Origin of the sequence: Bacteroides sp. ZJ-18 (genome assembly GCF_011038705.2) — a bacterium.
GTDB classification, from domain to species: Bacteria; Bacteroidota; Bacteroidia; order Bacteroidales; family Bacteroidaceae; genus Bacteroides; species Bacteroides hominis.
Genome location: NZ_CP072198.1, coordinates 288,357 through 403,699 on the forward strand (window position 1 = coordinate 288,357; position 115,343 = coordinate 403,699).

General features: G+C 43.2%; 76 protein-coding genes, 5 tRNA genes, 6 rRNA genes and 4 pseudogenes (2 of these 91 cut by a window edge). 17 read left to right on the forward strand and 74 right to left on the reverse strand.

Annotated elements, in window-relative coordinates; translation table 11 throughout:
* Positions 1-1,108: the 5' portion of a tetratricopeptide repeat protein gene (locus G7Y45_RS01250; protein WP_165017004.1), read on the reverse strand. It extends 677 nt beyond the left edge of the window; only the first 1,108 of its 1,785 coding nucleotides appear in the window; it begins with the start codon at positions 1,106-1,108; the stop codon falls past the left edge of the window.
* A gap of 154 nt (positions 1,109-1,262) precedes the next feature.
* Here G7Y45_RS01250 and G7Y45_RS20090 point away from each other — a divergent pair.
* Positions 1,263-1,379, forward strand: a pseudogene (locus G7Y45_RS20090) (IS982 family transposase); the annotation flags it as partial.
* 35 nt (positions 1,380-1,414) lie between these two features.
* Here G7Y45_RS20090 and G7Y45_RS19875 read toward each other — a convergent pair.
* From G7Y45_RS19875 to tig, 18 genes and pseudogenes are all read right to left on the reverse strand, one after another.
* The gene (locus tag G7Y45_RS19875) at positions 1,415-2,671 is read right to left on the reverse strand and encodes a PDZ domain-containing protein (RefSeq protein ID WP_241159044.1); all 1,257 of its coding nucleotides are present in this window, start codon (positions 2,669-2,671) and stop codon (positions 1,415-1,417) included.
* 64 nt (positions 2,672-2,735) lie between these two features.
* The gene (locus tag G7Y45_RS01260; protein ID WP_165017001.1) at positions 2,736-3,956 is read right to left on the reverse strand and encodes a 6-bladed beta-propeller; all 1,221 of its coding nucleotides are present in this window, start codon (positions 3,954-3,956) and stop codon (positions 2,736-2,738) included.
* A gap of 699 nt (positions 3,957-4,655) precedes the next feature.
* A complete protein-coding gene (locus G7Y45_RS01265) occupies positions 4,656-5,897 on the reverse strand; it encodes a 6-bladed beta-propeller (protein WP_165016998.1) in 1,242 nt (413 codons plus the stop codon).
* Between the two features lie 179 nt (positions 5,898-6,076).
* Positions 6,077-7,320: pseudogene (locus tag G7Y45_RS01270) on the reverse strand (6-bladed beta-propeller).
* 21 nt (positions 7,321-7,341) lie between these two features.
* Complete coding sequence (locus tag G7Y45_RS01275; RefSeq protein ID WP_165016995.1) at positions 7,342-8,571, reverse strand: 6-bladed beta-propeller; 1,230 nt, start codon at positions 8,569-8,571, stop codon at positions 7,342-7,344.
* Between the two features lie 211 nt (positions 8,572-8,782).
* On the reverse strand, positions 8,783-10,174 hold the full coding sequence (locus G7Y45_RS19885) for a S41 family peptidase (RefSeq protein WP_234058723.1): 1,392 nt from the start codon (positions 10,172-10,174) through the stop codon (positions 8,783-8,785).
* Positions 10,175-10,564: 390 nt separating this feature from the next.
* Complete coding sequence (locus tag G7Y45_RS01285; RefSeq protein WP_165016993.1) at positions 10,565-11,866, reverse strand: 6-bladed beta-propeller; 1,302 nt, start codon at positions 11,864-11,866, stop codon at positions 10,565-10,567.
* A 354-nt stretch (positions 11,867-12,220) separates the two neighbouring features.
* Entirely contained in the window at positions 12,221-14,101 is a 1,881-nt protein-coding gene (gene mutL, locus G7Y45_RS01290) for a DNA mismatch repair endonuclease MutL (protein WP_165016990.1), read from the reverse strand.
* 35 nt (positions 14,102-14,136) lie between these two features.
* Entirely contained in the window at positions 14,137-14,433 is a 297-nt protein-coding gene (locus G7Y45_RS01295) for a hypothetical protein (protein ID WP_005782322.1), read from the reverse strand.
* Between the two features lie 2 nt (positions 14,434-14,435).
* Positions 14,436-16,139 carry an OstA-like protein gene (locus tag G7Y45_RS01300; protein WP_165016988.1) on the reverse strand — a complete coding sequence of 568 codons (1,704 nt, stop codon included), beginning with the start codon at positions 16,137-16,139 and terminating at the stop codon, positions 14,436-14,438.
* A 12-nt stretch (positions 16,140-16,151) separates the two neighbouring features.
* Positions 16,152-17,522, reverse strand: a complete 1,371-nt coding sequence (locus G7Y45_RS01305; RefSeq protein ID WP_005811273.1) for a peptidylprolyl isomerase — start codon at positions 17,520-17,522, stop codon at positions 16,152-16,154.
* A 9-nt stretch (positions 17,523-17,531) separates the two neighbouring features.
* Positions 17,532-18,374, reverse strand: coding sequence for a peptidylprolyl isomerase (locus tag G7Y45_RS01310; protein WP_005811274.1), 843 nt, complete (start codon positions 18,372-18,374; stop codon positions 17,532-17,534).
* 56 nt (positions 18,375-18,430) lie between these two features.
* Complete coding sequence (locus tag G7Y45_RS01315) at positions 18,431-19,984, reverse strand: peptidylprolyl isomerase (protein WP_165016986.1); 1,554 nt, start codon at positions 19,982-19,984, stop codon at positions 18,431-18,433.
* Positions 19,985-20,170: 186 nt separating this feature from the next.
* Positions 20,171-21,646 carry an IMP dehydrogenase gene (gene guaB / locus G7Y45_RS01320; RefSeq protein ID WP_005811276.1) on the reverse strand — a complete coding sequence of 492 codons (1,476 nt, stop codon included), beginning with the start codon at positions 21,644-21,646 and terminating at the stop codon, positions 20,171-20,173.
* Between the two features lie 87 nt (positions 21,647-21,733).
* Positions 21,734-23,914, reverse strand: coding sequence for a DNA helicase RecQ (recQ, locus tag G7Y45_RS01325; RefSeq protein WP_005811277.1), 2,181 nt, complete (start codon positions 23,912-23,914; stop codon positions 21,734-21,736).
* Between the two features lie 171 nt (positions 23,915-24,085).
* Positions 24,086-25,333 (reverse strand): ATP-dependent Clp protease ATP-binding subunit ClpX, encoded by a 1,248-nt coding sequence (gene clpX / locus G7Y45_RS01330; RefSeq protein ID WP_005782309.1) that lies wholly within the window; start codon positions 25,331-25,333, stop codon positions 24,086-24,088.
* A gap of 2 nt (positions 25,334-25,335) precedes the next feature.
* Entirely contained in the window at positions 25,336-25,998 is a 663-nt protein-coding gene (gene clpP, locus G7Y45_RS01335; RefSeq protein ID WP_005782306.1) for an ATP-dependent Clp endopeptidase proteolytic subunit ClpP, read from the reverse strand.
* Between the two features lie 139 nt (positions 25,999-26,137).
* Positions 26,138-27,493, reverse strand: coding sequence for a trigger factor (tig, locus tag G7Y45_RS01340; protein WP_165016984.1), 1,356 nt, complete (start codon positions 27,491-27,493; stop codon positions 26,138-26,140).
* A gap of 1,239 nt (positions 27,494-28,732) precedes the next feature.
* Between tig and G7Y45_RS01345 the strand changes: the two genes are divergently transcribed.
* Positions 28,733-28,978 (forward strand): RNA-binding protein, encoded by a 246-nt coding sequence (locus G7Y45_RS01345; RefSeq protein WP_005811280.1) that lies wholly within the window; start codon positions 28,733-28,735, stop codon positions 28,976-28,978.
* Positions 28,979-29,094: 116 nt separating this feature from the next.
* On the opposite strand, the gene lptB is transcribed toward G7Y45_RS01345, so the two are convergent.
* Positions 29,095-29,856: an LPS export ABC transporter ATP-binding protein gene (gene lptB / locus G7Y45_RS01350; RefSeq protein ID WP_005782293.1), complete on the reverse strand. Its 762-nt coding sequence runs from the start codon at positions 29,854-29,856 to the stop codon at positions 29,095-29,097.
* Positions 29,857-29,931: 75 nt separating this feature from the next.
* On the opposite strand from lptB, the gene G7Y45_RS01355 reads away from it, so the two are divergent.
* Positions 29,932-30,675, forward strand: coding sequence for an ABC transporter permease (locus G7Y45_RS01355; RefSeq protein ID WP_005782292.1), 744 nt, complete (start codon positions 29,932-29,934; stop codon positions 30,673-30,675).
* Positions 30,672-31,442, forward strand: a complete 771-nt coding sequence (locus G7Y45_RS01360) for an ABC transporter ATP-binding protein (protein ID WP_005782291.1) — start codon at positions 30,672-30,674, stop codon at positions 31,440-31,442. The genes G7Y45_RS01355 and G7Y45_RS01360 overlap by 4 nt, the downstream gene beginning before the upstream one ends.
* Positions 31,443-31,674: 232 nt before the next feature.
* On the opposite strand, the gene G7Y45_RS01365 is transcribed toward G7Y45_RS01360, so the two are convergent.
* From G7Y45_RS01365 to G7Y45_RS01415, 11 genes are all read right to left on the reverse strand, one after another.
* Positions 31,675-32,322 (reverse strand): response regulator transcription factor, encoded by a 648-nt coding sequence (locus G7Y45_RS01365; RefSeq protein ID WP_005782290.1) that lies wholly within the window; start codon positions 32,320-32,322, stop codon positions 31,675-31,677.
* A 176-nt stretch (positions 32,323-32,498) separates the two neighbouring features.
* Complete coding sequence (der, locus tag G7Y45_RS01370; RefSeq protein WP_005782289.1) at positions 32,499-33,812, reverse strand: ribosome biogenesis GTPase Der; 1,314 nt, start codon at positions 33,810-33,812, stop codon at positions 32,499-32,501.
* 52 nt (positions 33,813-33,864) lie between these two features.
* Entirely contained in the window at positions 33,865-34,746 is an 882-nt protein-coding gene (gene era, locus G7Y45_RS01375; RefSeq protein WP_005782288.1) for a GTPase Era, read from the reverse strand.
* Positions 34,747-34,833: 87 nt separating this feature from the next.
* Positions 34,834-35,838 (reverse strand): beta-ketoacyl-ACP synthase III, encoded by a 1,005-nt coding sequence (locus G7Y45_RS01380; RefSeq protein ID WP_005811282.1) that lies wholly within the window; start codon positions 35,836-35,838, stop codon positions 34,834-34,836.
* Positions 35,839-35,936: 98 nt separating this feature from the next.
* Complete coding sequence (gene rpmF / locus G7Y45_RS01385) at positions 35,937-36,122, reverse strand: 50S ribosomal protein L32 (protein ID WP_002562387.1); 186 nt, start codon at positions 36,120-36,122, stop codon at positions 35,937-35,939.
* A 13-nt stretch (positions 36,123-36,135) separates the two neighbouring features.
* A complete protein-coding gene (locus tag G7Y45_RS01390; RefSeq protein WP_005822044.1) occupies positions 36,136-36,711 on the reverse strand; it encodes a DUF177 domain-containing protein in 576 nt (191 codons plus the stop codon).
* A gap of 287 nt (positions 36,712-36,998) precedes the next feature.
* Positions 36,999-37,109: ribosomal RNA gene (gene rrf, locus G7Y45_RS01395) — 5S ribosomal RNA — on the reverse strand.
* Positions 37,110-37,198: 89 nt separating this feature from the next.
* Positions 37,199-40,086: ribosomal RNA gene (locus tag G7Y45_RS01400) — 23S ribosomal RNA — on the reverse strand.
* A gap of 150 nt (positions 40,087-40,236) precedes the next feature.
* Positions 40,237-40,313, reverse strand: a tRNA-Ala gene (locus G7Y45_RS01405).
* A gap of 26 nt (positions 40,314-40,339) precedes the next feature.
* Positions 40,340-40,416 (reverse strand) — tRNA-Ile (locus tag G7Y45_RS01410).
* A gap of 155 nt (positions 40,417-40,571) precedes the next feature.
* Positions 40,572-42,100 (reverse strand): 16S ribosomal RNA (locus tag G7Y45_RS01415).
* The 16S, 23S and 5S rRNA genes sit together here with 2 tRNA genes alongside, the layout of an rRNA operon.
* 2,011 nt (positions 42,101-44,111) lie before the next feature.
* On the opposite strand from G7Y45_RS01415, the gene metF reads away from it, so the two are divergent.
* From metF to gldH, 4 genes are read left to right on the forward strand one after another with little or no spacing between them, the layout of a single operon-like run.
* Complete coding sequence (gene metF, locus G7Y45_RS01420; protein ID WP_022011749.1) at positions 44,112-45,065, forward strand: methylenetetrahydrofolate reductase [NAD(P)H]; 954 nt, start codon at positions 44,112-44,114, stop codon at positions 45,063-45,065.
* Positions 45,066-45,068: 3 nt separating this feature from the next.
* Complete coding sequence (locus G7Y45_RS01425; RefSeq protein ID WP_005783087.1) at positions 45,069-46,178, forward strand: DNA polymerase III subunit delta'; 1,110 nt, start codon at positions 45,069-45,071, stop codon at positions 46,176-46,178.
* Between the two features lie 16 nt (positions 46,179-46,194).
* A complete protein-coding gene (gene ricT / locus G7Y45_RS01430; RefSeq protein WP_005783086.1) occupies positions 46,195-47,652 on the forward strand; it encodes a regulatory iron-sulfur-containing complex subunit RicT in 1,458 nt (485 codons plus the stop codon).
* Positions 47,630-48,100, forward strand: coding sequence for a gliding motility lipoprotein GldH (gene gldH / locus G7Y45_RS01435; protein ID WP_005783084.1), 471 nt, complete (start codon positions 47,630-47,632; stop codon positions 48,098-48,100). The genes ricT and gldH overlap by 23 nt, the downstream gene beginning before the upstream one ends.
* Here the strand turns inward: gldH and rodA are convergent.
* The 16 genes from rodA to G7Y45_RS01515 form a co-directional block, all read right to left on the reverse strand.
* Positions 48,095-49,552: a rod shape-determining protein RodA gene (rodA, locus tag G7Y45_RS01440; protein WP_005783081.1), complete on the reverse strand. Its 1,458-nt coding sequence runs from the start codon at positions 49,550-49,552 to the stop codon at positions 48,095-48,097. The genes gldH and rodA overlap by 6 nt on opposite strands.
* Positions 49,533-51,389 (reverse strand): penicillin-binding protein 2, encoded by a 1,857-nt coding sequence (gene mrdA / locus G7Y45_RS01445; protein ID WP_005810930.1) that lies wholly within the window; start codon positions 51,387-51,389, stop codon positions 49,533-49,535. Before mrdA ends, rodA begins: the two co-directional genes overlap by 20 nt.
* A 2-nt stretch (positions 51,390-51,391) precedes the next feature.
* On the reverse strand, positions 51,392-51,889 hold the full coding sequence (gene mreD, locus G7Y45_RS01450; protein ID WP_005783076.1) for a rod shape-determining protein MreD: 498 nt from the start codon (positions 51,887-51,889) through the stop codon (positions 51,392-51,394).
* A complete protein-coding gene (gene mreC / locus G7Y45_RS01455) occupies positions 51,886-52,731 on the reverse strand; it encodes a rod shape-determining protein MreC (protein ID WP_005783073.1) in 846 nt (281 codons plus the stop codon). The genes mreD and mreC overlap by 4 nt, the downstream gene beginning before the upstream one ends.
* A gap of 102 nt (positions 52,732-52,833) precedes the next feature.
* Entirely contained in the window at positions 52,834-53,856 is a 1,023-nt protein-coding gene (locus G7Y45_RS01460; protein WP_005792050.1) for a rod shape-determining protein, read from the reverse strand.
* A gap of 73 nt (positions 53,857-53,929) precedes the next feature.
* The gene (gene purH, locus G7Y45_RS01465; protein ID WP_005810937.1) at positions 53,930-55,453 is read right to left on the reverse strand and encodes a bifunctional phosphoribosylaminoimidazolecarboxamide formyltransferase/IMP cyclohydrolase; all 1,524 of its coding nucleotides are present in this window, start codon (positions 55,451-55,453) and stop codon (positions 53,930-53,932) included.
* Between the two features lie 151 nt (positions 55,454-55,604).
* Positions 55,605-57,638 carry a M13 family metallopeptidase gene (locus tag G7Y45_RS01470; protein WP_022011755.1) on the reverse strand — a complete coding sequence of 678 codons (2,034 nt, stop codon included), beginning with the start codon at positions 57,636-57,638 and terminating at the stop codon, positions 55,605-55,607.
* Between the two features lie 15 nt (positions 57,639-57,653).
* Complete coding sequence (locus G7Y45_RS01475) at positions 57,654-59,609, reverse strand: ABC-F family ATP-binding cassette domain-containing protein (protein WP_101603927.1); 1,956 nt, start codon at positions 59,607-59,609, stop codon at positions 57,654-57,656.
* Between the two features lie 166 nt (positions 59,610-59,775).
* Positions 59,776-62,169, reverse strand: a complete 2,394-nt coding sequence (locus tag G7Y45_RS01480) for a TonB-dependent receptor plug domain-containing protein (RefSeq protein WP_165017962.1) — start codon at positions 62,167-62,169, stop codon at positions 59,776-59,778.
* 389 nt (positions 62,170-62,558) lie between these two features.
* On the reverse strand, positions 62,559-63,461 hold the full coding sequence (locus G7Y45_RS01485) for a hypothetical protein (RefSeq protein WP_005783042.1): 903 nt from the start codon (positions 63,459-63,461) through the stop codon (positions 62,559-62,561).
* A gap of 126 nt (positions 63,462-63,587) precedes the next feature.
* Entirely contained in the window at positions 63,588-65,939 is a 2,352-nt protein-coding gene (locus G7Y45_RS01490; RefSeq protein WP_165017959.1) for an outer membrane protein assembly factor, read from the reverse strand.
* A gap of 27 nt (positions 65,940-65,966) precedes the next feature.
* Positions 65,967-70,511: a translocation/assembly module TamB domain-containing protein gene (locus tag G7Y45_RS01495; RefSeq protein WP_032543739.1), complete on the reverse strand. Its 4,545-nt coding sequence runs from the start codon at positions 70,509-70,511 to the stop codon at positions 65,967-65,969.
* 101 nt (positions 70,512-70,612) lie between these two features.
* A complete protein-coding gene (locus tag G7Y45_RS01500; RefSeq protein WP_032543740.1) occupies positions 70,613-72,922 on the reverse strand; it encodes an ATP-binding protein in 2,310 nt (769 codons plus the stop codon).
* Between the two features lie 3 nt (positions 72,923-72,925).
* Positions 72,926-74,251, reverse strand: coding sequence for an MATE family efflux transporter (locus G7Y45_RS01505; protein WP_005783035.1), 1,326 nt, complete (start codon positions 74,249-74,251; stop codon positions 72,926-72,928).
* A complete protein-coding gene (locus G7Y45_RS01510) occupies positions 74,248-75,495 on the reverse strand; it encodes a M16 family metallopeptidase (RefSeq protein ID WP_371296239.1) in 1,248 nt (415 codons plus the stop codon). Before G7Y45_RS01510 ends, G7Y45_RS01505 begins: the two co-directional genes overlap by 4 nt.
* A gap of 5 nt (positions 75,496-75,500) precedes the next feature.
* Complete coding sequence (locus G7Y45_RS01515) at positions 75,501-76,340, reverse strand: peptidylprolyl isomerase (RefSeq protein WP_005783032.1); 840 nt, start codon at positions 76,338-76,340, stop codon at positions 75,501-75,503.
* A gap of 90 nt (positions 76,341-76,430) precedes the next feature.
* On the opposite strand from G7Y45_RS01515, the pseudogene G7Y45_RS20095 reads away from it, so the two are divergent.
* The 3 genes and pseudogenes from G7Y45_RS20095 to G7Y45_RS01525 form a co-directional block, all read left to right on the forward strand.
* Positions 76,431-76,802 (forward strand): annotated as a pseudogene (locus G7Y45_RS20095) (response regulator); the annotation flags it as partial.
* A gap of 54 nt (positions 76,803-76,856) precedes the next feature.
* Positions 76,857-77,777 (forward strand): annotated as a pseudogene (locus G7Y45_RS01520) (sigma-54 interaction domain-containing protein); the annotation flags it as partial.
* Positions 77,778-78,077: 300 nt separating this feature from the next.
* Entirely contained in the window at positions 78,078-78,275 is a 198-nt protein-coding gene (locus G7Y45_RS01525) for a hypothetical protein (RefSeq protein ID WP_032543743.1), read from the forward strand.
* Between the two features lie 63 nt (positions 78,276-78,338).
* On the opposite strand, the gene G7Y45_RS01530 is transcribed toward G7Y45_RS01525, so the two are convergent.
* Genes G7Y45_RS01530 through G7Y45_RS01540 form a run of 3 tightly spaced genes read right to left on the reverse strand, consistent with a single transcriptional unit; the run spans position 78,339 to position 80,377 of the window.
* Positions 78,339-79,013, reverse strand: a complete 675-nt coding sequence (locus G7Y45_RS01530) for an RluA family pseudouridine synthase (RefSeq protein ID WP_005783026.1) — start codon at positions 79,011-79,013, stop codon at positions 78,339-78,341.
* An 8-nt stretch (positions 79,014-79,021) separates the two neighbouring features.
* Entirely contained in the window at positions 79,022-79,768 is a 747-nt protein-coding gene (gene fabG / locus G7Y45_RS01535) for a 3-oxoacyl-[acyl-carrier-protein] reductase (protein WP_005783025.1), read from the reverse strand.
* A gap of 12 nt (positions 79,769-79,780) precedes the next feature.
* Positions 79,781-80,377, reverse strand: coding sequence for a TetR/AcrR family transcriptional regulator (locus G7Y45_RS01540; protein ID WP_005783024.1), 597 nt, complete (start codon positions 80,375-80,377; stop codon positions 79,781-79,783).
* Positions 80,378-80,616: 239 nt separating this feature from the next.
* On the opposite strand from G7Y45_RS01540, the gene G7Y45_RS01545 reads away from it, so the two are divergent.
* Together G7Y45_RS01545 and G7Y45_RS01550 are read left to right on the forward strand one after the other, a co-directional pair.
* Positions 80,617-80,689: transfer RNA gene (locus tag G7Y45_RS01545), tRNA-Met, on the forward strand.
* 132 nt (positions 80,690-80,821) lie between these two features.
* Positions 80,822-82,483 carry an IS1182 family transposase gene (locus tag G7Y45_RS01550; protein WP_165018062.1) on the forward strand — a complete coding sequence of 554 codons (1,662 nt, stop codon included), beginning with the start codon at positions 80,822-80,824 and terminating at the stop codon, positions 82,481-82,483.
* Positions 82,484-82,654: 171 nt separating this feature from the next.
* Here the strand turns inward: G7Y45_RS01550 and G7Y45_RS01555 are convergent, their stop codons facing one another.
* The 17 genes from G7Y45_RS01555 to G7Y45_RS01635 form a co-directional block, all read right to left on the reverse strand.
* On the reverse strand, positions 82,655-84,178 hold the full coding sequence (locus G7Y45_RS01555; protein WP_044299986.1) for a hypothetical protein: 1,524 nt from the start codon (positions 84,176-84,178) through the stop codon (positions 82,655-82,657).
* A gap of 338 nt (positions 84,179-84,516) precedes the next feature.
* Positions 84,517-85,317, reverse strand: a complete 801-nt coding sequence (locus G7Y45_RS01560) for a hypothetical protein (RefSeq protein WP_165018015.1) — start codon at positions 85,315-85,317, stop codon at positions 84,517-84,519.
* A gap of 14 nt (positions 85,318-85,331) precedes the next feature.
* Positions 85,332-85,700 (reverse strand): GntR family transcriptional regulator, encoded by a 369-nt coding sequence (locus tag G7Y45_RS01565; RefSeq protein ID WP_005811098.1) that lies wholly within the window; start codon positions 85,698-85,700, stop codon positions 85,332-85,334.
* A 15-nt stretch (positions 85,701-85,715) separates the two neighbouring features.
* Entirely contained in the window at positions 85,716-86,528 is an 813-nt protein-coding gene (locus G7Y45_RS01570; protein WP_005811100.1) for a hypothetical protein, read from the reverse strand.
* On the reverse strand, positions 86,525-87,379 hold the full coding sequence (locus G7Y45_RS01575) for an ATP-binding cassette domain-containing protein (RefSeq protein WP_032530226.1): 855 nt from the start codon (positions 87,377-87,379) through the stop codon (positions 86,525-86,527). Before G7Y45_RS01575 ends, G7Y45_RS01570 begins: the two co-directional genes overlap by 4 nt.
* A 329-nt stretch (positions 87,380-87,708) precedes the next feature.
* Positions 87,709-89,142, reverse strand: a complete 1,434-nt coding sequence (locus G7Y45_RS01580) for a lipopolysaccharide assembly protein LapB (protein ID WP_165018019.1) — start codon at positions 89,140-89,142, stop codon at positions 87,709-87,711.
* A 19-nt stretch (positions 89,143-89,161) separates the two neighbouring features.
* Positions 89,162-90,109, reverse strand: a complete 948-nt coding sequence (locus G7Y45_RS01585; RefSeq protein ID WP_022011258.1) for a PstS family phosphate ABC transporter substrate-binding protein — start codon at positions 90,107-90,109, stop codon at positions 89,162-89,164.
* Positions 90,110-90,111: 2 nt separating this feature from the next.
* Positions 90,112-90,927, reverse strand: a complete 816-nt coding sequence (locus tag G7Y45_RS01590; RefSeq protein WP_005783011.1) for an energy transducer TonB — start codon at positions 90,925-90,927, stop codon at positions 90,112-90,114.
* Positions 90,928-90,956: 29 nt separating this feature from the next.
* The gene (locus G7Y45_RS01595; protein WP_005783009.1) at positions 90,957-91,607 is read right to left on the reverse strand and encodes a biopolymer transporter ExbD; all 651 of its coding nucleotides are present in this window, start codon (positions 91,605-91,607) and stop codon (positions 90,957-90,959) included.
* 12 nt (positions 91,608-91,619) lie between these two features.
* Complete coding sequence (locus G7Y45_RS01600) at positions 91,620-92,225, reverse strand: biopolymer transporter ExbD (protein WP_005783007.1); 606 nt, start codon at positions 92,223-92,225, stop codon at positions 91,620-91,622.
* Positions 92,226-92,252: 27 nt separating this feature from the next.
* The gene (locus G7Y45_RS01605; RefSeq protein ID WP_005783005.1) at positions 92,253-93,065 is read right to left on the reverse strand and encodes a MotA/TolQ/ExbB proton channel family protein; all 813 of its coding nucleotides are present in this window, start codon (positions 93,063-93,065) and stop codon (positions 92,253-92,255) included.
* 138 nt (positions 93,066-93,203) lie between these two features.
* Positions 93,204-93,650 (reverse strand): hypothetical protein, encoded by a 447-nt coding sequence (locus G7Y45_RS01610; RefSeq protein WP_032538256.1) that lies wholly within the window; start codon positions 93,648-93,650, stop codon positions 93,204-93,206.
* A 307-nt stretch (positions 93,651-93,957) separates the two neighbouring features.
* Positions 93,958-94,068: ribosomal RNA gene (gene rrf, locus G7Y45_RS01615) — 5S ribosomal RNA — on the reverse strand.
* Between the two features lie 89 nt (positions 94,069-94,157).
* Positions 94,158-97,044 (reverse strand): 23S ribosomal RNA (locus G7Y45_RS01620).
* A gap of 150 nt (positions 97,045-97,194) precedes the next feature.
* Positions 97,195-97,271: transfer RNA gene (locus G7Y45_RS01625), tRNA-Ala, on the reverse strand.
* A gap of 26 nt (positions 97,272-97,297) precedes the next feature.
* Positions 97,298-97,374 (reverse strand) — tRNA-Ile (locus G7Y45_RS01630).
* A gap of 155 nt (positions 97,375-97,529) precedes the next feature.
* Positions 97,530-99,058, reverse strand: a 16S ribosomal RNA gene (locus G7Y45_RS01635).
* A gap of 1,496 nt (positions 99,059-100,554) precedes the next feature.
* On the opposite strand from G7Y45_RS01635, the gene G7Y45_RS01640 reads away from it, so the two are divergent.
* From G7Y45_RS01640 to G7Y45_RS01655, 4 genes are all read left to right on the forward strand, one after another.
* Entirely contained in the window at positions 100,555-101,496 is a 942-nt protein-coding gene (locus G7Y45_RS01640) for a site-specific integrase (protein WP_165017254.1), read from the forward strand.
* Between the two features lie 439 nt (positions 101,497-101,935).
* Positions 101,936-104,434, forward strand: a complete 2,499-nt coding sequence (locus G7Y45_RS01645) for a hypothetical protein (RefSeq protein ID WP_165017258.1) — start codon at positions 101,936-101,938, stop codon at positions 104,432-104,434.
* Positions 104,435-104,457: 23 nt separating this feature from the next.
* Complete coding sequence (locus G7Y45_RS01650) at positions 104,458-105,420, forward strand: BT1926 family outer membrane beta-barrel protein (protein WP_005811308.1); 963 nt, start codon at positions 104,458-104,460, stop codon at positions 105,418-105,420.
* A 92-nt stretch (positions 105,421-105,512) separates the two neighbouring features.
* Positions 105,513-106,088 carry a DUF4369 domain-containing protein gene (locus G7Y45_RS01655; protein ID WP_022011080.1) on the forward strand — a complete coding sequence of 192 codons (576 nt, stop codon included), beginning with the start codon at positions 105,513-105,515 and terminating at the stop codon, positions 106,086-106,088.
* Positions 106,089-106,228: 140 nt separating this feature from the next.
* Here the strand turns inward: G7Y45_RS01655 and G7Y45_RS01660 are convergent, their stop codons facing one another.
* The 7 genes from G7Y45_RS01660 to G7Y45_RS01690 form a co-directional block, all read right to left on the reverse strand.
* A complete protein-coding gene (locus G7Y45_RS01660; protein ID WP_165017261.1) occupies positions 106,229-107,716 on the reverse strand; it encodes an MBOAT family protein in 1,488 nt (495 codons plus the stop codon).
* On the reverse strand, positions 107,703-108,599 hold the full coding sequence (locus G7Y45_RS01665; protein WP_206265674.1) for an SGNH/GDSL hydrolase family protein: 897 nt from the start codon (positions 108,597-108,599) through the stop codon (positions 107,703-107,705). The genes G7Y45_RS01660 and G7Y45_RS01665 overlap by 14 nt, the downstream gene beginning before the upstream one ends.
* Positions 108,586-109,959: an SGNH/GDSL hydrolase family protein gene (locus G7Y45_RS01670; RefSeq protein ID WP_022011078.1), complete on the reverse strand. Its 1,374-nt coding sequence runs from the start codon at positions 109,957-109,959 to the stop codon at positions 108,586-108,588. Before G7Y45_RS01670 ends, G7Y45_RS01665 begins: the two co-directional genes overlap by 14 nt.
* Positions 109,960-110,071: 112 nt before the next feature.
* Positions 110,072-110,365, reverse strand: a complete 294-nt coding sequence (locus G7Y45_RS01675) for a PG0541 family transporter-associated protein (protein ID WP_005782259.1) — start codon at positions 110,363-110,365, stop codon at positions 110,072-110,074.
* A gap of 18 nt (positions 110,366-110,383) precedes the next feature.
* A complete protein-coding gene (locus G7Y45_RS01680) occupies positions 110,384-113,542 on the reverse strand; it encodes an efflux RND transporter permease subunit (RefSeq protein WP_005782257.1) in 3,159 nt (1,052 codons plus the stop codon).
* 97 nt (positions 113,543-113,639) lie between these two features.
* Entirely contained in the window at positions 113,640-114,656 is a 1,017-nt protein-coding gene (locus G7Y45_RS01685; RefSeq protein ID WP_165017264.1) for an efflux RND transporter periplasmic adaptor subunit, read from the reverse strand.
* Positions 114,657-114,684: 28 nt separating this feature from the next.
* On the reverse strand, positions 114,685-115,343 hold the 3' portion of the coding sequence (locus G7Y45_RS01690) for a TolC family protein (protein ID WP_122143392.1). The gene runs 694 nt beyond the window's last position; only the last 659 of its 1,353 coding nucleotides appear in the window; its start codon lies off the right edge, out of view; its stop codon occupies positions 114,685-114,687.

A 115,343-nucleotide genomic window follows, 5' to 3' on the forward strand; every position in this document is an offset into this window, starting at 1 on the left:
GTAAGCAGAGAATAAAGCAATATAATAACAATCGGCTAATTTTATTTTTCTTAATTAATATCTCCTGATCGTATTTAGCCTGAACCTCTACGATGCGCTTTGCTTGTGAAAGTTGATAAACAGAATCCGCAGACTGGATATAAAGAGGCACATAGTGTTCTATATCTTGAAGATTCTGTTTACTGACAGCTTCGTTCAGCAAGGAGGCATATACTGCCTTTCGGGTATAAATATTCTCTGAATTCAGGGCTTTATGCCATAAAGAATCAACTAAATCTCCACGATTTTGTTTTGTATAGATCGTAGCCAATACGGCATATGAACGGAGTTTGTCCTGCGGAGTACTTGGTAATTTCAAAGAAGCGTTCACTACTTGTTCCGCTTTACCAAATTGATTGGTGAGCATATAAAAGACACCCACATTATGATAAATATTAGCTTGCCAGGCAGCATCAATATCCGGCACATAAGACAAAACCTCACTAAAAAGAGAGTCTGCCCGATGCGTCTCTCCTAAATAGACAGATATCTTAGCCATATCCTGTAATCCGGAAGCCGTCAAAGTTGGATTTTGTATGGTTCGATAGCAAGGCAAAGCCTTTTCATAATAAAATAATGCCTTCTTATAATGCTCTTCATCCCTATTCAAATGTCCCAGATAGCTGTAAATCAATCCTACTAAATAATAATCAGTCAAATCCGGAATCATAGATTCCGCTTTTTTATACAGGAGTGTAGCACCCTCTAAGTTCCCTTGTTGCTGAAACACCCTACCCTTATAAAATAAAGCTTTAGCTTTACACTCCGCATCACCTTTATTTGAATAATAGCCAACAGCTATTTGTATCAACGAATCCGAACTCAACGGTAAATCATTCTTATCCATTGCCTGGGTCAACAGTAAGCAATAATCAGCTTGGTTTTCTCCTGTCAACTTTTCCGGATCCGGTATTTGATGAAGATATACTAAAGCACTATCGGGATATTCCTTCATACACGTTTCGGCCTGACGCAACAAACGGGCTACTTGCCCCTCAGAACGCCCATCGGTGCAACTTACCAAAAACAAAACAAATAACAATACGCAGTAGATATAAGATGATTTCATCTGTCTTCAAATATAATCCAAAATAAAGAATAAAATAAGTTCTATGAACCCATCCTCAAAAGTACAATTATATTTTTAAAAATCAACAATAAGTAAAATGAAGAATAGGACAGTCCTATTCTTTTTCCGGAAAAGTATATATCTATCCGGTGGATCATTTAATAATTTTATTGCAAATGCCTTGTCGGTTATTACAGCATATTGTTTCTTTAATAAGAAACCCGCCATTGATGTAGACTTTGTCAATGACGGGCAGTTAAGATTATTCTAAGATTGTATCGAATCACGTTAATATTATTATTTCATTCAATCACCTTGAACCTCATTTCTATCAATAACCACCGGTATTTTATAAGATTTACCTTGACGGACAATATCGTATATCAATGTGTCTTGCCGGCTTAGCTCCGCATCCTCTTCCAAAGAGATCATTTTAATAGGAATTTCATTTATAGCAATAATTTCATCACCTTCTAACAAACCAGATTCTTTAACATAATTCCCCTCATAATCGGCAATTTTAGTAATAATAATTTTTCCATGGCTATTCATACGGGATGACATGTGGAATCGTTTCTTCCGAGGGTTGACCACTCGTTCGTAATTCTTTATTGGCTGCAAACCTAATCTTTGTGATTTCATGTTGAAAAAGACATTAAATCTTTTAAGAAAATTCAGACCAATAAGATAATCACAAGGTACTTGATTAGGTTGATCAAATATATAAATCCGCAAGGAATCGAGTTGTATGCCACCAAACAAAGTAGCATTTACATTATGATGACTATAATATCCAGATGGTGCCTGCGTCCAAACGGCATTCTTTTTCTTAGAAAAAAAAGGCAATTCAGAAGCTTGGGCCATCAGAGCTATGTCTTGTGGCATACCTGTATCTACAAGATAAGTATGAGTAAGCATCAGTGTGTCTCCATCAGCACATCTAATATTTAAAGGCAGATTAACATAAAAAAGTGAGCTTTTATCATTCCCTCTCACAAAAGGAATCAGAATACAATTCTCAGGCATAATAAAATCTTGAAATGAATGGATAGCCATATAATGATGTTCAAAGTTAAACTCCCATATATTAACAGTATCATTTTGTGGAATATTAAACACACCATCCAATTGAGTACCTCCCATATAATCTCTCAAATTATAAACTAACATTTTATCATATATCAAATTGGCATTCCCTACTTTTATAGTCGGAACAATTGTATACATAGATGCGGGCATACGTAATACAGACCATGCACACCCATATGGAGCAATAGTGTCAGGAGACAAATTCGATAAGATAGAAGGGTGAGCTGAACAAAAAGTAGAGTCAACAATAAAAGCTCCCAAAGAAGCCCCACTATCAAATACCAAATTTGCAACAATGCTATCATTAAATAACACGGGAAGCACTATCTTTCTATCTAAAGGATCAATTGTGAAATGAGCTCTCGCACACTCTTCATTCTTTTTGGATATTTCCGTACAACTGCCTAAGGCAGTAGCTTGCAAAAGAAGAAAAGCAATACACTTTATCAATCCATTGCCTATAATTGATTTCATATTCTTTAATTTAGAAAAAGCATTAGTTTTTCAGTGGTTCTGCCAAAGGGCTATACTATAAATATTATTCCTTAAACTTAGCGATAAGCAACACCGGATTATCTTCGTCATTCAATTTTGAAGCAATCTCTTTCAACTCTCCTTTCAACTTTCCTTGCCCGTTAAGTTCGATAAGCTTCTCGGCCGGATAACATTGTATAGCATAGTTTTCAGGCACTACATGATAATTGGCGGATAATCGCATCTGGAATGTCGGAACATTGGTAGCGGACACACCATCCCTGTTTATCAGATCGACCTGGCAATATTCATTAGTGAACCTGTCATACAAATAAGCTACCGGATCAGAAACATGGTTATTCTTCACATCTATATCCTTTACTATCGTGTACCAAAGCAAATAACGGCCGGTCATCACATCAACCGTCGCTAAAATCGGAATATTGTTTTCGCTTGTATGGTTCCGGCGGACAGTCAATGGAATCAAATGGTCATCACGATATGCATACGCCGTATCCAATGAATAATCGGCAATCAGAATATCCGAACCCAAACGGGCGACGGGAGACATTAATAAACTTACATAACCAGACGCACCGTCTCCTACTGTATAAGACAGTCCATCCCTTATTCTCTCCTTGACCGTGATGGGAATCGACGTTAATTTCCCGTCTTTCTTGGAAATCTTGTAATAAGGCGTTTTATTAACAGGATACTTCCCAATCTGAGAGTCGACAAGGCGATAATCTTCGCCAAACAGGAAATTTTCATCATACTCAAATATCGAAGAAGCAAACATGCGGTTTTGCGGCAGTTTAAGCGTGCGCCTGTATGCGCCGCCATAACCATACACCTGAATTCTGCTTTGTAACCCGTCATAGATGAATATCTCCCGGGCTTTTTCATCTATACAATAACCGCTGACAACATCCCCATATTCTTCTCCGCTCATGCCTGTATGGTTAAAAGAATGAAGATATTTTCCTGACTTATCAAAAAAAATAACATCACTTTTCTTGTTTACGGTAACAATCAAGCTGTCCGTCATAAGGATGGTACGGATACCGACCAATGAACTATCGCCGGTTTCCAACACGACATATCTTACATCGGCGATATCCTGAAGAATGATTTCTTTCTCGGGGTATTGCCCCTGCAAATCAAAAACAGGCAATCCGGTGAACGGCTCGACAGGAGTATTTACACATGCCGGCTTCTCTTTTTGAGAACTACCGGTACAGGCCACCAACGCACTAAGCACTAAAATCAAATATAGGTTTTTCATTATAAATCTATTAAAAAATGTATAAAGTATTTCTCAGATAGAATCTGCATGAACAGCTTTTTCCTCCTTCTCCACCTTCACTCCGACCTGCGGCAGATTTGTGCATAAAGCCCAAATATCCCAACAAATAGATGACTTACTTTCATTTATACTAATTTATGAGAATTAAATATTGTCACATGTCAGACCTCCGTAAATTAAAAGCAGGCAATCTAACAAATGGTTTAACTGTATCAGCACCATGAACCCATCCTCAAAAATACAATTATATTTTTAAAAATCAACAATAAGTCGAATAATTCCGGTTGGTGAAATTCAAAAAAGGTATCAAATTCTTTTATTCAAATTAACACTGTTAACAGTCATTCCAAAATATCTTTTTAGAGGATGCAAAGAACAAGTCTTTTGCATTTAAAAGAGCTGTTCCTTATCATCAAAAGACTTGTTTTAACAGTGTGTTAAAACAAGTCTTCTAATCGCCCAAAACAAATAGAACAAACTAACTGATTTTTAATATAATAGAATTTAAAGAAACTCTATATTCTAATAAATTCGCAAACAGGACATAAAAGAGATACTCGCCAATTTAACAACTAAGAAAGGTGCTTAATCTGATGTATCTATTCGCAATACATGCCTATTTACTGCTATCTCATAATTAAGTAGTCTTTTGCCAGCCCATCCCATCATAGTTCCCCTTCAATTTTTTAACTTGTAAATGGCAATAATCGGATTGTCATCCTCGCCCATTTCATCAAGAAGCTTCAGCAGTTCGGCCTGCTTTGCAGGGAACTTGACCTTAGCTTCAGTGACGTTGCGCCTCACCTGATCCAAATTGTCCGGTGTGATTGCAAAATAAAAACTATTTTCACCTGCATACCTGATTCCATCGAACGATTGAGAACCGTCAATATCATTCGTTATACCCGGACTTTCGATCGCCATCCAACCGATACCCTTTAAAGGAGTCTGTTCCCAGGAATCTATCTTTTCTGTCTTTTTATCGTACCGGCTGAACCACATCTTTTTATTATAGGAAAATTTAAAGAGCAGACACTCTTTATTTTCACAAACACTCTGCATCATTATAAAATCTTTCAGACCGAGATCTTTAACGTCATATCTTCCCAAAGGCAAACCATATTTACCAAGAGATAAATGATAACGAGGATAAATGGAGTCACAGGTAATGCCGTAGATCGTATCGTTGATTTGAGAATAGACATTACTCCTCCCTTGATAGATCCACGAAGCATCAGAGGAAAGATTCATCTCCGACTTATCACCTCCAGCATGCAAGTAAGGAATTTGCTCCATCAATGTCTCCCCTTTTCCATTCACAACACAAGCGGTTATAAAGATTCGTTCATTCCCATTAGGAACAGTGCCGGGATAATAAACCAAGCAATCCCCCATCACATCGATCATATTACTATGAAAAGCAGGCCGTTTCAGGGAAATTCTCCTGACGAAACGATTATCACGCATATCATAACCAATTAGGCTGCCATTGTGCCCGAATGGATAAATAAACACTAAACTATCACTGACTGTGAAACAGTGAATATTAGCTATTTCTCCAGGACCCTGACCTACACGACCGATTTTACGGATAAACTTTCCCGAAGTATCAAACATCATGACATGGTTCTGATGCCATGAATAAATAAAGACAAACTTCTCCGTCCGCTTTAGCTGATTTATACTACCGACTAATATATTATCCTGCGTCTCCAGCTTCACATACTCCACATCTTTTACGATGTCACTCAGCAATAAAGGCTTGCCGCAATCTTTCAAGTTGTTAGCAAGATCAATATCTTTAAAGGTTTCCTCAGCCGATAGAGTATCATCTTCTACAGAAATAGAAGAAGAGGGCCTACTTGTGCACGCACCTAAAAAAAACAGTGCACAAAATAATAAAACGATATTTTTGTTCATACGCATTATTCTATATAAAAGTTTATGAAGAAGATGTTGCCAAAGTTGCTTTCAATATGGATCATATAAAATACACAGAAATAGATTCTAATGAATTAATATTTTTAGTTCAACAGTTGATTGGGCGAGTCACTTACTCAACTGATATTTGTTTTAAATTATAGATTCCATAAAGAAAATCAGTCTTTCAATTTATAGAAAGCAATAATCGGATTATCATCCTCTCCCATTTCATCAAGAAGCTTCAGCAGTTCGGTCTGCTTCTCAGGGAACTTGACCTTAGCTTCAGCGATGTTGCGCCTTACCTGATCCAAATTATCCGGAGTGATTGCGAAGTGAAAACAGTTTTCACCTACATTATAGAAGGCTTTGAACGATTGAGAACCGTCAATATCATTCGTTATACCCGGTGCATCGAGTATCATCCAATAATGAGCTTTAAAAGGAGTTTGCTCCCAAGAGTCGATCTTCTCCGTTTTTTATCATATCGGCTGAACCACAACCTTTTATCAAACCAAAATTTTAAAAAAAGAAACTCTTTAGCTTCATAAACACTTTGCATCAGAATAAAATCTCCCCAACCATAATCATGAGTAGGATCATATCTTTCGGAAGGCAATTTATATTTTCCAAGAGAAAGATAGTAACGAGGAAAAATAGAATCACAAGTAATGCCGTAGATCGTATCATTAATAAACGAATAAACGTTACTTCTTCCACGATAGAGCCAAGAGGGATCAGAAGATAACTGTAAGTTTTCCTTATCACCAGAGGATAAGTAAGGGATTTGCTCCATCAATGTCTCCCCTTTTCCATTCGCAACACAAGCGCTTATGAATGTCTTTCCATTATCAGGCGAATAAACAGTACCGGGATAATAAACCAAACAATCTCCCATCACATCGATAGCCCAACTAAAAAAAACAGGCCATTTTAAAGGAATCTCCTTGACGAAGCTATTATCCCGCATATCATAGACTGTCAGACTGCCATTACGGCTGAACGGATAAATAAATACCAAACTATCACTGACTGTGAAAAAGTTAATATTAGCTATCTCTCCGGGGCCCTGACCTACATGACCGATTTTACGGATAAACTTCCCGGTAGTATCAAACATCATGACATGGTTCTGATTTCTTGAATAAATAAAGACAAATCTCTCCGTCCGCATTAGCTGCTTTATATTACCGACTAATATATTATCCTGCGTTTCCAGCTTCACATACTCCACATCTTTTACGATGTCACTCAGCAATAAAGGCTTACCGCAATCTTTCAGGTTGTTAGCAAGATCAATATCTTTAAAGGTTTCCTCAGCCGGTAAAGCGTTATCATCCACCATATCCGGAGAAGAAGGCTTGCTGCCACAAGCAGCAAGAAAAAACAATACCAAAAACAATGCGATATAATCTAACTTCATAGGACGATAATTTATAGGTTACTAATAGTTGGATTTAAGTTTCCCAATCATAAGAATGTCATTATCATTTTCGTGTAAACTATTTCTTAGATTAGTGACTCGTTTACGTATTTCAGGCTTTAAATCAGTTTGGGCAAGAACTTTATCTAAAGCATCCATCAGTCCAAGAGGTTCGTAAGAGATACAGACATAACCGTTCTGCATTACCAAATAAGGATAAGATAAACCTAAAAGAGGATCAGTAAAGCGATCAATGCGCCGTACATTGCCATCTTTTTTCGAAACGCAAACATTAAATGTAGTCAGACGGACGGGAGAAGCACTTGAAGAAGTATTATTAGGATATAATGTAACACGTCCCCAATAGCTTTGGGGTGTTTCATATAAAATAGTCGCAACTCTTCGATTTGCAGCAACAACATAATCTAATGTAAAACAAGGTATTATTATATTCCTTTTAGTATCATAATGATACAAGGTATCAGGACGAGTACGTAACCCCGGATCTTCAAATATTGAAAAAGAAATCGCATCCACATTCCGACATGCCACTAAGCCATTACTGTAATCTCCAATTAAACCGTAATGATTTACAGGAATCCGATGCACGATATCACCCTCCCTATTTTGCACCCAGCACACATTGTTACTAATTGCAAAATTGGAGTTCTCATTCTCAGAAAATGGCAAACCCACTACAGTTACATGCTTTTTATCATGGTCCATCCAAATACAAGGCTTATGTACTATTTCCTTGAAATGGATAGCTTCATCTGACAGATAATTCCCCTTCAGGTCATAGGTAAGTATTTTATTTGCTCTTCCTGAACCTAAGTAAATACGTTTTTGCTTTTCATCTATCATACAGGAATGTATCGTTTTGTACTCTCCAGGACCCTGTCCTATACCACCAATATCCGCCACGTATTGACCTTTACGCGTAAACAACTTAATAGGAGATATAGCGTCTGGATTCAGCAAGATATAATTATCTGTCACAAAGATCCCAAACGGATAAGTTTTAACAAGAGCCTCATCCCTATTCTCTAATTTAATGACTTCATATGACTCCACTAAATCACTCAAAGACATCACTGTCCCTTCTGCTTTCTCCACCATGTGCAAATCGACAGAACGGAAAGTAGAATCTTTTATTATATCCCCCTCTTTGGGTACAGATGAAGAGCAGGATGCAGACATTGCAACCGAAAAAAGAAAGAGAAGCGGGTATAAAAGGTATCTTGTCTTCATATAAAAATAGATTTTGGCTGAAAGTAAAAAAACTACTTTTCATAAAGCATACCGCAATATACGAATTATTCGTAGAATGTCATTCTTTCAAGGACATGTTTATTAGCACTATTAACAAGATTACCAAAAAGCAAATGGTTCTTCAGAAGTATTAGTAATCAATTATAACGCTTACATTCAGAAATCTTTCCAATCATCAATACAACGAAATCTACTTTTCTTGTTTCGCAATGGTAATTGCCTCCTCATATGCGGTATCTATTTTTTTCTTTATATCATTAATTTTAGGTTCCACGGTATAATCTACACGCACCCCTACTCGTTGGGTAGGAGTAAAATCAGGATAATAGATTCCTATTCCAGAATAGATTGTCCTGACTTCTCCGGGAAATGTAAAAAGTGAAATATTCCCATCTGCTCCTGAAGTGGAATTACCCACAGTTATCGTTCGTGGATTCATCTGTAGGGCCATAGTTGCATATTCAGAAAAACTTCGCGTCCATTCATTGACTAAAACTATGATTCTACCTTTAAAATAATCTTCACGCCCTATCCTGCCTGAAGAAGAGCGACAGTACCTCAACATGCCAGGGAAACGAGTATCAGGATATGTAGTATATGCAAAAAAAGAATTAGGAGGTACAAACAGGTCAGTTAATGGCCAAATTATATCAGTATCAGGATAAGACCTCATATCTAAAATAATTACAGATGCTGTTTTAATTGCATTATAATTATCATAAATATTATTAGCCGAAGAAAAGCGTAAATTCAAATATGCAATTGTATCATTTACCCAATGATACAATGTCTGCTTCTTATGCTCCCTGTCATAAGTCCGTTCATTTTGAAATAAATCATACGCCTTATAATTTATAGATTTAATTGATAATGTATCCCTCTCTCGTAAAAGAGTAAACTCTGTTACAGAATCAGATTTCGACAAGATGGCATTACAAACAAACATTTGGTCTGACCAATAGTTCCCTCCACATACAAAGTCCCTCAAACTATCAGCCAGTTGATGAGTCTTATGACCATCTATCTGCAGAACTACATCACCTAACTTAAAAAGCCCTTGATCATACTCCGCAACCCGAATCTGACTAATCACAAAGGTATCATTAATAAGACTCATTCGAAAATTAGGGCGGTATGCCCCAAACATATACTCATCGATTGTCGCCGGATAAGAAGCATGCGTATCTTTTAAACGATTTGTTAAGCGACGTATTTCCATATGGTATTTTTTAGGTGAATCGGCAAGCATAAAACGTTGTATAGACTCGTGGAGAACTCGATCCCAACTATCATCTATATAATTTTTATATACATAAAAGTAATTTATGATATTCCAATAATCAAAAAGTCCCAATAGACGCCTATCTGTTTCAGGAAAAGTAGAATGTCCTGCTTTGTCAATAAAACTAATGTTTCCTGTAGATTTATTAAAAACATAACGATTTTTCCGTCCGGAATGGGCATAAAATATATCTTCAAGGGTTTTCTTAATACTCATATTTAAACAGATAGTATCACTCATCCAGCCATTATTGATCAGAGCATAATCATTGATATCCGGATAAGGATTCTTTTTTTTCAAATTGTGGTAAAATCGGAAACGATATTACCCTCTCCAAAATAGAATGATATTCAATTTTTGAATCAGATCGTATTACTTCAGAGATATTGGTAAGTAATAAACTATCTATTTAACTGGTAGACAATCTCATATCCTCACGATAATACTTTATGACCCCCCAAATCTTACACAAATAAAATAAACGGGCATTGACATCAAAAGTAGAAGGAATAAAAGTCTCATTTTTAGACTTTTCCTTTAGTATAGGATCAGTATATGGATTTATCTTTGAACTGAACTTAAAATACAATCTCAATGACTGGATATATTCATAAGTTGGAATAGCAAACAATACCACCAGTATTACGACAATTACATATCTTTTCTTTATAATTTTTTTCATCACCAATGTTATTTTCTCAATTTAAGTAATACTAATATGGGATTATCTTCTTCATCAGCATTTGCTACAATTGCTCTCAGCTCATCTTGCTTTTTTTTGTTCAGAATATCAGGGTGGGCAGCAAAATATTCTTCTGTCAGAATCTCTTTCATATCGGAAGGATTCACGTATGCAAGCCAATAAGTTCCGCTACTACTCACAGATTGAGGATAGAAAGGAAGTCCCCCATCAATATCATTCTCAAAACCTTGGGCTAACGGAGTCCCTCTTTCATTCAAACAAATAGTCATTGGTATTGAAAACCCCTTACCTATATACTTGTCATAGCAAATAATGTAACACTTCCCCTGGAAACGAATTTCAATAAAAAAGAAACGTTCTGTCTCAAAAGCCTGGTTCATAGAAATATATGAATGATTAAAACTACTTCCACCACCTTGCGACCAAATTTTACTTATATCAGGACGATGAGAGCCATAATTCAAGAAATAACGTGGAACGAATTGCTTATTCCGGATAGTATAAACTGTATCCGAGGGGGCACCTCCACTGTGAGTTAATAAAACTACATCCTTATAGATACTTATACCGGGTTGTGAAATACCGGATTCAAGTCCTTCCAAATCTCCATACGGTTCTATCGGGTTAGCTGTTTGCAAGGAAGTACGCCGACAAAGGCTGTCTAAAAGTACATATCCATAGAATAAACGCTTTTCCTTTCTCACTCGCAATGCACGGGATGTATATGGTATCCCTATCCCCCAAAGAGCATGATCATAATAAAAAATAGTCTCGGTAAACAAATCGATACCCATAGGAGAAGATTCACGAATCACATGTCCATTGTAATCATACGTAATTACATTGTGTTTATAAACTGTCTTAATATAAATCAGCTTATCCTCGCTGTTTACACTAATATTGGCAATCTGTTTGTACTCTCCGGGACCCTGCCCTATTCGTCCGATCTGATTCACAAAATGGCCTAACGTATCTACTGTAAACGCATAAAAGGGATCATTCAGAATAAATAAGCAACTTTGTTCATCGTACTCCAAGCCACTTAAATAGCGTATATAGATATCTTCGCTTTGATTTTTTATAGGAATATAGAAAACATCTTCCACAAAGGAACTCAATTTTATGCTTAATGACTGGTTACGCATACAGGCCTCCAGATCAATAGTAAGCGGATAGTCTACTTCTTCAGAGGAAGTTATTTCTTCATTAAAAACAATTTCTTGTCTTTTAGGAGAAGAACAGGAAAGTAGAAGAAAAAAATAGAAAATAAAACTATATCTTATCTTCATATAAAATAGATTTTAGTTTAAAGCAAAATGCATACTGTTCAAGAAGCATATCGCAATATACGAATTATTCGTAGAATGTCATTCTTTTAGGGATATGTTTATCAGCACTATTAACAAGATTTTCAGGTGATGAATGGGGTACGAGGTTATTAATTTCTTATATGTACGTGTAGTTAATATCCTTCCTGCACGAGTTAACTTTATTTGCTCGTACAGGGAGGATACTAATAGAGTATTCTACTGGTTATTAACCTATTAGAAAGGAGATGCAATAAACAGATAAAATCTGTCGATCGTGTGAGATAGAATGGAACTGACGTAATACTTACTCTGATAAGTACAGAAGAATGATGATCACCGGAAAAGTTTATCGATCTCTTCTTCTTTTATGGTAGTCAATACCACACGACCATCCGGCGTATAGTTAGGCGAAGGACAGGCAAACAGATTATCGACCAAACTGACCATCTCTTCATTACTCAGCACCTGCCCATAGACAATGGCAGCCGCGCGGGCAAGGGTCAACGCAAGGATATCCTGAATTTCTTCTTTGACATCGTTGCCTTTCTCCATAGCGGTATGCAACATGCTGCGCACCAAATCGACCGGATTCAGTCCGTCGATGCCTGAAGGTACTCCGTTAATGGCATAACTGCCTCCACCAAGATCGCTGAGATCGAAACCTACCGCAGATAAATCGTCCATAATGTCTTGCAATACGGCTGCCTCAGAAGCCGGAAATTGCAGGATTTCGGGGAAGAGAACGCCTTGTGAGAAACCTTGTTTCTGCTGAATCTGGGCACGATACCGGTCAAAGAGCACCCGAACATGGGCCCGGTGCTGATCGATCAGCATCAATCCGGACTTTACAGAAGTAAGAATGAAACGTCCCTTGAACTGCAAGTGCTGGGTCCCCTTCTCCATTATGGCCGACTCACCGGCATAAAGAGTTGCAGGAGCGGCTGTAACAATACTTTCCTCTTCAATTACCGCAAATTCTTCCGGTTCGGGATCGGGTTCGGCGAAAGGCTGATTCATCTTACTGGCTTTCTCAAGACCACCGTACAAATCTTCCCAGTCCACTTTCGGACGGGAGTAATTGCCACCGCCGGAAGAGGGCACCGAAGGTTTGAATGGATTGAAATCGGAGTTGAAATGCACCTTAGGAGGCTCAGGAGGCAAGTTCTGTTCAAATGCAGGGATATCGGGCATGTCTTCCGTATCGAAATCGATAGAAGGGACGGCATTGAACTTGCCCAATGACTCTTTTACCGAGGCAGAAAGAATCTGCCAGATAGCCTGTTCGTTCTCAAATTTGATCTCTGTTTTGGTAGGATGGATATTGACATCGATGTTGGCAGGATCGACTTCAAAATAGATGAAATAAGAAATCTGTTCGCCTGCGGGAATCAACTGTTCGTAAGCATCCATCACCGCTTTATGGAAGTAAGGATGACGCATGTAACGGCCATTCACAAAGAAATACTGATGGGCACCTTTCTTACGGGCTGTTTCGGGCTTGGCCACATAACCTGAAACCTTCACCATCGTAGTGTTCACTTCCACACTGAGCAATTGCTGATTGAGCTTCTTACCAAAAATAGAAAGAATACGTTGCCGCAAATGGCAGGCGGGAAGATTGAACAGTTCGGAGTCATTGCTATACAGTGAGAAAGCAACCTCAGGATGCACCAGGGCAATACGTTCAAATTCGGCCAGAATATTACTCAACTCGGTAGAGTTGGCCTTCAGGAACTTACGCCGGGCAGGAATATTGAAAAAAAGGTTCTTAATGGAAAAGTTGCTTCCTTTGGGACAAGACACTGCTTCCTGACTCTCCACTTTGGAGCCCGCAATGATAATCCTGGTCCCTAACTCTTCGGATTCGGGACGAGTCTTCAGCTCTACCTGAGCAACGGCGGCAATGGAAGCCAGCGCTTCACCACGAAAGCCCATCGTGCGAAGAGCAAACAGATCGGATGCCTCGCGGATCTTTGAGGTGGCATGCCGCTCGAAAGAGAGGCGTGCATCGGTTTCGGACATTCCCTTACCGTCATCAATCACCTGTATACAGGTCTTGCCTGCATCGGTAACCAATACATGAATATTTTGTGCCTCAGCATCGATGGCGTTCTCGACTAACTCTTTGATGACAGATGCCGGACGTTGTATCACCTCTCCGGCAGCTATCTGGTTGGCAACCGAATCGGGTAATAAATGAATGATATCGCTCATAATAGATTTAGCTTTGACTGATTAATTTATAGGACTTAAAAAGACCAGCTACCGGTCTGCAAATAATGCCATAGAAAAATAAGCAAGGCAATGATAGCCAGAATGACACCCAAATGAGCAGGCTTACGCCCACTCTCCTTACGACGCTTCAGATGTGTGGTGCCTTCGATGAACTTTCCGCGAATATCTTCCGGAGAAAATTCTTTTTCGGGTAACATTCCCAAATCACGCTTGGCATCTTCTTCCATTTTCGTCAATTTTTCTTTCCGCTCGTCCACATAGATATATTGATGATTGAATCCACGCGGCTTTCGTACATTGAACATTCCCATAGCTATTTCATATTAATTATTTCACGTTTAGGACCACTGATGACCTTGCGCTCTGTTTTACGTAAAGCCTCACCTGCCTTTTTCCCTCTCCAGTTGAAAATGTCTTCCTTATTCAAGGGACGGACATAATCAAACCAACTGAAAGTGGGCAATTTCATTTTGTCGGGCGGAATCTGATCCATTGGATAAAGCACGCAATTAGACTGAGGACTCATAACCATTTTTTTCATTTTTCTATCTCTAAGAAACAAATTAAGCAAACTTGTTTCAGAGGTATTCATACCAATCATCGTACTGTCCTTTTCCTCGGGATAATAAATTAATAGTACATTCCCTATCACATCTATTTTGCGTGCCTCACCCTCGGCAAAGTAGGCTTTGATCTCTTTTCCTGAGATCTGATTAAAATGAATGGAGTCTTTCTGTTCCACCGTGAGCGCCTGATTGATGATATGAGCCCAATCAATCGTACTGTCGTTCATATATACCTTAACCTCTTCTCCCAGCAGTTGTTGCCCTTCGTTCCAAATAATAGGATCGCGATACATGGTAAGGCAAGAGTCTTTCGTATTAAAGACCAAAGAATCGCAAACGCCTTGCAGATCAGCGCTGTACATACGTACCTTATGAAAAGCGCGCATCTCACGGAAAAGGGAGTCGGTGTCGAGATTATAGCTATTCATCAGTAACGTATCGGCATGCATAAAGAGGCTGTCACCCCGTGAATAATCCACGGCAACAGCTCGCTTGGTGGCAAGAGCATTCTGCTTCAACTCGTCATAATAACAATAATCACCGGTAAGCATGTTCTTATTGACAGTGTCGTTCATCTGGACATTATCGAACGCCTCACCATAACCCGCTTTACGGTCATAGAAAAGGCTGTCACCGGTCAACTTCTTACCTTCATTGGTCAAAACCGAACGGTCGAGCAGTTCGGCTTGTCCGGAAACGGTATTGTAAATGCCCCGCTCGGAATAGATATGGTTCTGATCGCTGACAATATTGGAGGGTCCCAGAATGGTGGCAATCTTAGTATTCGTACTATACTTCAGGGTGTCGGAAGTAAGCACGAAACGGGGATTCACGAGCTTGACATCATGGTTGAAAACAGAAAGTTTAGTGGCAGGACTGTACTCACCCCAGTCGGAAGTCAACACATTTTCTTCATCCATCAACGTACCCCCATCAAAATAGTAACCCAAATTGTACAAACGGTCATAATTCAGGCTGTCTGTCAACAAGGTAGTATTCCGGTTGATCATTTTCACATTCTCACGCAGTTGCGCTATCTGAGTCATGCCGTCATAAAACAAATAGTCACCATAGATGAAAAGAGTATCTCCCTGCTCCATACGCACATTGCTGAATGCTTCGAATGAATTCGTTTTTTCGTAAATCAAGGCACTGTCACAATACATGTACATGCTGTCGTGACGCAACTTGACCGAGCCAATCAACACCTGTACATCAGGGCGGGCCAGTTTATCAGCTTGTCCCTGATCGGCATGGAGCAAATCGACACGGGTCTTTTTATTTCCCGTTGGCTTTTCCGGTTCAGCCTTCTTCTCCTGTTGTGGCTTCCTGTCGTGCTGCGGTTTCTTGTCCTGGGCCACCAGAAAACATACGGCAAGCAGGCATAGAATACCCGCTAAGAGAAATCTATGCCTGCCGTGGAATTTATGTTCTTTGTTTAATCTAAACATATCAAATCAGGATCAGTCTTTTTTAATCCAGCCCGGATATTTAAAGTCACAACGCTGCCATGCCGGATTAATACGCACATACGTATGTTTTTGTTTTTCAACAATCCATTTTTGCAACGCCTCTTCACGACGTTTGTCGAGCACAATTTCTTTCAGGTTCTGGTAGTCATCGGTGATAGTGGCCTTGTGTCCATTGATGCGTGCCTTCAGCTTAACAATAGCACAAACTTCCTTACCATCTTTGGGGTTGACCATAGTGAAGGCTTTGGAGATCTCACCGATATTCATCTTATCTACCACTTTAGCTATCTCCTGCGGCAAATCCTGCATCTCGAATTTAGCAGTCTGATTCATCGGATTCTGCATCAGACCGTGATTGTTGCGTGTGTCTTTATCCTGAGACAAAGCAGCGGCTGCCTGATCGAATGTAAACTTATCGCTACGAATATCGTTGGCAATGGAGTCAAGACGTGCATTGGCTTCATTCAACTCCTTATCCGATACTTTGGGCTTCAACAGGATATGACGGGTATTGATACGGTCGCCACGTTTCTCGATCAACTGGATGATATGGAAACCATACTCGGACTCTACGATCTTAGATATCTTCTTGGTGTCCTGCAAGTTGAAAGCGACATTAGCGTATTCGGGCACCATCTGGCCTTTACCCATAAAACCGGTTTCACCACCTTTGATGGCAGAACCGCGGTCCTCGGAATACAACAGGGCAAGCGTAGAAAAATCACTTTCGCCCTTATTGATACGGTCGGTATATTCACGCAAGCGTCTTTTCACATCCTCTATTTCAGAGATGGGCACTTTAGGTTGCTGTGTGATGATCTGCACCTCTACCTGAGTAGGGACATAAGGGATACTGTCCTGAGGAAGATCCTTAAAGTAGCGGCGCACTTCGGCCGGAGTCACTTTGATATCACCTACCAGCTTCTGCTGCATTCTCTGTACAATCAATCCGTCACGGGCATTCTCGCGCATGGCTTCGCGGATCTGCGTAGAAGTCTTGTTAAACTCAGCTTCCATCCTTTCTCTGCTACCCAAAGCCTGAATATAGTTATTGATCTGATAATCGACACGCTGTATCACTTCTGATTCAGGAACTTCGATACTATCGAGCACAGCCTGGTGCATATAAAGTTTCTGTACCGCCAACTCTTCGGGAATCACACAATAAGGATCACCATCAAACTTACGCCCCTCATACAAAGCGGCCAGTCGTGCTTCTTCCACATCGGACTTCAGGATGGCTTCGTCACCAACGACCCAAACCACTTCGTCAATCACATTGTCCTGCGCATAGGATGCCACGTTAGCAACCAGTGCCAGGGCAAACATAACAACAAATTTAAAGTTCACAAACTTCTTCATTCTGTGTATTTAATAATTTATAATCTTCTTTCTTTTTACTGCACGTTCGTACAAGTCGTCCTTTACTTGTTTCATAAAATCAACCCGCTTGATATTGACAAGCATATCTTTAACTTTCGGTTGGGCAAACTCGTAAGGTTCCTGTTCGCCTGCCACACGAAAATCGCTGATATTCAGAAAATAGTAGAATGCCGTATCTTTCAGTTCGATATGACGGTTCTTATCCATATAGGCTTCCGGGGATTCCGCTTTCAACGGGATCATATCAAGTACATCGGCTACCCGCACCCATTTATCATAAAAATACTCATACTTCACAGCATTCTGCAAACTATACTTCTCCAAATGCTCAACGGCATCCTGAGTCTCCGTCTTATACCACTTACGGACATTTCCCAGTTGGGGAGCGGTAAGGGGAACCTTGATAAACAGACCTTTCATCAACGGACGGTCCAGTTTAAACAGTTCTTTGTTCTTTTCGTAATAGTCTGCTATTTCCTGTTCGGGGATCTCGCCCGACAATTTCTGGCTGATTAGTTCTTGTTGATAAGTATGCATGATCAATGCTTTCCGGTAATTTGCGACCAACTTATCGATTTCGCCGTTGTCGGGAATATTGCTTTGCGCCTGGTTAAACAACAAAACATCTTCAACCCAGCTACGAATGTAGTGCTCGGCGAAAAGAAGACTGTCATCTTTCGACAAACCGGCGGGGAACACGGCCTGAAGGTCCTCTTTGTACAAAAAGTTTCCATCGACCTCTACCAAAGGAGTCTGTCCTTTGTGATCATGCTTGTCAGTACACGACACACAGAAAAGGAGAGAGATTAGCAGAAGGCCCGTTTTTCGCATTGTCAACTGAATTATACTTAATTTAAGGTACGAAGATAATACAATAATTCGTTGCTTCAGTGATTATTAACCGTTTTTAAAACCTCTTGGTTAATTTCAACCTTAGCGGAAGCCCTGAGACGCTCTGCCCAAAGTGCATCCAGATGATTCTGATAATCTTCGATCAAACGGGAAACAATCTCTTTGTAGGACTCCGGACCTTTCTTTTTCTCACCCAAAACAACGGTAAAAGGATAGGACTTTAATGGTTCGAAGTCTCCTTTTTTAAACACTAACTTATCGACAAAAACATTGTCACCTTCGGCAAAGGTCCCTTGTTCTATTCGGATGACAGCCGGTGAAACAGAGGTATTAAATGTCAGGCGAATGGCATCTTTCCACTCTTCTTCCGGAAGTTTTTTCAGAAATTTACGGGCGCTCTTCAGCGTTTTCTTATGGGTTCCGTGCAACACCGCACCTCTGTAGCGGGGTGAATCCCAGTTGTAATCGGTCCGGTGCTCCTTGAAGAAGTTCTTCAGTGCAACAGAATCTGCCAGGCTGACCTGATGGGTTTCCCGGCGGGTAATAGCGGCCAACAGCAAATGATCACGATGTTCTTGCAGTGTCCTGCGGAACTCAGGATGTTTCTGCTCAAGGCGACTGTTCTCATAATCGAGAATTGATTTTACCACAAAAGCATCCAACTGCCTCTTTGTCCCCATAGGATGGGCAGCGGCAAACCGCTCAAAGTCCTTCCCTGTAAAGTTTTTACCGTCCAGCGTAAAAAGAGTACGGGAGGTCTTGCCTTGAGAAAGCAACTCTTCCATCGCCGCTTTGTCCGGAGTATACCGATAGCTCTCCTTCAGTTTGTTTACCCGGATTTCGGTCCCTTTATCCGCACCCGGACGATGGGACAGTTTACGGATTAGCCTGTCCCGTATCTGTTCAAATGGAGGGAGTTCGCGTCTGCCCGTCACTTTAACGATATGAAGTCCTTTAGGAGTAAAAAACGGCTGGGAATATTCGCCATCCTTCAAAGAGAAAGCGACCTCCTCAAATTCCTGTGGTGTCTGCAACCAACTGATCCAGGATTCTGCCTTATCATCAGAATATTGGTCTACCAGAGTCTTGAAATCGGTATCGGGATTTGTCTTCAATACATTGTAAAGAGAGTCCATTAAAGCCTGTGCCTCCCGCAAATGATGGGGCAGGACCGTCTGAGGAAGATAACGGAAAATATGCATAACCCGGACCTCGCCGGCTATGGAGCGGCTCTTCATCTGATCGTAAAGCTTTCTGGCACAGGCTTCCTCTGCAGACGAATCTGTAAGATAGGATTTAGATAATGAACGATGGTAGTTGTCCATCTCCGCACGAAAGGCAGAGAGAGTATCCAACCCGGCTCTCTGTGCCGCGTGCAGTTTCAACTTCTTATCGACAAAGAGATCAACACAAACCTTCAAGGCTTCTTTCCCGGATACTCCCGAAGGCTTATTCCGATGATAGAAAGACTCAAACTCCGAGCGGGAAATGTCTTGTCCATTGATCCGCATCAACACAGGATCTTGCCGGGCATAGCCGGCAATAAACCCAAACAAACAGGTCAGTGCACCAACCAGAATCTTCTTCATACCATTCTACGTTGAGATATTCATATCGGAATAAAATAAATCGAGTTCACTACAAAGGACACGGATTAACACAGATTGATAATTTATCTCATTGATATTGAAGATTAAAAGTTCTGTGTTAATCCGTGTAATCTGTGGTAGAACAGCAACCAGACGGCAACGGCCAAACGCCCGATAAACAGGCTGTTATTCCGGACGACTGTAATTAGGCGATTCGCTTGTAATCGTCACATCGTGCGGATGGCTTTCCATTACTCCGGCATTGGTGATGCGAGTAAACTTGGCATCATGCAGTTTCTCGATATCAGGAGCACCGCAATATCCCATACCGGCACGCAAACCACCGGTCAGCTGATAAATCACTTCATATAAAGTTCCTTTATAAGGCACACGGGCAGCAATGCCTTCCGGAACCAACTTCTTCACATCCATCTCGCCACTTTGGAAATAGCGGTCTTTCGAACCATTTTCCATCGCTTCAAGAGAACCCATACCACGGTATGACTTAAACTTACGTCCATTGAAGATAATCGTCTCGCCCGGACTTTCTTCTGTACCGGCAACCAATGAACCGATCATCACACAGTATCCTCCGGCAGCCAGAGCTTTCACCACATCACCCGAATAGCGGAGTCCGCCATCGGCAATCAAAGGGATACCTGTACCTTTCAAGGCTTTGGCTACATCATAAACAGCCGAAAGTTGCGGTACGCCTACACCGGCAACCACACGTGTCGTACAAATGGAACCCGGACCGATACCTACTTTTACACCGTCAGCCCCGGCTTCCACCAAGGCCTTGGCTGCATCGCCCGTAGCAATGTTACCAACCACAATATCAATATTGGGATAACGTTTTTTCGCTTCGCGCAAGGTGTCGATCACCCCCTTTGAGTGTCCGTGAGCCGTATCGATCACAATGGCATCCGCACCGGCATCCACCAACGCCTGCATACGGTCGAAAGTGTCGGCAGTCACACCTACACCGGCAGCTACACGCAGACGGCCTTTCGAATCTTTGCAAGCCATAGGTTTATCTTTGGCTTTTGTAATATCTTTGTAAGTAACCAGCCCGATCAGTTTTCCTTCTTTATCGACTACCGGCAGCTTCTCAATCTTATGGTGTTGCAGAATTTGCGCAGCTGCTTCCAGATCGGTAGACTGATTGGTGGTAACCAGATTTTCTTTTGTCATCACCTCGTCGATACGTTTATCCATGTTACGTTCGAAACGAAGGTCACGATTCGTTACAATACCAACCAAATATCTATTGTCATCCACTACCGGAATGCCGCCGATTTTGTATTCGGACATCAGGGCGAGAGCATCACGTACGGTAGACCCTTGCTTAATAGTCACAGGATCGTAAATCATACCGTTTTCAGCACGCTTCACAGTAGCCACCTGCTTAGCCTGTTCCTTAATGGACATATTCTTATGGATCACGCCAATTCCCCCCTCGCGCGCAATGGCAATGGCCATCTTGGCTTCGGTAACCGTGTCCATGGCGGCAGTTACAAACGGAATCTTTAACTCAATGTTTTTTGAAAACTTTGTCGAGAGATCGACAGTGCGTGGTAAAACTTCAGAATAAGCGGGGATCAACAATACGTCGTCATAAGTTAATCCATCCATTACAATCTTATCGGCAATAAATGACATAGGGCTATGCGTTTAAAAATTATTGCGTGCAAATATACAGTTTTTATTCAAGACTGCATAAGTGCACGCAAGTTTTTTTTCGCTTTTTTAATTAGCCATTTCGGAGATAAACTTGATACGAACCAGACGGACTTCTTCTTCGGTAAATTCGTCCCCGAGTTCATCAAGAGCGTCGTCAATCTTATCTGTTGTCGACTCTTTGAAGTAATCGTAGATGTCGAGCATGTGATCTTCGTCCATGATCTCATCCAGGAAGTAGTCGATATTCAACTTAGTACCCGAATAAACGATCGCTTCCACTTCATCCAGCAATTCGCTGAACTCAATGCCCTTGGAAAGCGCGATATCATCCAGAGCCACTTTACGGTCGATGGCTTGAATAATGGCCACTTTCATCTTCGACTTGTTGGCGACAGTGCGTACCCGTAAGTCCTCCGGACGTTCAATCTCATTCTCTTCGCAATGTCTCTTAATCAGCTTGCAGAATTCTTCGCCGTAACGTTTGGCTTTTCCGGCACCTACGCCCGGGATATTCTGAAGTTCTTCGAGCGTCACAGGATAGATAGTAGCCATCGCTTCAAGAGAGGGATCCTGGAAAATCACGTAAGGAGGCACTTCCAGTTTCTTCGATAACTTTTTCCGGAGATCTTTCAGCATAGAATAAAGAACCGGATCGACTGCGCACGAACCTCCACCTCTTGCCGGTGTTTCTTCTTCCACTTCTTCAAAGTCATTGTCCTCGGTAATCTTGAATGACTTGGGATGTTTAAGGAATTTCTTTCCTGCATCGGTCACTTTCAGCAAACCGTAGTTTTCTACATCCTTACTCAGATAACCGGCTATCAACGCCTGACGAATCACGGCATTCCAGGTTTTGTCTTCTTCTCCCATTCCTGATCCGAACACTTCCAGATCTTCATGTAAGTGTGCCTGAACTTCAGACGTTTCGCGTCCCTGCAGGACATCAATAATATAATCTGCCTTAAAATTTTCTTTTACCGCTATGATTGTTTCGATCACAGCACACAATAATTCTTGAGCCTCCACTTGTTTTTTAGGGTTTAAACAGTTGTCACAATTTCCACAATTTTCTTCCGTGTACTCTTCGCCGAAATAATGTAGTAATGTCTTACGGCGGCAAACGGAAGATTCAGCATACGCAGCAGTTTCCAACAGAAGCTGCTTGCCAATTTCTTGTTCTGCCACAGGTTTGCCTTGCATGAACTTCTCGAGTTTCTGCAAGTCTTTGTTTGTATAAAAGGTAATGCACTGGCCTTCTCCGCCGTCTCTTCCGGCGCGGCCTGTTTCCTGGTAATACCCCTCCAGGCTCTTTGGTATATCATAGTGGATGACGTATCGCACATCGGGCTTATCAATTCCCATTCCAAATGCGATAGTAGCTACAATTACGTCGATCTTTTCCATCAGGAAATTGTCCTGATTCTGCGTTCGCGTTGCCGAATCCATACCTGCATGATATGCACGGGCATTGATCCCGTTGGCTTGAAGTATCTCAGCAAGCTCTTCTACCTTCTTCCGGCTCAGGCAATAAATGATGCCCGATTTTTCCGGATTGTTCTTGATGAACTTTATGATGTCCTTATCTACATTCTGAGTTTTAGGACGTACCTCGTAATACAGATTCGGACGGTTGAACGAAGACTTGAAGACGTGTGCATCCACCATTCCCAAGTTCTTCTGAATATCGTGCTGCACCTTCGGCGTGGCCGTTGCGGTCAGCGCAATAAGAGGTGCTTTTCCTATTTCATTAATAATCGGACGTATCCTGCGATATTCCGGGCGGAAGTCGTGTCCCCATTCGGAAATACAATGTGCTTCGTCGACAGCATAGAATGAAATCTTTACTGAACGCAGAAACTCCACATTCTCTTCTTTCGTCAACGACTCGGGAGCAACGTATAACAGTTTTGTTTTTCCGGCAAGAATGTCAGACCTCACCTGATCAATCGCACCCTTGTTCAAAGAAGAATTAATGAAATGAGCCACACCGTCTTCTTCACTGAAGTTGCGCATCGCATCTACCTGATTCTTCATCAGCGCGATCAGCGGAGAAATCACAATGGCCGTACCTTCCATTAATAAAGAAGGCAACTGATAGCACAGAGATTTTCCACCGCCGGTAGGCATCAGCACAAAGGTATCATTACCATCAAGCAAATTCTGGATGATCGGCTCCTGGTTCCCCTTGAAATTATCAAATCCGAAATACTTTTTCAGTTGGTCTGTCAAATTAATCTTCCCTGCCATCTTAATATAGGTTGTTTTATTCAGTTCATGGTTTAACTTAAAAACACTCGCTTTGCTTGGAAAGCGCTCTAACAAAGTTATAAACAACTTCTTAAATATCAAGCATAATCAGACTAATATTTTTCAAGAAAAAACGGAACTCACCTCCATTATTGCCCTTACCTTTTGATTTTAAGCAGTTTGCAATCTCGCAAGATTTGCTTTTTCGAGCTGATGCTTCGCATAATCCAGTGTCACTTCATATTCTTTCTGGTTTTCAGAAGGAATCTCGAACATGACATCCATCATAATTGTCTCCACGATAGAGCGCAATCCGCGGGCACCCAGTTTATACTCCACTGCCTTGTCGACGATATATTCGAAGACTTCGGGCTGGAAGGTCAACTGCACACCATCCATTTCGAACAACTTGATGTATTGTTTGATAATGGAATTCTTGGGTTCGGTCAGAATGGCACGAAGTGCATTCCGGTCGAGCGGGTTCAGATAGGTCAGCACCGGCAAACGGCCGATAATCTCCGGAATCAGTCCGAATGACTTCAAATCCTGCGGTGCGATGTATTGCATCATGTTGTTTTTGTCGATAGTAGCCGTCTTACGGGAAGCATTGTATCCTACGACATGGGTGTTGAGACGCTGGGCAATCTTTTTCTCGATGCCATCAAACGCTCCTCCACAGATGAAAAGGATGTTTTTCGTGTTTACGGGAATCATCTTCTGGTCGGGATGCTTACGTCCTCCCTGAGGCGGGACGTTGACCACAGAGCCTTCGAGCAGTTTAAGCAATCCCTGCTGTACGCCTTCACCGCTGACATCACGCGTGATGGAGGGGTTGTCTCCCTTACGGGCAATCTTGTCTATCTCGTCGATGAAGACAATGCCTTGTTCTGCCTCGGGCACATTGTAATCGGCTACCTGAAGCAGACGGGTGAGGATACTCTCGATATCTTCGCCTACATAACCGGCTTCGGTCAGCACGGTCGCATCCACTATCGTAAAGGGTACATGCAACAGTTTGGCTATGGTACGCGCCAAAAGGGTTTTACCGGTTCCGGTGCTGCCCACCATAATGATGTTCGACTTTTCAATCTCCACATCATCACCGCTGTCTTTCTGCAACAGACGTTTGTAGTGGTTATATACCGATACGGCAAGAAAACGTTTGGCATCGTCCTGGCCAATCACGTACTGGTCGAGGAAATTCTTTATTTCTACCGGTTTGGGTAGTTCCTTTAAATTGAGTCGGGTAGCTCCCGCGCTCTGTTTGCCGGCTCCCATGGCTTCCTGAGTAATCTCATAAGCCTGGGTCGCACAGCTGTCGCAAATGTAGCCGTTCATCCCTGTAATCAGGAATCCGACTTCATTCTCCGAACGGCCGCAAAAGCTACACCTTTTTTTATTATTCTTTGATTCAGCCATGTTTATTTCTTAATCAACACTTCGTCAATCATACCATATTCTTTTGCTTCCTGGGCGGTCATCCAGTAATCACGGTCCGAATCGGCCCATACCTTGTCAAAAGAAGTACCCGAATGATCGGCAATAATGGTATAAAGTTCTTTCTTTAATTTTTGTATTTCGCGGGCAGTGATTTCAATATCCGAGGCTTGTCCCTGCGCGCCACCCATCGGCTGATGAATCATCACACGTGAGTGAGGCAGCGCCGAACGTTTGCCTTTGGCACCGGCCACCAACAGTACAGAAGCCATAGAAGCTGCCATACCGGTACAGATTGTAGCCACATCACTCGAGATGAACTGCATCGTATCATAAATACCCAGCCCGGCATAAACCGATCCGCCCGGAGAGTTGATATAGATTGAGATATCTTTACCCGGATCTACCGAATCAAGATACAGCAACTGTGCTTGCAGCGTATTGGCCGTATAGTCATCAATCTGTGTACCGAGGAAGATAATGCGGTCCATCATCAGACGTGAGAACACGTCGAGCTGAGTGACGTTAAGTTGTCTTTCTTCCAGAATATAGGGATTCAAATACCCGGCTTGCGATTTAATCACATCGTCCAGCACCATTGCATTCATACCTAAATGCTTGGTTGCGTATTTTCTAAAATCATCCATTGTTTTACGTTCCTTTCTATTATTAATAATGTAACTGCAAAGAAACAAAAAAGAACACAGAGACACAAAAAAACACAGAGTTATAATTCTATAAAAACTCTGTGTTTCTGTGACTTTATGTCCTGTTCAAAAGAAGAGCTTATTCAAACATCTTATTGAATTCTTCCATTGAAACGGTTTTGTTCTCCAATGTAACCTTGCCTTTCAGTGCAGCGGCCAATTTGGTTTCTACTACGCGGTTCACCAAACCGTCGATGCTTTCTTTCTTTTTCAGCATCTCTTTTGCGTAGTTTTCGAGGATATCATCGGGTATAGTCAGCATACCGTATTGAGCAAACTGAGCTTTTGTAGCTTCTTTCGCCATGTTGATCACGTCGTCCTGCTCTACCTTGATATCATTTTCTTTCACCAACTGTTCCTTAATCAGGTGCCATGTCAGTTCTTCGATGCTCTTATCGTAGTTTTCGTTTACGAATTCTTCGCCTTTGTCTTTGTTGTTCATCAACATAATGCGTTTCAGCAGTGCATCCGGGAATTCCAGCTTACCTACTTTGTCTGCCAATACCTTGCGGACATCGATCAGGAATTTATAATCGCTATCGGCAACGAACTGGGCTGCGATGCTTTCTTTTACTTTAGCACGGAATTCTTCTTCTGTCTTCACTGCGTCTTTGCCGAATACCTGATCGAAGAGCTCCTGATTCAGTTCACCGTTTACGAAACGGGTCACTTCTTCTACCTGGAAGCTGAAGTTGGATTTTACTTCGGCAGCAGCTTCTTTGTCGATCTTCAGCAGTGATGCGATTTCAACAGCATTGCCTTCGTAAGCAGCATCCGGATTGAATACCAGTACGTCGTTTACTTTAGCGTTTGCGAAGATAGCCTTCTGCTCGTCGTTCTTCATGTACGAAGGCATCATTACAGCACCTTCTACCTGAATACCGCCTTCTTTCGTGTTGCCTTCTTCATCAAGTTCGGCCAACAGACCTTTCAGCATATCGTTTTCTTCGTATGCCTCTACCTGTTCGTATTTTCCGTTACGTTGAGTATAAGCTTTAATCTGGTTTTCTACCATTTCGTCAGTTACCTCGATTGTATAGTAGTCTACCTTGTCCTGGCTGCTAACCTCAGCTTTGAACTCCGGAGCCAAAGCGATATCGAATACAAATTCGAATTCTTCCATTGTATCGAAATCGATATCCGGCTGCTTTTCTTCGTTAGGCATCGGTTCGCCAAGGATGTTTACGTTATTCTCCTTAATGTATTCGTATACTTTCTCAGAAAGCAATTTGTTCACCTCGTCGGCAATGACTGACTTACCATACATCTTCTTCACCAAGCTCATAGGAACCATGCCCGGACGGAATCCCGGAACCTGAGCTTTCTGACGGATGTTCTTCAACGATTTGTCTACCTGAGGCTGGTAGTCAGCTTTTTCAAGCTTCACGGTAAGCAATGCGCTTACTTTGTCAATGTTTTGTAATGAAACGTTCATTCTGACAATTATTTATTTGATTTATACTTTATTCTATACTCAAACGAGGGTGCAAAATTAGTGCTAATCTTTCAAATTTCAAAAAACATTGCAGAATTATTTCATTTGCAGAGAATCGCCATTTCGGACGAAAGCAGCCGGACATACGGCAGAAAAGACATTAATCCGTTTTCAAAAGAACCCGTTTTACTTTTTATTAACCAAAAAAGAAGAAAACAAAAAGACAGACCCGGACGGAAAAGTCCGGAACAGAGGCCGGCAAAGCAGTAAAGTTCAACACAACCGGATGTGGATAAGGAGGTCGGAAACCGGTTCATTGCTTACGGAGTGCTACCACAAATATCAATTATAGCAACAATCGGAGATTATACTGTCAAAAGGATCAAAAATCCTTCTTTCCGCTGACTCGGCTTTTCGTTTCTCCGCTCCATCCGGAGGAGATAGAGCTCCGGAAGGTGGCTTTTTGCCTCCCAAAGCCTGCCTCTTCCGGAAACAAAACCTGTGTTTTACTGAAAAGCAAGCTTCTTTTTGCGGAAAAGACGGGTACATTTGCCCCGAAAGACGTTAGCATTTCCGGAAAACGCTTACTTCTTTTCCGGATTTCTTTAAATGTTTTCCCCAATTGCATATATTGTTCCGGAAAAAGAAGCTTCCGAACTCTTTTTTCACTCTGGTTGCTCTCCGCGAAACGACGCGGCCGGACTATCGGAAGAACAAGTATTTGACATAAAAAAGTACATGATGCATCAAAAGGATATGTTTCTCTTTCAGTCTGTCTCGAAACCGGCCATCGGGTAAACAAAAAGATAATGGCTAAACCGGCTGGAAGACGTTTTTTCTGACCTAGACGAATGGTCCTCCGAAATAAACAAATATGAGAGGATACGATTGTCATTTTGACAAAATGCTATCAAACTTCCGCCACCTTCACCGTAACACCGGGAAGTCAGTATCTTCTTTACAACTTATGTTTTCCAACTTCATCCTAATATCTCTCCAATCCGTTAAATTTCATAGGTTTCGCACACAAAAAAAGAGAAAAAGTTATTGCAATTCCGGATTTTATGTGTTTCTTTGTTGCGGAAAGATGATCGATTAGTTTCTCGATTTCGATTACAAGGTTTTTACTCCCGTCGACAAGACGCTTTTGTAAACTCTCTGTTTCTTTAATCTTTTTATTATTAAATCATCTTCCGGAGAGTTTTTTATTTCATTTATTTTATTTTTATCATTTTCATTATGAACATTTATGTTGGAAACCTTAACTACCGTGTTAAGGAAGCAGATCTGCAACAAGTTATGGAAGACTACGGAAAAGTAACTTCTTGTAAAGTAATCATCGATCGCGAAACAGGCAGATCAAAAGGTTTTGGTTTCGTAGAAATGGATGACGATGCAGCTGCAACAAAAGCTATCGCAGAATTAAACGGAGCGGAATACGAAGGCCGTACTATGGTACTCAAAGAAGCCAGACCGAGAGATTAACGATAGGAGAAAGAATTAAAAAGAAACCTTTTACCAGAAGAACCGGTAAAAGGTTTTTTTTATGTATTCTATGTTCAAGCGGCTCCCCCGATACACAGGAGAACGGAAACAGCAGACTAATCTTTCAACTGGAAGTCTTTGCGCCGCAAAACGAAACTGTTACTCAGATATTTCTCACGCACAATCTTATTCTCAGCCAACTCCTCAGGGGTACCCTGAAACAGAATTTTTCCTTCGAACAGCAGATAGGCACGATCGGTAATACTCAATGTTTCCTGTACGTTATGGTCGGTAATCAGGATACCGATGTTTTTATCTTTCAACTTCCATACAATCTGCTGGATATCTTCTACGGCAATCGGGTCTACCCCGGCAAAGGGTTCATCGAGCATGATGAATTTGGGGTCGATAGCCAGACAACGCGCGATCTCCGTACGGCGGCGCTCACCACCCGACAACTGGGTACCTTTATTCTTCCGCACTTTCTGCAAACGAAACTCGGCAATCAAACTTTCGAGCTTATCTTTCTGATAATCGAGAGGTTTATTAGTCATCTCAAGCACGGAAGCAATGTTGTCCTCCACCGTCATCTGGCGGAAGACCGAAGCCTCCTGGGCCAGATATCCGATACCGGTCTGGGCACGTTTATAAACAGGATATTTCGTTATTTCAAGATCGTCCAGGAAAATACGGCCTTCATTCGGGGTAATCAATCCTACGGTCATGTAGAACGAAGTGGTCTTACCGGCACCATTCGGTCCCAGCAAACCTACAATCTCACCCTGCTTCACATTGATGGAAACATGGCTCACTACCGTACGCTTACCGTACTTTTTCACCAAGTCTTCGGTACGAAGCACCATCTTGCTTTCTTCCATATCCTTTGTTATTTTGCGGCAAATGTAGCAAAAATAAGCCGAAAAAACGTACATTTGCAAACAAATATACGAGTTATGATTAAAGCATTAAGAACCGTCGGCAGATACATGATGCTTATGGGACGGACTTTTTCACGTCCCGAGCGCATGCGTATGTTCTTCCGGCAATATATCAAAGAGATAGAGCAACTGGGGGTAAACTCTATCGGCATCGTGCTGTTGATTTCATTCTTCATCGGCGCGGTGATTACCATCCAGATTAAACTAAACATCGAAAGCCCATGGATGCCCCGCTGGACGGTGGGATACGTCACTCGTGAGATTCTTTTGCTTGAGTTCTCCTCCTCCATCATGTGTCTGATCCTGGCCGGTAAAGTGGGATCGAACATCGCTTCCGAACTGGGTACAATGCGTGTGACACAGCAGATTGATGCACTCGAAATCATGGGAGTGAATTCCGCCAACTATCTGATATTACCCAAAATCACGGCAATGGTTACCATGATTCCTATTCTGGTGACCTTCAGCATCTTTGCAGGTATCATCGGAGCATTCGCCACCTGCTGGTTCGGCGGTATTATGACGGCCACCGACCTTGAATACGGACTCCAGTATATGTTTGTAGAATGGTTTGTGTGGTGCGGCATCATCAAGTCACTGTTTTTTGCCTTTATCATTGCCAGTGTATCCTCTTTTTTCGGCTATACCGTAGAGGGCGGCTCGATAGAAGTGGGAAAGGCATCTACCGATTCGGTGGTTTCCAGCAGCGTACTGATTTTGTTTGCCGACCTGGTATTAACTAAACTTTTAATGGGATGATCGAAGTAAAAGGACTCTATAAATCATTCGAAGGTAAAACGGTATTGCATAATATAGATGCCTCTTTCGAAAACGGAAAAACCAGCCTGATTATCGGTCAGAGCGGTTCGGGTAAGACGGTATTGATGAAGTGCATCGTCGGATTGCTGACACCGGAAAAGGGTGAAGTACTCTATGACGGACGCAACTTTTTGGCAATGGGTAAAAAAGAAAAGAAACATTTGCGACGCGAAATGGGAATGATTTTCCAAAGCGCGGCTTTGTTCGACTCCATGTCCGTTTTAGATAACGTAATGTTCCCTCTCAACATGTTCGGTACCGATACATTGCGCGAACAAACCAAACGGGCCATGTTCTGCCTCGATCGGGTCAACCTGACAGAAGCTAAAGATAAATTTCCCGGCGAAATCAGTGGCGGTATGCAGAAACGTGTAGCTATCGCACGGGCCATTGCGCTGAACCCGCAGTATCTCTTCTGCGATGAACCGAACTCAGGACTCGACCCGAAAACCTCTTTGGTAATAGACGACCTGATTCACGATATTACCCGGGAGTACAACATGACCACCATCATCAATACTCACGACATGAACTCGGTAATGGGTATTGGCGAAAAGATTATCTATATTTATCAGGGAACCAAAGAGTGGGAAGGTACGAAAGACGACATCTTCACTTCGACCAACGAACAGCTGAACAATTTCATTTTCGCTTCCGACCTGCTGCGTAAAGTAAAGGATGTAGAAATACAAAACCTCGAAGGCTGATCTTCTCAACAGATTGAAATAGAAGGGCTCATGAATCATCGCAATTCATGAGCCCACTTTTTGTTATAAAAAAACCAGTTAATAGAATCGACATATATCATCACGACATATTGACTGTCCCAAAGTTCTCAATAAAACTTAAAAAGAGAATAATTCCAATTACACATCAAAGATAACAAAAAAAATGCAGCAAAACATCACCGAAAACCGTGACAAATTGAAATAAATAGAATCATCCAATCTCTATCCATCCTTTTGCCATAGCTTTCACTACCATATCGATAGCGTTCTTTGCACAAAACTTTTGTATTAGCCTTTTGCGAAATGTTTCGACAGTATTTTCTGAAATCTTCAATTCAGCCGCAACTTCATGCGTATTACATCCCCTTGCGACAGCTTTCAGTACATCAAGCTCGCGCTTTGTGGGTATATCTTTAGGATGAATTTGTACAGGACTGAGGCTTAACCTCTGACGAATGGACTTAAACCGCGGACATGCATAAGAATCACCTGCAAGCACGCTCTTCACGGCATTTCCTATTTCCATAGCTTCGGATGATTTAAGGATCACAGCATTCACTTTCTGACGAATCAAACGGTTGATAATCCAGATTTCTTCATGCATAGTACTAATAATAATACGTGCACTCTCATTAATCTCACGAATCATATCAACCAAATCGAATCCTGATATATCGGGGAGGCTTACATCCAAAACATAGATGTCGTAGTCTCTCTCCCCAATCAATTCGGCAGCTCTCGTTCCCGAAGTCACCGCATCGGCAACTTTAACCCCCGGCACTAACTCAAGCATGCGTTGCATCCCTTCAAGAATCAGTGCATGATCGTCAACCAATAGTATTTCTGCCTTCGTTTCCATGTAGCCTCTGTCTGTATTTATGGTTTGTTTCTTTTTGCTCTGTACAAATATAAATAAAAAGAGTTATATAAGAAACAAAAAGAATCAATTATTTCAAAAATGATGGGCAAAAAGAAAGCCGGAATTATGATAATCCGGCTTTTACATTTATATATCAATACTATTCGACACAAAAATCACTTCTGTCTGATATAAATATTGATAGGCGTTCCACTCAGATCCCACTTTTCACGCATCTTGTTCTCCAGGAATCTTCTATAAGGCTCTTTCACGTACTGTGGAAGATTAGCAAAGAAGACAAACGAGGGTACCTGCGTATTAGGCAGCTGAGTAACGTACTTAATCTTGATATATTTTCCCTTAGTCGCAGGAGGCGGATAAGCTTCGATCAACGGAAGCATCTCTTCGTTCAGGCGAGCTGTCGGAATTTTAATCATACGGTTCTCGTAAACTTTACGTGCCTCTTCAAGCACCTTGAGAATTCTCTGTTTTGTCAATGCCGATGCAAACACAATAGGGAAATCAACAAAAGGAGCAAAACGTGAACGAATGGCTTCTTCAAAAGTCTTCATTACTTTATCAGTCTTGTTTTCTACAAGATCCCACTTATTCACGACTACCACTAACCCTTTTGAGTTTTTCTGAATCAACGAGAATATATTCAAATCCTGGCTTTCTATACCACGGGTCGCATCCACCATCAGAATACATACATCGGCCCCCTCTATGGCACGAATAGAACGGACAACCGAATAATATTCGAGATCCTCGTTTACCTTATTCTTTTTACGAATGCCGGCTGTATCTACCAGATAGAAATCGAAGCCAAACTTATTGTAACGAGTGTAAATAGAATCGCGGGTTGTTCCGGCTATTTCCGTAACAATATTGCGTTCTTCCCCGATAAAAGCATTCACAATAGACGATTTACCGGCATTAGGACGTCCCACCACAGCGAAACGAGGGATGTCTTCATCCAGAATCTCATCGGATTCTTTCTTGAATTTACTAACAATCAAGTCCATCAGATCTCCTGTACCACTACCACTAATCGCAGAGATACAATAAGGATCGCCCAATCCCAACCGATAAAACTCAGGAGCATTGTATCGCAGCTCATGATTATCCGTCTTGTTGGCCACCATGATGACCGGACTTTTGGCACGGCGTAATATGGCAGCTACCTGCATATCCAAATCTGTCACTCCATTTGTCACATCCACCACAAACAGAATCACATCCGCTTCATCCACTGCCATCAATACCTGCTTGCGGATTTCCTCTTCGAATATATCGTCAGAGTTTACTACCCACCCACCGGTATCAACAACAGAAAACTCTCGCCCTAACCATTCGGATTTACCATACTGCCTATCACGGGTAGTACCCGCTTCATCGTTCACAATTGCCTGACGGGTTTTCGTCAAACGATTAAATAAGGTAGACTTGCCCACATTGGGTCGTCCTACGATTGCAACTAAATTTCCCATAGTTTACACACTTTATTTTTGCGACTATCACAGTCGTATGAATTTTCTTTTTTTAATCTAACTGATAACCAAAATTCCGCAATTCCTTGTCAGAGCTGCGCCAATCTTTGTCTACTTTCACATAGGTTTCCAGAAAAACAGTTTTTCCGAAAAAACGTTCCAGATCCCGCCGTGCCTCAGTGGCAACTTTCTTCAGGGCTTTACCCTGTTTTCCTATAATAATGCCTTTCTGAGAATCACGCTCTACATAAATCACGGCATGAATATGTATCTTCTTCGCATCTTCTTTGAATTGCTCCACCACCACCTCTACCGAGTATGGAATCTCTTTATCATAGTACAACAGGATCTTCTCACGGATAATCTCGTTGACAAAGAAACGGGCCGGCTTATCAGTCCACTGGTCCTTATCAAAATAAGGAGGTGAGTCAGGCAAAAGTTCTTTGATCCGCTTCATCACATAGTCCACATTGAACTTTGTAGCTGCCGAAATCGGAATAATCTCAGCTTGTGGAAGCAACTCTTTCCAGTCTTCCACCAGCTTCACCAACTTTTCCTGGTCAGTCAAGTCAATCTTGTTAATCAACAACAAAACCGGAGCAGTCTGCTGACGCACTTTCTGAATAAATTCATTATTCTTATCAGGAGTTTCAATCACGTCTGTCACATAAAGCAAGACATCTGCATCCGCTAATGCTGAAGTCGAAAAGTTCAGCATAGATTCCTGCAACTTATAATTAGGTTTCAGCACCCCCGGAGTATCCGAAAAAACAATCTGCATATCATCCGTATTATAGATACCCATAATCCGGTGACGAGTAGTCTGCGCCTTAAACGTAGCAATTGAAATACGTTCGCCTACCAACACATTCATCAGTGTCGACTTACCCACATTGGGATTTCCTACTATATTCACAAAACCAGCTTTATGCATCGCCTTCCATTTATTGATTTAGACAAAAAAACGCATCGAATCGAAATAAGATGCGTTTTATGTGATTTATATTAGCAACTTTCGTTACTATTCTTTTTTCCCGTCGTAACCCCATTTCACATACACGGCACCCCAAGTAAATCCGGCACCAAACGCAGTGAAAATAATGTTATCGCCTTTCTTAAGTTTCTCTTCAAAATCCCAGATACACAATGGCAGCGTACCCGCACTCGTATTACCGTAATGCTGAATATCCACCAGAACTTTCTCCATCGGAACTTCCATGCGATGAGCTACCGCTTCGATGATGCGCATATTGGCTTGATGGGGAACAATCCAGTCAATGTTATCTTTTGTCAGCCCGTTCTTTTCTGCTATAGCTGCACTGACATCAGACATATTAGAGACAGCGTACTTGAACACAGTTCTACCTTCCTGATGAATATAATGCATTTTATTGTCAACCGTGAAATAAGAAGGAGGACAAACCGAACCACCCGCTTTCATGTGGAGGAAAGGCAATCCCTTACCATCAGTTCTCAATATAGCATCCATAATTCCCAAGTCTTCCGTGGTCGGTTCAAGCATAAAAGCTGCCGCTCCATCACCGAAGATAGGGCATGTTGCACGTTCTGTGTAATCTACCATTGATGACATTTTATCGGCACCAACAATGATTACTTTTTTATATCGTCCCGAACGAATAAAATTGGCAGCTGTTTCCATCAGATACAAGAATCCGCTACAAGCAGCCTGTAGATCGAAAGCAAAAGCATTTTTTAGTCCGAGTTTATCACAAAGAATAGAAGCTGTTGAGGGGAAATGATAGTCAGGAGTAGTAGTTGCAACGATAACTAAATCAATGTCATCAGGATTTGAACCCGTTTTTTTCATCAACTGTTTAGCTGCCTTACGGGCCATATACGAAGTACCTAATCCCTCTTCGTTCAGTATTCGTCTTTCTTTTACTCCGATACGAGTCATAATCCACTCGTCATTGGTATCCACCATCTTAGATATCTCGTCGTTTGTCAAGACATAATCAGGTACATATCCTCCGACTCCTGTGATTACTGCATTTATTTTTTCCATCAATTCTGTTTTAATTTAGCAATACATCTAATACTTAAAGCAGCCGGAGAGCAATGCTCTCTGGCTGTTTGATAAGTATAAGCTTATTCAGACTGCAATTATACAGCAGCTTCTTTTTCAATTGCCAGCTTACCTCTGTAGTATCCGCAAGCGCCGCATACTGTGTGGTAAACATGCCATTCACCGCAGTTCGGGCAAATAGCCAATGTAGGAGCTACTGCTTTATCATGAGTTCTTCTCTTTGCAGTTCTTGTTTTTGATTGTCTTCTCTTAGGATGTGCCATTTTCTTTTAAACTTTAATTATTATCTAATATTTTTTTTAATTCATTCCAGCGCGGATCAATCTGTTCCTCCGCTTCATCTTCCACAACGATATCCTCACCAGCGCCAAAAGATTCTTCTGCATCGTCATCACTACTTGTTCTAAGATGCTTGTTCAGCTTACTGGTCACAGCTTTATTGCATTTACCGGGAGCATGCACATGCTTCATCGGGATAGCCAAAGCTATAAACTCGTACATAAACCAAGCTACATTGATCTCCCCTTCTTCCTCAGGGATCACAATCAGATTATCTCCCTCTTCAGCATATTCACGGCCAAATTTCACCATCAACTTATCTGAGGAAGTAACCGGCTGCTCCATCTCATCCAAACAACGGTCACATGGTACCCATACGATACCTTCTGTCTGGAAGCTCAATTCAAAAGCACGAGAGGTCTTTTTAACCGTCAACTCTACGTTGACTTTACCTTTCTGAACTTCAGGGCCATCAATATGAGCGAAAAAAAGATTGTCAAGTAGAAACTCATACTTACATGAGTCTGCTTGCATTCCTTTCAAATCAATTTTGTATTTATCAAACTTTCCCAAAGCTTCTTTTTTTTAATCGTTGCAAAGGTACAAAAAAAGCCCAAACGTTATGTACTACTTAACTAATTTTCATCTGAATCTTAAGTAGGTAGACATAATTCGGGCGACAAAGATACGAATAATAATCCTCATAACATACAAATTATCAGTAAATATTCGTATTTTAAGTAGTATTTTATTTATAAACGAGTGCATCAGTTCGGTTGTTATCCTCCCTCCTTCTTTTCCTACGTCTATAAACAAGTCATCCCCTCGTGTCTTCTGACCCGAGGGGATGAACTCTCTGAAAACGGCGACTACCTACTCTCCCACTGTTACGCAGTACCATCGGCGTGATCAGGCTTAACTTCTCTGTTCGGAATGGGAAGAGGTGGAACCCTGATGCTATAGTCACCTGAATAAGGCAGACATAATGTACAAAAGTAAACTTAGCCGTCTATCAAACCGATAGTAAAGCTAAACGGATATATAAACCATAAAGGACAATAAAAGAAAGTCATCGGGCAATTAGTAACGCTCGGCTGTGATGTTACCACCTGTACACCTGCGTCCTATCAACGTTGTAGTCTACAACGACCCTAAAAGAAATCTAATCTTGTGGCTGGCTTCGTACTTAGATGCTTTCAGCACTTATCCAATCCCGACTTAGATACCCGGCAATGCACCTGGCGGCACAACCGGTAAACCAGAGGTCAGTCCAACACGGTCCTCTCGTACTAGTGTCAGAGCCACGCAAATTTCATGCGCCCACGATAGATAGAGACCGAACTGTCTCACGACGTTCTGAACCCAGCTCGCGTGCCACTTTAATGGGCGAACAGCCCAACCCTTGGGACCTTCTCCAGCCCCAGGATGTGACGAGCCGACATCGAGGTGCCAAACCCCTCCGTCGATATGAGCTCTTGGGAGGGATCAGCCTGTTATCCCCGGAGTACCTTTTATCCTTTGAGCGATGTCCCTTCCATACGGAAACACCGGATCACTATGCTCTAGTTTCCTACCTGATCGACTTGTAAGTCTCCCAGTCAAGCGCCCTTATGCCATTACACTCTGCCGCCGGTTACCAATCGGCGTGAGGGCACCTTTAGAAGCCTCCGTTACACTTTTGGAGGCGACCACCCCAGTCAAACTACCCACCAAACAGTGTCCTCGCGACTGCGAGTTAGAACTCAAATAATCAAAGGGCCGTATTTCAACAGCGACTCCACAAATACTGGCGTACCTGCTTCAAAGTCTCCGGCCTATCCTACACATCAATTACCCAAATTCAATGTTAAGCTATAGTAAAGGTTCACGGGGTCTTTTCGTCCCATCGCGGGTAATCGGCATCTTCACCGATACTACAATTTCACTGAGCTCACGGTTGAGACAGTGTCCAGATCATTACACCATTCGTGCAGGTCGGAACTTACCCGACAAGGAATTTCGCTACCTTAGGACCGTTATAGTTACGGCCGCCGTTTACTGGGGCTTCAATTCAATGCTTCTCTTGCGATGACATCTCCTCTTAACCTTCCAGCACCGGGCAGGTGTCAGGCTGTATACGTGATCTTTCAATTTTGCACAGCCCTGTGTTTTTGTTAAACAGTTGCCTGGACCTATTCTCTGCGCCCTCCCGTCACCGGGTAGGGACCCTTTATCCCGAAGTTACAGGGTCAATTTGCCTAGTTCCTTAACCGTGATTCACTCAAGCGCCTGAGTATATTCAACCCGACTACGTGTGTCCGTTTGCGGTACGGGTACCATTAAGATTAAGTTTAGCGGATTTTCTTGGGAGTATGTTTACACGCACTATTACCGTTTTCCGAGGAAATTGGTATACTATCAGGTTCGACTCTTATCCCGGATTTGCCTGGGACAATCAACATCTACACCCTTTAACGGACTATTCCGTCAGTCCGCGGCGTTGTCACTCCTCCGTCTCCACGTCACTCTTAATGCTAGTACAGGAATATTAACCTGTTCTGCCATCGGCATCACCGTTCGGCTGAGCCTTAGGACCCGACTAACCCTGATCCGATTAGCGTTGATCAGGAAACCTTAGTCTTGCGGCGAGGGGGTTTCTCACCCCCTTTATCGTTACTTATACCTACATTTGCTTTTCCACACGCTCCAGTAAAGCTCACGCTTCGCCTTCAACGCAGAGTGGAATGCTCCCCTACCGATACTTACGTATCCCATAGCTTCGGTAAAACACTTAATGCCCGATTATTATCCACGCCAAACTCCTCGACTAGTGAGCTGTTACGCACTCTTTAAATGAATGGCTGCTTCCAAGCCAACATCCTAGCTGTCTTAGCAATCTGACTTCGTTAGTTCAACTTAGTGTTTATTTGGGGACCTTAGCTGATGGTCTGGATTCTTCTCCTTTAGGACATGGACCTTAGCACCCATGCCCTCACTCCTGAGATCGAACTAATGCGCATTCGGAGTTTATCAAGACTTGATAGGCGGTGAAGCCCTCGCATCTTATCAGTCGCTCTACCTCACATTAGTAATTCTCAAGGCTGCACCTAAATGCATTTCGGGGAGTACGAGCTATCTCCAAGTTTGATTAGCCTTTCACCCCCACCCTCAGGTCATCCGGAAGCTTTTCAACGCTTATCGGTTCGGTCCTCCAGTTAGTGTTACCTAACCTTCAACCTGCCCAAGGGTAGATCACTTGGTTTCGCGTCTACTCCTTCCGACTATCCGCCCTGTTCAGACTCGCTTTCGCTTCGGATCCACATCTCAAGATGCTTAACCTTGCCGGAAAAAGTAACTCGTAGGTTCATTATGCAAAAGGCACGCCGTCACAGCATAAGCTGCTCCGACCGCTTGTAGGCGCATGGTTTCAGGGACTATTTCACTCTTCTATTCGAAGTGCTTTTCACCTTTCCTTCACAGTACTGGTTCGCTATCGGTCTCTCGGGAGTATTTAGCCTTACCGGATGGTCCCGGCTGGTTCACGCAGAATTCCTCGTGCTCCGCGCTACTCAGGATACCACTACGCTTCAGTTACCTTAGAATACCGGGCTATCACCGTCTATGGCGCGACTTTCCAGTCGCTTCTTCTCAATAACTTTCTTGCGAGAGCGTGGTCCTACAACCCCACACATGCCGTAACATGGGTGGTTTGGGCTATTCCCCGTTCGCTCGCCACTACTAGGGGAATCATTATTTATTTTCTTTTCCTGCAGGTACTAAGATGTTTCAGTTCCCTGCGTTAGCCTCCAACTTGGTTGGATGACATTCCTTCAGAATGCCGGGTTGTCCCATTCGGAAATCTTCGGATCAAAGGTTATTTGCACCTACCCGAAGCTTATCGCAGCTTATCACGTCCTTCATCGCCTCCGAGAGCCAAGGCATCCGCCATGCGCCCTTATTTACTTTCTTTTATCGCCAGGGTCATCTCCTTTTCTTAAAAAGGATCTGAACCAAATGGTTCGATATATACTTTTAGCTCTTACTAAATTTACTTTTTTTTGTACATCATGTCAAAGATCGTATGATAACATTCGGCAACTTGTGTTGCCAGAGTATCAATGGTGGAGAATAACGGATTCGAACCGTTGACCCTCTGCGTGCAAGGCAGATGCTCTAGCCAGCTGAGCTAATCCCCCAATCATACAAGATATCAATCTCGTCTTGGTAGTCCCAGGCAGAGTTGAACTGCCGACCTCTACATTATCAGTGTAGCGCTCTAACCAACTGAGCTATAGGACTAGTTCAACCGTGTCCTGTCTTTAGACTCGGCTTCTGTTTTCTCTTGTTTATCTCTATCTATATTGCTATAGACGGTCGATCTATATTCTATAAATAAACAAGTACCAGTAGTACAATTTTAGAACCGATGAACGTCGTTTTCAACATCGCTCCAGAAAGGAGGTGTTCCAGCCGCACCTTCCGGTACGGCTACCTTGTTACGACTTAGCCCCAGTCACCAGTTTTACCCTAGGACGCTCCTTGCGGTTACGTACTTCAGGTACCCCCGGCTCCCATGGCTTGACGGGCGGTGTGTACAAGGCCCGGGAACGTATTCACCGCGCCGTGGCTGATGCGCGATTACTAGCGAATCCAGCTTCACGAAGTCGGGTTGCAGACTTCGATCCGAACTGAGAGAGGCTTTTGGGATTAGCATCCTGTCACCAGGTAGCTGCCTTCTGTACCCCCCATTGTAACACGTGTGTAGCCCCGGACGTAAGGGCCGTGCTGATTTGACGTCATCCCCACCTTCCTCACATCTTACGACGGCAGTCTCTCCAGAGTCCTCAGCATGACCTGTTAGTAACTGAAGATAAGGGTTGCGCTCGTTATGGCACTTAAGCCGACACCTCACGGCACGAGCTGACGACAACCATGCAGCACCTTCACAGCGGTGATTGCTCACTGACATGTTTCCACATCATTCCACTGCAATTTAAGCCCGGGTAAGGTTCCTCGCGTATCATCGAATTAAACCACATGTTCCTCCGCTTGTGCGGGCCCCCGTCAATTCCTTTGAGTTTCACCGTTGCCGGCGTACTCCCCAGGTGGAATACTTAATGCTTTCGCTTGGCCGCTTACTGTATATCGCAAACAGCGAGTATTCATCGTTTACTGTGTGGACTACCAGGGTATCTAATCCTGTTTGATACCCACACTTTCGAGCATCAGTGTCAGTTGCAGTCCAGTGAGCTGCCTTCGCAATCGGAGTTCTTCGTGATATCTAAGCATTTCACCGCTACACCACGAATTCCGCCCACCTCTACTGTACTCAAGACTGACAGTATCAACTGCAATTTTACGGTTGAGCCGCAAACTTTCACAACTGACTTACCAGTCCACCTACGCTCCCTTTAAACCCAATAAATCCGGATAACGCTCGGATCCTCCGTATTACCGCGGCTGCTGGCACGGAGTTAGCCGATCCTTATTCATATTATACATACAAAACAGTATACATACTGCACTTTATTCTAATATAAAAGAAGTTTACAACCCATAGGGCAGTCATCCTTCACGCTACTTGGCTGGTTCAGGCTCGCGCCCATTGACCAATATTCCTCACTGCTGCCTCCCGTAGGAGTTTGGACCGTGTCTCAGTTCCAATGTGGGGGACCTTCCTCTCAGAACCCCTATCCATCGAAGGCTTGGTGAGCCGTTACCTCACCAACAACCTAATGGAACGCATCCCCATCCTTTACCGGAATCCTTTAATAATCAAACCATGCGGAATAATTATCCCATCGGGTATTAATCTTTCTTTCGAAAGGCTATCCCCGAGTAAAGGGCAGGTTGGATACGTGTTACTCACCCGTGCGCCGGTCGCCAGCAAAGAAAGCAAGCTTTCTTCCTGATGCCCCTCGACTTGCATGTGTTAAGCCTGTAGCTAGCGTTCATCCTGAGCCAGGATCAAACTCTTCATTGTAAAAGTATTGTTATATATCCCGTAAGGGATAATATTAGCTCTGTTCAGGATGTCGAAAATTTATTGACGGTCATTTTTTCATATACCTATATAATAAGTATTGACGGTTCTAAATTTTACTTGTACTACTTGTATTGTTTATCAATTTTTCAAAGAACTCTTCTTTTCGATTGCGCTTCGTTTCAAAAGCGGGTGCAAAGGTAAAAGGTTTATTTTAAAACACCAAATGTTTCTGGAAGTTTTTTTTAAAATGTTCTCCCGGTCTGTTCTCTGGCTCTCTTAGCGAAAGGGAAAGGCACCGGAATAAACGCCTTTTATCGCGAATCGGACTGCAAAGATAACGAATTTTAATATTAAACTCCAAAGAAAAAGGAGATTATTTTTGTTGTTCGTTAAGGCAATCAATACGCACTTGCAACATGTCAATTTCAATCGGCTCTCCCTCTCTTGGAAAGCGGGTGCAAAAGTACGCGATTTACCAATACAAGGCAAATATATAAGGAAGTTTTTTTCATAAAAATATAAATTTAGATGTAAAGGGCTGAAGGAGAGACCAGTTTTAAAGCATACTTTTAAAAGAGGGGGGAAGGGGAAGGTGAAGGGAACACATTATTATAATATATAGAAGGGGAATACTTGGAAAACAAGGAGGGGGGGATTCATTGGGGAGGGAGGGGAATCTCTGTGTTGGGAACGAACCGCCAGGCGGTTTCAAATTTCTCCGGGGGGGGGATATGGGAAAGGGATTCTCAGGGGGCACCCGGATAAATGTGTAGCTGGGTCAGCAGTTAAATATCATTGATAATCAGAAGAGTATATTTACCTGAATTTTATTCTTGATGTAAAGCCATTTACCCGGGCATGTAAAAGCATTTACCTCAGCATGTAAAGCCATTTACCTCGGCATGTAAAAGCGTTTACCCCGGTTGGTAAATGGAACCCGCATTCAAGGTTACGGGGGTACGCGCGTAAAGGCAGCGTCAAGGCAACGTATGCTTCGGACAGATCATGCTTGAGGGAAAGCGCCGGCGGAAGGAAAAGCGGGAGGACAAGGTAAAGGACAGACACCGTCTATTCAGGAAGGCGGGAGAAAGGGAATAGCGGACAGGGAATGGGTCGGACGGGGGCAAAGAATATCCCAAGCGGCAAATAACAAAGGACTTCCGGAAAAAAGCAAAGCATTTTCAAACAAACAAGCGGGGATATGAAAATGCTTTTTAAAGGGAAAGCAGACAAGAAACGAAGAATATACTTCTGAATACGAGGGAATTAGGAAAGATTTTCAAGCGATGGCAAAGGGTGGAAGATGGAAGATGAAGGTGGAAGATAAACGGGCTGAAAACGCGATCTTCCACCGTATCAACTAAATGATAATCAGATAAAAAGATTGAAAAAGGTGGAAGATGGAAGATAGAAATACATTTCGCGGAGGAGAGGAGAAAAGCGGATGGGAGATGAAAGATACAAAAAGAAAAAAGGAAAGAGACCGGGAAAGAGTGAAACGGGACGAAAAGAAAAGATAAAAGACTAATGTTAAAAGCACATTTTGCCATAATTTCTCTCCCCCCAAAAACAGGGTATGTTCTACCAAAGCATATGAAAGCAGTTATAGTAACAGACAAAAACTTTCTTTCATCGTTTTCCAGGGCAAAATCAGCTAATTATGACTCTTTCGCAATTCAAGCGCAAAGGTCTTTCAAAATAAACAAGATGTACCGTCATAAGGTAGTTCTAAGACTTCTGTCATAAGGAATAAAAGAACAAATACACCAGCAAAATCAACAGAAGGGACAACAAAACCGAACTTTAAAAATATCCCCAAAGGAGCATCTGTCCATGTAAATCTTGCCTTTCATTCATTAAAAGTATCGGTTAACAGCCAAAAAAGATTCATAACCGGAAGAGATAGCAATCTTTTAGGGTTCCACAACGATTTCATTTCATCTTTTTTTCGTATTTTTGTCCCAATATGCACCTTATTATAAGGAGAGCAACGACGAATAAAGAAACAATGAGAGTAATTGACTTAATACATAGCAACGAAAAAACAGCCTTCTCTTTTGAAATACTTCCTCCTCTGAAAGGTACAGGTATTGAGAAGCTGTATCAAACCATAGATACATTACGAGAATTTGACCCCAAGTATATCAATATCACTACGCACCGCAGTGAATATGTATACAGAGATCTGGGGAATGGGCTTTATCAGCGCAATCGGCTACGAAGACGTCCGGGAACCGTAGCTGTAGCAGCTGCTATCCAGAACAAGTATAATATGACGGTAGTACCTCACATTCTGTGCAGTGGTTTTACTCAGGAAGAAACTGAATACGTACTGCTCGACCTACAATTCCTGGGAATTACCGATCTGTTGGTTCTCCGTGGAGATAAAGCAAAGCACGAATCGGTTTTTACCCCCGAAGGAGACGGACATCATCATGCTTTAGAGTTACAGGAACAGATCAATAATTTCAATAAAGGTATCTTTGTAGACGGTTCGGAGATGAAAGTAACAAATACTCCTTTCTCTTATGGAGTGGCCTGTTATCCGGAAAAACATGAAGAAGCACCTAACATCGACATGGATATCCATTGGCTGAAAAAGAAAGTGGAGGCCGGAGCCGAATATGCTGTGACACAATTGTTCTATGACAACAAGAAATACTTTGATTTCGTAGAAAGAGTACACCAGGCAGGAATACACATCCCGATTATTCCGGGCATCAAACCTTTCAAGAAGTTATCCCAACTAAGCATGGTTCCGAAAACATTTAAGGTAGACCTTCCGGAAGAACTAACCCAGGAAGCACTGAAGTGCAAAACAGACGAGGAAGCCCGCAAAGTGGGTATCGAATGGTGTATCAACCAATGTAAAGAGCTGATGGCCGCCGGTGTACCCAGTATCCACTTTTACTCCATCGGAGCAGTGGACAGTATAAAAGAAGTAGCCAAAGCGATTTATTAAACTATGTTTTTCAGAGACGTCATCGGACAAGAGGCAGCCAAGCAGCGACTGATACAAGAAGTCAGCGAAGGACGCATACCACACGCCCAACTTTTCTGCGGGCCTGAAGGTGTGGGCAAGTTTCCATTGGCATTAGCCTATGCACGCTACCTGAGTTGCACGAACCGCAGTGAGACAGACGCTTGTGGAGTCTGTCCGTCGTGTGTGAAGTTCAATAAGCTGGTTCACCCCGATGTTCACTTCGTTTTTCCGGTAGTAAAAAACGGAAGAAGTGATGATTACATTGTGGAATGGAGAAAACTGGTACTGAATAATCCCTATTTTACGATTAACCACTGGCTAAATGAAATTAACGCAGAAAATGCACAGGCGGTGATTTACACCAAAGAAAGTGATGAGATCATGAAAAAGCTCAGCCTTAAATCCAGCGAAGGAGGATTTAAGATTACCATTCTTTGGCTTCCCGAAAAGATGCAGCAAGCTTGTGCCAACAAGTTATTAAAGCTGCTGGAAGAACCACCCCAGAAAACGATTTTCTTACTGGTATCAGAGAATCCGGAATTAATTCTCCAAACGATACTGAGCCGTACACAACGTTTCAATCTACGCAAAATAGACGAACAATGCATTGCCGACGCTTTACAAAACAAATATGGAGTGCAGCAGGCGACCAGTATTTCGATTGCCCACCTGGCTAACGGAAACTTTATCAAAGCGCTTGAAACCATTCATCTGAATGAAGAGAATCAACTGTTTTTTGAGTTATTTGTCAGCCTGATGCGCCTTTCTTACCAAAGAAAAATCCGGGAAATGAAATTGTGGAGCGAACAAGTGTCAGGCATGGGACGTGAACGTCAGAAGAACTTCCTGGAGTACTGCCAACGGATGATCCGGGAGAATTTCATCTACAACCTGCATCGGAAAGAATTGACTTATATGACATTAGATGAACAGAACTTCGCTACACGGTTTGCCCCTTTTGTAAACGAACGAAACGTGATGGGCATCATGGACGAACTGAGTGAAGCTCAAAAACATATTGAACAGAATGTAAACGCTAAAATGGTATTTTTCGACTTCTCACTGAAGATGATCGTACTGTTGAAGCAATAACTTTAAAATAAAGTATATGGAATTTAAACTGCATAATGGGAGTGGAGGCCTTTGCTGTAAGAGCTGTTCCCGACAAGATAAAAAACTAAATACCTACGATTGGCTGGCCGACATACCGGGCAATGCGGAGGAGAGTGACATGGTAGAGGTTCAGTTCAAGAACACCCGCAAGGGATACTACCGAAACAGCAACAAGATCAAATTAGAGAAGGGAGACATCGTAGCCGTAGAAGCTACACCGGGACATGACATCGGCACCGTTACCCTGACGGGACGATTAGTGCCGCTCCAGATGAAAAAGGCAAACTTTAAACAAGATGCTGAAATCAAACGTATCTACCGCAAAGCCAAAGCTGTGGATATGGAGAAATATGAAGAAGCCAAAGCCAAAGAACACGCCACAATGATTCGTGCGCGTCAGATAGCGGCCAGCCTGAATTTGGACATGAAAATTGGCGACGTAGAATATCAGGGAGACGGCAACAAAGCTATCTTCTACTACATCGCTGACGAACGCGTCGACTTTCGGCAGTTAATTAAAGTGTTGGCTGAAGCTTTCAGAGTACGTATCGAAATGAAACAGATCGGTGCGCGCCAGGAGGCAGGGCGCATCGGAGGTATCGGTCCTTGCGGACGTGAATTGTGTTGCGCCACCTGGATGACAAGTTTTGTGTCTGTATCGACCAGCGCAGCAAGGTATCAGGACATTTCACTCAATCCTCAAAAACTGGCAGGACAGTGTGCTAAGTTAAAATGTTGCCTGAACTACGAAGTAGATTGCTATGTAGAAGCGCAGAAGCGCCTGCCTTCAAGAGAGATCGAACTGGAAACTAAAGACGGAACCTATTATTTCTTCAAAGCAGATATTCTCAGCAACCAGATTTCGTATTCAACAGACAAGAATTTCGCCGCAAACTTAGTCACTATCAGCGGGAAGCGGGCATTCGAAGTGATAGGACTGAACAAAAGGGGCATCAAACCGGATAGTCTATTGGAAGCTGAACGCAAACCGGAACCTAAAAAGCCGATTGACCTGTTGGAACAAGAAAGTCTGACACGTTTTGACCGTGACCGTCGCCGTAACGGAAAAGATGGAAATGGAAAAGAAGAAGGTGGAAACGGAAACCGCAAAAAGAAGAAAAAGAACAATAACAACCGTCCGCAACAAGCCGCCAATGCTGAAACACAAAACCCATCGCCGACGGCTATAGAAAACAAAGAGAACAGTGGAGCTCAACCGGTACAAGGGCAACAACGCACACGAGGAGAACGCCCCAAAAACAATAACCGCAGCAACAATCAGCCGCGCAAAAATAATGAGGCTCGTGAACCGCGCAATAATGAAAATCGGGAAACACGTAAGAATGAATCCCGTGAGCAGCGCCCTCCACGCGAACCCCGCGGACCACGTAACAACGAACAACCTAAACGCACCGAGAAACCCCAGGGAAATGAAAAACCTGCTCAAGAATAGCATCTGCATGCTTCTCATGACATGGATACTGACTGCATGTGACGATAACACTGTGTATCACTCATATCAATCCACCCCTCAAGGTGGATGGAAAAAGAGTGATACACTCTTTTTCAATGTCCCTTTGAATGACTCCCTGATCAATCTGCGATTGTCTGCCGGTGTACGCAACAGCAGTAATTATCCTTATCAGAATCTGGACATCCTCATCAGTTACAATCTGGAAGATTCAACTGTATGGAAAACAGACACTCTGAAGTTTACTCTGACTGACCAGGAAGGTAAATGGAAAGGAACCGGCTGGGGAAGTCTTTACCAATCGGCTCTCCCCTTAAAAGACTGCTCCATCAAGCATCCCGGTAACTATACTTTTAAAGTTGTACACGGAATGAAAGATGAACAAATAACCGGAATCATTGATGTGGGACTGAAAATCGAGCACTTATAACCTCCTGCTACGTCCTGCATCAATACGCAGAAAAATAAAAAGCAGAATAGTAAATCCCCATAAAGACGACCCCCCATAACTAAAGAAAGGTAACGGAATACCAATCACAGGAGTCAGACCAAGCACCATTCCGACATTAATAAATAAATGGAAAAGGAAGATACTCACAACCGAATAGCCATAAACCCGTCCAAAAGTTGAGGTCTGCCGCTCCGATACCGCTATAAGACGCAGTATCAATGCCAGGAAAAGTAAGAGGACAGCAGCTGAACCAACAAATCCCTGTTCTTCGCCTACAGTACAGAAAATAAAGTCTGTATCTTGTTCAGGCACATATTTCAACTTCGTTTGCGTACCGTTCAGAAAGCCCTTGCCGGTCAATCCTCCAGAACCAATCGCTATCTTAGACTGGTTAACATTATAACCGGCACCAGCCAAATCCTCTTCCATCCCCAACACTACCTTTATACGAATCTGCTGATGAGGTTCAAGGATATTGTCGAAAACATAATCGCTTGAGTAGAGAAAACCAATAGATCCCAAAGCAAACAATCCTATCAGGAGATAAGCACGTTGCCGCTCGCTCAGAGACAAGTAAAGCAGATAGCAGATAACCACCACACAAAGTCCCCACTCTACCCAAACCAGATTAAAAGGAACAAGATACTCAGAAACAAGGTAGGCAATCGACAATGCAAGCAAACTACCACCTATAATATTCCGCACAGGCTCCCATTTCTTTCTATACACCCAAACCATGGAACCTGCAAACAAAAGTATCATCATCAAAACAGCAAACTCTCCGATCGGTGTAGGTGTGTCGGCAATAAACACCTGATCAAAACGAATACCTACCACAAAATATACTACTGCACATACCCCTGAGAACAAAACAACTCCGGGCATACCTTCGCGATACAGCATCAAGAAAAAAGCAAGATAGACCAATGCCGAACCGGTTTCTTTCTGTAACACGATCAGCAACATCGGCAACAGAATAAAAGCAACCAAAGGCAAAAAGCATTTCCACTTCTTTATATTAAAAGAATAGGCATTCATAAACTTCGCCAATGCCAAAGCCGTTGCAAACTTTGCAAATTCCGCCGGCTGGAGACTGACCGGACCTAATATTAACCAGGAACGGGAGCCTTTTGTATCAGGTGCGATAAAGATGGTCACTATCAACAGAAGAATCAGACCTATATATACAAGGTATGCAAACATATCGTACATCCGTTCTTCAAGCATCAAAAGAATGAAGCCAAGCCCAAATGAACAGATAATCCACATAAATTGCTTACCGGCGCGGGTAGAAAAATCCAGAAAATCACGATCACCATAATCATAACTGGCTCCACACACACTGAACCATCCGCCGATAATAAGGAGCAGGTAAATACCGATCGTTACCCAATCCAATGTTTTCCATAAACTAACGCTCCTCGTTTCCATACATAATCACTCTATTACTATATTCTTCTGCACGTATCTCGTTCTCGGGGGACAGCTTTCCTTTTAAATATTGTTCCATCATCAGTGCCCCGATAGGTACTCCGTAAACCGCACCAAAGCCACCGTTCTCAACATATACAGCAATGGCTATCTTGGGATTATTCATCGGAGCAAATCCCATAAAGACAGAATGGTCATGACCACGATTCTGCGCCGTACCGGTCTTACCACACACTTCAACATCCGGCAAAATGGCCCCAGCCACCCGGCAAGTTCCTCCCGTAACCGCAGCCCGCATACCGGTCACCACATCTTCATAATGTTTTCGGTCGATAGAGGTCTTTCTGGGCACCCGATAGATACTGTCAAGCTGTTCGTCTTGTATTTCTTTCACAATATGCGGAGTGATAAAATGTCCCCGATTAGCAATAGTAGCACCCAGATTGGCTATCTGCAACGGAGTTGCCAAAATCTCTCCCTGACCGATGGCAATACTGATTACCGTCAATCCATTCCAGCGTCCACGATAAGCTTTATCATAAAACTGAGCATTAGGGATCAATCCGCGCTTCTCCCCCGGCAAGTCTACTCCAAGTTTATAACCAAAACCTTGAGAAACCATGTGATCTTTCCAAACAGTAATGGCATTTTGCGAGGAGCCATACTTCCGGTCACCAAACATCCGGAACAATCCCCAACAAAAATAAGAGTTACATGAAGTAGCAATGGCCGGTATCAATGGCAGCGGTGAACCATGAGCATGGCAACCTACATGCAGGCTTCCGTAATTGAATCCATGAGCACAAGGAAAGGCCGGCGTATTGGTCTGAATAATTCCTTCCTGTAAGAAAGTCAGTGCTTGTGCTGTCTTAAACGTTGATCCCGGAGGATATACCCCCATAATCGAACGGTTTAGCAAAGGTTTCATCGGATCTCTCTGAAGCATGAGGTGATTCTTTCCACGCTGACGCCCAATCATCAGTCTCGGATCAAAATCAGGCGAGGAAACCATACAAAGTATTTCCCCCGTTTCCGGCTCAATAGCTACAATACTACCGATTTTGTTTTTCAATAAACGCTCTCCCAACATCTGGAGATCAATGTCAATTCCAAGTTTCAGATTCTTTCCGGGTATCGGACGTTTATCATACTTCCCATCCATATAATGCCCCTGTATGCGCCCATGAGCATCACGCAACAATACTTCCACTCCCTTTTCACCACGCAAAAAAGATTCATACGATTTTTCAATGCCTTGCTTACCGATATAGTCGCCACGGATGTAGTAATCATCATTTTCTATGTCTTTCATTGATACTTCACCGATATCACCAAGCACATGGGCAGCAGAGTTATAACTATATTGTCGAATGGTGCGACGCTGTATATAGAATCCCCGGAATTTAAATAGTTTCTCCTGAAACACCCCACACTCTTCTGCCGAAAGCTGAGACATAAATACCTGATTAGTATAACGTGAATATCCCGGATTTCTACGGCGGTCTTTCATATCACTCATAATTCTCAGGAACTGCGCACGGGTGATATTCAGCGTCTGACACAAATCAAGTGTATCAAGGTTCTCAACTTCCTTTGGAACCATTGTAATATCATAAGCAGGCTGATTAAACACCAACAATTTATCATTCCGATCGTACATCGCCCCACGTGACGGATACTGAATTTTATTTAAGAAAGCATTACTGTCGGCATTCTTCTTATAGTCATCCGTAGCTATCTGGAGTGAAAATAAACGCACTAAGTAGATCAGGACAATAGCCAGCGCTACTCCACCGATCACATATTTTCGTTTCTCCAGCACATAATCTTTTGCCATATCTATCTCCTCACTCCTTCAACAGCCATAATACAAGTTATAGTCAAAATGGTGCTCGACACCACCCTTAACAGCAATAACGGTATGCTGGTAAATGAGAAGAACTCAAGAGTAAGCAACATAAGATGATGTACAAAGACACTCACCACCAGATATTTGAGAAAAGAAGCAATCCCCATACTTTTCAACGAAGGTACAATGCTGTCCAAAGTATCGCGGGGAGTAAACAAACGGAGAAACAACGGACGTAGAAAAGCCAGTAACACTGTCGCCGCCGCATTCATACCCGGTGTGTTAGAAAAGATATCAATGGCAAGACCTATGCAAAAGCCCCATAACATCAATTCGTTTCGGGAAGTACCGGAATTAAACTTTAAAATAAAGTAGACATATAAAAAAGGAGTAGCCACACCGGCAATATGCACATTATTCAGGATCAGTACCTGAAGCAAGATCAGACCGACAAACCATCCTATTCTATGTATATAGTTGATAATCATTGCGCCAAACTCTTTTGTTCCAATTCTTTTTGTTCATGCTGGCCGGTCCTTGCAATCACACGCACTTCACTCACTTTACCAAAATCCGTTGCCAGCTTTACTTTCAACAAATAAGAGAGCCCGTCATTCGAATCGGCCATATCATCTACAGTACCAATCATGATCCCTTCAGGAAAAACGGTAGAATAACCACTGGTTACCACTGTATCCCCTAAGTTGAACTCTGCATGACGGGGTAAATCTTTCAAATAAGCATATCGGGAATCTCCATACTCCCATTTCAGATAACCAAAATATTCACTACCCACAATTTTACAACTAATACTGGACTTGCTGTTCAGCACCGAAATGACCCGAGAATAATGAGAAGAAGTATCGTATACGATACCAACGACTCCGTTTCCGTCGACAACTCCCATTTCCGGACGGATCCCATCTTTCGATCCACGATTTAAAGTGATGTAATTATCTACCAGATTGAGACTGTTATTGATGACCCGCGCCTTAAAAACCTGATAATCCGTATTAGGTAAATTGCGGATACTATTTAATTCGGTAGAGTCTGATAAATGCCTTCCCAGAGCATCCTCCAGATTGTGATTCTGTTGTTCCAGTTCCATAATGCGATCCAGCAAATCTTCATTGACCGATTTTAAATGGAAATAAGAAGTAATCCCTCCGGATACTTCATACACTTTGCCGGCAACCGCATTAGCCGAACTGAAATAAACACTGTGTTGATAGTGATTAAAGCGAAATAACAAAACAAAACTGATCACCTCCAATAAAATGAAGAGGAACCAGTGATTATATTTCAAGAGAAAGTTCAGTAAATTCCGCATAAAGACATATAAGTTACAAGCTACGAACTACGAGCTACAAGTATATGCAGCTACATTTATGCACTGCCAGTAACTTATAGCTCGTAATTCGTAGTTAATTATTTATCTCATCAAGAATGAGAAACGGTCTACATTCTTCAATGCAACACCTGTACCTTTAGCCACTGCATGCAACGGATCTTCCGCAATGTGGAAAGGAATATTAATCTTATCAGTCAGACGTTTGTCCAAGCCACGAAGCAGCGCTCCACCACCGGCCAGATAGATTCCATTGTGTACAATATCAGCATACAGTTCAGGAGGCGTATTCTCCAACGCGCTCAAAATAGCCGTTTCAATTTTTGAAATTGATTTCTCAAGGCAGTGTGCTACTTCCTGATAACATACCGGCACTTCCATCGGAAGCGCAGTAATACGGTTCGGTCCGTGAACAATATAATCTTCCGGAGCATCCTCACCCAGTTCGGTCAAAGCAGCACCTACATTGATTTTAATACGCTCGGCCATACGTTCACTGACTTTAACGTTATGTTGGCGGCTCATATATTCCTGAATATCTGCTGTCAGATCGTCACCTGCAATGCGGATGGAGTTATTCGAAACAATACCTCCCAATGAAATTACGGCAATCTCGGTAGAACCACCACCTATATCGACAATCATATTTCCTTCCGGTGCCTCTACATCGATACCAATGCCAATAGCTGCGGCCATAGGTTCAAATACCAGATAAACATCACGTCCACCGGCATGTTCGGCAGAGTCACGAACAGCACGAAGTTCAACTTCCGTACTACCCGAAGGCACTCCGATCACCATACGAAGCGACGGAGAAAAAAGACGGTTGCGAGTATTTACCTGTTTGATTAATCCGCGCATCATCTGCTCGCAAGCATAGAAGTCGGCAATCACTCCGTCACGTAGCGGACGGATGGTACGAATATTCTCGTGGGTCTTTTCGTGCATCAGTTTTGCCTTTTCCCCCACAGCAATCATCTTGTCTGTCCGACGGTCAAGGGCCACCACCGAAGGCTCATCTACTACAATCTTACCACCGGTAATTATGATAGTATTGGCCGTACCGAGGTCCATTGCTATTTCTTGTGTAAAAGAGAATAATCCCATAATGAATAAATTTCTAATGCGTCGATATGCCAGTGTGCCCTAACGGGTTGTCCGGCATACAACAAGTTTTTAATTAGTGCTTAAAGTGGCGGATACCCGTTGTCACCATTGCCATGCCATGTTCGTTGCAATAGTCAAATGTCAACTGGTCTTTCACCGAACCTCCCGGCTGAATAACAGCTGTCACACCTTCTTTATCCGCAATTTCCACACAGTCGGGGAAAGGGAAGAAAGCATCCGACGCCATCACTGCACCCTGCAGGTCAAATCCAAATGACTTAGCCTTCTCGATAGCCTGCTTCAATGCATCCACACGCGAAGTCTGTCCTACACCGCTTGCCAGTAATTGTTTACCTTTTGCCAGTACGATGGCATTCGATTTACTGTTTTTCACTATCTTATTAGCAAACAACAGATCTTCGACCTCTTCGGGAGTAGGAATTTTATCAGTTACCGTTTTAAGGTCTGCTGTTGTTTCAATATTCAAGTCTCTATCCTGAACCAGTACACCATTGAGCAAAGAGCGGAATTGCTTTCTCGGCAATTTGGCTTCTTTACGAACCAAAATAATACGGTTCTTTTTCTGCCCAAGAATTTCAAGTGCATCTACATCATAATCAGGAGCAATCACTACTTCAAAGAAGATTTTATTAATCTCTTCCGCAGTCTCTTTATCAATAACGGCATTCGTGATCAATACGCCGCCAAACGCAGAAACCGGATCACCGGCCAAAGCATCTTTCCATGCCTCAAGCACAGTCGGGCGGGAAGCCAGTCCGCAGGCATTGTTATGCTTCAGAATAGCAAATGTAACGTCATCAAATTCATCAATCAAGTCTACAGCAGCATTAATGTCGAGCAGATTGTTGTAAGAAATTTCTTTTCCATGAATCTGGTCGAACATCTCGTCCAGGTTTCCATAAAAATATCCTTTCTGATGCGGATTTTCACCATAACGCAACGCCTTCTGGCTGTTTGCAGAACAACGGAAAGCAGATCCCTCCTCGGCATCAAAGTAATTGAAAATAGCCGAATCATAATGTGATGAAACTGCAAATGCCTCTTTTGCCATCCAGCGGCGTTCTTCAAGGGAAGAAGTAGCTCCATGCTCCATCAACATATCGAGCAATGGTTTATACTGGGCCTGAGAAGCAACAATAATCACATCGTTGTAATTTTTAGCAGCGGCACGAATCAAAGAGATTCCGCCTATATCAATTTTCTCGATAATAGCAGCTTCATCGGCACCTGAAGCAACCGTAGCCTCAAATGGATAAAGATCTACAATGACAAGATCTATTTCAGGAATTTCATATTTTTCAATCTGCTGGATGTCTTGTTCCAGTCCGCGACGGCAAAGAATACCTCCGAAAATCTTCGGATGCAGCGTCTTCACTCTGCCACCCAAAATCGAAGGGTACGAAGTCAAATCTTCGACAGCCTTACAGGGATAGCCCAGTGATTCGATAAACTGACGAGTTCCTCCCGTTGATAAGAACTCCACTCCTTCTTCGTGCAGTTTGGTAATGATTTCATCCAAACCTTCTTTGTGATAAACCGATACCAGTGCGGTTTTTATTCTTTTAGACTCAGACATTGATTTGCTTATTAAGTATTTGGTGCGCAAAGTTACAAAATATTGTTTATCACACGTTATAAATAAGGTGTGAATTAATAATAAAAAAGCGCTGACTCACAATTAAATGAGTCAGCGCCTTTCTTATTATCAGTTTATTTGCAACAATCTATTACCAAATAGATACCCGTTTATCCACTGGCAAGTACATCGGATCTTTTTCAGTAATATTGAAAGCCTCGTACCATGCACCAATCTGAGGTAGTGCGCCATCTACACGCCATTTGCCTAATGAGTGCGGATCAATCTTCGTAAGTTTCAGGATTTCTTCTGGACGGATATTACCAGCCCACACATTTGCGTAAGACAGGAAGAAACGTTGTTCGGGTGTAAATCCATTTTCATTTTTCAAAGGTGCAGCCGCCGTTGCTTTTTTGAATGCCTGGTAAGACACTTGAAGTCCACCGTGATCGGCAATATTTTCACCCAAAGTAAACTCTCCGTTGGCATGAACCCCGGGAGCTACTTCAATGCTGTCGAAGAAGTTAACCATCACTGCTGCACGTGCTTCAAAGTTCTTGGCATCCTCTGCCGTCCACCAGTCTTTCAAGTTACCATCCTTATCATACTGACGGCCCTGATCATCAAATCCATGAGTCATCTCATGTCCGATAACTACACCAATCGCTCCATAATTGAAAGCATCGTCCGCATTCATATCAAAGAAAGGATATTGAAGTATTCCGGCCGGGAAACATATTTCATTCGTCGTCGGATTGTAATATGCATTTACTGTCTGCGGAGTCATGTGCCACTCCTCTTTATCTACCGGCTTACCATATTTGGCAATCATTTCATTGTAGCCCCACTGACTGGCGCGCTCAATATTAGCCCAATACGAATCATCCTTTATCTCAAGTGAAGAGTAGTCTTTCCATTTATCCGGATATCCGATCTTTACATGGAAAGTTGCCAGTTTTTCCATGGCCTTTTCTTTAGTCTCTTCTCCCATCCAGCTCAGTTCCCTGATACGTTCGCCCAGAGATTCTTGCAGATTCTTGACCAGAGCCACCATTCTTTCTTTGGCCGCAGCAGGGAAGTACTTCTCCACATACATCTGTCCGACAGCTTCGCCCAATGAACTGTCAACTGTGCTGACAGCACGCTTCCAACGAGGTTGCATTTCTTTCTTACCCGACATGGTACGACCATAGAAGTCAAAATTCTGAGCCACGAAGTCATCACTCAGGTAATTGGCGGCCGAATTGATCAGATTCCACTGCAAGTACAGAATCTGGTCCTCAAGCGGTACTGTATCGATAATGGCATTCACTTCTTTCATTGCATCAGGCTGCCCGATATTAATCTCTTTCAAGTTATTCAGTCCGGCAGTCGAGAAAAATACATCCCATGCGAAAGAGGGATATTCTTTTTGCAATGTTTCCAAAGTCTTCTTGTTATAGTTGGCATGCGGATCGCGTAATTCTACTTGTGAACGTGCCGACCGGGCCAGGCGGGTTTCAATGTTCATTACAGCTTTCACTGCTTTTCCGGCAGTAGCCTCATCATATCCTGCCAATCGGAACATCTTACCTACATGCTGCTGATATTTATCACGGATCTCTTTTGTCTGTGCATCATTCTCCAGATAATAATCCCGTTCGCCCATACCCAGGCCTCCCTGCATGGTGTGTACCATGTTTTCATTGCTATTCATGTCATCAGCGCTGACATAAAAAATAAAATAGGGATACATGCCATTCTTTTGCATTTCCACGATCAACGGATAAATCTCAGTTTTACTTTTGATAGCACCTATTTTATCCAGTTCGGGTTTAATGGGAGCAACGCCTTCCTTATTCAGCTTTACGCTGTCCATAGCAATATTATAAAGTTCACCTACTTTCTGTGCAATGCTGCCCGCTTCGTGTTTGCCCGCTGCCAAACCTTCAATCAGCCCGCGCAATTGCCGGCGATTGTTCTCGGCAAGCATATCAAACGAACCGAAACGCGAATATTCGTCTGTCAGAGGATGGTTTTTCATCCATCCGCCACAAGCGTACTGATAGAAACTGGTGCCCGGCAGGGCAGTTGTGTCAAGGTTGGCAAGGTCAATGCCGGACGTAAGTACGGCCTCTTTCTTACTGTTGCATCCTGTTGCCATACAACAGATTGCAAGGATTGGTAAATACTTAATTACTTTCATACACTTAAAAAACTATTATTTTTCATTCATCTCCTCCAGCTCCATTGAAACACGTTCCCACTCTTCCACCGTGTGGTCAAGTTGTTGTTTCAACTTCTGGTGTTGTTCGTAAAGTGACATATCCGAAGCACCATCGGGGGTAGCCATCTTCTCTTCAAGGATAGCTATAGCCGATTCTGTTTGTTCGATGGCAGCTTCACAGTCTGCCACCTGGCGCTCCAGTTTCTTTATCTTCTTATTAAATTCTTTCTGTGCTTCGTAGGACAGTTTATTTTCGGATACCCCCTCTTCAGCTCCTTCCTCTTTCTTACCGCCTGTAGGTGAGACAGACAAAGGATTGTTTTTCTGAAGTTCGTTCAGGTTCTCTATTTTTTTCTTTTGAAGGAAATCATAGATACCTCCCAAGTGCTCTTTCACTACACCACCACCGAACTCATATACTTTAGTCGCAAGTCCGTCCAGGAAATCACGGTCATGACTGACAATAATTACTGTACCGTCAAATTCGCGTATGGCCTCTTTCAATACATCCTTCGAACGCATATCCAAATGATTGGTAGGCTCATCGAGTATCAGGAAGTTCACAGGTTCCAACAATAATTTTATCATTGCCAGCCGGGTGCGCTCACCTCCCGAAAGCACTTTTACCTTCTTATCCGAGGCTTCACCACCAAACATGAAGGCTCCCAGTATATCGCGTATTTTGAGACGGATATCTCCCACTGCCACCCGGTCGATCGTATCGAAAACAGTCAGGTTCTCGTCAAGCATCTGTGCCTGATTCTGTGCAAAATAACCTATCTGTACATTATGTCCCAAGGTAAGCTTGCCTTCATAATCAATCTCGCTCATGATACATTTCACAAGGGTAGACTTACCTTCGCCGTTCTTTCCCACAAAAGCAACCTTCTCACCACGATTGATGGTCAGATTGACATCATGGAAGACAACATGCGATCCGTAAGTTTTCTTCACATCTTCGCAGATCACAGGATAGTTGCCACTACGGCTGGAGCAGACAAACTTAAGCCTCAACGCTGAGTTATCCACTTCGTCCACTTCGATCCGCTCTATCTTTTCCAGCTGCTTCATACGACTCTGAACCTGTACGGCCTTAGTTGCTTTATATCGGAAACGCTCAATGAAAGCCTCTGTATCTTCAATCTGCTTCTGCTGATTCTCGTAAGCGCGCAGCTGCTGTTCACGACGCTCCTGACGCAGAACAATAAACTCATCGTACTTCACCTTGTAATCATATATCTGTCCACAGGTTATTTCGATGGTACGGGTAGTTACATTATTCAGGAAAGCCCGGTCGTGGCTGACCAGTACTACCGCATTGGCACGGGTAGATAAAAAATTCTCCAGCCATTGGATACTCTCAATATCCAAATGATTGGTAGGTTCATCGAGCAACAGTACATCCGGTTTGCGGAGCAAAAGTTTTGCCAACTCGATCCGCATACGCCATCCACCGGAAAATTCACTGGTAGGACGATTAAAGTCATCCCGACTGAAGCCCAATCCTAAGAGGGTACGTTCTATCTCTGCATGAAAGTTAGTCCCTCCCATCATTAGAAAACGGTCGTTCTCGTGCGTAAAACGGTCAATAAGTTTATGATACTCTTCCGAATCATAGTCAGTGCGGTCGGCTAACTCCTGATTCATCCTCTCCAAATCGGCTTGAAGCTCGAAAATATGTTCAAATGCCAGTTCTGCCTCTTCCATCACAGTGTGGTTATCGGCGAGAATCATCACCTGCGGCAGATAGCCGATCGTTACATCACGCGGAATAGCTATAACACCCCGTGTCGGACTTTGCAGTCCGGCCAGGATCTTTAACATCGTTGATTTTCCTGCACCGTTTTTACCCACCAGGGCTATGCGGTCTTTCTTATTGATGACATAACTAACGTCCTCAAACAATGGTGTGGCGTTAAATTCTACTGTTAATCCTTCTACTGAAATCACTTCTTTCTATAAATAAGGGAATTGAGGCAACAAAGATACTCAATTATGCAGACTGCGAAAAAGAATCTATATAAATATGCATCTTCGGAAACAGCAATAAATATCCGGAATGACAGTTCAATCGATTCTTCCGGACATTACCCAAAGAAATAATGCTACCGCACCACTATTCTTTTTTTAAAGAACGTATCAAACTGACCAACTGACCATTTGAAGCGATACCCTGAACAACAAAAGTTAACCGGCTTTGTCCCGGATCACTGAATTCCAACTGGGAGCCGGTTTTATTTAACGGAAGAGCAGGAAGCCAATATATCGTTTTGCAATTATTTTCACTGTTATTTGCCGACTTCTGCACGATAGGGTAGAAAGGCGAATAAAATTCACGTTTCAGCTGATACCCCATGGGACGAATCATCCTAAAATTAGATGCTTTCTTACCAATAGTGCCTAAACCCGATTTTGTACTAATCAGAATAGCGCCATTCGATGCCTTAGATCCAATATATGCCATTTGGGCAGCATCTTTTACCAACTCGACGGATTCGACAATGGATACAGGAATAGCAACAAGTTCGGAATAAGAAGTTTCCAGTCCATCTACCATCAATAGAGCCGGAGGAGGAGTAGAATTCATCCCCATGCATAACCGTGTTATATAAAAGAAATCTCCTGCCTGTGAATCGACTGCCCGCCCCACTCCGGGAGTATTAATCAATAAATCTTTGATAGATGAATAAGGTGAAAGGGTCATTTCGTCCACATGATAAGTTTTATTCCAATCGGAGTGAGCCATTAAAGACTCGATTGCATACCGTTTCTTTTTCTCAATCTTCTGGGTGGAAACAACAACTTCGTCTAAATATTGCTCCATAGAAAAAGGATCGGTAGAAGACCGCTGAAACATATCCACGCTTGCCGGAGAAGGATCATCACCGGATTGCTCGGCAACAATCGGCTCGTCCATCTCCGCACGAAACCAATCCGCATAAATGGGAAGAGAAGAATGCACAGGCGGAATGGAATCCCGGTCGACTAACAGCGCCACACCCGTACCCCCTTTTTCCTTACGCGCCTGAAGAATGAAATGCGTACCTTGAGGAAAAGAAAGACTGTCGAAACGGAAACAGCCCGAAGCGTCACTCCTCGTCTGAAGCATAACCGTTTTATCGAAAGAGAATAAAGTGACAACCGCATCAGGGATGCACTTCTTCTCGGAATATTCGGAAACCACCTTGCCACTAATGCACTGACTACTCTCTACCAAAAAGGTACTGCGGGACGGAACAAGGCTGTATTTCACCCAACCCTGAGTCAGCATCAACAAGTCCAACAGATACGAGGTACGGGAGTCATCACTGGAAAAATAGAAAGAGGGATCCTCAACATATCCCTGAAGATCGGAACTCAGAAGAAAAGAGGAAAGAATATTGACCGTGGTATCTTGAAGAGCATAACGGTCGTCGGTAACTGAAACAGAGAGTGTACCGCTCAACGGCTCACCGGAAGTATCACGAAGCCCCATAGTAATATCCCAAAATGAACGTCCTTTATCCTCTTTCAGGCAAGCGGAGAAATCAACATCAGCACGCACGGAAGGGTTCCAATTGAAAGCGGTACGGCCGCTTAAGGGGACGCCCGAACTATCCAACAAAACAAAACGGAGTACACCCGGAGGCAGCGGAGAGCGAGGTACACGCAAAGGGGTGGAACCGGAAAAAGCCGCATGTAAAAGAACACTATCCCGATATTCGACACGAAGGGAATAACCCGAAGACACGACAGTACCTGAATTCAGACGCACCCAAAAGTCATCCTTACGAATATCGACACGGAGGGCTACCGCAGAAGCCGGTTCAACCTTCGGAAGGGCGAAACGTAACTCTTTACCCTCACGATTACGACATACCGCTGTATAACTATCATCGGGAATCGGTTCAAGATTGAAAAAGCCCATACCCCGATGAACCGAACTCAGTGTGGTGACGGTATCTCCACGCTGATTGAGCACAAAGCCTTGAACATCTGTCCCCAAACCGTCAGAACTCAAAGCCTTGAAAGCGACACGACTGACACAACCTGAGGGAAGATGTCCGCCTTCGGGAAAGAAAGAGACGTGATAGGAAGCCGCCATACGAGTCACACTCTCCTTGCGGTAATCCTGAAAGGGACGACCGCCGACAATAATCTGACGATAGAAATAACGGGGATCGGGCAAAGAGGAAAGATGACGGGTATAGAAACGAAGCGTATAATTGCCAGAACGAAGCGTATCACCCAAAGAGATGTAACCGGAAAAGACACCGTGATCATCCTTCACCATCTCACGGGAGATGACCTGACTGTCAGCCAACAGTTCTGCATAAACGTAACGGCTGTAAGCCGTTGCCTCGAGGCGGGTATCCATCAGGTAAGCACGGAACCGCACCGTGTCGCCGCGCTCATAATTAGCACGGTCCGTATGGACATAAAGTTTCTCATGAGGCCAGATAGAATCGGACTGGGCAGACAGCCGAATAAAAGAGAAAAAAAGGGCAATCAGAATAAGGAGTTCTTTCATACATAATCAGGATTAAGTATCAAGGAATATTTCAAATATAAACACATATTTTGAAATAAGCAACGAAAAGAGTGCAAATATGTGGCACATCCTGAATATTCATCCTTTTTCATTCGTTCCGGAGCTTCATACACTTTATTTCCTTATAAAGAATTGACACCCATTTGCAAACATAGACATCAAAAAGACACAGAATTGCAGGTTTCACTTACAAGTCCTTTTCATTTCCGGATCAAAGCAGAAGAAACAGAGCCCAGTAAAAAGCTTTTTCTACAGGAAATCCGGGCTTTTGGCACAGAAGAGGTGTGACCCGGCTTGATATTAAAAAGGGACATCTTCACAAAGACGTCCCTTTCAAAATCTATATTATAGAAATGAGCAAATTAACTTTAGAACAGTTTGTTAGGATATTCACCTGCATCTACCAATGCCTGGATCTTATCTACTACGCCTTGACGATCGGCTGCATAAGTCACGCCGAACCATTTGCTTGTAGTATCCAGAACTTTCACACGAGCAGTGCCTTCGTTCACCAACTTGTTTACCATCAACGGAATGAAATATTCTGATTTCAGGTTTCCTTCGTTTTCTTTCAGGAATTCTTTGAAGTACTCTTCCGAATAAGCAAAATAGTCGGGAGTGAATCCCCACATATTCATTGAAACCGGAGTGTTATCACCGATTGTCTGCATTTCACCGTTTTCGTCCTTAAATGATACTTTACCGTCGATACGTTCGATGGCAGTACGCTCTACCACAGTAGTCAGATAACCTTCCGGATTTGTCTCGCAAACGCCACGGGCTACAGATCCGCTTTCTGAAAGCGTATTTCCTACACGGTAACCTACCATGCAGTAGTCGTTCTTTTTACCGTCCATCTTAGACAGTTCGGCACCCAATACAGCAAAGCTGTCACGTCCGTAGAAGTCATCGGCATTGATAACGGCAAATGGTTCCTTGATAACATCTTTACCCATCAGGACAGCATGGTTAGTACCCCAGGGTTTTACACGGTCGGCAGGACAAGTGAAGCCTTCGGGCAGGTTATCCAATGCCTGGAACACAAGTTCCACCGGAATATGATTTTCGTATTTGCTCAGAATCTTATCACGGAAATCCTGCTCAAAATCTTTACGGATAACGAATACAACTTTACCAAATCCACCACGAATAGCATCGTAGATAGAGTAATCCATGATAGTTTCGCCGTTAGGACCCAGTCCGTCCAATTGTTTCAATCCTCCGTAACGACTGCCCATGCCGGCAGCAAGCACAAATAATGTTGGTTTCATAACTGTGAATATTAAAAGGTTAGTGATGTGTCTCATCAGATATCGTTGCAAAAGTACAAAATAGAATGAAGAATGAAGAACGAAGTATGAAGAATTTTCTTACTCCGTTCATCGCCATCGACTATTTTAGAACGGATAACCTACAGCAAAGTGTACCCCCAGCCCTTTCCAGAAAGAACCGGTCACATTGTAATATCCCTTCTTTCCCGTATCGTATGGGTCATGCAAAGGTACGCCACAATCCAGACGCAAAATAAGGAAATCGAGATCATAGCGCAAACCGGTACCCGTTCCCAAAGCAATCTGTTTACCGAAAGTCTTCCAGCGCAATTGCTTCTCCGGCGCCTCATCATCTTTACGCAACATCCAGACGTTACCTGCATCCAAAAAGACAGCACCATGCAAGTCACCATAAATGCGGAAACGATATTCTACATTAGCCTCCATACGGATGTCCCCGGTCTGGTCCAGATAAAGCCCCTTGGATGTTTTCGTGGGACGAAATCCACCCGGACCAATGCTCCGTGCAGTAAAAGCACGTACACTATTGGCACCTCCGATATAGAACTGCTCGCTGTAAGGGGCCGTATTAGTATTGCCATAAGCCCAGATAATTCCTCCTGCAACACGACTGGCTATGGACTGATTCTTGTCGATCTTCCAAGTATAACGGAAATCACTGTTCACCTTTAAAAATTGAGCAAAAGGAACACCAAACAACTTTTTGTCTTTCTGGCTAAACTTCCGTCCGAAAATACGGTAAATGCCGGAAGTGATATTTCCGGCAGAAGTAAACGTAGTCTGCCACCAAATAGGATTACGCACCCCGCGCAAAGCTGCGTTATCAAACGTATAAGTATATTCCATGGCCGGAATAAACTGATTCTGTAAACTGCGGTACAATGCCTTATTTTGTTCGGCTATCTCTTCAAAAGCTTTTGTTGTATGTTGCAGCACATTGAAAGTCACCCGGAGGGGTGTCAGGCTGTGACGGCTGGTACGAGTCGGCTGAAAATCATAAGTGGCATTCCCCCCGAACGCCAATAGTTTATAATATTTGGCACGGTTCAGCTGGTCGATATACAAATGGAAAGTAGTTGTTGCCGGGAAGTCATATTCACGTCCTCCGAAAGAAGGAAATACCACCCGGGGGAAAGTCAAAGCCGTAGACACTCCCATCTCCCAGCTATTCATCAATGAACTTCCTTTATTCTGCCCGGTCTGCCATTCATAAGAACCTTTCAATTTTACATTCCACGTTTCTCCCCCACCGAATACATTGTAACGAGTCAGCCCGAAAGATGCCCCCGGGCCGGTCTGGTTGTTACTCTTGGTCGTCAGGTTAAATTCCAGTTCGGCATCATACGGTTTATCAAATGTAGCCTGTAAACGTACGTTCAGTGTGTCACATGTTGCCGTAGAGTCCTGAGGTATATATTGCAGATCAAGATAACGGAAAATACTCAATTGTGAAAGACGTTCCTGAATACGTGTCTGCCGGTATTGGCTATACAAGCGGCTATGGGCGGAGTTACGTAAAGAATCATTGCGGACATATGCCTGATAATTCAGCCAACGGTAAAGCATATTCGGACGCACCTGCATTTTCTTATAATAATGAATGTCAAGTCCACGGTATTCAAGTGTGCTGTTAGGCACTTCTCCACCCTTTCCATACAGATAAACTGATGTCTTCCCTACATAGTATGGGCGTTGGGCTGCTTCCGGAAGCCCGGGTACAGGTATCAGCCGGAGACTGACATGTCCGGGATTCAACAGAGTATCCGCCTGATATTTCATGTAATCCGGACGAAAATAGAAATATCCCCGGTTACGCAGCAAAGCGCTGATACGGCTACGTTCTTCATCAAGATCACTGACATTGAACTGTTCGCCCGGTGTCAACAGCGAACCTCGTCGCCCTCTCTCCATGATTCTCAACGTACGCGGATTGAAACGAGTGTAATAAACCGTATCAATATAATAAGGGTCTTTCATGTCAACCGTATAACGTATGCTTGCTTTCAGGCTGTCTTTCTTGTCCGGCAGAGTCTGATAACGGACCGTACCATTAAAGTATCCATAATCGTGCAGCAAATTAGTACCCACCTTGGCACGTATCTCCGGATTAACAGTAGAAATGAATACGGGAGGATTGGCGGCAAATCGATTAAAGAGCCAGCGCCCGAATCCTTTTTTATAATGAACCAGACTGTTGTAAGCCCACATTTTAAAAGGGATAGGAATGAATCCCAACACCTTTGTACTGGGAGCCTTTTCGAGCGCAGCATCCAGTTCTGTCAGGGCATCGTCCGTCAAAGGTGCCTGCGGACGGTTTTCAATAATAGTTTTCGATCCGGTATAAAGCACTTCTCCTTCGGGCAAATGTTTGGTCGTAGAACAAGCTCCCAAAAGCAGCATTACCAAACCGGCTTGTATGGTGCCAAGAAATATATGAAATATCTTTTTACGTATCATCCTATTTTAATCTCTTTTATTAATCAATTACTGATGTGCTTCACCGGTTGATGAAGCCTTCTGTGTATCAGGAGACGTCTTCTTCTTTTTACGGAAAATAAACAACTCACTTAATCTGTCGATACGCTTACGCAGTACCAGACCGATACCGGTCTCCGTAATTTCTCCTTCAAGCACACTTTCATAATTCTTATTATGGAAAAGACGGATGTAACGGGTTCCGGATGTATCGAGACGATATTCCAAAGAAATATTATCGATAAACGATTCAACATCATTTGTAGCTTGTGCACCGGTAGATACCTTGCCGCCAAGCACTATCTGGAAACGATCGTTGAAGAAACGCTGTGAATAACGGAAACTATAGTCGGTACGCTTTCCGCCTGCATCGGCAGCATCATGGTCTTCTACCCCCATCGAGAAACTGGCATTCTTCAAATTACCCGCCAATGCGTTGATCTGACTGGAAAGTATACTGTTTAGTGCCGATCCCATATTCAGTCCGCCACCTCCGGAACTTCCGGAATTTGCAAGATAGAGTCCGGTAGCCAGCATGGCAATGGCTTGCTTCCCACGTTCGTCAGCACTCATAGAAGCCAACTGATTCTGCACTTCTGCATCATCGGGTGCATCAATTTCAAAAGCCAGCGAAAGGTTATCCAAACGATTCTTCACGACAATCGACACGTCAAAGTTAACCATACGCGACTGTCCGCTTTCGCTGCCTACCGAAGCACGAAGGCGCTCGGTGGCTTTCAGGTTTAGCATCGGGTCCATCGGGTTTCCCGTCCATTCTACATAGCTGCCATTGTTTATATTGAATTCTTTCAACGGAATCACAGGAAGGGCATATTTCATCATTCCCCCCGTAAGGGTATATCGTCCTGAAAGAGATAAGTCTCCTTGTGGAGTATATTGCATGCTCAGATTACCTCCTCCCTGCAATTCGACCCGGCTGCTGCGGTCAGCACTCAAATCCGCTTTCAACCGGACTCCGGGATCAATCTGCACAGTCATAATCATATCGAGTCCGCCAAGTGACACGACAGGAGCTTCTTCTTTCTGTACGGTGGTCGTATCACTGAAAGAAGTAAAAGTAACCAGGTCCCCCAACCGGTCTTGCACAGTGAGCGGCGAATCCATCAAGACATAGGTGACATCCGTATTGCCCAGCAGGTTCATATTGCCACGCATCACCAACGCATCCACCGGACCACGCAAAGTTGCATTAAAGTCCACAAACACTTTTCCATATACCAGACTCTCTTTAGTACGGGGAGCGTTGAGCAGCATGTAGTTTTCCGCCAACATCGACAGATTCACTTTAGGACTGCTCAAATCGCGAAAATCGACTGTACCATCAATCGTGAAAGGATTCTTACTGGTGGTAAAAATAGCAAATTTGTCGAACATCAAACGACTGTTCTTAATCTGTACGGGACGGTTGTCGAACGTAAACCTTGCTCCCGCCTGACGGGCGAAGACCGACACGCTGTCCAGAATCAGGTCACCATTGACCAATGGCTGATCCGTATCTCCGGTTATGTGCAGTCCACCATCCATATCACCCGAAAGGTTAACAACCTGATCCGGTACAAAAGCATTGGCTATCTTTAGCGGGAAATGCTCCATTGTGGCATTTACCTCGATACTGTCCTTACCGGTTACCGAGGGATGAAGCGAACCGTCGGCCATCAGAATTTCCTCACCCTCATGGGTCAGATAAGTACTGATGTAATGTTTCCCTCTTTCACCCGGAAGCCACGTTACCCCAAGTGCAACGTCTCCGATACGTTGGCGCTCATAAGTCAGTTCATCGATACTGGCCTCGGCAGATACCTGCAAAGAAGTAGCTGTCTGCACATAATTGGCCTCAGCCGAGAAGAGACCGGACAAATCAGGAAGGTAAGGAAGTACCTTACTGATCTCAGCCAACCGGATGCGTTGCAACTCCACGTCAATATTCTGCAATGACACGGTGTCACTCTGGTTTGATTTCATTCGGAATCCCATATCTTCATCATCTACCATATCGACATTGGCATACAGACGCATGTTTTTATGAAGATATATCCAGTTGTGCCGGTCTACGAAGTGGAACTTCCGAAAAGCGATAATGGGGTTCTCCGGTATCAGCGTGAAAGCAAGTCCCTCCCCTTTTCCACTTCCCTCAACCAATGGACGGACATTCACACCGAAAAGTACACCGGTTTCTCCTTTATCATTTTCATAGCGCAACGTGAGTTCGGCATCATCGTTGCGTATTTCTCCGGCAATACTCGATTTAAATACAATCTGCGGATTCTTGGGCCCGTTGATGACTCCTCCATGCAAACTCATGCGAGTCGTATCTTGCTTGACAGTAAAGTAAATCGTATCCAATTGCAGGGTATCCATCTTCAATGCGTGAATAGCAGCTTTTCCGTTGATACCCCAATCGGGAGCGGTGCCAAACTTCACACCCATATCATGAAAAGCAATATCTTTTGTTGCCAGATAATATGCCAGAGGATTTTCTTTACCGGCAGACATCGAAAAAATGGCAGTAGGCAACGCCTTACGCAATTCTCCATGATCAAGCTCTTTTTTATCAATCTGCTCAATCAGCACATCGGCAAAGTGAGTAGATTGTTCAATCAACTTGTCCAGACTGGAACGTGCCGAAAGGTTAAGTTTCATATCACCAGCCGTAAGATGGGTGAAAATACGGTCACGACGGGCCTCTGCTGTAAAATTAAAAGCTAAAGGATGCTTCAAGGGTTTGGGAGCAATACCCAGTTCGTACAAGTCGAGTTGGGTAACATCCAAATCAGCCTTTCCGTCCATGTAGGGTTTGGTAAGATGATATTCGGCATTGGCGTTCATCTTCAACAACCGGTTGTCACTAACCACATGGGCTGTGGCAAGTGCATTCTTAACATCACCGGTCACTTCAATTCCCGAAATACGGTAACGTCCGTAATGGAGTGACTCCAACGAAGCTTTCAGTGAAGCAACCGTACGATAAGAAGTAAAGTCCATTCCCCTGCCTACTGCTGCTACCGATGTAGTCAGTTCATAAATCGAATCTTTAGGCAGGAAATGATGGAGTTGCAAGGCTTCCACCTTCAGATCGGCCCGATAAGCCTCGGTACTTCCATTGTAAGCCGCATCTACATTCAGTGATCCCTCACCCTCTTTCAGCAAGAGTTGCGCCATATATTGCGGACCTTTCATCCGGGCTTTTGCGACAAGCGACATCTGATTAGGGATGACAAGAGAACTGTCCGCCCTTGTTCCACCCAGAGTTGTCAGGAAATTAAGATTCTGGGTCTGCATTCTCAGGTCGATAACAGCCGACCGCTCCACGCTATCAGTCAGGTTCAGCAACTCCCCACCTCCCGAAAGTGAGAAAGCTCCGGGTAGCTCAGCGCTGAAACGAGTGATCTGCATCTCTTTCAGATTGCCCTCCGTACCGGCACGTATCACCAAAGGGCGGAAAGGATAGGCCTCCTCGAAGCTATCAGGCAACCCACCGGCAAGAAGCAGAACATCCTGCTTCCCGATCATCGCATTAAAGCGTGCGGTCAGCCGTCCGGTCGTAGGAATATTCACCAACTCCCAATAGGTCTGTGCCGTAAAATTTATTTCAGAATGGGGTGTCAACAGTTTCAAGTCCGGCACCCGGATGACAGTATCATTGGCAAACACACGCCCGGTAAGTGAAGTGACACTTAACCCGGACCGGTCGTTCATCGAAAACTCACGGATGACAGCATTCATATTACGCCCGCGATAATACATCGAATCGAGCCCGATACGTATATCACGCAAAGCAATATGTGACGGATCAAAGCCTTCGGCTGGTTCCATCGAACCCACATCATAATTCACAGAAGTACCCGACAACAAAAAGCTGCGAAGCCCGTAACGCAGATTCTTCAAATCGGCTTCGGCCTCATTGATTTGTGCGTCTCCCACATGGGCTGCCAAACGCATACTGTCTGCCGGTAACTGCATGCTGAAGGAAACATTCTTTAATTTCAAATGGCGTAAATCAACTTTCCAACGAACCTCACTCTGAGCAGTATCTTTCGGTGTAGCAGTAGTATCATTCAGAAGTAACTGAACATGGGTATCGGATAATTCGGCCCGATTAATAACAGCTACTTCATTGGGTAAATCCACCCCATGGCTTTCGAGTTTAAAGCTGCCTAAGACACCTTTCAGACGCATACCATCTATCAGGTCAGCAGAGTTAACAGTCACCTGACGAAGAGTGATATCATCCACTTCTACTTTTCCACGAAAAAGCGGAAGTGCCTGCACATGCACATTGAAACTTTCAAGTGATAATAATGTATCGGGAGTCTGAATGACCTCAACCCCTCTTACCAGCAAATTTAAAGGAAACCGCAAATCGATACGCCGGACATTAATCTGCATACCGGTCGCTTTGGAAGCATAAGCAGCAGCCTCCTTTCTCAGAAAATTCTGTACGGGAGGAATATAGAGTAATACCATCAGTATCACAAAGAGTATGACAGGAGTAAGCAAAATCCAGCTTACCCATTTGATCCATTTTCGTTTCATGAAGCTTGTGTCTCAATGTAAAAAGTGATACAAAGAAAACAAAATTATCCGGAAAAAGATTAAAGTGACGATGATTTTATATATGAGTAGACTCACAACAATCACCGGGACTGATCCTCTGACGCATACCGGCGCGCTTCTGTCAGCACGATATCTACTTGCTGAAGGGCTTCTTTTGCTTTTCGTACAATTTCGTCCGAAATAGCTTCTCCACGGCGCTGCTCCAACCACGAAAGTAAGGGAAGTACTCCTGAAGCCCCAAGTAAAGTAAACAGAGGCAACAGCTTATGTGCCATCCCTGCTATCCCATCCACATCCATGGTCCGGACAGACTCTTCCATCCGACTCCGGTTTTTCTCCGTTTCTTCAATAAAAGTTTGAATAATAGCTGAAGCTGCTTCCGAGTCATCCTCGGAAAAAGCCGTCAACGCCCGAAAATCAAGAGAGGTCTCCGTCGGTCTGATTGGCGAATTTTCAAGGGCTTCACCCGTTATCATCGCTAACAGTTCCTTCACCGTAAAAGGTTTGTGCAGACATCCCGCAAACCCGTATTCCCGGAAATCCTGTTCGCCCATCTCACTACGTGCAGTAACAGCAATAACCGGGATAGCACGTGCCTGAGGAATATTGGATGCACGCAATAACTTCAGCAAATCGAACCCGTTAATGGCAGGCATCTGAACGTCAGTCAGCAATACGTCAAATGAAGAAGTACGAAGTTGTTCTATCAACTCGTCCGGCTGCTGACAGCAAGTAGCTCGAATATTCTGTTGCTCAAGCATAGCCGCGGTCAGTGCCAATTGAATCCGGTCATCATCAATCAATAAAACATGATTTAGCTTTTGGGAGGATATTTCTTCTCTATCACCAGCCTGGTCTGAAACTGAGGTTGAAACAACTGCCTCCTCCTGCTTCTCCCCGACAACAGGCCCTACCGGATACAGTGGCAAAATGACAATAAAACGGCTTCCTTCCCCCAGCGTACTTTGCACGCTAATCGAGCCTTCAAGTAACGTCACAAGTTTGTGAACGATAGAAAGTCCCAACCCAAATCCTTCCTCCCCCTGTGCTCCGGGTAATCGGGTAAACTCCTGAAAAATCTTCTCACGATCACCGGGCGCCATTCCTTTACCCGTATCCGCAACCTCAATGCGGACACTGGATGAATGGTAGGTGACATTCAATGCGATATTGCCCTTTACTGTAAATTTCACAGCATTCGAAAGCAAATTATTCACAATTTGCCGGATGCGTAAAGGATCGCTGATAAAACGTCCATCCAACTCAGAATCTATACTGTAGTCCAAAGCTAAGTGTTTGGCATCGGTCAGTGGTTTGAAACTTACACGAATCTCTTCGAACAGTTGTGCCGGATTGAATGTAACCCGGTTGACTTCTGCTTTATTCAGATCCAACCGATGGAAATCAAGCAAATCACTTACCAGTTTAAGCAAATGTTGCGAAGAACTTTTCATATTGTCCAGATAGAATCGTTGCCTTTCGTCCGTTGTCAACCCTGAAAGCAAATCCGTATATCCGATAATAGAACCCAGAGGAGCTTTAAAGTCATGAGTAATGGCAAGCATTAACTTTTCGCGGGCCTCAAGTAACGCTTCTGCACGTTTATTGGCCTCTTCCAATTCTCTACGGTAACGATTGCTACGGGTAATATCCCGCCAGATCATAATCAAGAAACAAGCAGACAACAATACAGCAGCAACGGCAATTCCTCCGATAGTTCGAGTGGATCTATTGCGAAGCTCTTGCTGTTCGGACGCATTATCCACAGCACGCCGGGTGACTACCTGTTCATAAGTTGTAATCATACTGTCTATGCGAGTGGTCAGTTCCCTGTTCATCCGACGGAGGCGGGCATTATAATTAGGGCGTACTGCCGGCTTTGCCTTCCGCTTGGTTACCGTACGTATACGCTGATGTAACGAGTCAATCGGGTTATAAGATTCAAGAATAGTGTCCGTGGCAAACTCTACTGCTGTATTGACCAATACAGCAGTATCTTCCTTTGAAGGCACAAAAACCTCACCAAGCCTCCTAAAAAAACCCTTCTTTTTTCGCTTGGTAATAACAGAATCGCGTTTGGTAATGATACGGTGCTGCACACGCTGCTGGGTGATCACCGTATCCTGCTCGGCAATAATGGAATCCAACTCAACCGGAGTAATCATGCTTTCATTCGCTTCATTGATGATCTGAAGCATCCGGATGGTATTTTCATCCTTTTCTTTCAACAGAAGAAGTAAACTGTCCGTCTGTAAACTTTGTACATCATCCGTATCAGACAATTTCTCCATCTCCCTATGTACGAACAACAGAGAGAACAATAACACGACCAGCAACAAAGTATACCCCGCCGCGATCTTTACTTTTGTGAAACGGGAAGGAATAGCCATAACTTATCTTGTTTTATACCTGAAACGTAACCATAACATGATTGCCGCACTACTTAGTCCGAAAGGGAAAGCCATCCAGACTCCGAACAATCCCCACCCCATGACAAAACCAAAGAAATACCCGGCCGGGAGAGAAATAATAAAATAGGCAATGAAAGCAATCAGCATCATAGGCTTTACATCCGAAATGCCACGCAGTGCATTGGCAAAGTTGATTTGCATTCCGTCTCCAAACTGATAAGCCAGAAAAGGCACCATCAGAACGACTACCATCGCTGACACTTCCGTATTGTCAGTAAACCATCCTCCCACCTGATATCGGAAAAAGAAAACAATGGATAACAATACGATTCCCATAGCCAATATGATATGTGCGCCGGCATAAGCCGTACGTCGCACATTAACGATATCGTTTTGACCTTTGAAATTGCTGACCCGTACAGCCACTGCCGCTCCCATCCCATAGAACATCATAAAAGTAAACTGTGAGATAGTGAGCATCACCTGATGGGAAGCCAGAGCAATAGTGCCCAACCATCCTACCATCACCGTACTCAAACTAAATGAAGCAGTCTCCATCCCCATCTGAAAAGCGACAGGCCATCCCAAAGCATTTAACTGCCGAAACAACGCGCGCGACCATCCTAAACGGATAAATCCCAGTTTATAACGCAAAAAACGACGGCTACCAAAAAAGACCAATACAAAAACCAACACCATGACAATGCGCGAAAACAATGTGCTGATCCCGGCTCCCAATAGTCCCAACTCAGGAAATCCCAGTTTACCATTAATCAGTATATAATTTCCTACAATATTCAGCACATTACCACCCAGAAGTATCCACATAGCTGTCTTGGTATCGGTTATTCCGTCAGTAAACTGTTTGAATCCGTTAAATAACAGCACAAAAATTAATGAAGCAAGCAATATCAGATAGTAGGGTTTGATCAGAGAGAGCAATTCTTCCGGCTGCCCTAACCTTTCCACATTCAGATAAAGAATCGCCATAATTCCGGTTAGCAAAATGCCCACCAAAAGATTGGCAAGCAAACTACAACGCAAAGCTTGTCCTGCAGCAGCAAATTTACGCACGCCATAAAAACCGCCAACAATGGGTGTAAGCCCATACGAGAATCCGGTGCTGAAGATGATAGCCAACGTAAACATATTATTGACGAAGGAAGCCGCCCCCAGTTCATTGGTACTGTGATGCCCAATCATCAAGGTATCGGCAAAACCAAGTACAATCACTCCCACCTGCCCGATGACAATAGGAAGGCCAAGAAAAAATAGTGCTTTATAATGATTCTTATATATAAGTCTCATTCCTGCTCTCCCTTGCTACTCTTATAGTAAAGTACCACTCCATTTTCTTCACGGAATGCGGTTTGTGCCACTGCTTTCAGACGGTCGGCAGTTACAGCACGATAACGTTCTACTTCCTTCTCCATATCTTCTGCTTGTCCGTTCAACTCAAACCATGCAAGATTCGTCGCTACATTCAGATAATTGATATTTCCAAATATCTGGGTAGACTCAAATTTATTCTTCACTTTCTCAAGTTCATGTTCCTGTACCAAAGCAGTTTGCAACTCGTTCAACTCTTCACGTACGGCAGCCTCGGCCTCTTCCAATGATACACCGGCAGCCGGTTTACCACTGATATGAAACAAACCGGCATCAATCGTTCCTGATATATAGGCATCAATACTCGAAAACAATTGTTTTTCTTGTACAAGATGCTGATTCAGGCGACTGGAACGTCCGTTACTTAAAATATCCGATAAAATATCAAATGCATAATAATCGGCATTCAAACGGTCACACATGTGATAAGCCATAAAAAGCGAATCAAGCGGTACATTTCGCTCGACTACCTGGCGGCGCTCTCCTGTCTGGACAGGCTCCTTGGGCAACTGTCGTAAAGGAACCTCCCGACGGGGAATGGAGCCGAACCACTTTTCCGTAAGACTTACGGCCTCTTCAAATGATATATTTCCGGTGACAGCAAGCACAGCATTATTGGGCGCATAAAAACGAAAAAAGAAATCTTTGACCTCTTCCAATGTTGCATTGGCTATGTGGGACAATTCTTTACCAATGGTAGGCCACTGATAGGGATGAACCCGATATGCCAAAGGGCGCAACAAATGCCCGACATCACCATATGGCTGATTGAGACAGCGTTGCTTGAACTCTTCCATTACCACTCCACGTTGCACTTCCAGGCTGCGCTCACTAAAATCAAGACTCAGCATCCTATCAGATTCAAGCCAAAATCCAGTTTCTACATTCTGCCGGGGTACAGTGAGATAATAGTTGGTAATATCATTATTGGTCCAGGCATTATTTTCTCCTCCCGCTAATTGAAGCGGTGCATCATAATCGGGTATATTCACCGAGCCCCCAAACATCAGATGCTCAAAAAGGTGAGCAAACCCGGTATGTTCCGGGTTTTCATCCCTGGCTCCCACATTATAAAGAACGTTGAGTGCAACCATCTGCGTGCTGGCATCCTGTGAGTGAACCAGCCTCAAGCCATTGCTCAGAATATGCCTGTTGATCTGCAGCATATTTATTCGATAACAGAAACGTTGATAATCTTCACATCTTCTTCCGGACGGTCACTGCGGTCCGTTTTTACCTGCTGAATTTTATCAACAACATCCATACCTTCTATAACTTCTCCAAAAACTGTATATTCACCATCCAAATGCGGAGTACCTCCGACGGTAGTATAAGCTTTTATCTGCTCAGGAGTAAAATGAAAATCCGGTTGTTTGGCAGCTTCAGCCTCAGCCTGTATAAACAAAGTATCTTGTAAAGCGAAAAGTCCATCCTGATCGTTAGCCTTACGCATTTTATAGATTTCCTTCATATGTTTCTGTGCCAAAGCATTAAAAGCCTCAGTCACTTTATTCTGATTCTTCTGCTGTTCCATATTCAGAAGAGTCGAATCACTGAACACTTTTCCGGTAACAATATAGAACTGACAGCCGGATGACTCCTTATTAGGATTTACCTCATCGCCCTGACGAGCAGCAGACAAGGCACCTTTCTTATGGAAATATTTAGGATATACAAACTCTGCCGGAACTGTATAGCCGACATCACCCGAACCTAACATCTTACCCTTCGGAGCATTTTTCGATTCCGGATCACCGGCTTGCACCATAAAGTCTTTTATTACGCGATGAAACAGCGTCCCATTATATGTTCCGTCTTCAGCCAATTTAATAAAATTATCTCTGTGTTTTGGAGTCTCATTATACAATTTCACTTTGATATCTCCTAAAGAGGTCTCAATTTTCAATACAGTTTCTTTTTCCATGTTTCCATTTTTCTTTTGTCCCGGTTTACAAGCTACTGCACCGCAAACCAGTATAATTAATAATATCCAAAAATTCTTTCTCATAACGCTTTTATTTAATTTAAGTCTGCAAATATACGACTTTACCTCAAAACCTCTTACCTTTGTAGCTCACAAAAAGAGGCAAAAGCTAACATCATGAGATCCATACTGATAGTTGAAGATGATATTACGTTCGGAATGATGCTAAAAACCTGGTTAGGCAAAAAAGGGTTTAATGTATCATCGGTAAGTAACATTGCACGTGCGCAAAAGCACATCGATGCACAACCGACAGATCTGATTCTTTCCGACTTACGACTTCCCGACCACGATGGCATCCATCTATTGAAATGGATGGGTGAGAAAGAACTTCATATCCCATTGATTATCATGACAGGATATGCAGACATCCAATCAGCAGTACAAGCCATGAAATTGGGCGCGCAAGATTATATTGCCAAACCGGTTAATCCTGAAGAGCTACTCAAAAAAATAACTGAAGCCCTTCAAGTTAAAGAATCCCCTCTTCCACAGGTAGCCCCACATGGTAAAAGTCCCAAAACCAAACAGGAATCCCATTCCTATCTGGAGGGAGAAAGCGATGCAGCCAAACAACTTTATAATTATGTCAGCCTGGTAGCTCCCACTAACATGTCAGTCCTGATCAACGGTGCCAGCGGAACCGGTAAGGAATATGTAGCTCACCGTATTCATCAGTTAAGCAAACGTTGCGACAAACCGTTTATCGCTATCGATTGTGGCTCCATCCCCAAGGAATTGGCTGCTTCTGAGTTTTTCGGACACATCAAAGGCTCTTTTACCGGAGCACTCTCTGACAAAACCGGTGCATTTGTAGCAGCAAACGGAGGTACCATTTTTCTTGATGAAATAGGTAACCTCAGCTACGAAATACAAATTCAACTTCTTCGTGCATTACAGGAACGTAAAATACGTCCTGTTGGTTCAAATACAGAAATAACAGTCGATATCCGTCTGGTATCTGCAACCAATGAGAATTTGGAACAAGCTATCGAAAAAGGAACATTCCGTGAAGATCTATATCATCGGATTAATGAATTCACTTTGCGAATGCCTACGCTGAAAGAACGTGGAGAAGATATCCTTCTTTTTGCCAACTTCTTCCTCGACCAAGCTAATAAAGAACTTGACAAGCAACTTATCGGCTTCGATGCCAACGCTTCAAAAGCACTTCTTGAATATCACTGGCCCGGCAACCTGAGACAGATGAAGAATATAATCAAACGTGCCACACTGCTCGCACAAGGTAGTTTTATTGGTCTCACAGAACTGGGAAATGAGATACAGGAGACGCAACCCTCAACTCCCAAAATGGCATTGCGGGATGAAGATACCGAAAAAGAGCATATAATGGAGGCGTTGCGACAGACAGGCAACAATAAAAGTCGCGCCGCGCAATTACTTGACATTGACCGCAAAACATTATATAATAAATTGAAACTATACGGAATCGATCTTTAACGAACAGCAAGGTGTGGAATATTTCCACACCCCATTCCACACTTTCCACAGTGTTCTACACTATCCTTCATCTTTATCTTTCTTTTAGCATACTGCAAATCAACCGGTTACATCAGGCCTTCCTTTCTGGCACAGCATTTGGGAAATACTCTGTACAAGTGTTTAACCAAATGAAAATAAAACTAAGGAGTTAGTTTTATAGTAGTAGCAATGTTTATGTTTGTTTGTGATGGTTTTTAACCTAGACCTTAACATGAAATTAAAAAAACAGACAATCAAAACTTTTAAAAAGCAATAATTATGAAAAAGTTAGTTTTAGTAGTAGCTATGTTTATGTTTGCTTGTGGATCATTCTTTGCCATGGCACAGGATCCGGTGAAAAAAGATCAAAAGAAAGAGGTCAAAGACACTGTGAAAACCGAACCTAAAAAAGAAGTAGCTGATACAACTGCTACAACGGTCGCAGCACCAGGAGCATTTGCACAGTTTGCCGAATAATAGTAAGCACACTACAACAAAAAAGCCATTCCTACTTCGTCTATTCAGGGAATGGCTTTTTTGCTATATATCTATTTCAAACCCATGCCACAAATTACTATCCGGCACAGGAGCATCGAGTTCTATCAATTCTTTGGATACCGGATGAACAAAACGCACATACCTGGCATGCAGACAGATACTACCATCCGGATTGGAACGTGGAGAGCCATACTTCAAATCACCTTTAATAGGGCATCCCATCTTTGCCAGTTGGCAACGGATCTGATGATGACGTCCGGTCTTAAGGTCAACCTCAAGCAGGAAGTAATTATCCGAACGGCCGATAAGCTTATAGCTCAGAATTGCTTTCTTACTATTGGGAACCTCCTTATCATAAGCATAGCTCTTATTCTGTTTTTCGTTACGTACCAGATAATGTATCAGTTCACCTTCAGGTTGCTTCGGGCAATTTTTCACAACAGCCCAATAGGTCTTTCTGACCTCACTGTTCTTGAACATCTCATTCAGCCGGGATAAGGCCTTACTGGTTTTCGCAAAAATAACAAGACCGCTCACGGGGCGGTCCAGCCGATGGGTTACACCGATAAAGACATTTCCGGGCTTCTGATATTTATCTTTCAGATATTGCTTAACTGTTTCTGAAAGAGGAGTATCACCCGTTTTGTCTCCCTGAACGATTTCGGAAGCGGTCTTGTTAACTACTATAATATGATTGTCTTCGTATACGACGGTCATACCGAATATTACATATTCATACCACCATCAACCTGGATCACTTGTCCTGATACATAAGAAGACATATCAGAAGCAAGGAAAGTAGCCACATTGGCCACATCTTCAGGAGTACCGCCACGGCGCAATGGAATTTTCTTAGCCCATTCAGTTTTCACTTCTTCCGAAAGGCCGGCTGTCATATCAGTGATTATAAATCCGGGAGCAATGGCATTGGCACGAATACCACGAGAGCCAAGCTCCTGTGCGATAGATTTAGCCAAACCAATCATACCGGCTTTTGAAGCTGAATAGTTAGACTGTCCCGCATTACCATGAACTCCTACCACTGACGCCATGTTAATAATGCTTCCTGCTTTCTGACGCATCATAATCGGTGTACAAGCATGAACAAAGTTGAAAGCAGATTTCAGGTTTACGTTGATAACCATATCCCACTGCTGTTCACTCATACGCATCATCAATCCGTCACGAGTAATGCCTGCATTGTTAACCAGAATATCAATACGTCCAAAATCTTTATGAATCTCTTCTACCACCTTTGCAGTATCTTCAAAATTGGCAGCATTCGAAGCATATCCTTTAGCTTTTACACCCATTGCCTCGATTTCTCTCGCTGTGTTCTGTGCATTTTCGTCGATAACAAGATCTGTAAATGCGATATTTGCTCCTTCAGAAGCGAACTTCAAAGCAATAGCTTTACCAATACCACGAGCCGCACCGGTCACAATGGCTGTTTTTCCATCTAATAATCCCATACTAAATTTAAATTATTGATTAATTTTTGTTCTATGTAGTGCACCAAACACGATGTTGGCAACATATCTTTTTCGGGTTTCCATATCCAGGTTCGCCCCGATATGTCCTCGAATATATGGCACCTCGATGCCTTTTACGCAGTAATGTACCAACGCAGCGGTCATTTCCACATCGTCTATATGGAACACCCCTTTGTCTTGTCCTTCCTTCAGCACACTTTTGAAAAGTTGCATTTCTTTTGCATCAAACCTTTTGCGGACTTTCTCCACCCGCCAAATATCTCTGAAGAAGTTGGCACGGAGTGTTCCGTTACGATAAACCACCTCTTTTACTGCATCCAGTCGCGTGTAGATCATCTCTATAATTTTTTTATCAGGAGAGATATCTTTATCTGCCACACGCTTCATCATATCCGACAGAATATCCAGTTCAGACTCTACAACAGCCAAATAAATTTCATCCTTACTTTTAAAATAGGTATAGAGCGTACGCCTACCCTTTTTAGAAGCAAGAGCGATATCATTCATTGTAGTATTCTCCACGCCCATCTTGGCGAAAAGCTGACGGGCAACGTCTACTAACTTGGCTTTTGTTTTTGATACGGTCATAGGTTAATTGCACATTGCTGAATTATTTGTGCAAAAGTAATTCTTTTCTTTCGTCCACACAAGAAAATAAATAAATTATTAACAATTGTACCTGAAAGCACTATGAAAAAAAGTAAAACAGGTCATCGCTGATTTCCAGCAACATAGCATAAAAACAACATTTTTATCGAAAAATAAATATCGAAATATTTGGTAGTTCAAATAAAAGCCGTACCTTTGCACTCACAAAACAGAAACATCGCGGAGTGGAGCAGTTGGTAGCTCGTTGGGCTCATAACCCAAAGGTCGTCTGTTCGAGTCAGGCCTCCGCAACTAAATAGAAGAGAAGAAGTTGTGTCAAAACGCTGACACAGCCTCTTTTTATGCGCAAAGCCCAGACTTTCTCAAGCCCGGGCTTTGTTATTACCCAAAGTTTTCGTATCTTTAGGTATAAAGTTTTTCGTTATGGCAAAGTTACATTTTCGTCCTTACATTCCCAACCAAACCGTTCTTTTTCCACAAAGAATTGATGAAAACATAGCTGCGAACGCCCCGGTCCGCATCGTGAATGCTGTTATTGACAATCTCAATCTTGAGAGTTTCAAGAAGCTTTATAAGGAAACAGGCCGTTGTCCTTATCATCCTAAAATGATGCTTAAGGTGATAATCTACGCCTACATGAACAATATCTATTCTTGTCGTAAAATAGAGAAGCACCTCCTTCGTGACATTCATTATATTTGGCTTGCCGGTAATGAGCGTCCGGATTTTATCACGATCAACCGTTTTCGTAACCGTGTAAAGGAGGAAATAAATAATGTATTTACCCAGTTGGTTCTTGTCCTTGCCGATAAAGGTCTCATCAGCCTTGATGTGGAGTATATCGACGGCACCAAGATTGAATCCAAAGCCAACAAATATACTTTTGTCTGGCGCAAGACAGTCGAACGGAACCGTACGAGACTAATGGATAAAATCCGTATTCTCTTGGAGCAGGTGGATGAAGCCATTGCACAGGAGAACTCTATAAAAGACACATCCGTGGAGTTTACTCCCTGCAGGCTCTCTGACATAGTGGATGGACTTAAAGAAGCCCTGGAACGCCAGCCTGCAACAAAGGATAAGGAAGAAAAGAAAGCCCTGCGCAAAAAGAAGAAGCAGGTCAGGGAACTTGAAGGGTATCGTGACAAGCTGATAGAATACGACAATCACCTTGATACCCTTGGAGAACGTAACTCCTATTCCAGGACCGATCCTGGTGCCACATTCATGCGCATGAAAGAAGATGCCATGAAGAACGGGCAGACCAAACCCGGATATAATCTGCAAATAGGTACTGAAAACCAATTCATCACAGACTTCCGTCTGTTTCCCAACCCTACCGATACACTGACCCTCATACCTTTTTTCCACTCTTTCCAGTACCGCTATAACCGTTTACCGAATATCTGTGTGGCAGACTCCGGTTACGGTTCGGAAGAAAATTACCGGTTCATGCAGGAGAATGGGATAGAAGCCTTCATCAAGTACAATTACTTCCATAAAGAACAGCGTCCCCGTTATACTCCCAACCCGTTCCATGCCGAAAGTCTCCATTACAATGCCCAAGAGGATTATTACGTTTGTCCTATGGGACAGCACATGAACCGTATAGGAACCAAACGTGACAAGACAGCGAGCGGATACATCACCGAAAGTGCCCGGTATAAAGCAGAAAGATGCGAAGGTTGCCCTTTGCGTGGCAGTTGTTTTAAAGCCCGGGGGAACCGTATTATAGAAGTCAACCACCGATTAAATCAATACAAACGGCAGGCACGGGAAAGGCTGCTCTCAGAAGAAGGTATCAAGCATAGAGGCAGGAGGTGTATAGAACCAGAGGCTGTGTTTGGACAAATAAAATACAACATGGCATACAGAAGATTCCGGCATGTGGGAGAAGACAAGGTTACAATGGACTTTGCTTTCTTTGCCATAGCCTTTAATATCAAAAAAATGTGTGCTAAACTGATAAAAGAAGGAAAGGGGCTCATTATAGTTGCCAAATATATGTTTATGGGACTATTTATAACCCGATATAATTGGAATATAGCAACTTGTTGCCAAATGCATGAGGAAAAAGCAGCATAGCCAAAAGAAAATATAGCAGAACTGTAAAATATAAAAGGAGGTTGTGCCAACGTTTTGACACAACCTCTTCTTCATTTTATATCAGAACCAAAAGGATCATGGATTCATACCTAAATTCTTAGGGATTGCCGTTTTATCATTAAGTACCAACTTTAAGACAGTCACCAATAGCTACATTATTCTTAGTACCATCCCCGGATCAGAACAATCTCCCTCAGAAGCATTCATGAGTCCTATTTGTCGGATTACATCCCCCGGTATTGTCAAACGATTCCCCTTGATTACAATTTTGGAAGTAATATCCACCGGAGTTTCTCCTGCCAAATCCTGTGCATATACCGTACGATTCTCCTTTTCTATTGAGAAAGGAAATACCATCGTCACCTCTTTGAAATACCCCAGTAAACCGACAGGCACATCCCAACGATCAATAGATACGGTCACTGCAACTTCTTCTGTTACATATTCACGCCCCAAATTACGCCCTATTGTAACAACAGCTACAGCACCATTGGGATAACGGGACGCCAGCACAAATGGACGAACTTCCAGAGGAGCCCCGGAAACTTCCGGCAATCCCATTCCCCGGGCGACCCGTGCCGGTGCTTCAGCTATCACGTCCGTACCAACCTTACGTCCTTTATTCCAGGTTTCGTTCTCCCATAGCGTCCAATGATCAGTAAGCTTCACGCTATCAATAGCATAAGTTGTATTTCCTACAGAGAAAGGTTCTGCTATCCGATGCCATCTGACTCCACGTACTACTTCATCCAAACGTCGCTTTATATCACGCCCGGTCGGTGGAAATACAAAATCCTGTGTCCCATCCGGCAAAGTTCCTGCAAACGAATGACGCATCACACCAATAGCACAACCCAGCCCCACTGCAATATAAGGTTCATCTTCACAGTTGATAATTCCTTTTGCCCCATTAACGGTCTTATAAGGTAATAGATCACAAATACGCTGAATAGTAATCGGCTGCGCCATAATGTTTTCTACATCATACGTCCGAAAGACATCGCTGAATTCAATAAACTCATTTCGCAAAGCATGTTCTATATATAAATGAGGAGCATACCGTTTGCCCATAGAAGTTAATCTTCTCCTCCATTCTCCATTCCTATCCTCTTTCCCCCAATCCACTTTCCAATAATCAAAACCTGCTTCATTAGCTACCTTTATCCTCCGTTTCCAATATTCTTCCTCAGGAATATCGGCATACTTTTCTGCCTTCTGGGCACAAATCCATCCACCAACACCTTTCCAGCCTTTGCCTTTGATTTTTAAGGATAGCTGCCTTAAACGTTCCACGTCATCTCCACCAAAAGACGGGAAGCGATCCGGACTAAGTTCTACAGTTCCTAAATAAGGATTTGGTGAATCATTAACGCCTTTCGGTATATCCCATGAATCGTCCATTACAAAATAAAGATCTTTCCGGATAGCAGGATAACAATCTACCCAATTCTGATAGGGTCCATCTCCAAATAAATAGTCTTCAGTCATGGCGGCTCTGGTTAGTTCAGTACTTTTATAGCTGACCACATAGCCTTGCAAATTCCACGTACAAAAGTAATCCGGAGCTTTAGATGGAGTATCGGGCACAAGGCTTTTTACTGCACATGGCTGACCTGCAACAGAAATACACATGCTACAAAAAAACAATATCAATAAGTTTTTATGTCGTGTCATATAGGATATTTTTTAGATTAACAAAAACAAATATTGCAAATATAATCATTCTTCTCATCTATCGGACAAGATCATTTCATTCGTTTCATTAAATCTCTCCAAAACGGCAAAATACTCCAATGCCTTACCACTCCAAAAACACGCCATTACTATCGCATTTAGCACCATAATAGTCTACTGCATAAATGGTAAGTATGTAACAGAAAGTATAGCTTTCCACTTCTGATAACAAAAAAAGATGCAACAATAAACTAAACAGTTCTTTTGCTACATCCTTTTCTTCCTGATATACAATCTATCCACTCAAACTTCTCAAAGCCCGAGAAGCAATGCCTTTTTTATTCGTCTTGAAGTACTAAACACCCTTTTTCCTTCATCGTCACATGCAGCACGGCATCCTCCTTCTTAGGAGCCCAAATCATCTTCTTGCATTCCCCTTTCTGGAGCTCATTACGATGATAAGTCTCACTACCTGTCAAGTGTTCAGTACCAATTGTACATTGATGGACACCCCAGTTTCTGACGCCATCCAGATCCAAATAAAGATAGGGAATTATCGATTGAAGAGCATTAAATGTCACGCCATCACCATCAACATAGAGAGCGCGAATCTCACAAGAATCTAAACGTACTTCCCCACTTTGGATATACGTAGCCAAAGAGTCTGTTTTTATCCCGTTCATATTCGTACGCAATCCACGAATGGTATTGGTCAGAAAAGCCAGATTAGCATCCGCTTCTATAGTAAGCTGTAATCCTTTAGCCTGCAACCCCGGAATAAGATATTTCTTTTTCTGTTCAGGAAGATCATAATTAGTCAAATCCAGGCAAATCACCAAAGTATCCGCATCCTGACTGATTTTCAGATATTCAGATTCCGGACTAAATAATCTTGTTTTCCCATCAGTAGATGGCACTACATTCACGCAAGCCTGTTCCAGCCACGCATGACGTGTATCACTTGCATAAACTTTTACGGCACGAACACCGGAAAACTCTGTTTGAAGCAACTTATCCGAAAAAGTGAGTATGTATGAGTCTCTATCAGACTTTTGGAAAGAAATATAAACGACACCTGCCATTAGTATCACGAGTACCGAAGCAAGTATGCCAATAAATATATATGTAGTACGTTTCATAAGATTCTATTTTTTTATTTTTGTTTCATCATAAAGTTACGATACATAACCAGCAGCTCTTCATCCGAAACTCCCAGTGTGTAGAGTTGACGAAATACGTGCTCAAGTTCATCCTTCAAGAAGGTCTCCCGGCGAAGTGAAAGAATCAGATCTTTGGCACCGGCAGAAACAAAATAACCGATACCTCGTTTATTGTAAATGATATTCTGCGACTGAAGATAGTCGAACGAGCGCATGGCCGTATTGGCATTTACCTCTACTATAGCTGCATACTCCCTTACGGAAGGAATACGTTCCTCCTCCTGATACTGCCCGAGAAGTATCTCATCACAGATTCGATCTGCTATTTGCAGATAAATGGCTTTACTCTCTTTAAAATTCATAAACGTAAGAGTTTGTTACATTCGATTAATAATCTCAGATTCCTTGAAACGGAAATACGAAAGTGTCCAATTGATCAGTGTAAAAAGTATTGCTATTGCTGAAAGACAATCAAAAGCTGCTTCCTCACTAATATCCGGATTGAAATTTATGTGATCCGACCATATCAATTTAGCAAATCCGCCAACAATTAACACATAGGCAATAAAAACAATCATTCCTGCAGAAAATGTTTTGACAAAAGAATTCTTAGGCCAGACAGTACTCCCTAATACAAAACAAGACTGAAAGAAAAAATAGCCTGCTATCATCAATACAAACGTATAGGTATGCCTGAACACCGTATAATAACCTGTATTATCACCAAACAAATGAGACAGCGGAGTAACCGCAATCGCATCATTCTCCGGATAAGCTAACGAATACACCAATACCTTTGTATAATCCGCCAGCTTATAGGTAATCAGAAAAACGATTAAGAAAACAACCGTAAATACCAGCCAGCGGGAAAAGAATTTTTCAAACGAAGTGGCAGGAGTCATAAGTACAGAGAGCCGCCCTGTTTTCGATTTCATCCTTTCCATCGTAAACGAAGCACTCAGGCAACCAAACACCCAAAGCCCCCATATAAAAATCATCAGATTAAAACTCCAGGTTATATCGCTATCCTGACTGGCCCGATAACTCAAATATCCATTCCATATCATTATCACCGCCATGGCACCATACATCAACGCGACACGGAGCAGATTTGACTTCCAGTTCTCGATCATCTCTTTACGGCAGAGATTCATAAAACGTGTTTGGCTGAAAAAAGTATCTCTTATCATAATTCTGTTTGTTTAGTGTGGAACAATGCAGATATCCTTTCGGGAACTGCCAAGGTAGCGTTAAAAAGTAATTCAAGATTGATCTCCGAATCATCGCCCGATTCATTAGGCAGAAGCAAGAAATTACCTTGAATAGACGGAGCGGAATATAAAGAAGATTGAAGCAATGTCCGGTCGTCACTCTCAGTAAAAAGCAGTTTATCACAAATGCCCATTACAGATTCGTTCAGTAGCACCCGGCTATTGTCCATAATCAGCACATGGTCCAACACCTTATCAATGTCACGCACCTGATGTGTAGAAATCAAGATCGTTTTATCATCTGTCATACCCGAAGCTATAAACTTCCGGAACTGGCTCTTACCCGGAATGTCCAGTCCATTGGTCGGCTCATCCATCAATAGTAAAGACGTATTTGTAGCAAGCGCAAAGCTCATGAACACTTTCTTCTTCTGCCCCATAGAGAGCGCCCCCAGATCAATATTGATATCCATCTCAAAATAGTGCAGATATTTCACCATATCCTCTTTACTGAAACGAGGGTAAAACGGACTGTTTAACTCTACATAGCTAATTAGCGAAACAGGGGGAAGGTCAAACTCTTCAGGAACCAGGAACATATCCTGCAATGTAACCGGCAGGCGACGGCGCACATCAGTACCGTGATAAAGCACACGGCCACTTTTGGGTGTGAGTAGGCCACTCATGAGATAGAGTAGTGTAGATTTACCTGCACCATTTTTGCCGAGCAATCCGTAAACTCTACCCTTCTCAAGTGATAGAGAGAAGTCATGCAATACGGCACGCTTCGATTTACGATAGAAAAAAGAAAGATTTTCTGCTGTAATCATCTTCATTTATTTATGAGCTTATGTGTATTAGTATAATAGTATACTGCAAAAGTAGACAAATATATGGATACTACAACAAATTCAGCAATATTTTTTCAAACTTTCTTATACAATTCTTATAATCAACACTATAAAGAAACACATTTTATATATACAAAGAAGAGAATAAGATCAACGCAAAAACTGAGAAGCATATGTCTCACTAAATATAATAAGGTGAAAAACAAGCAGACTTATAATTAAGCAAAGGTAGCGGAAAGCACTATAAAAAAGGAGGAGCTAAGAATCACTCTCCACTCCTCCCACACGACAAACAACTAAAATTATTACTATTTGATGCCATCCAATGCACGTTTAGCAGTAGCATTAGCGGGGTCTATAGCCAGAATTTTATTCCAATACTCCTTAGATTCAGGAAGTTTGTTAGCCACCAGATAATAATATCCCAGATAACTGTAACACTCAATCAGTACAGAGTTATATCTCGGATCGTTTTTGTCAACCAGGAATGTGGCTACCTCTTCATAATAAGGTTTAGCCAATCCCTGAGTGGTTTCCGGGTCTAACGCAGAATTGGTGCGTGCCCTCCAGAAGTTACCCAAATAACTATCCGGAGCCACTGTAGCAATTTCAGTAAAAATAGAATCGGCAGAGAGAAGAGCAGCCCTCCGCTCATCTAAAGAAACCGTCAATGTATCCGATTGCGTACCCTTTTCGTAATAAAGCTTTCCAATCTGAAACTGTACGTCAGGGGTACGTTTATCGGCACTCAACGATTCGCTATATTTTTTATAGGCTTCTATCGCCTTTGTAAATTCATTGTTCAATTCATAAGAAGAAGAGACTTCACGCCACAAATCTGTTTTACTCGGATCGAGTGTGATTGCCTGCATATAAGCATCCACCGCTTGATCATACTTTTTTACAGCATTAAGCAAATGACCGAAATACATATAGTCAAGATAAGAAAAATCGGCCTTATCAGACTCTTTAAAGAAAGCATCTGCTGCTTTCATAGCTTCATCATAGCGTTTCAAGTCGGTATAGTTATACATAGCCAAACGGTTGAACGCGGCATCACGCGGATTCTTCTGCAATCCCATCAGAGCTATCTGTAGCGACTTCTCAAAATCATGGTTCAAAAAAAGCGCAAAAGAATACTTCGTCAAATCATCTTCCGTTGCTTCCGGAGTATTGATGAATCGGGCATAAGCTTCAGCCGCTTTATCAAACTTATTATTCAAATAATAAATTTCAGCCAGTTTCTTGTCGGCAGCAACACTCGAAGGATCAATGCTCTTCAGCTGTTCCAGTTTCTCTATGGCAAGTTGTGGACTGGCAGCCTTATACACATCAGCGAATTTCAAATAAGCCTCTTTATAATTAGGATCGAAATAGATAGCCTGTTCGTAAAGCTGACAAGCTTTTCCGGCCTCTTTCTTAGCTACGGCTATATCGCCTTGCAGCACCGATACCGCAGCCGATTTGCTGTCAGCCTTTTGTCCAAGAGCGGCATAAGTTTCCGCTTCACTAATTTTACCAGCTTCCAGATATGCCTGACCAATGGCAGTCAGGAGATCGGTATTTTTTTTATTTTTCCCTTTCAGCAACTGTGCGGCTTCTTCGGAAGCCTGCGCCGGGTTGGTCTGAATCAATTCTTTTACTTTGGCAACCTCGCTGTGCCAATCAGCATCCGCCGATTGCGCAAAAAGCGGACCGGCTGCTACAAATGCTCCTACTAAAAACAGTTGAAATCGTTTCATTGTAATTCAATTTTAGTTATTATTCGTCTTTCACGTCCACAATACGAACCGGCTGGGTAGCCGGAACGAGTCCGGACTTTAATATAATCCGCTGCCCTCTATCAGAAGTGAGAAAAGAAGCGAATCCCCAGGGCAGTGCATTACGGGGATCATTCAGTAATACATAAATAGGGCGTGCTAACGGATAGTTTCCGTAATACAGATAAGCTTGATAGGGCTTGTAACTGTTCTGCGGGGTAGCTATATCGTCTGCACTTACTGACATCACTCTAATCTCATCACGGAAAGACAAGTTTGTGGTATCACTCCGGTTTCCAAGCCAATTGACGCCAATCACTCCGATAGCATCGGGTGTACGTGCTACGTAATCAATCACTTGCTGATTTGTCCTCAGAGCCTTTACATCTTTATCGGATAAAGGAGCTCCTTTGCAGATGGAGTCAACTGCAAAACGTACCGTGCTTGAGTTCTTATTATCAAATACGAGTTGGATATCACCCAGCTTTGAGGTAGGATAAAGCTCTTTCCATGCATGTACCCTTCCTGTCAGAATACGCCGGATATCACGCACCGAAATCAGGGTATCTGTATTTTGCCTGTTGACAATCAGGGCTAATCCGTCAGTAGCCAGCTTTATTTCCCGAGGGAAGAATTTCCGGCTGTGGAAAGAATTCATCTCTTCGGGAGTCAATGTACGAGTGGTAATAGCCAGACGCACACTATCCTTCAGAAGCTGATTGATAGCGTCTACCTCAGTAGTATAACGGGGAACAATTCCGGCCAAAGGAAATAATCCCTCGAATACATCGATTTCCTCTTGAACAATGGGTTGAAAACTTTCGTCAGCGGTAATAGCTATTACTCCCGACGTATAAGTATCCGTCAGTCCGTCCCTGGGTTTTGAATTACAAGCAGATAATACAATCAAAGACCAGGCACTGATTAGCCAGAATTGTTTCTTAGTCATAATTACTGTAGTTTAAAGACAATAGGAACTGTGAAATTTACTGCCACGGCCTTACCGTTCTGTTTTCCAGGAATCCATTTAGGCATCGATTTGATAACACGTATGGCTTCCTTGTCGCAATATGGATCCAATGAACGTGCGATAGTTACATCCCGCACCTGTCCATCCTTACCAACCACAAAACGACAGATCACCTTTCCTTGTGTACCATTCTCGGCAGCAATGGTAGGGTATTTCAGATGTTCACCGATATACCTCATCAATTCTGTGGTTCCACCGGGGAATGTAGGCATCTGTTCTACCATATCGAAAACTTTTTCTTCGGCCGGCTCTGCCTGAGTAACCACTTGTTTCAAATCGGCAATATCCTTACCGTTTGCTTCATCGTTACCCTTCACGTCGGCAATGGATATAGCGACTTTGGTTTGTGTGAGTTCTTCCTGGCTTTTAATCTCATCATCCTCATGTACTTCCTCATCTTTTTTAATGACTGGAGCGGTAAACTTGATAGAACTCTTCAAAGCAGGTGGGGGTGGTGCCACCGGTTCTACTCTCTTCATCTCTTCCTGCTTTATTTCAGGCTCCTCCAATTGCGACAAGGTGGTGACTTCCGTCATTACCTCTTTTTGCTTCGGAGTGGCCATCTTGATTAAAGTCGGAAGACTAAAGCCCACTAAGGCGATTATCAACACAATAACCATTGCCACATTGTGACGTTTGGGTGAATCAGCACGCATTTTATACGCACCATAAGCTTTATTTTTGCCTTTAAAAATCAGCTCACACCATTCAAAAGAAGTTAAATCTATTTTTGCCATTTTAATTTTCTATTTTTTGGTGTTACATTTTATTCGGCAATATTCTGTGAAAGCTCACCCTTACTTTCAAAATTCTTCACCAGAAATTCGTCAGCCTCGGCAATATCCGTTATCACATACTTACCAATATTACATATCTGCATTTCATCGAGAGCGTCAATCAGATTTGCATACGATGCATTATCCATCGCCTTGATGATGACTGTAGGCGTATCCTTTCCACTCTTTATTTCGGAAAGTTGCTTCGTAAATTCATCGTCTGATATCTTAAGTTCCAGCTTCTTCTGTTTCAGATCATTTACCTGTCTGACAGCAGCAGCATTCTTCTTCAGAAGTATTGCCCGTAATCCATCCGGTTTATACGACGTCTCTTTCAGAGAAGTATAATCCTTGTAGTTGGGTTCTCCTTCATAATAATATAGTTTGTCATCGGGTCCCAACAAGAGCGTGATTGCCTGTGAAGCTTTCACCTTGCTTTGCTGTTCTTCGGTGATGTTTTTATCATTGCTCGGCATGCTTATCTCCATCGTCTGAGGTTTGCTCAACGAGGTACAAAGCATAAAGAAAGTGATCAACAACATATTCATATCCACCATAGGCGTAAAGTCTACGCGAACCGTCATCTTCTTCTGTTTGCTATTCCCCTTCTTTTTACCGCTTTCTTGTACTTCAGCACTCATAGTTGTTCGTTTTTAGTTTTCAGAAGTCGTTTTCAGAGAAGTAATCAGGTTATACCGATTCTCCCTGAGGTCCTGAAGTGAATTCATAACATTTTTAATCACAGAATAAGGAGTATCCGCATCAGCCTTGATCGCAATACGCAAATCAGAATTCACAGCACGTGCATTACGCACCCATGACTTAAACTGATTATCAAGACTATCGCAAGGAATACCTTCGTTCTTCAGTACTGCATCCTGCTTTTCAGTCGGCAAGTCAAGATAAGTTTTCATGTTTTTCATCGGCACTCCGAAAGTGGATGCCAACATGAATTTCTTTTCCTGTTCCGGAGTGAATGTGACGCCATATTCCTGTCCCATGCTCTCCAATACCGCTTTCAAGTCGGACTGCTTGTCCATACTCATAAATATCTTTCCGTTCGGATCGACCAATATCTGAAGGATATTCTTTTCCGGAATCTTAATTTCCGAAACTGAGGCGGGTGTAGTCACTTGTACCGGCTCTTTCTTCACAAATGTAGAAGTTAACATAAAGAAGGTAAGCAACAGTACCGTAACGTCACTCATCGCCGTCATGTCGATGAACGTACTTTTCTTTTTAATTTTCGCTCTGCCCATTATTGTCAGAATTTAGTGGATTCCAGATTATTTATGAGTAGCTGCAAAAGTCTGCACAATAGAGAAGCCTACCTCGTCAAGGCTGTAAGTCAACTTATCGATTTTGTTTGTATAGTAGTTATAAGAGATAACTGCCAACGCACCGGTAAGGATACCGAAAGCTGTATTAATCAAAGCTTCAGAGATACCTTGTGAAAGAGCCATTGAGTCGGCAGAACCACCGGCAGCCAAAGCGGCGAACGAACGGATCATACCAATAACCGTACCAAGCAATCCCATCAAAGTACCCAATGTGGTGATCGTACCGATAATCGGAAGATTCTGTTCCATCATCGGAAGTTCAAGCGCAGTAGCTTCTTCCAGTTCTTTTTGGATAGCAAGCAGTTTCTGATCTTTCGAAAGAGAAGAATCATTCTCCATTTCTTCATACTTCCGCAATGTAGAAGTAACGACGTTTGCTACAGAACCACGCTGTTTGTCACAAACTTCCTGCGCCTTACGAAGATCTCCTGCCGATAGGGCATCCTTGATGTTAGAAACGAATTTAACCAAAGAACCTCTACCGAAAGCAGAGCGAAGAGCAAAATAACGTTCAATGCTCAATGCCAATACGGTCAGCAATAAAGTTTGAATAACAGGCACAATCACTCCACCTTTGTAAATGGTCCCCATAAAGTTTCCCGGAAGTGGGTGATTGTTAGGATCATTGTTCATAAAGTTCGTGGGATTTCCCAAAATGAAATGATAGATACACACTGCTATAATGAAACAGCAGATAATAACCAATCCGGCATTCTTGATACCTACAATCTTAGTCGACTTTTTTTGAGTAGTTTCCATAATAAAGTTTTTTTGTTAAAGAATTTGTTATTAAGAATTAAAGTAAATACGATTAGACACACCGCAGTCCGACCCCTACAGCCTCATGCTAAAAATGAGGCTGCATTGTCAAACACAGCGAGTATATAAGATTGGGAATTAAATAAGGATACGTCTTAAAGCAAAGATGTAGTATTGACAGCTTATGGACGCATAATGTGGATCCTTATCCGAATAATAAGATTTACTTTGGTCTAATACCAACAAATTCTCTCTCAACAGGCACAATTTACGCATTGTGTCATTAAAAAGGTCAGAATCCTCAAGAATTCGACGAAGACGAAGATTATTAGTAGAAGAATATGTTTCAGAAACGGGTTTGAAACCTAATTCAACATCGGAGACAGACAAAGTTTGCGATTTATCAAAACCGGCAAAATCGCTACCACACCGATAAGAGTAATTAGCATCCAAAGAAGAGGATGAAACCTGGCAAGAAGTAACCGGGTTATGAGAGCATTCCATAATATTCAATGCATTGCCACTTATGCTAAATGATAGCATCAGTAGAACAAACATCAATATGAATTTTACAGAAGTTTTCATCGTTCTATTTTTATGGATAAACTCTCTTTTCGATTTTCGTGGCAAAAATAGTAACTTATTGTATAGTGTCACCATATTTCACATCTTTTAATTGCTAAAAATCGAACTCTACCATTAAAACACTCACAGCCGGTTTTTGTTTTAACTAAAAGATTCTTTCTTTTATATAAAAGATTAATCAAAGTAAAAAAGGTATAATGCAAATAAGTGATCCCCGCTTCTCCAAGCGCATGTCCCTCTTAGCCTATACCCCAAAAACAAGCATCCCCTCGTGTCTTCTGACCCGAGGGGATGAACTCTCTGAAAAAAACGGCGACTACCTACTCTCCCACTGTTACGCAGTACCATCGGCGTGATCAGGCTTAACTTCTCTGTTCGGAATGGGAAGAGGTGGAACCCTGATGCTATAGTCACCTGAATAAGGTAGACATAATGTACAAAAGTAAACTTAGCTGTCTATCAAACCGATAGTAAAGCTAAACGGATATATAAACCATAAAAGACAATAAAAGAAAGTCATCGGGCAATTAGTAACGCTCGGCTGTGATGTTACCACCTGTACACCTGCGTCCTATCAACGTTGTAGTCTACAACGACCCTAAAAGAAATCTAATCTTGTGACTGGCTTCGTACTTAGATGCTTTCAGCACTTATCCAATCCCGACTTAGATACCCGGCAATGCACCTGGCGGCACAACCGGTAAACCAGAGGTCAGTCCAACACGGTCCTCTCGTACTAGTGTCAGAGCCACGCAAATTTCATGCGCCCACGATAGATAGAGACCGAACTGTCTCACGACGTTCTGAACCCAGCTCGCGTGCCACTTTAATGGGCGAACAGCCCAACCCTTGGGACCTTCTCCAGCCCCAGGATGTGACGAGCCGACATCGAGGTGCCAAACCCCTCCGTCGATATGAGCTCTTGGGAGGGATCAGCCTGTTATCCCCGGAGTACCTTTTATCCTTTGAGCGATGTCCCTTCCATACGGAAACACCGGATCACTATGCTCTAGTTTCCTACCTGATCGACTTGTGAGTCTCCCAGTCAAGCGCCCTTATGCCATTACACTCTGCCGCCGGTTACCAATCGGCGTGAGGGCACCTTTAGAAGCCTCCGTTACACTTTTGGAGGCGACCACCCCAGTCAAACTACCCACCAAACAGTGTCCTCGCAACTGCGAGTTAGAACTCAAATAATCAAAGGGCCGTATTTCAACAGCGACTCCACAAATACTGGCGTACCTGCTTCAAAGTCTCCGGCCTATCCTACACATCAATTACCCAAATTCAATGTTAAGCTATAGTAAAGGTTCACGGGGTCTTTTCGTCCCATCGCGGGTAATCGGCATCTTCACCGATACTACAATTTCACTGAGCTCACGGTTGAGACAGTGTCCAGATCATTACACCATTCGTGCAGGTCGGAACTTACCCGACAAGGAATTTCGCTACCTTAGGACCGTTATAGTTACGGCCGCCGTTTACTGGGGCTTCAATTCAATGCTTCTCTTGCGATGACATCTCCTCTTAACCTTCCAGCACCGGGCAGGTGTCAGGCTGTATACGTGATCTTTCAATTTTGCACAGCCCTGTGTTTTTGTTAAACAGTTGCCTGGACCTATTCTCTGCGCCCTCCCGTCACCGGGTAGGGACCCTTTATCCCGAAGTTACAGGGTCAATTTGCCTAGTTCCTTAACCGTGATTCACTCAAGCGCCTGAGTATATTCAACCCGACTACGTGTGTCCGTTTGCGGTACGGGTACCATTAAGATTAAGTTTAGCGGATTTTCTTGGGAGTATGTTTACACGCACTATTACCGTTTTCCGAGGAAATTGGTATACTATCAGGTTCGACTCTTATCCCGGATTTGCCTGGGACAATCAACATCTACACCCTTTAACGGACTATTCCGTCAGTCCGCGGCGTTGTCACTCCTCCGTCTCCACGTCACTCTTAATGCTAGTACAGGAATATTAACCTGTTCTGCCATCGGCATCACCGTTCGGCTGAGCCTTAGGACCCGACTAACCCTGATCCGATTAGCGTTGATCAGGAAACCTTAGTCTTGCGGCGAGGGGGTTTCTCACCCCTTTATCGTTACTTATACCTACATTTGCTTTTCCACACGCTCCAGTAAAGCTCACGCTTCGCCTTCAACGCAGAGTGGAATGCTCCCCTACCGATACTTACGTATCCCATAGCTTCGGTAAAACACTTAATGCCCGATTATTATCCACGCCAAACTCCTCGACTAGTGAGCTGTTACGCACTCTTTAAATGAATGGCTGCTTCCAAGCCAACATCCTAGCTGTCTTAGCAATCTGACTTCGTTAGTTCAACTTAGTGTTTATTTGGGGACCTTAGCTGATGGTCTGGATTCTTCTCCTTTAGGACATGGACCTTAGCACCCATGCCCTCACTCCTGAGATCGAACTAATGCGCATTCGGAGTTTATCAAGACTTGATAGGCGGTGAAGCCCTCGCATCTTATCAGTCGCTCTACCTCACATTAGTAATTCTCAAGGCTGCACCTAAATGCATTTCGGGGAGTACGAGCTATCTCCAAGTTTGATTAGCCTTTCACCCCCACCCTCAGGTCATCCGGAAGCTTTTCAACGCTTATCGGTTCGGTCCTCCAGTTAGTGTTACCTAACCTTCAACCTGCCCAAGGGTAGATCACTTGGTTTCGCGTCTACTCCTTCCGACTATCCGCCCTGTTCAGACTCGCTTTCGCTTCGGATCCACATCTCAAGATGCTTAACCTTGCCGGAAAAAGTAACTCGTAGGTTCATTATGCAAAAGGCACGCCGTCACAGCATAAGCTGCTCCGACCGCTTGTAGGCGCATGGTTTCAGGGACTATTTCACTCTTCTATTCGAAGTGCTTTTCACCTTTCCTTCACAGTACTGGTTCGCTATCGGTCTCTCGGGAGTATTTAGCCTTACCGGATGGTCCCGGCTGGTTCACGCAGAATTCCTCGTGCTCCGCGCTACTCAGGATACCACTACGCTTCAGTTACCTTAGAATACCGGGCTATCACCGTCTATGGCGCGACTTTCCAGTCGCTTCTTCTCAATAACTTTCTTGCGAGAGCGTGGTCCTACAACCCCACACATGCCGTAACATGGGTGGTTTGGGCTATTCCCCGTTCGCTCGCCACTACTAGGGGAATCATTATTTATTTTCTTTTCCTGCAGGTACTAAGATGTTTCAGTTCCCTGCGTTAGCCTCCAACTTGGTTGGATGACATTCCTTCAGAATGCCGGGTTGTCCCATTCGGAAATCTTCGGATCAAAGGTTATTTGCACCTACCCGAAGCTTATCGCAGCTTATCACGTCCTTCATCGCCTCCGAGAGCCAAGGCATCCGCCATGCGCCCTTATTTACTTTCTTTTATCGCCAGGGTCATCTCCTTTTCTTAAAAAGGATCTGAACCAAATGGTTCGATATATACTTTTAGCTCTTACTAAATTTACTTTTTTTTGTACATCATGTCAAAGATCGTATGATAACATTCGGCAACTTGTGTTGCCAGAGTATCAATGGTGGAGAATAACGGATTCGAACCGTTGACCCTCTGCGTGCAAGGCAGATGCTCTAGCCAGCTGAGCTAATCCCCCAATCATACAAGATATCAATCTCGTCTTGGTAGTCCCAGGCAGAGTTGAACTGCCGACCTCTACATTATCAGTGTAGCGCTCTAACCAACTGAGCTATAGGACTAGTTCAACCGTGTCCTGTCTTTAGACTCGGCTTCTGTTTTCTCTTGTTTATCTCTATCTATATTGCTATAGACGGTCGATCTATATTCTATAAATAAACAAGTACCAGTAGTACAATTTTAGAACCGATGAACGTCGTTTTCAACATCGCTCCAGAAAGGAGGTGTTCCAGCCGCACCTTCCGGTACGGCTACCTTGTTACGACTTAGCCCCAGTCACCAGTTTTACCCTAGGACGCTCCTTGCGGTTACGTACTTCAGGTACCCCCGGCTCCCATGGCTTGACGGGCGGTGTGTACAAGGCCCGGGAACGTATTCACCGCGCCGTGGCTGATGCGCGATTACTAGCGAATCCAGCTTCACGAAGTCGGGTTGCAGACTTCGATCCGAACTGAGAGAGGCTTTTGGGATTAGCATCCTGTCACCAGGTAGCTGCCTTCTGTACCCCCCATTGTAACACGTGTGTAGCCCCGGACGTAAGGGCCGTGCTGATTTGACGTCATCCCCACCTTCCTCACATCTTACGACGGCAGTCTCTCCAGAGTCCTCAGCATGACCTGTTAGTAACTGAAGATAAGGGTTGCGCTCGTTATGGCACTTAAGCCGACACCTCACGGCACGAGCTGACGACAACCATGCAGCACCTTCACAGCGGTGATTGCTCACTGACATGTTTCCACATCATTCCACTGCAATTTAAGCCCGGGTAAGGTTCCTCGCGTATCATCGAATTAAACCACATGTTCCTCCGCTTGTGCGGGCCCCCGTCAATTCCTTTGAGTTTCACCGTTGCCGGCGTACTCCCCAGGTGGAATACTTAATGCTTTCGCTTGGCCGCTTACTGTATATCGCAAACAGCGAGTATTCATCGTTTACTGTGTGGACTACCAGGGTATCTAATCCTGTTTGATACCCACACTTTCGAGCATCAGTGTCAGTTGCAGTCCAGTGAGCTGCCTTCGCAATCGGAGTTCTTCGTGATATCTAAGCATTTCACCGCTACACCACGAATTCCGCCCACCTCTACTGTACTCAAGACTGACAGTATCAACTGCAATTTTACGGTTGAGCCGCAAACTTTCACAACTGACTTACCAGTCCACCTACGCTCCCTTTAAACCCAATAAATCCGGATAACGCTCGGATCCTCCGTATTACCGCGGCTGCTGGCACGGAGTTAGCCGATCCTTATTCATATTATACATACAAAACAGTATACATACTGCACTTTATTCTAATATAAAAGAAGTTTACAACCCATAGGGCAGTCATCCTTCACGCTACTTGGCTGGTTCAGGCTCGCGCCCATTGACCAATATTCCTCACTGCTGCCTCCCGTAGGAGTTTGGACCGTGTCTCAGTTCCAATGTGGGGGACCTTCCTCTCAGAACCCCTATCCATCGAAGGCTTGGTGAGCCGTTACCTCACCAACAACCTAATGGAACGCATCCCCATCCTTTACCGGAATCCTTTAATAATCAAACCATGCGGAATAATTATCCCATCGGGTATTAATCTTTCTTTCGAAAGGCTATCCCCGAGTAAAGGGCAGGTTGGATACGTGTTACTCACCCGTGCGCCGGTCGCCAGCAAAGAAAGCAAGCTTTCTTCCTGATGCCCCTCGACTTGCATGTGTTAAGCCTGTAGCTAGCGTTCATCCTGAGCCAGGATCAAACTCTTCATTGTAAAAGTATTGTTATATATCCCAATAAGGGACAATATTAGCTCTGTTCAGGATGTCGAAAATTTATTGACGGTCATTTTTTCATATACCTATATAATAAGTATTGACGGTTCTAAATTTACTTGTACTACTTGTATTGTTTATCAATTTTTCAAAGAACTCTTCTTTTCGATTGTGCTTCGTTTCAAAAGCGGGTGCAAAGGTAAAAGGTTTATTTTAAAACACCAAATGTTTTGGAAGTTTTTTTTTAAAATGTTCTCCCGGTCTGTTCTCTGGCTCTCTTAGCGAAAGGGAAAGGCACCGGAATAAACGCCTTTTATCGCGAATCGGACTGCAAAAATAACTACTTTTTAAGTATATAACCAAATAAATTCGGAAATATTTTTCGGGATAGATCTCTTAAGCAGATCCGAGCGCTTTTGCAACATGTCAATTTCAATAGACTTTCCTTCTCTTGGAAAGCGAGTGCAAAAGTACGGGATTTACCAATACAAGACAAATTATTAAAGGTCTTTTTTTGAATAAAAAGTGAATTTTATTGTAAGTGACTGAGGAATAGAGCTGTTGTTAAACATGTTTTTTGAAAAGGGAGGGAAAGGGAAAAGGGGGACACATTATTATAATATAGAGGGAAAAGAAGAAAGAAGGAAAGAAGGAAAGAAGACCAGGAGGACAAAAAGGGAAAGAGCGGGATACGGACAGACGGAAAAGGGGAAAAACAAAACTTAGTCAAGGGATTTTATTATTCTCAGAAACACCTGTAAGGAATCAGGCGAAAACATAAAAAGTTGCTGGCAGGGTTGTATCCTTGTCAAAAGTATCTGTAAAAAAGAGGAGGATTTCACGGGATACAGTCTTTTCAGTACTCTCCGGTTGCGACAAGATTGAGGGGGGAAATCGGAAATCCAGCGGCTTTTGGCGTTAACATTGTTAATGCGATTGAGGGAACATTTGTTTTAAGAGCAGAAATAACAAGGCTTTTACATTTAAAAGGTTTGTTATTTGAAGACAAAAGACTTGATTTAACACAGCGTTAAATCAAACGACGGAGAAGGAAGAGGATAAAGGCAGGAAAGTATTGGAAATGAAGAAGATGGAGAAAAAAAAGGATTGTTTATCGAAAAGAGGGATACAAGGCGGACGGAAAGGGATAGTTGCGATTCGGGCAAGTATGGCTGCAAGGGATTTTCAAAGATCCACGGGGAGCGTAAACCAGAGGGGGCAGTACCTTTAAAACAAAAGGCGAGCTGGTTTTAAACCAAATAAAGTGAGCGTACAGGGGGCTGTGGAGCCGATTTTTGCCAGACAAGGAAACGGTTCAGAAGAAAAACATCAAAAAAAGATATACGGATTTGAAAGAGAGAGAGCAAGCAAGAAAGGAAGAGAGAGGAAGGGATAGCGATAATATTGCCACATATCCCCTACTCCATTTTCTTCCTCCGACAAAAATTCCTATCTTGTTCCAAAGAAAAAACTAGGAACCAAGCAACACTTACGTATGAAAGAGAAGAACTTTACCCGATTCATGGATACCATGATCGAAAATCTAAAAACGGGCAATGCACTGGGAACAGCCCACATTTATCAAGCGAGTAAAAATGCATTCATTACTTTTCTGGGAAAAGAAGAAATCTATTTCCGACAGATAAAACCGGAACTACTGAAGCGCTTTGAGTACTTCTTGAGAAGCCGAGGGAATAGTTGGAATACAGTATCGACCTATATGCGAGTCCTGCGGGCAGTTTATAATCGGGCTGTAGACCGAAAGTTGGCACCATACATGCCCAGACTCTTCAAAAAGGTATACACCGGCACTCGAACAGACATCAAACGAGCACTGAAGCCGGAAGACATGGGACGATTGCTCAATACACAGTCTACCCGGAAACAGACTGAAACCTTGCGACGTACCCATCAATTGTTCGTATTGATGTTCTTATTGCGAGGTCTTCCGTTTGTAGATCTGGCTTATCTGCAAAAAACTGACTTAGATGGAAATACACTCACTTATCACCGTCACAAAACAGGCAGTCCACTCACCGTCACTGTGCCGAAAGAAGCCATGGATATCATCGACGAATGGAAGAATACAGATCCGGACGCTACTTACCTATTTCCAATATTGGAAGAAAACGAGAAAAGTCAAGATAATTATAGAGTATATCAGCAAGCATTACGGACATTCAATTATCAGTTGGCAAAGTTGGCGAATCTACTTGGATTCAACAGCAATATCAGTTCGTACACCGCACGCCATACATGGGCAACACTTGCCTACTATCTGGAAGTGCATCCGGGGATTATCAGTGAAGCAATGGGACACTCCTCCATTAAAGTGACGGAGACTTATTTGAAGCCTTTCAATATTAAGAAATTAGATGAAACAAATAAGAGCATAATTAAATATGCGAGAGAGGCATATACCAGATTAAATTACTGATTAACAGTTCTGTTACTTTATAGGTAACTCTTTTGTAAGTGTTCGGCAAACATATACCTTTTTTCACAAAAAAGCAAATTAAGAAACATTTTTTTTCAAGACAAAGAGAAAATAATTCCTTCATAGATAGAAAATGATTCCCACAGGCTCCGATTTGTTGTGAAGTTGTCTCAAAGAATTGCATGCTTCTTCCCCTCTTTGCTTATTGTGGAAGCAAAGAGTCACTCTTTTATTATACCTTATTACATATAAGATTCACTTTCCAACTCCTGGATTCCCCTACAAGACGCTTCTTACGTCCCAAACGATTCATTTACTGTTACCTATAAAGTAACAGTAGATAGAGGTATTATACAGATAGAGGCAAAGCCAGAATTGGCAAGAGAGAAACATTGATTTACTTACATAACATTTTTTATTAACACTTAAAAACAGAGGTATGAGAAAATGGACTTATCTCGTAGCTGCGCTCTTAGTGGGAGGGGCAACTACAACATTCACCGGATGTATCGATAACGATGAACCGGCAGGAATCGAACAACTTCGCGGAGCGAAAGCGGAATTCATTAAGGCAAAAGCCGCCTATGAAAGTGCATTGACCGAAATCCAACTGGTCAAGGTAGAACGGGAAAAGGTTGAGCTTGAGAAAGATCAGGTTGATTTGGAACTGAAAAAATGCAGTTTAGAAGTAGAACAAGCTAAAACAGCAGAACAAAAAGCTTATTGGGAAGCTGAAGCTCAAAAGAGAACTGAAGAGTTCAAAGCAAAGATGTTCAATCTACAGACACGTACTGCACAAGCTGAGTATAACAACAAAAAAGCCTTGATGGATATCGAAGTGGCTTTGCTGACAATGAAAGATGATGTGTATACAGCAAAAATCAAGGAATATCGAAATTTGTTAGTAGGCTATTATTATTCACAAGAAGGAGCAGAAACAAGATACAAAGTTTCGGGGGCATTGGACGATCTATCTGAAGCAAAAGCAACCCTGATGAGAGCCGAAGTTGAAGAAATTAATTACTTATCTCAAAACAAATATTATTTGGAAGAACTGCAGTTGGATAAAACGCACGCCACTAAAACACTGGAAATCCAGCAAAGTTTATTGGAAGAATACAAAGCACTGGACGCAACAGGTACAGACAGCAAAGTTCTCGCAGAAAAGCTGAAAGGGTATAAAGAAGACCTGCAGGCTCTTGACGCTAAAGAAGATGAAGCCTATACCAAAATCGAAGAAATGAGAAAACCAATCTTCCCTATTAATCAACAAATTATTGAAGAAAAGATAAAGCTGGACGCCCAATCCTCTGCTTATACTTTGGCTAAGGCAGATGTAGATCCTGCTTTGGTGAGCAGATTGGGGAACGTACTATCTAATAAAGTCATTCCAGCTATAGAAGGTATCGACAAGATCTTTACACAAACCGGCTGGAATTCTACCTTGCAGGCATACAATTATGAGATGAAGCAAGACATGGTTCTCAAAGATCTTACTTTAGGAGAGAAAGCCGAGCAGATCAATAACATAGCCAATACAATAAAAGACCAATACCAAGGCGATTTCATTGATACCTATAATGCTATATTCGGCATTATACCTGCCGATGCATTTGACGCTACAGGCAAGCTTCTCGATAGTTATCGTACCAAAGTCACAAATGAAGTTCAACGTCTCCAAATAGATAAAGCACCGGCACATGCACAATTCAAGGCAGATTCTATCGCATGGATCAACGCCTATACCGCATATTTGGGAGCATTGAAAGCATACAATAACTATAAAGGAACAAACACCTATAAAGCAATTGAAAAGGAAATTACGACTTACAATACGCTGAAAGCCGAAGATAAAAAATTGGAGGCTGCCAATACTTTACGAACCTCTGTTCTGGGTTATCTGGAAAAGAGAAAGACTGTAGATGGTTTTATTCCAACAGGAGCATTTAAAGATTTCGCCAAAACTTATAAAGACGCACTTACGGACGCAAATTTAAGTACTTTCAACACCTTAATTGAAACCACAAACCTTAAACCTCTGATTGGTAACGAAGACCTCACAACTCAATTTACTACAGATACAGAAGTTGAGGGTACACTTTTCGCTTTCTTAAAAGCAGAAAGCGCAGTATTTGGATATATGCAAAAACTTAGTCTGGACCAAGCTGTCGAACCTAAAGAAATATCAAGTAATAAGTATGATATGCCCGAAGGGATGCTACAAAGAGAAGGTTTTGGCAGTGATGGCTCATTCTTAATATACAATCGCTTGGCCCAAGAATTTAATATTCTGGCTAACCTCGACAAATGGCAGGCTTTGTATGCCAAGATCAAGGCAGAAGCAGATCCTGTACTTGCAGAAGTGGAAGCTATCAACGAAAACATAGAAAAACTGGAAGCACAGATCAAAGATGAAAACGCCGCATTGTGGCAGGCAGAATTGGCTTGCTACCTGATTAAAGGCGATAAGTCGAAACGTCAAAACAATATTTTCTCTGAAGGTAACCCTTACAAAGACTACTATACTTCTAACGAACAAAAACCACTTTTGGGTAATGTCGTAACTGAGTATTCCAAGATTGAAGCCGAAATTACCCTTGTTGGAAGAGCTATGGAAGATGGATACTTCTACTATACGTATTATGATGCCAACAGCCATACCTATAAGGTAAGCAAAGATAGCAAGACCTTGAAAAGTTTACTTGAATATCAAGAAGGAATTATTACCAAAGCGAAGAGCGCTGTAGAAACTATTGACAACAAAATTGCTTTGTTTGAGAAATTCGGATATACCAATAACGAAGGCAATGAACAGTATCTTGACCTGCTTAAACAAAATATCGAAAAGGCTCAAAGAACAGTAGACGAAATGCAAGCAGCAGTGGATGGCTTGAACGCAACCCTGAAGAAACTCTTGGACGCTTACGCAGCTGAATAATAAAAAATTAAAGAAGAATATATATGATAAAGAAACTATGCATAATCCTTCTGTCTGTATGTACTGTTGCGCCTGTGATGGCGCAGCAATACAGCAGCAGCGATGATGCGTCGTTTGCTCCTAAAAAAGGTCAGTGGCAAGTATCCATGATACTGGGTAGTTCGCAGATGTTCAACAACAATACGGAGAACTATCTGTTGCCTACCTACTGGAACGGACAAAACTATAGCTTTCCGAATGTAGGATTAGGCAATACATCCGGACACCAGTCATCCGATCCGGCTACTTACCTTCAACTGGGAGATTTGAATTCTAATAATTTGGTCAATATCATCGGTATACAGGGAAAATACTTCCTGACAGACCGTTGGGATGTTAATCTGATGTTCAGCATGAACATCGGTGTAACCCCCAAAAAGGATTATATCGAGGGAGACAAGACGGTTACCGATATGCAGATTCCGGCTCTTCAATATATGGAAGGCAGAATCAAAAACAACTGGTCGGTTAATATTGGCTCAAACTATTACTTCAACACAAAAAACGAACGCATCAATCTGTATGTAGGTGGCCTGCTGGGCTGGCAAATGGGAAGAATAGAAACCACACTTCCGTATACCGGAGTCATGGTAAATGATAAAGATATGGACACAGATGGAGATGATACCAATTTACAACCGAGTCAAGATCCGAGCGGACAGGACAATAGTCCGGTCGTAGACGATGGAGACGTCACAGGTACTCCCCTGGAGGTTTATATCCCCAACAGCAAAGCCGGACAGATATTCGGTTTACGCGCAGCAGCCGTTGCGGGTATCGAATACAGCCTCAGCAAAGGACTGATCCTGGGATTTGAAGTTCAACCGGTAGCTTATCGCTACGACATGATTCAGATTATCCCGAAAGGAACACCCGTCTATAAGGTAGGACATCACAACATCAACTTGTTTGCTCTGCCCAACCTGAAAATAGGATTTAGATTTTAAATAAGTCCAGAATACTACGAAAGATCACCCCGTTCTACCTTCGGGTATGTATGGGGTGATTTTTTCTAAACCATAGGATAGATAAGAAGAAGATGAAAAGAAAACTCACAGGAATTTTGTTGATAGTCCTCATAATGGGAGCCTGCAACCATGCACCCCAAGAAGGGACTTACCACCTCAGAGGAATAGTGACCAACGAGAAACTGGAAGGCAGAACCATCTATCTGCAAGATGCTGTCAAAGGCACAGTGAGATATGACAGCGCTACGGTCAGTGAAGGACGCTTTGTGTTCAATGGAAAAATAAATACTCCTGAAGTGAGGGAACTCTTTATTCAGGAAACTGACAGCGACCGGTTCCCCATCACTCTACCCATAGTTCTGGAACCGGGAGAGATCAACACAAAAGTAGGAGACATCGTACTGGTGGAAGGCACCGGACTGAACGAGGAGATGATGCAGACCTTGGTAGCCATCGACCGGTTCAAAGACCGGGATTTCACCGGGAAAGAGATAAAAGAAATTAAAGAAGCTTTTGCGGGATTTGTGTTGGAACAGATTGTGAAACACGCCGGCAGCCCTGTAGGAAAGTATTTATATAAAGCCTATCAAAACAAACTAAACGAAAAGCAACAGGCCGAAGCACGAAAAACACTCGGCATCGGTTAGGGAAAACATACCGGAACACACAGGCAGGAGTTTTACCTAGTTCTCTGCCTGCCCGGTACTTTTAGTGTTGCACCGGAAAGCTCCGTGAGGAGGTTTCCGGTTTCTCTTTCTCTCCCTTGCCCCAACCGGAACAGAATGTATCAGAACTGGAAGTAGATGAACGGCTGAATTTCACTACTCTTCATTTGGATAACCAGATAGATCATAGCCACCATCACAAGGGCCTTGCCAAGGAAAGGGAGTTTGATAACTCCACGACAAACAGCATTTTCCCAACTATCCGGAGCAAAATGAAGCAGAAACCCGACTACCATCAGTGCAAATACCCGCCAATATCCCTCAATCAGTTGCGGAAAAAGCTGGGGACGAAAAGCCGTAAAAATCTGGTTCAACATATCCATTGAATTATGAAAATCGGCGTTACGGAAGAAAATCCAGCAGAAACAAACAAAGTGGAAGGTAATAATGACACCCAATACCCGCCGAATGCCGTGACTGGTCTCCCCTTTTTTCCTTCCGGCGATAGACATCCACGCTTTGTGTAGAGCAAGTGCCACACCATGAAAAGTGCCCCACAATACAAAATTCCAGGAAGCCCCGTGCCACAATCCACCGAGAAACATGGTAATAATCAGATTGAGATACTGACGGAACTTTCCATGTCGGTTACCCCCCAAGGAGATATAAAGATAATCGCGCAACCAACTCGACAACGAAATGTGCCAACGCCTCCAGAACTCGGTGATCGAGGCTGACTTATACGGAGAATTAAAATTCAGATTGAAATGAAAACCAAGCAAAAGGGCGATACCGATTGCCATATCACTGTATCCTGAAAAATCACAATAAATCTGCAAGGCATAACCATAAAGTCCCATCAGATTCTCAACTCCCGAATAAAGCGTAGGATTGTCAAAAATACGCTCCACAAAGTTGACACTGATATAATCGGAAATAACCGCTTTTTTGAACAATCCGGCGACAATCAGGAAAATGCCTCTACCGAACATCTCTTGTGACACATACAATGGTTTACGAATTTGCGGAATAAAATCGCGTGCCCGCACGATAGGGCCTGCCACCAACTGAGGAAAGAAAGAAACATAAAAGGCATAGTCCAGTAAACTGGTAAGGGGCTTGATCTCTCTCCGGTAAACATCGATAGTATAACTTAACGACTGGAAGGTGAAGAAAGAGATGCCGACAGGCAAAAAGATATCGAGTGCGGTGAACTCTCCCCCCATCAGCGAAGCAATGACACCACCAAGAAAATTAGTGTATTTGAAGTAGCAGAGCAATCCTAAATTGACCGATACACTAAGTATTACCCATAGTTTACGCTTCCAGCGGACATCGGTCCAATCCATCAGCCAGGCTATCACAAAATCGGTAACGGTGACAATGGCGAGCAGGAAGAAATAAGTACCACTACTCTTATAATAAAAATAATAAGAGAAAAGAGCGACAAATAAAATACGCGCTGTGTTGCGGTGCTGCAACAGTGTATAGATTACCATGAACGCAGCGAAGAGCCAAAGGAAAATTCCACTGCTGAATATCATCGGAGCATCCGGATTGTATTTAAAGGCCTCCAACAGGCGGCTAAAATCGATATCAATGGGAAACATACTCATTATAGGCTTTAATAATGGCTTCATATAATAATTCTCCCTGAAGTGTATAGCCTTCGGGAAGATAGTGCACATGATCCGGACGCATCAGTCCCGCATCTATCCAGTTTTTGCAGGCACGCAGGCTTCCGCCTACGATATTGTACATATCCCACACCACCAACTTGTGGCGGCGGGCAAAATCATGGATTGTGTTCACTGCTGTTACCGTACGGGGATTGACAGCATAAGTACGACGCCGGCGACGCTGACGGAAACTCTCGTAAGATCCCGGAGGAGTAGTCAGCAAGATAGGTACATTTGGCAAACTGTCGCGCAACAATCCGAGCAGTTCCTCCATCTGCCGGTAATGCACATTCGAATTGTACTTCCGGTTATGACTTTCATTCGTTCCAAACGAAAGAACCAACAGCTCGGGTTTCAAGGCTGCAATAGCCGCAATACGGTCAGGATGAGTAAACGTCAGGCAAGTAGCTCCATTGACTCCCATATCCGTATAGGACACCGCTCCAAATGTTTCTGTCAGCCGGGCACCGGTAGTACGGGGAAAGATGTGTCCGCGTATGTGGCTGTCACCAATATGAACAATACGTACGGTATCCTCCGAACTTCCGTTTTGCACCAGCCGTAAACGCTCAAGTATGGGAGTCAACACTCCCAGGCTGTCTATGATTTCATTTCTCCCCACTCCTCTGAAGGCTATGGGAAAAGTAACTTTCACAGAAACAGTATCTCCCAGCGACCCCGGTTCACGCATCGGCTTGCAGGCTTTCGTACCCTTGTCCATCCGCGGGCAGGCAGGCAAAAGATCTTGTGCCTGAACCGAAAAAATTCCGGAAAACAAAAGGAGTAACACCCCCAACCGTTTATTCAGCCTCATAGGCCTTTCTCCTTTCATACTGTTCTTTTCCATAAATCAATGTTTCGTATAGTAGTCCTGCCAGGTGACGTCCACCCCGGAAGTTGATGTGTGTATAATCATAATTAGCCAAAGAAGGCTTGGCATGTACCAACCCTGCCATACTTCCGTCACCTCCCATAGCCTCAAACATGTTCCAGAAAGCAATTCCGCTTTCCGCTGCTATGCTTTGCTGATAGCGAATCAGGTTTTTCACACCGGGCATCGTGCGTAATTCGCCGGTATCGGTCTTATAATCGCGGTCACCCACACTCAGCAACAAAAAACCGGATTGTGGAAAACACTCTTTCAAGTGGTTTATGGCCGTAAGAAGGCCTTTCTTATAAGGATCGTAGTTCCGTCCCCGCTCGGTCGCAACATTCAGACCATATTCCAAAATAATCAAGTCGTAGGGACGCTGGGCATTAAACTCTTGCAGCATCTTTGACGGAATGCTGCGAAGCGAGAGTCCCGAACTGCCGCGCAAGGAGAAATTGTCGACAATAATCCCTTGCGTACCATCCATTGCCAATCCATAAAATAAAGTAGAATCTGCCTGATTGATATCCCAGCGCACCGAGCCGATGCGACCGTTTACCTTCATCTGCTGCAAACTGCCGGTAGAAGGGAATTCCCGTGTATCAATCTCACCACGGTTGACACGAACGGAAAGGCTGACTTCACCTTTGTTATAGAAAAAGATGGAAGCTGTCTGGCAAGTATCGAGCAGGGAAGCATATTTATTCTGTCCCCGGAGTTCGACATAGGCCCCTTCACGAGGAACGAAGTAGTGTCCGGAAACTCCTTGCTTCTTTTTGTCGAAATAAACGCTATCGGTCACCGCATGACTGGACCATCCGCCAAAAGAATGACGTACTGTCGGACGGTATCCACTGGTCATCGAAGTAATGGTAACAAAACCGACACCACACCCACCGAAACGTTTCTGCAACATCTCACGAAGATCGGCAGTGAAAATATCTGCCTCAATAAAAGAATCGCCAAATACCGCTATCCGCACCAACCGGCCTTTCGATTGAATCTCGTCCAAGGCACGATAAAAAGGAGTCATTCCCCGCATCGTAGAGTCACTATAATCTTCGATACAGGTCATCCCACTGCGACACGTATCTACAAATGCAGGTTTCACTACCGGGACCGGAGGCAGGCTGTCTGCTTCCGCTTCATCTTTATCAGGTTCAGGCATACGGACATCACTCAGCAAATCTACCCGTCTCATTGTATGTCCGTCGATCGTTATAGCCGGCAGCCAGTGCATTCCGATCAATGCAAACAAGACAATCAATGTCAGCCACAACGAATATTTCAAATAATTTTTCATGCACGCTCTTAATTTAATAAGAAGTTGCAAAGATAGATAAAACCCATAAAAAGAGAGGAGAATCTACATTAAATTAATGAGATTCTCCTCTGATGTTATCTGTCGGCAGGCGTTAAATGCTCCGCTCCACGTTGGTGACAAAAGCTCTCAGGCCAAGCTGCTCTGTCTGCATGTCCATCTTATGCAATGCATCCAGCAACGGGTCAACCTTCTTGTCGTCCACCACCGTGATGATGGCCGAACACATACTGGGCCAGGCATGACTGCCGAAGTGGGGATCGCCTGTCTTCGAGCCACGTCCCTGTACCCGTTCCAAATAGGTGAAACCACGGCAACTCAAACGGTCCAGCAAAGCAATGATACGTTCGAAATAAGCCTGATCGAATGTGATTAATACTGATTTCATATCTTGATTTCTTCTTTATTATTTCTTAATCATTTCATCTTTATGCTCTTCAAAGTAAGCTTCCAGCTCACGTTTGCGTCTCAACACTTTACGCTGATGCTTGATACCTGTACCGGCAAACACACAGTATAAAGTAGGGATGAGAATCAAGGTCAGAATGGTAGAAACCGTCAAACCGCCAATTACGGCAATCGCCATCGGACTCCACATCTCCGAACCCTGTCCACCACCGATTGCCATCGGAATCATACCGAGGACAGTAGTAGCAGTGGTCATCAATACCGGGCGAAGACGGCTCTTGCCGGCTGTTACAACGGAGTTAAGCACTGCCAATCCACGCTCACGGCAAAGGGTGATGTAGTCGATAAGCACAATACCATTCTTTACAACGATACCGATCAACATGATGGCCCCCAACAAACTCATCACACTCAGTGTGCTCTTTGTGAAGAAAAGGGCCATCAATACCCCACTGAAAGCAAATGGCAATGAGAACATAATGATAAACGGATAAGTCAATGATTCGAACTGCGCTGCCATTACAATAAATACCAGTACGACAATAAGGATAGCAAGTGTACCCAAGTCGCGGAACGAATCTTGCTGGTCTTCGTATGAACCGGCTACCTGAATTGTTACATCCGACGGAATATCCATCTTATCGATAATGGCGTTACCCGCATTCACCACGTTACCCAATGCTTCGCCGGAGATAACCGCCGATACGGTCACAATACGTTCACGGTCTTTACGCTCGATGGTAGGTGGCGCAAAACGTTCGACAACCTTTCCAAGCTCTTTTACGCGTACGGCTTCTCCACGACTGTTATAAATAAGGATATTCTCGATGCTTTCAATACTTGTACGGTGTTCCGGCGCATAACGCACTTTAATGTCATATTCGTCTCCATCCTCACGGTATTTAGAGGCAATGGCACCATTAATACGGTTACGCAGATAATTACCGGCGGTTGCCAGATTCAATCCGTGCAAAGCCAGTTTCTCACGATCGAAGTCTACCTGATACTCGGGCTGATAGTCACTACGGCTGATGTTGACTTCCGACACACCTTTCACATTGAGCAACTCACGTTTGAGACGTGCAGCTACGCTATCGGTTTCCTCCATACTATAACCATATACCTCAAAATCGGCACTTGCCTGAGCAGACATACCTGTGTTACTACCACCCAGGATGACCTGCGCTTTGCTGAACTCCGGATATTTCTTCAGATCTTCACGCATTTCGTCACAGACTTGTTCAAGGCTGATATCACGATCACCCGGATCGACCAGACTGATGTTGAACGATATAATGTGCGAACCGTTATCCTGCATAGAGGCCCAGGTATTGTCTGAGTCGGCCTGTCCTACCGTATAGTTACATACAGTCATTACACCTTTATATTTGTTCAGCCATTGGTTAGTCAGTTTCTCCGAAATCTCCTGTGCCAGCTCTTTGCGTGTTCCGATAGGTAACTCCAGCTGAACTGCGATACGGGCATTATCCTGCGCCGGGAAGAATTCAGTACCGATGCTCTTGGCACAGAACAGGCTGACGACAAAGAACACGATACAACCGAAGATAACAATCGGACGATGCCGAACTGCCCAATTCAACATATGGGCATAGCCTGTATCCAAAGCATCCAGTCCTTTCTCAATAGGGCCGAAAAGGAGCTTGAAGGTCTTCGATTGCTTCTTCTGTAAACGCAACAACTGCGAACAGAGCATCGGGGTCAATGACAAAGCAGCCACAGTAGAGATAAACATGATGGCACACATCATCCATCCCAACTGCTTAAACATCACTCCGGACATACCACTTACCATCGTCAACGGGAAGAACACCGCAATCATGGTCAGTGTGGAAGCAATAACGGAGATAGCCACCTCATTGGTTCCGTGCACCGCAGCCTGTTTCGGATCGGAACCACGTTCGATGTGGGTCGTCACATTTTCAAGTACCACAATCGCATCGTCCACCACCATACCGATGGCAATAGAAAGGGACGAAAGTGAGATGATGTTAATCGTATTTCCGGTGACGGCCAGGTAAATAAACGAGGCAATCAGCGAAAGCGGAATAGTGATACATATAATCAATGTCGCACGCCAACGTCCCAAGAAAAGGAACACCACGATGACAACGAATAAAAGGGCATACAATACGGTCTCGGCCAAACTGTCGATGGTGTTGAGGATGTTGTCCGATGTATCGACAATCACTCCCAGCTTCACATCACTCGGCAAATTCTTCTGCAACTTAGGCAGGGCCTCGGCCACTTTCTTGGAGATATCTACGGAATTGGCTCCCGATTGCTTCTGTACGACAATCATGGCACCTTTCACTCCATTATTATATGTTTCCTGAGCGCGCTCTTCTACCGTATCGACTACCCGGGCCACATCACGCAAATAAATATTTGCCCCATTGTAACTACCTACTACAACATCTTCCAGTTGGCGCGAATCGTCAAACTCTCCTTCAACACGCAGCGAATAAGTCTCGTTACCGATATCGAAGTTACCACCGGGGATATTTTTGTTCTCGGCACCAATAATCGAACTGATTGTTTCAATGGTCAGATTATAGGCTTCCAGTTTGTTAGGGTCACAATAGACCTGAATCTCACGTTGGGGCGCACCACTGATGGATACCGTACCCACACCGGGGATACGTGCCAACGGGTTAACAACACGGTCGTCCAGAATCTTATATAATGCCGACTGGCTTTCATTAGCTTGTACCGACAGCAGTACAATTGGAATCATGTCGGTACTGAACTTGAAGATGATGGGGTTCTCCACATCATCCGGCAGCTGAGAGCTGACCATATCCAGTTTGTCGCGTACATCATTTGTCAGTACATCGATATCGTTACCATATTCAAACTCTAATGTAATCAGAGACATATTTTCGGACGAACGGGAAGTGATATGCTTCAGGTTGCTGACAGCATTCAGCGTATTCTCCAACGGACGAGTCACGTTGTTTTCTATATCCGAAGCACTTGCTCCGGGATAGGCGGTCATTACCATGATCGTATTCGTATCGATATCCGGATACAAGTCGATAGGCAATTTGGACAAAGAGAAGAGACCAAAAATCACCACTGCAAGAAAGCAGAGGGAGGTCATAATCGGTTTTTTTACCGCTCCTTCGTATAAACTCATTTTTCCTAATTATTAAAAGTGGATAATGTACCGGTATGCCGTAAATGGTGCCCCATACGTTATAAGGAAACACACGGCATACGGTTACATTGATTCATTATTTTTCTACTTCTACCTCAGTGCCGTTGATCAATCGGGTTTGACCGGCAATGACTACCTGAGAATTGTTGGGTACACCGGACTTCAACTCATACTCAGCACCCATGCGGCGTCCCAGTTCGACCTTATTGTATGTCACCTTTCCATCTTTGTATACATACACATAGCGGTCACCGGCACCTGCCTGTTTCACAATCGCCAGATCGGGAACAACCACATTCTCTTCCGTACCGAAGTTCAGACTGGCACGGGCAAACATTCCCGGACGTACTTTCTGATTCTGATTAGGCAACTGAATCTCTACCTGGAATGTACGGGTAGTCGGATCGATTGTCGGATAAATCAGGCTGATTTTGCCTTCGAAAGCCTCATCGCCATAAACATCCAGTTTCACATCGACAGGAGCACCTTTTTTCACTTTGGTAAAGTAAACCTCGGATACGTTGATCAGCAGCTTAACCGGAGTGATCTTCTCGACGGTCAGCACCGGATTGCCTCCGCTGTACATATCACCGCTATCATAATTGCGGGCAGTCACCACACCGCTGATAGGACTCAGCAAAGAAGTATTCTCCAGCAAATTCTGATAAGCCGTTTTCTTTACGTCATAGGCCATCTTCGCAGCATCCCATTCCGATTTGGAAGCACCACCCACTTTATAAAGTTCGTCAATACGCTTGAACTCCACTTCCTGGTTGTCCAGTTGCAGTTTAGTCTGTTTCAGGTTGGCAGCATCCATCTGTACCAGTCTCTGTCCTTTGGATACATGATCGCCTACCTCTACAAAGATTTTATCAATACGCACCGGTGATGAAGGCGCAATGTTATTCTTCACTTCAGCTTCTACAGTTGCCGTGTATTCCTGTATCTGTTCTACCGGGCGCGCTGTTACATCAGCCAATTTTACTTTTGGCTTTTCTTCTGTTTTTTCAGCGGCACCTTTGTTTTTTCCTCCAGTGCACGAGCCCAATAGCACAACGGCGAGCAGGGCTACTAATTGGAAACATCTTTTCATATTCAAATTTTAATTGTTGTGTGTTTAGTTACTCTGTTACCTCTTCTCTTCCCAATACCTGATCAAGATCAGCCTTTGCAACCAGATAGTCGTAAATAGACTGATTGTAGGTCAACTGGGCCTGTGTGAGCGCCACTTCCGAATCGTTCAGTTCAAGGATAGTCCCTTTTCCCACTTCATAACGTTTCTGGGCAATGAGACGTCCCTTTTCTGCTTGTACGATTCCTTCTTTATTGCTGACCACCTGTTCAGTGCTTGCGGCCATATTGTCCAGATAGCTGGTGGCCTGCATAGTCAACTGACGCTGTACGTTGGTACGGTTCTCGGTCAATTGCTGCATCTGAATCTTGGTCTGCTTCACCTTCGTAAAGTTACTTGCCTTAAACAAAGGAATACTCAGGCTCAAACCGACAGTAGAATATGGAAACCACTTATAGTGTGACATCTTAAAGTCATTATTCAGTGATGTATACGAATAGTTGAAAGATGCAGCCAGCGTCGGCATAAAGTTAGTCCGCTGAACAGCCAGCGTCTTCTTCAACAAATCGGCATTTAAATCCAATTGCTTCAAATCGCTGTTATTATTCAGGTTCAGCTGGTTGCTTTCCATCTGGCGACGGAACATCACCATTTCATAATCCTTCAGGTTACCGTCAGCGGCAATAGCTACATCGGTATCCATCCCCA

Bases quoted from the DNA above. Each gene is read 5' to 3' on its own strand.
- G7Y45_RS01575 (WP_032530226.1), bottom strand. From the start codon at position 87,379: ATGATTACAGCAGAAAATCTTTCTTTTTTCTATCGTAAATCGAAGCGT.
- G7Y45_RS01560 (WP_165018015.1), bottom strand. From the start codon at position 85,317: ATGAAACGTACTACATATATATTTATTGGCATACTTGCTTCGGTACTC.
- G7Y45_RS01600 (WP_005783007.1), bottom strand. From the start codon at position 92,225: ATGGGCAGAGCGAAAATTAAAAAGAAAAGTACGTTCATCGACATGACG.
- ricT (WP_005783086.1), top strand. From the start codon at position 46,195: ATGGAATTTAAACTGCATAATGGGAGTGGAGGCCTTTGCTGTAAGAGC.
- G7Y45_RS01505 (WP_005783035.1), bottom strand. From the start codon at position 74,251: ATGAGACTTATATATAAGAATCATTATAAAGCACTATTTTTTCTTGGC.
- G7Y45_RS01310 (WP_005811274.1), bottom strand. From the start codon at position 18,374: ATGCGAAAAACGGGCCTTCTGCTAATCTCTCTCCTTTTCTGTGTGTCG.
- mreC (WP_005783073.1), bottom strand. From the start codon at position 52,731: ATGCGGAATTTACTGAACTTTCTCTTGAAATATAATCACTGGTTCCTC.
- gldH (WP_005783084.1), top strand. From the start codon at position 47,630: ATGAAAAACCTGCTCAAGAATAGCATCTGCATGCTTCTCATGACATGG.
- G7Y45_RS01650 (WP_005811308.1), top strand. From the start codon at position 104,458: ATGATAAAGAAACTATGCATAATCCTTCTGTCTGTATGTACTGTTGCG.
- G7Y45_RS01555 (WP_044299986.1), bottom strand. From the start codon at position 84,178: ATGACACGACATAAAAACTTATTGATATTGTTTTTTTGTAGCATGTGT.
- G7Y45_RS01460 (WP_005792050.1), bottom strand. From the start codon at position 53,856: ATGGGATTATTCTCTTTTACACAAGAAATAGCAATGGACCTCGGTACG.
- G7Y45_RS01565 (WP_005811098.1), bottom strand. From the start codon at position 85,700: ATGAATTTTAAAGAGAGTAAAGCCATTTATCTGCAAATAGCAGATCGA.
- mutL (WP_165016990.1), bottom strand. From the start codon at position 14,101: ATGAGCGATATCATTCATTTATTACCCGATTCGGTTGCCAACCAGATA.
- G7Y45_RS01685 (WP_165017264.1), bottom strand. From the start codon at position 114,656: ATGAAAAGATGTTTCCAATTAGTAGCCCTGCTCGCCGTTGTGCTATTG.
- G7Y45_RS01550 (WP_165018062.1), top strand. From the start codon at position 80,822: ATGGCAAAGTTACATTTTCGTCCTTACATTCCCAACCAAACCGTTCTT.
- tig (WP_165016984.1), bottom strand. From the start codon at position 27,493: ATGAACGTTTCATTACAAAACATTGACAAAGTAAGCGCATTGCTTACC.
- G7Y45_RS01470 (WP_022011755.1), bottom strand. From the start codon at position 57,638: ATGAAAGTAATTAAGTATTTACCAATCCTTGCAATCTGTTGTATGGCA.
- G7Y45_RS01425 (WP_005783087.1), top strand. From the start codon at position 45,069: ATGTTTTTCAGAGACGTCATCGGACAAGAGGCAGCCAAGCAGCGACTG.
- clpP (WP_005782306.1), bottom strand. From the start codon at position 25,998: ATGGATGATTTTAGAAAATACGCAACCAAGCATTTAGGTATGAATGCA.
- G7Y45_RS01305 (WP_005811273.1), bottom strand. From the start codon at position 17,522: ATGAAGAAGTTTGTGAACTTTAAATTTGTTGTTATGTTTGCCCTGGCA.
- G7Y45_RS01480 (WP_165017962.1), bottom strand. From the start codon at position 62,169: ATGAAAGAACTCCTTATTCTGATTGCCCTTTTTTTCTCTTTTATTCGG.
- G7Y45_RS01285 (WP_165016993.1), bottom strand. From the start codon at position 11,866: ATGAAGATAAGATATAGTTTTATTTTCTATTTTTTTCTTCTACTTTCC.
- purH (WP_005810937.1), bottom strand. From the start codon at position 55,453: ATGTCTGAGTCTAAAAGAATAAAAACCGCACTGGTATCGGTTTATCAC.
- fabG (WP_005783025.1), bottom strand. From the start codon at position 79,768: ATGGGATTATTAGATGGAAAAACAGCCATTGTGACCGGTGCGGCTCGT.
- G7Y45_RS01355 (WP_005782292.1), top strand. From the start codon at position 29,932: ATGATTAAAGCATTAAGAACCGTCGGCAGATACATGATGCTTATGGGA.
- G7Y45_RS01485 (WP_005783042.1), bottom strand. From the start codon at position 63,461: ATGAAACCAACATTATTTGTGCTTGCTGCCGGCATGGGCAGTCGTTAC.
- G7Y45_RS19875 (WP_241159044.1), bottom strand. From the start codon at position 2,671: ATGAAATCAATTATAGGCAATGGATTGATAAAGTGTATTGCTTTTCTT.
- rodA (WP_005783081.1), bottom strand. From the start codon at position 49,552: ATGGAAACGAGGAGCGTTAGTTTATGGAAAACATTGGATTGGGTAACG.
- G7Y45_RS01660 (WP_165017261.1), bottom strand. From the start codon at position 107,716: ATGTTTCCCATTGATATCGATTTTAGCCGCCTGTTGGAGGCCTTTAAA.
- G7Y45_RS01500 (WP_032543740.1), bottom strand. From the start codon at position 72,922: ATGGCTATTCCTTCCCGTTTCACAAAAGTAAAGATCGCGGCGGGGTAT.
- G7Y45_RS01605 (WP_005783005.1), bottom strand. From the start codon at position 93,065: ATGGAAACTACTCAAAAAAAGTCGACTAAGATTGTAGGTATCAAGAAT.
- G7Y45_RS01655 (WP_022011080.1), top strand. From the start codon at position 105,513: ATGAAAAGAAAACTCACAGGAATTTTGTTGATAGTCCTCATAATGGGA.
- recQ (WP_005811277.1), bottom strand. From the start codon at position 23,914: ATGGCAGGGAAGATTAATTTGACAGACCAACTGAAAAAGTATTTCGGA.
- G7Y45_RS01585 (WP_022011258.1), bottom strand. From the start codon at position 90,109: ATGACTAAGAAACAATTCTGGCTAATCAGTGCCTGGTCTTTGATTGTA.
- der (WP_005782289.1), bottom strand. From the start codon at position 33,812: ATGGGAAATTTAGTTGCAATCGTAGGACGACCCAATGTGGGCAAGTCT.
- G7Y45_RS01675 (WP_005782259.1), bottom strand. From the start codon at position 110,365: ATGAAATCAGTATTAATCACATTCGATCAGGCTTATTTCGAACGTATC.
- G7Y45_RS01590 (WP_005783011.1), bottom strand. From the start codon at position 90,927: ATGGCAAAAATAGATTTAACTTCTTTTGAATGGTGTGAGCTGATTTTT.
- G7Y45_RS01300 (WP_165016988.1), bottom strand. From the start codon at position 16,139: ATGTTTAGATTAAACAAAGAACATAAATTCCACGGCAGGCATAGATTT.
- rpmF (WP_002562387.1), bottom strand. From the start codon at position 36,122: ATGGCACATCCTAAGAGAAGACAATCAAAAACAAGAACTGCAAAGAGA.
- G7Y45_RS01680 (WP_005782257.1), bottom strand. From the start codon at position 113,542: ATGAGTTTATACGAAGGAGCGGTAAAAAAACCGATTATGACCTCCCTC.
- guaB (WP_005811276.1), bottom strand. From the start codon at position 21,646: ATGTCATTTATTGCCGATAAGATTGTAATGGATGGATTAACTTATGAC.
- G7Y45_RS01595 (WP_005783009.1), bottom strand. From the start codon at position 91,607: ATGAGTGCTGAAGTACAAGAAAGCGGTAAAAAGAAGGGGAATAGCAAA.
- G7Y45_RS01275 (WP_165016995.1), bottom strand. From the start codon at position 8,571: ATGAAGACAAGATACCTTTTATACCCGCTTCTCTTTCTTTTTTCGGTT.
- metF (WP_022011749.1), top strand. From the start codon at position 44,112: ATGAGAGTAATTGACTTAATACATAGCAACGAAAAAACAGCCTTCTCT.
- era (WP_005782288.1), bottom strand. From the start codon at position 34,746: ATGCATAAAGCTGGTTTTGTGAATATAGTAGGAAATCCCAATGTGGGT.
- G7Y45_RS01610 (WP_032538256.1), bottom strand. From the start codon at position 93,650: ATGAAAACTTCTGTAAAATTCATATTGATGTTTGTTCTACTGATGCTA.
- G7Y45_RS01540 (WP_005783024.1), bottom strand. From the start codon at position 80,377: ATGACCGTATCAAAAACAAAAGCCAAGTTAGTAGACGTTGCCCGTCAG.
- G7Y45_RS01295 (WP_005782322.1), bottom strand. From the start codon at position 14,433: ATGGGAATGTTCAATGTACGAAAGCCGCGTGGATTCAATCATCAATAT.
- G7Y45_RS01670 (WP_022011078.1), bottom strand. From the start codon at position 109,959: ATGAAAAATTATTTGAAATATTCGTTGTGGCTGACATTGATTGTCTTG.
- G7Y45_RS01345 (WP_005811280.1), top strand. From the start codon at position 28,733: ATGAACATTTATGTTGGAAACCTTAACTACCGTGTTAAGGAAGCAGAT.
- G7Y45_RS01640 (WP_165017254.1), top strand. From the start codon at position 100,555: ATGAAAGAGAAGAACTTTACCCGATTCATGGATACCATGATCGAAAAT.
- G7Y45_RS01665 (WP_206265674.1), bottom strand. From the start codon at position 108,599: ATGAGGCTGAATAAACGGTTGGGGGTGTTACTCCTTTTGTTTTCCGGA.
- G7Y45_RS01365 (WP_005782290.1), bottom strand. From the start codon at position 32,322: ATGGAAACGAAGGCAGAAATACTATTGGTTGACGATCATGCACTGATT.
- G7Y45_RS01315 (WP_165016986.1), bottom strand. From the start codon at position 19,984: ATGAAGAAGATTCTGGTTGGTGCACTGACCTGTTTGTTTGGGTTTATT.
- G7Y45_RS01490 (WP_165017959.1), bottom strand. From the start codon at position 65,939: ATGATACGTAAAAAGATATTTCATATATTTCTTGGCACCATACAAGCC.
- clpX (WP_005782309.1), bottom strand. From the start codon at position 25,333: ATGGCTGAATCAAAGAATAATAAAAAAAGGTGTAGCTTTTGCGGCCGT.
- G7Y45_RS01530 (WP_005783026.1), bottom strand. From the start codon at position 79,013: ATGACCGTCGTATACGAAGACAATCATATTATAGTAGTTAACAAGACC.
- G7Y45_RS01525 (WP_032543743.1), top strand. From the start codon at position 78,078: ATGAAAAAGTTAGTTTTAGTAGTAGCTATGTTTATGTTTGCTTGTGGA.
- mreD (WP_005783076.1), bottom strand. From the start codon at position 51,889: ATGATTATCAACTATATACATAGAATAGGATGGTTTGTCGGTCTGATC.
- G7Y45_RS01580 (WP_165018019.1), bottom strand. From the start codon at position 89,142: ATGAAACGATTTCAACTGTTTTTAGTAGGAGCATTTGTAGCAGCCGGT.
- G7Y45_RS01260 (WP_165017001.1), bottom strand. From the start codon at position 3,956: ATGAAAAACCTATATTTGATTTTAGTGCTTAGTGCGTTGGTGGCCTGT.
- G7Y45_RS01570 (WP_005811100.1), bottom strand. From the start codon at position 86,528: ATGATAAGAGATACTTTTTTCAGCCAAACACGTTTTATGAATCTCTGC.
- mrdA (WP_005810930.1), bottom strand. From the start codon at position 51,389: ATGGCAAAAGATTATGTGCTGGAGAAACGAAAATATGTGATCGGTGGA.
- G7Y45_RS01265 (WP_165016998.1), bottom strand. From the start codon at position 5,897: ATGAACAAAAATATCGTTTTATTATTTTGTGCACTGTTTTTTTTAGGT.
- G7Y45_RS01380 (WP_005811282.1), bottom strand. From the start codon at position 35,838: ATGGAAAAAATAAATGCAGTAATCACAGGAGTCGGAGGATATGTACCT.
- G7Y45_RS01495 (WP_032543739.1), bottom strand. From the start codon at position 70,511: ATGAAACGAAAATGGATCAAATGGGTAAGCTGGATTTTGCTTACTCCT.
- G7Y45_RS01645 (WP_165017258.1), top strand. From the start codon at position 101,936: ATGAGAAAATGGACTTATCTCGTAGCTGCGCTCTTAGTGGGAGGGGCA.
- G7Y45_RS01360 (WP_005782291.1), top strand. From the start codon at position 30,672: ATGATCGAAGTAAAAGGACTCTATAAATCATTCGAAGGTAAAACGGTA.
- G7Y45_RS01515 (WP_005783032.1), bottom strand. From the start codon at position 76,340: ATGAGAAAGAATTTTTGGATATTATTAATTATACTGGTTTGCGGTGCA.
- lptB (WP_005782293.1), bottom strand. From the start codon at position 29,856: ATGGAAGAAAGCAAGATGGTGCTTCGTACCGAAGACTTGGTGAAAAAG.